Origin of the sequence: Bacillus sp. OV322, from assembly GCF_900112495.1 — a bacterium.
In the GTDB taxonomy this organism is placed as follows: Bacteria; Bacillota; Bacilli; order Bacillales; family DSM-1321; genus Peribacillus.
The window spans coordinates 749727-865069 of sequence record NZ_FOMA01000001.1; the positions used below are offsets into that span (position 1 = coordinate 749727).

Consider the following 115343-nt stretch of genomic DNA (forward strand, 5'->3'; position numbering starts at 1 on the left):
AATGACGTGCTGGATGTGCCGGTAAACAGCATAGAACCGCCGCCTGAAGTAGTAGGTGCAATTGAAGCTGAATATATTAGCGGAGTGGCAAAAATTGAAAAGAGGCTTCTGATTCTTTTAAATATGGAAAAGATCCTTAACCCTGAGGAACATGCAGATTTAGCAGGAAAAGAAGGATAAGTCATGTCATTTATTGAAAACATTACAGCTCTGCATCTTGATATTTTGAAAGAAATTGGAAATATTGGTGCAGGGAATGCGGCAACCTCCCTTTCTGCACTGCTGGATAAAAAGATAGAAATGAAGGTTCCTCAGGTAAGGATACTCTCGCTGGCTGAAACAATGGAATTATCAGGCGGAGCAGAGGCAGTTGTAGCCAGTGTCTTTCTCAGAATCGAGGGTGATGCACATGGAAGCATATTTTTTGTGCTTCCGCTTGGCCAGGCTGCATACTTTATCCGGCAAATGACCAAAGAACATGGAGACATTTGTTCTGAGCCATTTTCAGATCTGGGTCTGTCTGCTCTTCAAGAGGCTGGCAATATTCTGTCAGGCTCCTATCTGTCTGCCTTGTCAAATTTTACTGGATTGGATCTTTATCCTACAGTACCTGAGCTATGCATCGATATGGCTGGCGCCCAAATTGGATGCGGGATTTTGGAAATTTCCCAGTCAAGCGATTATGTCATTGCCATAGATACAGCTCTCCATGAAGCAGGAACTTCCAATGAATATGTTAATGGACATTTTTTGTTCCTTCCTGATTCAGATGCTTTTGAAATCATTTTTGCTTCATTGGGGGCTGGCCATCATGACTGATGCAGCAATGATAATTAAAGTTGGAATTGCAGACATGGGGATTGCAAGGACAGCGGAAGTAATCCGTACTTCCGGGCTTGGCTCATGTGTTGGAGTTGTCATTTATGACCCTTTAAAGGAGATTGCAGGTTTGGCTCATGTCATGCTGCCTCATTCTTCTTTGTCTAAGTCCGGTCAGATCAATGTTGCCAAATTTGCCGATACGGCTATTGTTGAGCTTGTACATAGACTTATTGAGGCAGGAGCAAGAGAGCCGTTTTTAAAAGCAAAAATGGCGGGAGGGGCACAAATGTTTCAATTCACATCAGGCAAAGATTTAATGCGCATCGGACCGAGAAACGTCGAAGCAGTAAGGCATGAGCTGCAGCAACTGGGCATCCAGCTGATTTCAGAAGATATCGGGGGAAGCTGCGGGCGGACCATTGAATTCAATCCAAAAACAAGCCTGCTGAACATACGCACGGTAAATAAAGCGGCGAAAAATATCTAGCAGCTGCTGCAAGGAAAAACTATGCTAATCCAAGCTGATGTAACTGATTCATTTTTCGTCCATGATAATGAGTTTAAACGCTCATACATAAGAAAATAAGAAATTCAGCAGAGTGCAGCTTTGCTGTTTTTTTTCTGGCTAATTATCAGCTTATTCAAAAAAGTCCAAAGTGAAGTTTTTTTGTTATTTTCGGAAGCATGAAGAGAGGTGCCGGCACTTTCGTCCTTTAATCGTTTCGGCGCTGATGGAAAAAAGAACGGGCCTGCAGTCCAAAATCAGGCGTGAATTGGAACTATGCATGCAGTTTTATTGCAAATATAGACCATTGGTAGGGTATACAGGTTATATGACTGATTCTCTGTTTTTGTTATAATAGTTATATTGAAACATTTTTGTTCGGACCTGGCATTTCGGCATCCCAGATAATGGAGAAGCAAAATATCAGTTCAAATCATTTTTTACCATTATGCATACAGCGTTAGGAGGAGTCCGATGTCTCAATTGTCAACCCTAGAAGAGCAAATACACTGGAAAAATTGGATCGAGAGCCATGACCCTGATGCTGGGGATCAGCTGGTGAAAAAATACCTGCCTTTGGTTTCATTTCACGTTCAGAGGATATCTGTCAGCTTGCCTAAAAGTGTCAGCCGTGATGACATTAGAAGTCTGGGGATGATGGGTCTTTTTGATGCATTGGAGCGTTTTGATCCAAACAGGGATCTCAAATTCGACACATATGCATCCTTTCGGATAAGAGGGGCCATTCTTGATGGTCTCCGCAAAGAGGATTGGCTGTCCAGAAGCGCCCGCGATAAAGCAAAAAAAATTGAAGCAGCCGCAGAAAAACTGGAACAAGAGCTAATGAGAAATGCATCCCCAAAAGAAATTGCCTGCAGTTTGAATATAACTGAAGATGAGGTTTATACAGCTTTAAACGAGAACTTTTTTGCTAATGTATTATCAATGGATGAAAATCCTCAAGAGCAGGAAGAAAAAGAAAGCCATTTTCATATTAAAGATGAAAAGGCGCTGCTGCCTGAGGAAAACCTGATGAAGCAGGAACTCTACAGTGAACTTGCCAAAGTCATTGAATCTCTTAATGAGAAAGAACAGCTGGTCCTTCAGCTCTTTTATAAAGAGGAACTGACACTGACAGAAATAGGACAAGTCATGAATTTATCAACATCAAGAATCTCTCAAATTCATTCAAGGGCTATTTATAAGCTGAGGGCCACAATGAAGGATATCAAATGATAGAATTAAGCTAATAGTTAGTGTCAATCAAACAGTAAGCCTGCCGGACAAAAGTGAGTAATTCCAGACTCTGAAGTTTCCGCGGACCCATGAGCAGGCAAGCTGCCGGAATGCAAAGGGAAGATGATGCGAAAAAGGCAAAAGGGAATCATGGCTTTGGCCTGAGAGAAAGACATCCCGCAAGCCGTCCCTTAAAGGGCTGTTCGTTCCACTCGCACATTCAAAGGAAAAAGTATAGATTACAGCGGATAAGAGGGATTATATGCTTGTGTTTTTTATTTTTCTGCTATTTTTAATGAACATCGTTACCATTTTCGCAGTCATTATTTTATTTTTAAGGCAAAACCGCCTCATGCATGCAGAAAAGGAACATGCAGATACGATGGAAGAAATGGAAAATCTATTATCCTCTTATTTAATGGAAGTGAAAGAAGAAAACGAGGCTTTTTTACATAGCTTTAATAAAAAAAGTCAAAGCGGGGAAATATCTGCCCACTCTGCTGAGGATAAAAAAGCCAAAGCCGATATAAAGGGAAAAACAGCACCAGGAGAGAGCCCACTCTTAGAACCGGATATGCCTTCAGCCTTAAAAATTAAAGGAGGCAATATTCATAAAAAGAAAGCTCTTAGAGCGTATAAAAATAATCCGCAGAAGGACATGATGGAAGATCAAGATGATGCCATCCCGCAAGCCGGCCCTGAAGATATATTAGAAATAGAAGGAATTGAAAATCCTGCAGTTTCAATGGAACGAGAAAATCCCCTGGATAGTACGCCTCCTGCTGTTTCTTCCGGGACAGCCAGCTTTAAAGATGAACTTCTCTCAAAGCTGGCTGGAAAGAATGAAGTACAGCCGTCATTGTCCGATGAAGTGTTTGCACTTTACACATCTGGAATGGGTACAGATGATATTGCTCAGAAACTGAAAAAAGGAAAAACTGAAATCGAACTTTTATTAAAATTTAGGACATAATGGACGAAATGGCTTGATTGTGTCATGAGGTTATGCTATATTATGTTTTGGTGTTAATACACACGTTTTCGTGATTCATGCAGATGGTGCTGTTTGACAGTTTCTGTATGAAAATGATCGGGACGGAGGAAAAACAAAACCATTTAGGAGGAACTATAATGTCAGTAATTTCTATGAAACAATTGCTTGAAGCTGGTGTGCATTTCGGACACCAAACACGTCGCTGGAACCCGAAAATGAAGAAATATATCTTCACTGAGCGTAACGGCATCTACATCATCGACCTTCAAAAAACAGTTAAAAAGGTTGAAGAAGCTTACAACTTCGTTAAAGAAGTAGCAGCTAATGGCGGAACAATCCTTTTCGTCGGAACTAAAAAGCAAGCTCAGGAATCAGTTAAGGAAGAAGCAATCCGTTCTGGCATGTACTATGTGAACCAGCGCTGGTTAGGCGGAACTTTAACAAACTTTGAAACAATCCAAAAGCGTATTGCCCGTCTTAAAGATATTGAAAAGATGGAAGAAAACGGAACGTTCGAAGTGCTTCCTAAAAAAGAAGTTATCCAACTTAAAAAAGAATTAGAACGCCTTGAAAAATTCTTAGGCGGAATTAAAGATATGAAGGGCATTCCTGATGCAATCTTCATCATTGACCCGCGCAAAGAGCGCATTGCGGTTGCTGAAGCACATAAATTGAACATTCCTCTTGTTGGAATTGTTGATACAAACTGTGATCCAGATGAAATCGATCATGTTATTCCTGCAAATGATGATGCAATCCGTGCTGTCAAATTGTTAACTGGCAAAATGGCTGATGCTATTTTGGAAGCTAAACAAGGCGAAGAAACAGCTACTGAAACAACAACTGCTTAATGCTCAGCGAAAAGGTGATAAGAGGATAATGCCTTTTATCACTTTTTTTTGAAATTTTCCAAGCGGGATACTGATAAATGCCATAGGCACTTCAGTATTCGCAGCGCTTGGGCATGTTTTTTGCCTGGCAGGCTTGGAAAAATAATCTTTTCCGGGCTCCAATTGGAAAAGACGGCAGTTTTCTGTCACAATGAAAACAGAATGCAAAAAACCAATACATACAATTATGAGGAGGATTTTATCAATGGCAATCACTGCACAGCAAGTTAAAGAATTGCGTGAAAAAACAGGCGCAGGCATGATGGACTGCAAAAAAGCTTTACAGGCAACAGAAGGAGACATGGAAAAAGCAATCGATTTCCTTCGTGAAAAAGGCATTGCTAAAGCTGCTAACAAATCTGACCGTATCGCTGCAGAAGGATCTGCTTACATCGTTACAGAAGGAAATGAAGCTGTTATCCTTGAAGTGAACTCAGAAACAGACTTCGTTGCAAAAAATGAAGGCTTCCAGGTTCTTGTTAAAGAACTTGCTCAGCATTTGCTTGCAAAGAAACCAGCCACTGTTGAAGAAGCTCTTGAGCAGACAATGGATAATGGCGCTACAGTTGCTGACCATATCAATGCTGCAGTTGCGAAAATTGGTGAAAGATTAAATCTTCGCCGTTTTGAAGTAGTGGCTAAGGGCGATAATGACGCTTTCGGCGCTTACTTGCATATGGGCGGAAGAATCGGAGTATTGACTGTTCTTGAAGGAACAACTGACTCTGATGCTGCTAAAGACGTTTCCATGCATATCGCTGCATTAAGACCTAAATATGTGTCCCGCGACCAAGTTGATTCTACTGAAATCGAACGCGAGCGCGAAGTTCTTACTCAGCAGGCATTAAATGAAGGAAAACCTGAAAAAATCGTTGCTAAAATGGTTGAAGGACGCATCGGTAAATTCTATGAAGAAATTTGTGTTGTGGATCAGTCATTCGTTAAAAACCCTGACCAAAAGGTTGGCGAATTTGTAAAATCAAAAGGCGCTGCTGTTAAGAGCTTTGTCCGCTACGAAGTTGGAGAAGGAATCGAAAAGCGTCAAGATAACTTTGCTGAAGAAGTAATGAGCCAAGTTAAAAAAGACTAATTTAAAAACATCTGAAATGATAAATAGGGAGCACAATTGTGTTCCCTATTTTTGAACCATTATGAATACCTGAGAGTTGAATTGGAAACAAGATGAATTCAAGATTACATAGTTGGAGGTTCTCATGAGCAGCGCGAAATATAAACGTGTCGTATTAAAACTAAGCGGTGAAGCATTAGCCGGTGAAGAAGGCTTTGGCATCAATCCTTCTATAATTAAATCTATAGCTGAACAAGTTAAAGAAGTTGCACTTTTGGATGTGGAAGTTGCTGTCGTAGTAGGGGGCGGAAACATCTGGCGCGGCAAAATTGGAAGCGAAATGGGCATGGACCGGGCCAATGCGGACTATATGGGAATGCTTGCAACCGTTATGAATTCCTTGGCCCTGCAGGATAGCCTTGAGCAGCTTGGTATTGAAACACGCGTTCAAACTTCAATAGAGATGAGACAAGTGGCAGAACCTTATATCAGACGCCGTGCAATCAGACATCTTGAGAAAAATCGGGTCGTTATTTTTGCGGCCGGTACAGGAAATCCTTACTTCTCTACAGACACTACCGCAGCTTTGCGTGCAGCTGAAATTGAAGCAGACGTAATTCTGATGGCTAAAAACAATGTCGACGGTGTTTATAATGCAGATCCGGTAAAAGATAAAGATGCTGTTAAGTATGACGAGCTTTCTTATTTGGATGTGCTTAAAGAAGGATTGGAAGTTATGGATTCTACTGCATCTTCATTATGCATGGATAACGATATTCCATTAATTGTATTTTCGCTTATGGAAAAGGGCAATATTAAAAAAGCAGTTTTAGGCGAAACGCTTGGAACTATAGTCAGGGGGAAATAAAATGCCAAAACAAATTCTGGAAAATTCAAAGTCGAGAATGGAAAAAGCAATCAGTTCATATTCAAGGGAATTGGCAAGTATCCGTGCTGGCAGGGCAAGTTCATCCCTGCTGGATAAAATATCTGTGGATTATTACGGTGCGCCTACACCAATCAATCAGGTTGCCGGAGTATCCGTTCCAGAAGCGCGACTTTTAGTCATTCAGCCTTATGATAAAACCATCCTTGGCGATATTGAAAAAGCGATTCTGAAATCAGACTTGGGTCTGAATCCATCAAATGACGGCTCTATCATTAGAATTGCAATTCCTGCTCTAACAGAAGAGCGCCGCAAGGAACTTGTAAAGGTTGTAAGGAAAGAATCGGAAGAAGCAAAAATTGCCATCAGGAACATTCGCCGCGATTCAAATGATGATTTGAAAAAGCTTGAGAAGAATGGCGAAATAACTGAAGATGATTTAAGAGGCTATTCAGATGATATCCAAAAGATGACAGACAGCCATATCAGCAAAATTGAGGATATTACAAAGGATAAAGAAAAAGAAATCCTGGAAGTATAAAGAATCTGTAATTCTTGTTAACAGTAAAAAGGGGCCGGCCATCAGTGGGTTTTGTGAAGTCTTAGCACTTATGCGTGAATAATTAATATCTGTTATTAGTTATTCAATCTGCCTGAGTTTTGACTTTTTTGCACAAATCTCTTTATGGCAGCCCCTTTTTTTACTGCAGACAGGCTTTTCGGCAGTATTTTTAACAGACAAAACCAGATTTCAGGGATATAATATTTTGCCCTTGTCTTTAAAACCGTCTATCTTACTCAATTTTTCATAATAATAATAGGAGAAGCGTCTGTTTTTTGTTATGATAGGATTGATTCTTTGCTATACATAGGAATTGAGGAGGCCTTGCATGATTTTCAGTCATACAGGCAAAAATTTTTAAAAATAAAAGATAGAGTACAACCTGATGGGGGACAAAAGTATGTATTCATTATGGAAGCGTTTGTTCAATAAAGATGCTTCTTCGGATCTGAATAAAAGGATTCAGGATATAAAAAAAAATGCGGTACCCTTCCATATTGCGATTATTATGGATGGGAATGGCCGCTGGGCAAAAAAACGCGCTCTTCCTAGAGTAGCGGGGCATCATGAAGGAATGAAAGTGGTAAGAAGAATTACGAGGCTTGCCAATAAGCTGGGTATTGGAACATTGACGGTTTATGCGTTTTCTACGGAAAACTGGAAACGTCCTAAAAGTGAAGTGGAGTTCCTGATGAAACTGCCGGAAGAATTTTTAGGATCATTTTTGCCTGAACTTGTATCCGAAAATGTTAAAGTGGAGATGATTGGCGATAAGTCGTACCTTCCTCCGCATACAATAAGAGCAGTTGAAACGGCAATGGAGAAAACAAAACATAATACCGGTCTGATTTTAAATTTCGCATTGAATTATGGAAGCCGTTCGGAAATCCTCGGGGCAGTAAAGAAAATCATTGATGACAAAAAAAGCGGATTATTAAAGGGCGATATTACGGAAGAGGATTTCTCCAGTTATTTAATGACAGGCAATTTGCAGGATCCGGACCTGCTGATACGTACAAGCGGTGAGATAAGGCTAAGTAACTTCATGTTATGGCAGCTTGCTTATTCTGAATTCTGGTTTACTGATGTATTATGGCCTGATTTTAAGGAAGAGGACCTGCTCGAAGCCGTTGAAGTCTACCAGAAACGGTCAAGAAGGTTTGGCGGTGTCTAATTTAGAAGGCGAGGAAAATTGAACTAATGAAACAACGTATTATTACGGCTGTTATTGCTGCAGCCATATTTATTCCCTTAGTTATATTGGGGAACCTGCCATTTTTACTGTTGATTTACCTGATGGCGACAATTGGCTTGTATGAATTGCAGAAAATGAAAAAGATGCCATTAAGTTCTTTTTCATCCCTGCTGTCGTTTATTTTATTATGGGCAGCGCTGGTGCCAGAACAGCATGGGGGAATGTTTGGTTATATTTATCAGCATAAGCTTCAGATTTTCCTTTTAGGTGTGCTGATTTACCTGATATATACTGTTGTGACGAAGAATTCATTTACTTTTGATGATGCTGGGTTTCTGTCCATTTCTGTCCTTTATGTAGGTATGGGCTTTTATTATATGTTTGAGACCCGGCAGGAGGGCACAAATGGACTGTATTACTTATTTTATGCCCTTTTTACCATCTGGGCGACTGATTCTGGTGCATACTTTTTTGGAAAGGCAATGGGCAAACGCAAGCTGTGGCCGGAAATCAGCCCCAATAAGACAATTGAGGGATTTATAGGCGGAATTATCTGCGCTCTGATTGTCTCCATTTTATTTTACTTCTTTTCTGATCTCGAACACTCGGCTGTTAAATTACTGCTGATTAGCATTCTTATATCAGTTTTTGGCCAAATGGGAGATCTTGTTCAATCAGCGTATAAGAGGCATTATGGCGTAAAAGATTCAGGAAGGCTGCTGCCGGGCCATGGCGGAATATTGGACAGACTTGACAGTTTAATTTTTATTTTGCCAATCCTCCAGATACTGAATCTATTTTAAAGACTTTTCAGGGACATTGCTGCCTTGTATTGGCCTTTAGACTGAATCTGTCCCTGGGGAATCTTAAACTAAGCAGAAACAGCAGGAGGCAAGCGTAACAGTAACATTTGAAAAAAACCTTGGAGTTTTATGGGTTAAAAGCTGCAAGCAAATTGGAGTTGAATACACATGAAATATATTAGTCTTTTAGGCGCAACAGGTTCGATTGGGAGGCAGACCGCGGATGTCGTGCGTTCACATCCCGAGGAGTTTCGGATAGTGTCGTTGTCGGCAGGCAGAAATATCAGCCTGACACGAAAATTCATCAATGAATTCAAGCCCGAATTGGTTTCTGTACAAACGAAAGAAGACTGTGAAACACTTAAAACGGAGTTTCCCTCAGGAGATATAAAGTTTGTTTATGGTGACACAGGACTAGAAGAAGCAGCTGTATACGAAAAAGCCACTGTGCTTGTGAATGCCGTGATAGGCAGTGTAGGCCTAGCTCCGACTCTTAAAGCAATTAAAGCAAAAAAAGACATCGCGATTGCCAATAAAGAAACACTTGTAACAGCTGGTCACCTGGTTATGGAGGAAGCCCGTAAGGCAGGAGTCAGCCTGCTTCCGGTCGACAGTGAGCACTCTGCCATTTTTCAGGCACTGCAGGGCGAAAAAGAAAAAAACATCGAACGTCTCATAATTACCGCTTCAGGCGGCAGTTTCCGTGACCGGACAAGGGAAGAGCTGAAAGATGTCAGTGTGGAGGATGCGCTGAATCACCCTAACTGGTCCATGGGCGCAAAGATCACAATTGATTCTGCAACAATGATGAATAAGGGGCTAGAAGTAATAGAAGCGCACTGGCTTTTTGGTCTGCCTTACGAAAAAATCGATGTGCTGCTGCATAAAGAAAGCATTATCCATTCAATGGTTGAATATCATGATTCAAGTGTGATTGCACAGCTTGGCACGCCAGATATGCGAGTGCCGATCCAATATGCTCTCACCTATCCGGACAGGCTGCCGCTTGCCTCGAAAAACAGGCTTGATCTTGCAAGCATCGGAAAGCTGCATTTTGAAGAGATGGATTTTGGGCGTTTTCCTTGTTTGCAATTTGCATATGAAGCAGGTAAAATGGGCGGAACGATGCCGACTGTTTTAAATGCAGCTAATGAAGAGGCAGTGGCGCGTTTTCTTAATGGAGATATTTCATTCCTTGAAATAGAGAAATTGATTGAAAAAGCGCTGAATAATCACCAGGCAATCGACAATCCGGAGTTATCCATTATCCAGGAAGTGGACCTGCATACACGGCAATATGTCAAAAAACTATTAATTTCGAGGTGATGTTCACGTGCAAACACTGCAAACCGTAATTGCCTTCATAATTATTTTTGGGGCGCTCGTCTTCTTTCATGAACTTGGCCACTTATACTTTGCAAAGCGGGCAGGAATCTTATGCCGGGAGTTCGCAATAGGGTTTGGTCCTAAGGTGTTAACTTTTAAGCGAAACGAGACGGTATATACCATTCGGCTGCTTCCGATTGGCGGATATGTGAGAATGGCCGGTGAAGATGCGGAAAATATAGAAATTAAACCGGGTTTCCGGGTGGGACTGATTTTTGATAAAGAAAATATTGTTTCGAAGATTGTTACAAACAATAAAGATAAATATTCGGATATTCATATCATAGAGGTAGAGGCGCTGGACCTTGACCATAAGCTGTTTATCAGCGGCTATGAGGAGAGCGAAGGAGAGCTGAAGACTTTTTCCGTGCATCCTGAAGCCGTGATTGTGGAAGATGGGGTTGAAAATCAAATTGCACCCTACAACAGGCAGTTTGCTTCTAAATCACTTGGAAACCGTGCCATTACCATATTTGCGGGACCAATGATGAACTTTATCCTGGCAATAGTTATTTTTATGATTATTGGTTTGTTTCAAGGCGTTGCTGTCGATAAGGCTAAGCTCGGGGAATTGACCAAGGATGGGACGGCCATTTCCTCAGGTCTAAAACAAGGCGATGAAGTGCAGTCTATTGACGGAAGTGAAGTTTCAAGCTGGAATGATGTTCAAAAAAGCATTCAGAAAAATCCGGGAAAAGAGATTGAATTCGTTGTTGAGCGGAATGGAAAGACATTGGAGGTTCCGGTCACCCCGAAAGAAGTTGAACGGGACGGGCTGAAAATGGGTGTGATCGGTGTATATCCGCCTATTGAAAAGTCTCCTCTCAAAGCGTTCAAACTCGGTTTTACGGAAACGTATGAATGGACTAAGCAAATTTTCTTTATGCTGGGCAAGCTTGTCAGCGGGCATTTTAAAATAGATATGCTTTCCGGCCCTGTCGGGATATACAAATCTACAGAAGAAGTGGCCAAATCAGGTGTTTTCAATCTGATGAAGTGGGGCGGGATTTTAAGCATCAATTTAGGGATCATGAACTTACTGCCGCTTCCGGCATTAGATGGCGGGCGTTTACTATTCTTCTTAGTTGAAGCATTAAGGGGAAAACCGATAGACCGCCAGAAAGAAGGGCTGGTGCATTTTATAGGCTTTGCACTGCTGATGCTTCTGATGATTGTGGTCACCTGGAATGATATCCAGAGATTTTTCCTTTAATATTACGTGCATGTGCGGGTAATTAGATAAATACTCTGCTAAATTGCTTGGTTTCTCTTTGCGGCGTCATGTATAATCTATATAAAGATATGCGGGCTATTAAGCGCTATTTTATAGCGCTTTTAGTCTTTTCAGATGATAAAGCTATATGGCTTGTTCACAAATATATTCACACTGGAAATAATGAAATAAATGGCTGTTTAATGAATCATAATTTTTCAATTGAGGAGTGCACGAAACATGAAACAAAGTAATACATTGATTCCGACAATGAGGGAAACTCCGTCGGATGCAGAAATAAAAAGCCATCAGCTGCTGCTTAGAGCGGGCTATATGAGACAAAATTCAAGCGGCGTCTACAGTTTTATGCCACTTGGAATAAAGGTCCTTCAAAAAATCGAATCGATCGTCAGAGAGGAAATGGAAGAGGCTGGTGCGGTTGAATTGCTTATGCCGGCGCTTCAGCAGGCTGAGTTTTGGCAGGAGTCGGGCAGGTGGTATACATACGGACCTGAATTAATGCGCTTAAGGGACCGGAATGACCGGGAATTTGCTTTGGGGGCTACACATGAAGAAGTCATCACAAGCCTGATCCGTGATGAAGTGAAGTCCTATAAGAGACTTCCGCTTACATTGTATCAGATCCAGACAAAATTCCGGGATGAAAAAAGACCTCGTTTTGGTTTGCTGCGCGGACGCGAGTTCATCATGAAAGATGCTTACTCTTTTCATTCAAACCAGGAAAGCCTCGATGAAGTATATAAAAAAATATTCAATGCATATTCTGCAATATTCCGCCGCTGCGGACTGGATTTCCGTGCAGTAATTGCTGATTCTGGGGCGATGGGCGGTAAAGATACTCACGAATTCATGGTTCTTTCAGATGTCGGGGAAGACACAATCGCTTATTCCGATAGCTCAGATTATGCAGCAAACATTGAAATGGCGCCTGTAACCGGCAGTTATAAACAAAGTGATGAAGCGCTGGCGGAGATGGAAAAGGTGCATACTCCCGGCCAGAAAACGATTGAAGAAGTTTCTGGGTTCCTTGGGCTTGATCAGAAAAAATGCATCAAATCCCTGCTCTTTAAAGTGGATGACAAATTTGTTCTCGTTTTAGTCAGAGGAGATCATGAAGTAAATGACATTAAATTGAAAAATTTATATTCTGCTTCGGTTGTTGAATTGGCTGATCCGGGATTGACAAAGGAACTGCTCGGGTCTTCTGCAGGTTCATTAGGTCCGGTTTCTGTTTCCAAAGACATTGAAATTATTGCAGATCAGGCAGTAATCAGCATGGCTAATGCTGTATGCGGTGCAAATGAAGAAGGTTACCATTTCACAAACGTGAACGCCGGCCGTGATTTTACTGTATCAAGATACGAAGATCTGCGCTTTATACAGGAAGGTGATGTATCACCGGATGGAAATGGAACCATTAAGTTCGCAAAAGGCATTGAAGTTGGACATGTCTTTAAACTTGGTACCCGGTACAGCGAAGCGATGGGAGCAGCCTTCCTTGATGAAAATGGCCGTTCACAGCCAATGATCATGGGCTGCTATGGAATTGGAGTTTCCCGTACTCTTGCAGCAGTGGCCGAGCAGTATAATGATGAAAATGGACTCGTCTGGCCAGCAGATTTAGCTCCTTATCAGGTTCATGTAATTCCGGTCAATATGAAGGACAGCACACAATCAGAATTAGCTGGAGACATTTATGCCAGCCTGAAAAAAGAGGGCTTTGATGTGTTAATGGATGACCGCAAGGAGCGGCCTGGAGTCAAGTTCGCCGATTCGGATCTGATTGGAGTTCCTGTCAGAATTACAGTCGGGAAAAAAGCCTCTGAAGGTATCATTGAAATGAAAATCCGAAAAACAGGCGAAGTCCTTGAGCTTAAGCTGGATGAAATCTCTGCGAAATTGCAGGAACTTATGGCGTGACAGGCTCCGTACAAAACTAAACTAAAAACTGCAAAAATACAAAGGCAGCATTCTTAAATGAGTGTGCCTTTTTCTTCTGCTTTTACCTGAAATAATCTGTCTGTAATATGTAGGATGGTATGATATAATAACCACTGTTGTGCAATGAAATTTGAGCGGCAGATATAGCGATTACACGCGAAAAATATAGCTGAAGCATAAAAAAGAAGCCTAATTCAGGCATTTAAAATATATATGATGGGGAGTGAGAAGATGGCTCAGGGCCCAAATAGCGGAAGAGAAAGATTCCAGCTTTTGCTCCAGCAAATGGGGCTTACAGAAGATGCTTTTGTTCAGCATTTTTATCAGGCGGAAATAGAGAAGCTGTCCATAGACAGAGTTTCTAAAACATGGCACTTTATCTTTCAGATGGAAAAGCTTATTCCATGCAGCATCCACACTCGTTTTTCTATACAGCTGAAAAGTACATTTGCACATATTGCAAATGTAACATATTCTTTCCATGTCCTGAATCCTCAACCCTCAGAGGAACTGATAAAGGAATACTGGAAAAATTGCCTGGAGGAGTTAGACGGCATTTCACCTGCATTATTGACCTTATTAAATGAGCAGGAACCCAAAGTGATAGGCAACAGGCTGATTGTCCGGGCCAGAAATGAAGCAGAAGCAGGCCAGCTTAAAAGGAAGTATTCTGGTATCATTTCAAATATTTATCAAACACTTGGTTTCCCTCCGCTTTCACTGGAAGCAGAGGTTACATCTGCCGCAGAAAATGAGGACTATCAGAAATTCCTTGCTGAAAAGCAAAAAGAGGATGAAGCCAAAGGGCTGGCTGCGTTAACGGAAATGCAAAAACAAAATAGTGAAAGAGGCAAAGATGACGCTGCTTACGAAGGACCGGTTAAAATCGGCTATACGATTAAGGAAGATGCAGATTTCAGAAGTATAGAGCAAATTATTGATGAAGAGCGCCGAATTGCAATAGAAGGCTTTGTATTCGATGCAGAAACAAGAGAGCTTAGAAGCGGACGGACTCTTCTGACTTTTAAAGTGACGGATTATACAAGTTCTATACTCGTAAAGATGTTTTCCAGAGATAAAGAAGATGCTGCCATTCTTGCCCGGGTCAAAAAAGGAATGTGGGTGCGTGCACAAGGCAGCATCCAGAATGATACATTTGTCCGGGACCTTGTTATGATTGCGAATGATATCAATGAAATATCACGTGCAGGACGCATTGATCAGGCTCCCGAAGGACAAAAGAGGGTCGAGCTCCATCTCCATGGCCCAATGAGCCAAATGGATGCAGTTACACCAGTTGCTGCCCTGGTTGCCCAGGCTAAAAAGTGGGGGCACAAGGCTATTGCTATTACCGACCATGCCGGTGCCCAAGCGTTCCCTGAAGCTTTTAGCGCAGGCAAAAAAAATGACATAAAAATCCTTTATGGAGTCGAGGCCAACCTTGTAGATGATGGTGTGCCTATTGCTTATAATAGTGCACATCGTGAACTGGCGGAGGATACGTATGTGGTTTTTGACTTTGAGACAACAGGCTTATCAGCTGTGTATGACACAGTCATTGAACTTGCTGCAGTTAAAATGAAAGACGGGGAAATCATTGACCGTTTTGAATCCTTTGCCAACCCCCATCATCCTCTGTCTAATACGACTATCGATTTGACGGGCATAACGGATGATCTTGTAGAAAACGCACCGGATCCGTCAGAAGTCCTGCAGAAATTCAGAGATTGGGCAGGAGATGCCATCCTGGTAGCCCATAATGCAAGTTTTGATATGGGATTTCTGAATGTAGGCTATAAAAAAATCGGGTATCCTAAAGCTGATAATCCAGTCATTGATACTCTTGAACTGGCTCGTTTTCTGTATCCGGAATTCAAGAATCATAGACTTAACACGTTAGCAAAAAAGTTTGATATAGAGCTGACTCAGCATCACAGGGCGATTTATGATGCAGAAGCTACCGGCTACCTCCTGCTGAAGATGCTTAAAGATGCACAGGAAAAAGGAATTGCCTTCCATGACCAGTTCAATGACAACATGGGACAGGGAAACGCTTATCAAAGGTCCCGCCCATATCACTGTACACTGCTGGCCCAAACTCAGGATGGTTTGAAAAATTTGTTTAAGCTTATTTCCATGGCTCATTTGAATTACTTTTACAGAGTCCCTCGAATTCCGCGCTCACAGCTCCAAAAATTGCGTGAAGGCATACTGGTAGGATCAGGATGCGATAAAGGTGAAGTTTTTGAGGGAATGATGCAAAAGGATTTTGAAGAAGTGGTGGATATTGCGGAGTTCTACGATTATATAGAAGTGATGCCCAAAGCAGTTTATCAGCATATGATCGAGCTGGAATATGTGCGTGATGAAAAATCTCTGGAAGGAATTATTTCTAATATCATCAAGCTTGGTGAACGGCTGGATAAGCCAGTCGTGGCAACAGGGAATGTACATTACCTGGAACCGAATGATAAAATTTACCGGAAAATCCTGGTCAATTCACAAGGGGGAGCAAATCCTCTGAACCGCCACAAACTGCCGGATGTGCATTTCAGGACAACCGATGAAATGCTTAGAGCGTTTCAGTTTTTAGGAGATGCTAAAGCGAAGGAAATAGTTGTCGAAAATACAAATAAGATTGCAGACATGATCGATGATATAAAACCGATAAAGGATGAACTGTATACCCCGAAAATAGAAGGCGCAGAAGATGAGATGAGGGAAATGAGCTATAGCATGGCCAAAAGCATATATGGCGACGAACTTCCTGAAATTGTGGAGGCAAGGCTTGAGAAAGAGCTTAAGAGCATAATAGGACATGGATTTGCTGTTATCTACCTTATTTCACATAAGCTCGTTAAAAAATCGCTGGATGATGGATACCTGGTTGGTTCCAGGGGATCCGTGGGATCTTCATTTGTGGCGACAATGACTGAGATAACGGAAGTCAACCCGCTTCCACCGCATTATGTATGCTCTAAGTGCAAAAAGTCGGAGTTCTTTGATGACGGCTCGGTGGGATCTGGATTCGACTTGCCTGATAAACTATGTCCTGACTGCGGCATTCCTTATAAAAAAGACGGACATGATATCCCTTTTGAAACGTTCCTAGGTTTTAAAGGAGATAAAGTACCTGATATTGACTTGAATTTCTCAGGGGAATATCAGCCCAAGGCGCATAACTATACCAAGGTGCTGTTCGGTGAGGATTATGTGTTCCGTGCAGGGACAATAGGAACGGTGGCAGAAAAAACAGCATATGGATATGTAAAAGGGTATGCAGGAGACAATAACCTTCACCTTAGGGGTGCAGAGGTGGACAGGCTTGTAGCGGGATGTACCGGTGTTAAGCGGACTACGGGCCAGCATCCAGGCGGTATTATCGTTGTGCCTGATTATATGGACATTTATGATTTTTCGCCTATTCAATTTCCGGCGGATGACAAAAATTCGGAATGGAGAACAACTCATTTTGATTTTCATTCCATACATGATAATGTCCTGAAGCTGGATATTCTCGGACACGATGATCCAACAGTAATCCGTATGCTCCAGGATTTAAGCGGCATTGATCCTAAGACAATACCGACAGATGATCCAGAGGTCATGAAGATTTTCAGCGGCACCGAGTCACTTGGAGTAACAGAGGATCAGATCATGTGTAAAACCGGAACGCTTGGAATACCGGAATTCGGTACACGTTTCGTCCGCCAGATGCTTGAAGATACAAAACCGACGACCTTTTCAGAACTAGTCCAGATATCAGGACTTTCACATGGCACGGACGTGTGGCTTGGAAATGCACAGGAATTGATTCACAATAAAATATGTAACTTGAGTGAAGTAATCGGCTGCCGTGATGATATTATGGTGTATTTAATTTATCAGGGACTAGATCCTTCGCTTGCTTTCAAAATCATGGAGTCAGTCCGTAAAGGAAAAGGGCTTAGCGAGGAATTCGAAGCAGAAATGCGTAAAAATGAAGTGCCGGAATGGTACATTGATTCCTGCAAAAAGATCAAATATATGTTCCCGAAGGCGCATGCTGCCGCATATGTATTAATGGCTGTAAGAATTGCATACTTCAAAGTGCATTTGCCTCTTTTATATTATGCAGCCTATTTTACAGTCCGTGCCGAAGACTTTGAAATTGAAGCCATGTCACGGGGATCACAATCGATCCGTACTAAAATAGAAGAGATCAATGCGAAAGGCCTTGAAGCTTCCACTAAAGAAAAAAATACCCTTACAGTGCTTGAGCTTGCACTCGAAATGTGTGAAAGGGGCTTTTCATTCACAAAGGTTGATTTATATAAATCGAGCGCAGATGAATTCATTATTGAAAACAATACGCTTATTCCTCCTTTTAATTCAATACCTGGATTGGGTACGAATGCGGCCATTAACATAGTAAAGGCACGGGGGGAAGGAGAATTTCTTTCTAAAGAAGACCTTCAGCAAAGAGGAAAGGTTTCCAAAACCATTCTGGAATTTCTTGATAACCAGGGCTGCCTGGAAGCTCTTCCGGAACAAAATCAGCTGTCCCTGTTTTAGAGGTACGGCAATCACATCACGAGACACAGTGTTTGCATAAAAAACTTGATTATGGTATATTTTTATTGGAAATACTACGAAGAACCAATGGCAAGAGTGGGGAAACCCACTCTTTCGTGTTGTAATTGACTAAAAATTTTTTCTAATCCATTACAAAGAACGCACTACGAACATGTATGGAGGAAACAAATGAGCAAAAAAGTAACGGAAATTGTAGAAGAACTGGTATTGCCTATTCTAGAAGAGCTGAATCTTGAACTTGTAGAAGTGGAATACGTAAAAGAAGGAAAAAGCTGGTTTTTGCGTGTGTACATCGATAAAGAAACCGGTGTGGATATTGAGGACTGCGGAAATGTCAGTGAAAAGCTTGGCGAAAAGCTGGATGAAACAGATCCGATTACACAAAATTATTTTCTTGAGGTTTCGTCTCCAGGGGCTGAACGTCCGCTGAAAAAAGAAAAGGATTTTGAAAAAGCAATTGGAAAGAATGTCTACATAAAAACATATGAGCCGATTTTAGATGAAAAAGAATTTGAAGGCATTCTTACCGGATTTGACGGAAAAGAAGTAACTGTAGAAATCAGAATCAAGACAAGAAAGAAAACCGTGGTCATTCCTTATGAAAAGGTAGCAAAAGCAAGGCTTGCGATTACTTTTTCATAATCAGCGCCTGCGGTGAGATGAATAATCGAAGGGGGATCTACCATGAGCAGTGAGTTGTTAGATGCTCTATATATCCTGGAAAAAGAAAAAGGCATTTCTAAGGATGTTTTAATTGAAGCAATAGAGGCTGCGCTCATTTCAGCGTACCGCCGTAATTTTAATCAGGCCCAAAATGTACGGATTGATTTAAACCTTGATAAAGGTACAATGAGAGTGTTTGCAAGGAAAGATGTAGTGGATCAGGTTTTTGATCCGCGTCTTGAGATTTCATTGGACGAAGCAAAAGGCATCAATCCAAGCTATCAGATAGAAGATGTTGTTGAGATGGAAGTAACGCCTAAGGACTTCGGCCGGATTGCTGCACAGACGGCAAAGCAGGTTGTCACTCAAAGAGTGAGGGAAGCTGAAAGAGGCATTATTTACTCTGAATTCATCGACCGGGAAGAAGATATCATGACAGGCATAGTGCAGCGCCAGGATTCCAGGTTTATTTATGTAAGCCTTGGAAAAATAGAAGCGCTTTTGCCTTTGAATGAGCAGATGCCCAATGAGCAATATAAACCGCATGACCGCATTAAGGTATTTATCACAAAAGTCGAGAAAACCTCAAAAGGGCCTCAGATCTTCGTCTCCAGAACACATCCTGGGTTATTGAAAAGGCTATTTGAAATTGAAGTTCCCGAGATTTTCGATGGAACGGTTGAAATCAAATCGGTTGCACGCGAGGCAGGAGACCGCTCGAAGATCTCCGTACACTCTGACAATGCCGAAGTGGATCCTGTAGGGTCTTGCGTTGGCCAAAAAGGGCAGCGGGTACAGGCAATTGTAAATGAATTAAAAGGCGAAAAAATTGATATTGTAAAATGGTCTGAAGATCCTGTAGTTTTCGTGGCTAATGCACTAAGCCCTTCAAAGGTTCTTGAAGTTCTTGTGAATGAAGAAGAAAAGGCAACTACTGTGATTGTACCGGATTACCAGCTTTCGCTTGCAATTGGAAAACGCGGCCAGAATGCAAGATTAGCAGCAAAGCTGACAGGCTGGAAAATTGATATCAAAAGTGAAACAGACGCCAGGGAAGCAGGGATTTATCCTGTTGAAGAGCAGGAGTTTCTTTTGAGCAGAGACAGCTACGAAGAAGACGACAGTGATGATAATTTAATCGGGGAGAACGATTAAGGCAGAGGTGATCGAGAATGGGCAGCCCTAAAAAAATCCCTATGCGCAAATGTGTCGCTTCCGGGGAAATGAAGCCGAAAAAAGAGCTGATTCGCATCGTAAGGTCAAAAGAAGGCGAAGTGAGCATTGACCCTACCGGCAAGAAATCAGGGAGGGGAGCTTATTTATCCCTTAACCGTGATATAATTAAGCTCGCTCAAAAGAAAAATGTGCTTGCAAATCATCTAAGTGCGGCAATCGATCCTTCCATTTATGAACAATTGATAGAACTAGCGGATAAGGAGAAACACTAACATCATGAAGCAACAACAGTGGATGTCGCTACTAGGTTTGGCAAATCGAGCGCGTAAACTAATCTCCGGAGAAGAGTTAGTTGTAAAAGAGATAAGGAGCGGAGGAGCTAAGTTAATTTTGTTAGCTGCAGACGCCTCTTTAAATACAGAAAAAAAAATATCTGATAAATGCATACATTATCAGGTTCCTTTAAAAAGAGTCGAAAATCGGTCTTTGCTGGGTCAGGCAATAGGCAAGGAAGCAAGAGTTGCCGTTGCGGTCCTGGATGAAGGTTTTGCAAGAAAACTTCAAACGTTGCTCGATTAAATTTTACGGGGGTGAACGTATGACCAAATTGCGTGTATATGAATATGCAAAACAAAAGAATGTTTCCAGCAAGGACGTAATAAATAAACTTAAAGAAATGAATATAGAGGTATCAAACCATATGACAGCATTAGACGATTCAACTGTAAATAAGCTCAATAATTCTTTAAAACCACAAACAGAAGAAAAAAAGCAGCAGTCCAATCCTGCGGCCAGCATTAAACCACAATCTTCTTCTACGCTTAAAAGCTATGAAGAAGAAGCAAATGACAATCAAAATAGTGTTGTCAACAAAGAAAAGCTTAAGAAAAAAGTCATTCCAAAGCCTGCAGCAGGCAAAAAAACAGCGCAGGAAAACCAGAAGAAAGAAACAAAGGTCTTTAATAAGGGAAGAAACAATAATAACAACAACCGCAACAGGAACAATAAGCATAAGCCTTCACATTCACCACAGGCTGCTCCTGTTCAAAAAAGGAAAGAAAAAGAACTGCCAAAGAAAATCACCTTTACTGAGTCTTTGACAGTTCAGGAGCTTGCTAAAAAGCTTCACCGTGAACCTTCTGAAATCATCAAGAAGCTATTTATGCTTGGTGTTATGGCTACAATCAATCAATCGCTTGAAAAAGATGCCATTGAAATGATTGCCGGCGAATATGGAGTGGAAGTGGAAGAAGAAGTGCTGGTCGATCTTACCGATCTTGAATCACTTGTGACCGAGGACTCCGCTGAAAACCTTGCTGAGCGTCCATCTGTTGTTACAATCATGGGCCACGTTGACCATGGTAAAACAACTTTACTGGATTCCATCCGCAACACAAAGGTTACTGAAGGCGAAGCAGGCGGCATCACTCAGCATATCGGTGCTTATCAAGTTGAAGTCCACGGCAAGAAAATCACATTCCTGGATACCCCGGGACATGCCGCTTTTACAACAATGCGTGCCCGCGGTGCACAAATAACTGATATAACTATACTAGTTGTAGCTGCTGACGATGGTGTGATGCCTCAAACAGTTGAAGCGATAAACCATGCTAAAGCCGCTGAGGTCCCGATTATCGTTGCAGTAAATAAAATGGATAAGCCCGGCGCTAATCCAGACCGTGTTATGCAAGAGCTGACAGAACATGCACTAGTTCCAGAAGCTTGGGGCGGAGATACTATTTTTGTTCCTATTTCAGCTAAACAAGGCGAAGGAATTGACAGTCTGCTTGAAATGATCCTGCTAGTAAGTGAAGTGGAAGAACATAAGGCCAATCCTAACAGAAAAGCGATTGGAACGGTTATTGAAGCACGTCTTGATAAAGGGCGCGGAACGGTTGCTACATTGCTTGTACAAAACGGAACACTAAAAATCGGAGATCCGATTGTAGTGGGGAACTCATTTGGACGTGTTCGTGCCATGGTCAATGACCTAGGACGCCGTGTTAAGGACGCTGGCCCTTCAACTCCTGTAGAAATTACTGGATTGAATGAAGTGCCGCAAGCAGGAGACCGCTTTATCGTGTTTGAAGATGAAAGAACAGCACGCCAGGTCGGCGAGACACGTGCTCAAAGACAGCTTGCTTCACAGCGGAATGAAAAATCCCGTGTTACTCTCGATAACTTGTTTGAACAAATGAAACAAGGGGAAATAAAAGAATTAAATATCATCATTAAAGCAGACGTTCAAGGATCTGCTGAAGCTGTAGCTGCATCTCTTCAAAAAATTGAAGTAGAAGGGGCAAAAGTTAAGATCATTCATGCTGGCGTTGGTGCCATCACTGAATCTGATATTATCCTTGCCACTGCTTCGAACGCAATCGTCATCGGCTTCAATGTCCGCCCGGATGTTAATGCGAAACGTGCTGCCGAGTCAGAAAACGTGGATGTAAGGCTTCATAGAATCATCTACAAAGCGATTGAAGAAATTGAATCGGCAATGAAGGGTATGCTTGACCCTGAATTCGAAGAAAAAATCATTGGCCAGGCAGAAGTCCGGACTACTTTCAAAGTATCAAAAGTCGGTACGATTGCAGGTTCATATGTGACCGACGGCAAAATCACAAGAGACAGCGGAATCCGCTTGATCCGTCAGGGTGTAGTCATTTTTGAAGGCGAACTTGATACACTGAAGCGCTTTAAAGATGATGTGAAAGAAGTAGCCCAAAACTATGAGTGCGGAATTACCATTAAGAATTTCAATGACATTAAAGAAGGCGACGTTATTGAAGCATACGTAATGGAAGAGATTAAACGCGCTTGATCATTGGATCGGCAGTTTGCGAATGTCTCATCTACAATGCACATTCATTGAAAGAAAAAAGGGCCGTGCTGCAGCGGGTGCTGACACGGCTCAAGCAAAAATACAATATCTCAGCGGCAGAGGTTGATCATCAGGATTTGTGGCAGCGTACAAGCATAGCCCTGGTTACAGTTACCTCATCCCGGAAGTCGACTGAGAGGGAATTGCAGAATGCCCTGCAATTTCTTGATTCATTTCCGGAATTAGAGCGAACAATAACAGATATAGAATGGCTTTAAGTTAGCGAGGTGATTTTTATGAGCCTTCGTTCAAACCGTGTAGGCGAACAAATGAAAAAAGAACTTAGTGAGATTATCGGCCGGAAAATTAAGGATCCGCGCGTCGGTTTCGTGACTGTAACGGATGTTTCTGTAACAGGTGACCTGCAGCAGGCAACTGTTTATATATCTGTTTTAGGAGATGCCGAGCAAAGAGAAAATACACTAAAAGGACTTGCAAAGGCTAAAGGGTTCATCCGTTCCGAAATTGGGCAGAGAATCCGCCTGCGCAAAACTCCTGAAATTTCTTTTGAGTTTGATGAATCGATTGATTATGGAAACAGAATTGAAACACTAATTCACCAGATCCATTCTGAAGATAAACCGGCACAAAAGGATGAAGAATAACTCTGTTTATCGGTTAGGAATGGGATTTCTCCCTTCCTGGCCGTATTTTTCATTCTAAGGGTACAAAAATTGCAGAATACTGGGGATAGACATGTTTTGTCTATCCTTTTTTTCTGCATGGAAACTGCAGATCAAGGAGAGTGAAGAACAATATGGAAGGCATATTGCCATTATTAAAGCCAAAAGGCATGACATCCCATGATTGTGTATTTAAATTGAGGAAGATCCTTAAAACAAAGAAAGTCGGGCATACAGGAACGTTAGACCCTGAAGTGACAGGTGTGCTGCCGATTTGCATTGGCAGGGCGACAAAGGTGGCTGAATACATAACTGATGCTGGAAAAGCATATGTGGGGGAAGTGACCCTGGGTTTTTCAACAACTACTGAAGATGCCAGCGGAGAAGTTGTCGAAGAAGTAAAGGTAGACAGGACCATTCAGCGGGGTGAAATATTGGATGTTCTTCAATCTCTTACAGGACTGATCGAACAGACTCCTCCAATGTATTCAGCTGTTAAGGTAAATGGCAAAAAACTATACGAATATGCGAGAGCTGGCATTACTATAGAACGGCCATCGCGAAATGTAATGATTCATAGCATTGAACTGCTTGATGACCGTGAATTTTTTACAGTCGATAATCCTTCTTTTAAATTCCGCGTCAGCTGCAGCAAAGGAACATATATAAGAACGCTCGCAGTTACCATCGGAGAGAAATTGGGATATCCTGCACATATGTCAGATCTCATAAGAATTGAATCAGCAGGTTTTACTCTGGATGATTGCCTCACATTCGATGATGTCGAACAGGCAGTGCAAAATGAAAATTATGCATTCCTGCAGCCGATGGAGCGGGGATTATTTCATTTGCCCAAATATCACATTAGTGATACAGTAGCAAAGAAAGTGATAAACGGTGCTGTTTTAGAGCAGCCTGATAATCTGCCTGCCGAAAAAGGAATGCCTTTCGTTATGGTTAACCAGGACCAAAAGGCATTGGCCATTTATGAAATCCATCCGCAAAAACAAGGTCTCATTAAGCCTGTTAAAGTACTGGCGCAAATATAAAAGAAAGTTTTGCCCGAAGAAAGAGGAGATTTTGACGTGAAAGTAATCGTAATAGAGCATCCTCATGAATTTACTCCCGATCAGTTTCCGCAGCTTGCCATTGCCCTCGGATTTTTTGACGGGATACATAAAGGACACCAAAAGGTAATTTCAGCAGTGAAGGATATTGCCCATCAATTGAATATGATGTCAGCTGTAATGACATTCGACCCGCATCCTTCTGCAGTACTTGGGAAAAAAGTTCAGCATATTCGATATATCACTCCCCTTCATGATAAAATTTCCATTATTGAAGAGATGGGTGTGGATTATCTTTTTATTGTTCATTTTACGGAGGAGTTTGCAGCACTGCTTCCACAGGAATTCGTTGACCAATATTTAATAAACATTAATGTCCGCCACGTGGTGGCAGGCTTTGATTATTCTTATGGAAAATACGGTGAAGGAACTATGGAAACTCTTCCTCTCCATTGCCGCGGCCGATTTACCCAGACAATCGTTGAAAAGCAAAAGCTTGAAGATGAAAAAGTAAGTTCTACCCGAATCCGCAAATGTTTGGCTGATGGGGACTTTTTAGAATACAGGCATCTTACCGGAAGATACTATATGACTCGCGGAATTGTCATTCATGGGGAAAAAAGGGGACGCCAGCTTGGCTTTCCCACTGCAAACATGGATTTAAAAGATGATTATATATTTCCTGCAACAGGGGTTTATGCCGTGCAGATGAAAGTCCGGGGAATTTGGCACAAAGGCATCTGCAATGTCGGATATAAACCCACTTTTCATAAAGAAAAACCGGATGTACCTTCAGTAGAAGTACATATACTCGATTATTCAGGAGAGATCTACGGAGAAACGGCAGAGATCCAATGGATTAAAAGGCTAAGGAGCGAAAAAAAGTTCTCCGGTCTTGAAGAGCTTGTCAAACAAATTGGCATAGATAAAATGCAGGCAGAGGAATACTTCAAAGAGATTGAATAATAAACTTGCAATAACAAATAAAAAGGTGTATTCTATTGATTGTATGAAAGCAACCATTGCTTGGCTAGTCGTGTCTCCGACGCTGGCTCGGTGATTGGGGATTCTACAGCAATTTTAGGAGGGAAAACAAAATGGCATTAACACAAGAACGCAAAAACGAAATTATCGCTGAGTACAGAACTCATGACACTGACACTGGTTCACCAGAAGTACAGATCGCAGTTCTTACTGAAGACATCAACAACTTGAACGAGCACTTGCGTGTTCATAAAAAAGACCACCATTCACGTCGCGGTCTTCTTAAAATGGTAGGTAAACGCCGTAACCTTCTTGCATACCTTCGAAACAAGGATGTAGCTCGTTACCGTGAGCTTATTACACGATTGGGCTTACGTCGATAATCACTCAAAAAAAAGCGGGAAACCTTCCCGCTTTTTTGATGTTATTAAAGCGATTTTTAAAGAATAATGTCGGGCGCATAAATGATACAGGCTTTTGCCATCGTCCTTAAGGACTCGGCTGAAGGCCGGGTTTTTTAATAACCATCCAAATGATGCCCTGCATCATCAATCATACATAATGAAAGCTATTTTAAGCTTGGGTAAGTGGACAGGATACAAATTGCAGAAAAATTGCAGATTTTTTCTTAATTAATCCATTTTGCTGTTAATGCTTGTTTTTTTCGTGCATAATAAGGATGAGTTTAGTTTACTTTAGTAATTCTACTTTGACATATAAATGATGTAATAATTAGGTTAGGTACTAATACCAAGCCTCTAAAGCGACGATTCAGAGAGGGGTTTTATTGAAAGATGGGACAGGAAAAACACACCTATTCATATGATTGGGCCGGGAGGAAACTAACGGTTGAGATCGGCCAATTAGCCAAGCAGGCAAATGGCGCAGTTCTCGTAAGATACGGGGAGACGGCTGTGCTAAGTACAGTGACTGCTTCTAAAGAACCGAAAAACGTAGACTTTTTTCCTTTGACAGTCAACTACGAGGAAAGGCTGTACGCTGTCGGAAAAATCCCTGGAGGCTTCATTAAAAGGGAAGGAAGGCCGAGCGAAAAAGCAATCCTTGCATCCCGTTTAATAGACAGGCCTATCCGCCCGCTATTTGCAGATGGATTCAGGAATGATGTCCAGATTATCAGCATGGTCATGAGCGTTGATCAGGATTGTTCGTCTGAAATGGCTGCAATGTTTGGTTCTTCTCTGGCTTTATGTGTTTCCGATATTCCATTTGAAGGCCCCATTGCCGGTGTAGTGGTAGGAAGAATCAATAATGAATTCATCATTAACCCAACAGTTGAAGAGCTGGAAAAAAGCGATATCAATCTGACAGTTGCCGGAACAAAAGATGCCATCAATATGGTTGAAGCGGGAGCTGATGAAGTTCCGGAAGAAACGATGCTTGAAGCAATTATGTATGGACATGATGCCATTATCAAGCTGATTGAATTCCAGGAAAAGATTGCAGCTGAAATTGGAAAAGAAAAAATTGAAGTTAAGCTGTATCAAGTAGATTCCATTTTGGAAAAAGAAATCAAAGACCTCTGCGGACAAGACCTTAATCAGGCAGTGCAGGTTCAGGAAAAGCATGCCAGAGAAGATGCAATTAAAGCAGTGAAAGACAGTGTTCTTGCAAAATATGAAGAACAAGAAACAGATGAAGAAAAAATGAAACAAATAAAAGAAATACTGAATAAACTGGTAAAAAGCGAAGTGCGGCGCTTAATTACAGAAGAAAAAGTTCGTCCGGATGGCCGAAACCCTGATGAAATCAGGCCTCTCTCTTCTGAAGTGGGCTTGCTTCCAAGGACTCATGGATCAGGTTTATTCACACGCGGGCAGACTCAGGCATTATCAATTTGTACGCTTGGGGCACTCGGTGATGTACAAATTCTTGATGGACTGGGAACTGAAGAATCCAAACGCTTTATGCATCATTATAATTTCCCTCACTTTAGTGTAGGCGAAACAGGTCCATTAAGAGGGCCGGGCCGCCGTGAGATTGGTCATGGGGCACTTGGCGAAAGAGCATTGGAGCCAGTCATTCCAAATGACAAAGACTTCCCATACACAGTCCGCCTTGTTTCAGAGGTTCTTGAATCCAATGGTTCCACTTCACAGGCCAGCATATGTGCAAGCACATTGGCAATGATGGATGCAGGAGTGCCGCTTAAGGCGCCTGTAGCAGGAATTGCAATGGGACTTGTTAAATCTGGTGAGCATTACACAATCTTGACAGATATCCAGGGAATGGAGGATCACCTTGGAGATATGGACTTTAAGGTGGCTGGAACTGCCAAAGGTGTAACAGCCCTGCAGATGGATATTAAAATTGAAGGACTTTCAAAGACTATCCTTGAAGAAGCTCTTCAGCAGGCTAAAAGGGGCCGCATGCATATCCTTGATTCCATGCTTGCCACACTTAACCAGCCTAGGGTAGAACTTTCTAAATATGCTCCAAAAATTCTTACTATGTCTATTAATCCAGATAAAATCAGGGATGTTATTGGGCCAAGCGGTAAACAAATCAATAAGATCATTGAAGAAACTGGCGTGAAAATCGATATAGAACAAGATGGAACTGTCTTTATATCTTCAATTAATGATGATATGAACCAAAAGGCTAAGAAAATAATTGAAGATATTGTCCGTGAAGTAGTTGTAGGAGAATTGTACCTTGGCAAAGTGAAAAGGATTGAAAAATTCGGCGCATTTGTTGAAATCTTTAATGGCAAAGACGGTCTAGTCCATATTTCTGAACTTGCAGAAGAAAGAGTCGGAAAAGTGGAAGACGTTGTAGCCATTGGGGACGAAATCCTTGTAAAAGTAACTGAAATCGATAAGCAAGGCAGAGTGAACCTGTCCCGTAAAGCTGTTTTGAAAGAACAGAAAGAAGCGGCAAACAATCCACAGGCTTAATAGGGATGATACATGAAAAGGCAGGCGGTTCCTTGTGAATTGGCCTGCCTTTTCGCTTTTTTCACCCGCCGCAAACGTTCTACCTTGTCCAATGCCTTCATACATTTTGTAAGAAGGAGGCATGAAAATGGGCAATAAGTGGAAGCATATAGTTGCGATAACTGCCATTGCAGGTATATCATGGTTATTAGTTCAAAATCCTTATACGAATGAGTATCTTTTTGAATTAAAAGGAGATTCAGCAACCGTCCTTAAACAAAAGGACAGTCTTCTTGAAGAAATAGAAAGCAAAGCAGCAGAATATGAGGCTCCTCCCCAGGATGCAAGAATCGATCCTGTATGGAAAAGTGTGCCTGGCTACAATGGTTTAAAAGTCAACATTACAGCTTCTTATCATGTGATGAAAAAAGATGGAGTGTTTGATGAAAAAAAGCTGATATATTCTCAAGTTGCACCAAAAAAGCATTTGCAGGATTTAAAAGCTGAGCCAATCTACCGGGCGCACCCGGATAAACCAGTTGTATCCTTTTTGATAAATGTGGCTTGGGGTAATGAGTATTTACAGGATATGCTTGCTGTATTGAAGAAAAATCAAGTAAAAGCCACTTTTTTCCTGGAAGGGAAATGGACTAAAAATAATCCGGAACTGGCAAAAATGATTCAAGAAGGCGGCCATGAAATTGGCAACCATTCATATTCCCATCCTAATATGAAAACTATTTCTTCGGCTGCATCCAAAGAAGAGATGCAAAAAACTAATGAAATCATTGAAGCTGTCACAAACAAAAAATGCAGGTGGTTTGCCCCTCCAAGCGGAAGTTTCCGTGATGAAACTGTCTCAATTGCCAGCTCTTTAAAAATGGGAACAATCATGTGGAGTGTAGATACAATAGACTGGCAAAAGCCCAGTCCGGAAATTCTTATACAGCGGGTCATGTCAAAAGTGCATCCAGGTGCTTTTATATTGATGCACCCGACAGAATCATCAGCACGGTCTCTAGATACATTAATTAAACAAATTAAAAAGAAGAACCTGCATCTTGTTACAGTCACAGAAGCACTAAGCGAAAAAAGAATGATGCATTGAAAAATGTTTCCATAAAATAAATGTTTCATTTATACAAGTTTTTGTATGAAAGTCTTTCTTCAGCGCCCAGCCCGCTGTGCAATAGAGGATTGCCCCTTGAAGGCAAAAAGCGCCTACATGGTTCAATCCCTATTTGCTTCTCGGTCTTGCAAGGCGCTTCAGCATTTCGGTTCACCACAGATTAGGGAGGAATGTTAGTTGATTAAGAAATATACTTGTCAAAACGGTGTAAGGGTTGTTCTAGAAAATATTCCGACTGTCCGTTCAGTTGCCATCGGGATTTGGATTAAAACGGGATCACGCAATGAAACACCAGAATTAAATGGAATTTCTCACTTTCTGGAGCATATGACGTTTAAAGGAACGACTAAGCGTACTGCCAGGGAAATAGCTGAATCTTTTGACAGTATTGGCGGCCAGGTAAATGCATTCACTTCCAAAGAATATACCTGCTATTACGCAAAGGTGCTTGATACACATGCAAGCTTTGCTCTGGAAATTCTGTCTGATATGTTCTTTAACTCAATATTTGATGAAGAAGAACTGAAGAAAGAAAAAAGCGTTGTCTATGAAGAAATTAAAATGTACGAAGATACACCAGATGATATCGTTCATGATCTGCTCAGCCAGGCTATCTATGAAAATCACCCTTTGGGTTACCCCATCTTAGGTACAGAAAGTACGTTGGAAACTTTTACAGCGGAAACATTGAATGCATATGTACATGATATGTATACCCCGGATAAAGTGGTTGTTTCGATTGCCGGAAATGTAAATGAAAGCCTTGTTAAAGAAGCGGAAGGCTACTTTGGTTCATATGAAGGCGGAAAAAGCCGTCCAGAGTTAGTTAAACCCAGCTTCCACCAAAATAAGCTAGTACGCAAAAAAGAAACAGAACAAGCTCACCTGTGCCTTGGCTTTGAAGGCTTAAAAATCGGGCACAGCGATACATACAGCCTTATTGTCTTAAATAATATCCTCGGCGGAAGCATGAGCAGCAGGCTATTCCAGGAAGTCAGGGAAATGAGGGGCCTTGCGTATTCAATCTACTCCTATCACTCCGGATACCAGGACAGCGGAATGGTTACCATCTACGGAGGAACAGGAGCTAATCAGCTTGATAACTTGTATGAAACCATCAAGGAAACATTAGAAACATTAAAAAGTGAGGGAATCACCCAAAAAGAGCTGAATAACAGCAAAGAACAACTTAAAGGAAGCTTAATGCTTAGCCTTGAAAGCACGAACAGCAGAATGAGCAGAAACGGAAAAAACGAGCTGCTTCTTGAAAGGCACCGTTCACTTGATGATATCATTGATATGATTGATGAAGTGACTGAAGACAGTGTAAACACACTTGGCAGAAAACTTTTCACCGATCATTATTCAATTTCCCTGGTAAGTCCGCTGGAAGACTGGACAGCCAGGTAAAAAAAAGACCTGTTTTGCGCGCTGCTCATGAATGGAGCGATGCCAAATGGGTCTTTTTTTTGATGCTAGCCAAGCCGCAGTATTTCCTTTTCATAAATTTTAAATAAGGCAAACGCTAATATTTACCCGTGGTACGGGAGTTATTAAATCCTTTAAATAAACGTTATACAAGGTTTTTTTTCAGTTCTGCTGCTTCTTTGCTTCTAAGCGGCCGGGCACCCCGATATAGTGTAATAAGGACGTATTAAGGAGGCGCGGCATGAGGCTAAGTGAATTAAGCGGTAAAGAAATTGTAGATATCAAGAGAGCGGAAAGATTGGGCGTGCTTGGCCAGACAGACTTAGAGATAGATGAGAAAGGGCAAATTACTGCTCTTATCATACCCTCAGTCAAGTGGTTCGGCCTCCGTAAAAACGGCAATGAAGTGAGAGTGCCATGGAGCCATATTAGGAAAATCGGCGCAGATATGATTATCATAGATATAGCTGAAAATGAAAGCTTTACTGAGTGAAAAACCGCAGGCGTAACATTTACTGAATCTGTGCAAAAAAAAGCTGCATCCCGCAGCTTTTTTATTTTGCTTTTAAAGGCAACTTTATGTATTTCTTCACCTATTGTTTAGAAAACACATAATATGTTGGGAATGAAGCAGTGATTGAAAATGAAGAGAGCAGTCTATAAAAGAAGGTGATGTTTGATGCTCACAGGTGTGCAGATTGCAGTGATAGGCGGAGATGCGAGGCAGCTGGAAGTCATCAGGAAGCTAACAGAGCTCGATGCAAAGCTTTGGCTGATTGGTTTTGAACAGCTTGATCATGCATTTACAGGGGCTGTTAAAGAAAAGTTGGAAGATGTTGATCTCTCTGAAATTGATTCTATAATACTTCCTATCCGCGGAACGAATGCAGATGGCAAGGTTGAAACCATCTTTTCAAGTGAAGATGTATTCTTAAATGAAGAAACGCTGATGAAAACACCTCCACATTGCACCATTTATTCAGGAATTAGCAATGATTATCTCAATTCTATTATAAAAAAGTCCAATCGTCGCCTTGTACAGCTTTTTGAAAGAGATGATGTAGCCATCTATAATTCCATTCCCACAGTAGAAGGAACAATCATGATGGCGATTCAACATACTGATTATACGATACATGGTTCAAATGTGGCTGTCCTGGGCCTTGGACGCGTCGGAATGAGTGTCGCCAGGTCATTTCAGTCACTTGGAGCCAAAGTGAAGGTGGGGGCGAGAAAAAGCGAAGATCTTGCAAGAATCACTGAGATGGCTGCATGGCCTTTTCACTTAAACGAGCTTCCAAAAGCAGTGACTGATGTTGATATATGTATCAATACCATTCCTTATCCTATCATAACAGCCTCTGTATTAGCCAATATGCCTGTTCACACGCTTATTATCGATTTGGCCTCAAAACCAGGGGGGACAGATTTCCGCTACGCTGAAAAACGGGGCATTAAAGCCCTGCTTGCTCCAAGTCTTCCGGGTATCGTTGCTCCTAAAACAGCCGGAAAGATACTCGCAAATGCTTTGTCACAGCTTATAAGAGACGATATTAAAAAAAGAAAGGGGAAAACGACATGAGCCTACAAGGTAAAAGAATAGGATTTGGATTGACAGGTTCTCACTGCACGTATGACATTGTTTTTCCGGAAATTGAGAAATTAGTAAATGAAGGTGCTGAAGTGGTGCCGGTTGTGACAAGTACCGTCCAGCATACAGAAACGCGATTTGGCAAGGGGGAGGATTGGATAGAGCGAATCGAAAAACTGACAGGCCATCATGTTGTGGATACAATAGTCAAAGCAGAGCCGCTTGGCCCCAAAATGCCTCTTGACTGCATGGTGATCGCTCCGCTTACAGGCAACTCAATGAGCAAAATGGCCAATGCACTTACCGATTCACCAGTACTTATGGCTGCAAAAGCTACAATAAGAAATCACCGTCCGGTTGTTGTCGGAATTTCTACAAATGATGCCCTCGGCCTTAACGGAGTGAATCTTATGAGACTTATGGCTGCAAAGGATATTTACTTTGTGCCTTACGGCCAGGATGACCCTCTGAAAAAACCAAATTCTATGGTTGCGAGAATGAGTATGATCAGAGATACAATTGTGGCAGCAATTAACGGAGAGCAGATCCAGCCTGTTATCGTTGAAAGATTTAAAGACGGTAATTAAAGCGCTATCTAATGCCGGTCACCTGATGCATAAGATAATTTAGCACAAAATCTGTTTATTTAGATTGTGAGTATGTTAAAATAAATGGTATTCCTAGAAAGAAAAATAAAATATACGAACCGATTAATACATGATATGTTCCATAGTAAAGCTGGGCGGTTTGCCGGCTGTGCTGTGCCATGAAGTAAAATTAAAGATTATCCATTTAACAGATGATGCTGCTTATTATTGAAAAGGGGTATGGACCAATGTTTGAAACAAAAGGATTGAATATCGCGGTTGTTGGAGCAACAGGGGCAGTCGGACAGCAAATGCTGAAAACTCTTGAAAACAGAAATCTGCCTATAAAAAACCTTACACTGCTTTCTTCAGCCCGTTCTGCCGGCACAAAGGTGCTTTTTAAGGGCATGGAGATAGAAGTTCAGGAAGCAAAGCCGGAAAGCTTTGAAGGCATCGACATTGCATTGTTCAGTGCAGGAGGAAACATCTCCAAATTGTTTGCCCCTGAAGCAGTTAAGCGCGGCGCCATCGTGATTGACAATACCAGTGCTTACAGGATGGACCAGAATGTGCCATTGGTTGTTCCTGAGGTTAATGAAGAAGATTTAAAGAACCATAATGGCATTATTGCCAATCCCAATTGTTCAACAATCCAAATGGTTGTTGCTCTTGAACCAATCAGAAAGCAGTTCGGGCTGAATAAAGTCATCGTGTCTACTTACCAGGCAGTTTCCGGTGCAGGGGCCGCAGCTATTTCTGAGCTGAAGGAGCAGTCACGGGCCATTCTTGAAGGAAAAGAGGCAAAACCTGCAATCCTTCCTGTAAAGGGAGATAAAAATCATTATCAGATTGCATTTAATGTAATACCTCAAATAGATAAGTTCCAGGAAAATGGCTATACATTTGAAGAGATGAAAATGATCAATGAAACAAAAAAAATCATGCATATGCCTGATCTTCCTGTTTCAGCTACTTGCGTACGCCTTCCAGTAGAAACTGGACATTCTGAATCTGTTTATATTGAAATTGGCCAATCTGGAGTTTCTGTGCCTGATATACAGGGTCTCTTAAAAGGAGCAGATGGCATCATACTTCAGGACGATCCGGCAAATCAGGTGTACCCGATGCCGCAAGCTGCAGTCGGGAAGAATGAAGTGTTTGTAGGAAGGGTCAGGAAAGATTTGGATGAGGAGAAAGGTTTCCATTTATGGGTTGTTTCAGATAACCTATTAAAAGGAGCTGCCTGGAATTCCGTTCAAATTGCAGAAAGCTTGCTAAAGCTTGGATTAGTGGATATAAAATAAATAATGATTAGGACTGCCGGCTTTCCTTTTAGGAGAGCTGGCTTACATTTGAGGTGTTAATATGAAAATCATCGTACAGAAATTCGGCGGGACATCTGTCCGCGACGAAGAAAGCAGACTTCATGCAAAGCGCCATATTGAAAAAGCTCTTGAAGAAGGGTATAAGGTCATTGTGGTTGTTTCTGCCATGGGCAGAAGCGGAGATCCTTATGCTACGGATACGCTTCTTTCTCTTGTAAAAGGCTCACATTCCCTGATTACTAAAAGAGAGCAAGATCTGCTGCTATCTGTTGGTGAAACGATTTCTTCGGTTGTATTTACTAATATGCTTCTCGAAAATGGAATAAAAGCTTCTTCTCTTACTGGCGGGCAGGCAGGTTTCAGGACAAATAATGATCATACCAATGCAAAAATCATGGAAATGAAATGCGATCATCTGCTGAAAGAGCTTGAAGATCATGATGCTGTTGTTGTAGCAGGATTTCAGGGTGCTGCAAAAAACGGCGACATAACCACCATTGGCCGCGGAGGAAGCGACACATCTGCAGCTGCAATCGGAGCGGCGGTGGGTGCAGAATGGGTTGATATTTTTACAGATGTAGAAGGGATAATGACGGCGGATCCAAGGATTGCTGAGCATGCACGCCCGCTTTCTGTAGTCACATATAATGAGGTATGCAACCTTGCGTACCAGGGTGCAAAGGTTATTCATCCCCGGGCAGTGGAAATTGCCATGGGAGCAAAGGTTCCGATAAGAATAAGGTCCACCTATACAGACGGAATAGGTACACTGGTGACCAGCATCAACAAGGACCGACGCGGAAGTGATATCCGTGAGAGGCTTGTAACGGGAATTGCACACGTTTCTAAAATTACACAAATAAAGGTATTGGCAAAAAAAAATCAATACAACTTACAGGCAGAAGTTTTCCAGGCTATGGCCAAAGCCTCTATTAGTGTGGATTTTATCAATATATCGCCTATGGGTGTAGTTTACACCGTTTCAGAGGACATGACCGGGCATGCCATTAAAATATTGGACGAAATGGGTCACGAGCCGATTGTGCAGGAAAATTGCGCAAAAGTATCTGTAGTCGGCGCTGGAATAAACGGTGTTCCGGGTGTTGCTTCCAAAATTGTAACGGCCTTGTCTGAAAAGGGAATCGGCATTTTGCAATCCGCAGATAGCCATACAACTATCTGGGTTTTGGTAAAGGAAAATGATTTAGTAGAAGCGGTGAATTCTCTGCATGATGCTTTCCAGCTTCATAAAGAGATTGCGGAATACAAAATTACAGATTAATTAGCGGAATTAAATATGGGGTGTATATTATGATAAATTTTGGAAGAGTGTCCACAGCAATGGTAACTCCATTTGATAAAAATGGGAACATTGATTTTAACAAGACAACAAAGCTGGTAAATTACCTGATTGAAAATGGTACAGATTCACTTGTTATTTGCGGAACAACCGGAGAATCTCCAACACTGTCATCAGAAGAAAAGATTGCACTGCTTCGCCATGTAGCAGAAATAGCAGATAAAAGAGTGCCTGTCATCATGGGAACAGGCAGCAATAATACCTATGCCTCAATTGAATTCACTAAAAAAGCTGAACAAAATGGCGCAGATGCTGTTATGCTTGTGGCCCCATATTATAACAGGACAAATCAGGAAGGCCTGTATCAGCACTTCAAGGCTATTGCAGACAGTACTTTGCTTCCTGTCATGATTTACAATATTCCGGGAAGGGCATCTGTGAATATTGCTCCTGAAACAGTAATCAGGCTTGCTGAAATCAATAATATTGTAGCTGTAAAAGAAGCTAGCGGGGATTTAAATGCCATGACAGAAATCATCGCCGGAACAAGTGATGACTTTTTGTTATACAGCGGGGATGACGGATTGACGATACCAGTTCTTTCTATTGGAGGAGCCGGCATAGTTTCTGTAGCCTCGCATATAATCGGGAATGAAATGCAGGAAATGATCGAAGCATACTTATCCGGTAACATAGGAGAGGCAACTGTAATGCATCAAAAATTACAGCCTGTTATGAAGGGCTTATTTGCAGCACCGAGCCCGGCACCTGTTAAGACTGCACTGCAGATCAAAGGCATGGATGTCGGCTCTGTCAGGCTTCCTATCCTGCCGCTAACTGAGCAGGAACGGGCAGCATTGAATGCTTTAATTAAATAATCAGCAAGAGAAAACAAGCCAGTCATCTTTGATTGGCTTGTTTTATCATGGCTATTTCTTAAAGATTATTGTTTTTTTTATGTGTTCCAATGTTAAGTCAGGTTGATTGGAGCGCAAGGTGCGGGACTCCTGCTTAGATTAGCGGAACAGGTTAAACCCCACAGGCGCAGCCGAGGAGGGCACGCCCTGAGGAAAGCGAGCATCCTGGAGCGGAAATCAACCACCTTGTTTCATAGTAGCAACGTTTACGAAAACAGCCTTTATAATAAATCTTTATTGCGGTTAAACCATAAGTGGAATTATAAAATAATTCTTTCAAATCATAAGTCTTTTCTTTATACTTTTACTATACATAGTTTTCGCATTCATCTGACGTAAAGGCTGTCATCGGATATATAGAGATTGGAATTATTATCCTTCTATGAAGAATATATTTAGTTGGCTGGGGATCCCGGCGGGAAGATGTGCAAGTAAGCGCTGCCAGGTTTAGAGGCATAAAAGTTAGGTTATAAAAATACCGACTAGTAAACCATATCTGGAATAAGTGAGGTTAAATACATTAATACATACATATAATGCATGAAAAAATGTGCCAGCGATTTAGAACATTTTTATCAATACTCCTTAAAAAGGTTAAGTATTGTATTGTTTTTTTTACATCATGTATAATAAATTCAATTGGATTTTGAACGGCCAGATTTTTAAGGAGGATATTAGATTGGTTAAAGAAAAAGATAACAGCGGCATAAAGGTAATTTCCCTTGGAGGACAGGGGGAGCTTGGAAAAAATATGTATATTGTTGAAGTTAATGAAGATTTATTTCTTTTAGATTCAGGCTTAATGATTCCTGAGGAGGAAATGCTTGGAATTGATGCTGTGATACCGGATATTTCCTACATTATGGAAAATAAAAGCAGGCTGAAAGGAATATTCATCAGTCATGGACATGAAGATCATATGGGTGCGCTCGCCTATATCCTGAAATATTTAAAGGCGCCGGTATTTGGCACGAAACTTACGATTGCCTTGGTTAAAGCGAAATTAAGAGAAGATGATTACAAAGGAAAAACAGAGTTTATTGAGGTGGATTCAGATACAGTACTGAATTTTCCAGAGGCTGATATTTCCTTTTTCAGAACGAATCACAGTATTCCTGACTCAGTGGGTATCGCCATTCATACCTCTGAAGGGGCAATAGTTTATACAGGTGATTTTAAATTTGACCAAGCTGCCTCGGAGCTTTACAAACCTGAGATTGGCAAAATGGCGGCACTTGGAGAAAAAGGGGTTCTCTGCCTTCTTTCTGATAGTACCGGAGCAGAAAAACCTGGATATACACCTTCTGAGGCGATTGTTGCAAAAGATATGGCAGATGCCTTTGAAAATGCCCGCGGCAGAATTATTGTTGCCTGCTTTGCATCGAATGTGAATCGTATTCAGCATGTTTTTAATGCTGCTGCAAAAAGCGGACGAAAAGTCGCAGTGGTCGGGAAGAGCCTTCATAGAGTGTATAATACAGCGCTTGATTTAGGATATTTAAAGGTAGCAGAAGATGCAATCATTCCTGTTTCAGAACTTTCTTCCTATGAATCTAACAAAGTAGTCATTCTATCCACGGGACATCAAGGGGAACCTATAGAAGCTCTGCAAAAAATGGCGAGGCAGTCACACAGGCAGGTGGCAATTTCTGAAGGAGACACCGTCTTAATTGCCGCTTCTCCACTAAAAGGAGGAGAAATCAATCTTGCCAAAACGATTGATCTTCTTTACAGGGTGGGTGCAAATGTTGTTTCAAGCCGATATAAGGTACATGTTACCGGCCATGGCAGCCAGGAAGAATTGAAAATGATGCTGAATTTAATGAAACCTAAATTCCTTATCCCTGTACATGGTGAATACCGCCACTTATATGCACACGAAAAGGTGGGCGTGGCAGCTGGCCTTGACAGGGAAAATATTATCATTGCCGATAAAGGGGATATCGTTGAAATTAATTCGGAACAAATCCGCCTTGCTGGCAAGGTTTCCGCCGGCAATATTTTAATAGATGGCAGCGGAGTCGGAGATGTAGGGAATATCGTCCTTCGGGACCGCAGATTGCTTTCACAGGATGGCACTCTGATAGTCGTCGTTACTCTCAATAAATCTGATAAGACAATTGCTGCAGGACCGGAAATTATTTCACGCGGATTTGTATATGTGAGGGAGTCTGAAAAACTGATGGATGAAGCTACTTCACTCGTCAATGAAATCGTGAAGAAAACCGGAACAAAACAGCCTTTTGACTGGTCCTCACTAAAACAGGAAATGAGGGACTCACTGAATTCCTTCCTATACGAAAAAACCAAAAGACGTCCAATGATCCTGCCGATCATCATGGAAATTTAATATCACTGTAAAGTTGGTCCTGGTTGTACTAGTGCAATCAGGGCTTTTTTTTCCCGGATTTACAAGTGGTTTTATTGTGCGATTTGTTGTCTTTTTGCAAAATAACATTCATTTTCCTTGGCCGGACTGCGAATGAACTCGCTATTTTGAGACAATAATATGGTTGTATACGCAGACGGAAGGAGTTTTGTAATGGAGAATGTACCGCAGCCAAATAAACCTGAAGAAGGCAAGAATTCTACATTAATTGAAAAAATCCAGCAGCTTGGACAGACGAACGTGCCCCATATGTCACAGGATTCAAGCATTCATTGTTTGACGATTGTCGGGCAAATCGAGGGACATATCCAGCTGCCTCCTCAAAATAAAACAACTAAATATGAACATGTTATTCCTCAAATCGTAGCGATAGAACAGAATCCAAAGATAGAAGGTCTCCTGGTTATATTGAATACGGTAGGAGGAGATGTGGAGGCAGGATTGGCTATATCTGAAATGCTTGCTTCATTATCAAAGCCCACTGTATCAATCGTATTAGGAGGCGGACATTCTATCGGAGTGCCGATAGCTGTTTCCTGCGATTATTCTTTTATTGCTGAAACAGCGACAATGACCATTCATCCAATCAGACTGACTGGAATGGTCATTGGTGTGCCTGCAACCTTCGAATACCTGGATAAGATGCAGGAGAGGGTCATCAGGTTTGTAACAAAGCATTCTCAAGTGAGTGAAGAACAATTTAAGGACCTTATGTTTGCAAAAGGCAATTTAACAAGAGATATCGGGACGAATGTCATCGGCCATGATGCAGTCGAATTTGGTTTGATGGATGATGTGGGCGGAATAGGCCAGGCCATGAAAAAGCTGAATGAGCTGATTGACGCTTCAAGGGCATCATCTGAAAATGGCGATGAAGGAATTCTGCAATGACCTTATATACCATTCTGCCGCCGGAACAGGTCTTTCCGCATGCCGCGGAGGCTTTCCACAATATCCACAACTATTCGTATGATGGCATTCCGATATTAATTGAACAGCAGAGTCCGACAAGCTTTCGTGTTCAGAGGATCATAAGCACTGATCCTGCGCATTATCTGGTTCATGCCATTCAGCCAGGGTCTTATTTGCCTGTTTTGCAAGGGTTTAATAATTAGAAAAAAGGTCCAAGCCATGCAAATTATGATATACTGAAGGAAATAATATTAAGCAGCCGGCAAGGCTGCTTTCTTCGTTATTTATAGAGAATGCTTACAGAAAATTGAACAAAGATGCCGGTATTCTTACAATGGATATTGAATACATATTGCATGAAAAGTCAGGTGGTAAAAATGGCGAAAAAGAAAAAAAGGAAAAAGAAAAAAAGTACAGAGACATTAAAAGGCACCTTAAAATATGAATTGTTAGGTCTGGCCATATTGGGTCTTACTGCAATCGCCATCGCAAAGCTCGGTGCCGTTGGAAAGAGCATTGTCTTTTTAGTAAGATTTTTTATGGGTGAGTGGTATATCCTGTTTTTGCTTGGGATGATTGCTGTCAGCCTTTATTTAATGATCAAAAGGTCAGCTCCGCTGTTTTTAAAAAGACAGCTTGTTGGAATTTACTTTATCGTCTGCAGTATTCTTCTGTTAAGCCATGTGCATCTCTTCAGATTGCTTGCTGAAGGGGGACCGTTTAAAAAGCCAAGCGTAATTGCTAATACATGGGAGCTTTTCTGGATGGAAGTTAACGGTCAAACAAGCACCCCGCCGGATCTTGGAGGAGGAATGATTGGAGCCATCTTGTTTGCATCTTCCTATTTCCTTTTTGACCAGGCAGGTTCTACAATAGTCGCTGTAATCTTCATTATAATTGGCGTGATCCTTCTCACTGGCAAATCTTTTGGAGAAACACTGGGGAAATTAATCCGGTATTGTGCTGTTTTTATTACTTCACAGTGGGGAGCCTTCAGGGAAGATATGAAGACTTGGAATCAGGAAAAAAAGGAAAATAAGAAGCAGGAACAGCAGGAAAAACAAACGAAGAAAGAAAAGAAATCAGCAAATAATCCTTTGCCGGAAGAAAATCTTCCAGAAGAAGAAGAGGAACTGCCTTCCCGAAGACTCATTTCTAACTTTGCAGAAAAAGCATACGGGGAAGGAACAGAGCCTGTTGAAAAGGACGCTGCTTCTTTAGCAGATACAGTAAATGAAGAAAATGCAGCTCCCGCAGGAAAAGACGGGAAATCTGAAAGTGATGATATCGTTCCAGCCATTAATTTTACGGAAGTTGAAAATAAAAAATATAATCTTCCAGCACTTTCACTTTTAAATCATCCGAAAAAAACGGATCAAAGCGGTGAATTTCAGTTAATTCATGATAATGCGGCCAAGCTTGAAAGCACCTTTAAAAGTTTCGGGGTTAAAGCGAAGGTGACACAGGTGCACTTAGGGCCGGCTGTTACCAAATATGAAGTGCATCCAGACGTCGGTGTCAAGGTAAGCAAAATCGTCAGCTTATCGGATGACCTTGCGCTTGCACTTGCTGCAAAGGATATACGTATTGAAGCACCGATTCCAGGCAAGTCTGCAATTGGCATTGAGGTGCCTAATTCTGAGATTGCTATGGTATCTTTAAGGGAAGTGCTTGAATCAAAAGAAAATAATAAACCTGATGCAAAGCTGCAGATAGGACTGGGCCGGAATATTTCTGGAGAAGCGGTCATGGCAGAGCTGAACAAGATGCCCCACTTGCTTGTTGCAGGTTCAACAGGAAGCGGTAAATCAGTCTGCATCAATGGAATTATAACGAGCATTTTAATGAGGGCTAAGCCTCATGAAGTGAAAATGATGATGATTGATCCAAAAATGGTAGAGCTTAATGTATATAATGGCATTCCGCATTTATTGGCTCCTGTTGTCACTGATCCTAAAAAAGCATCACAGGCTCTTAAAAAAGTCGTAAGTGAAATGGAACGCCGCTATGAACTGTTTTCACATACTGGGACACGTAATATTGAGGGTTATAATGAATATGTAGTCAGACAGAATAGCGAGGAAGATGCACAGCAGCCCCTTCTTCCGTATATCGTCGTGATTGTTGATGAACTTGCTGATTTAATGATGGTTGCATCTTCAGATGTGGAAGATGCTATTACACGACTGGCACAGATGGCGAGGGCAGCTGGGATCCATCTGATCATTGCTACCCAGCGCCCTTCAGTCGATGTTATCACAGGAATCATCAAAGCGAATATTCCTTCAAGAATTGCATTTAGTGTATCTTCAATGACAGATTCCAGGACAATTCTGGATATGGGAGGAGCTGAAAAGCTCCTTGGAAGAGGAGATATGCTGTTTTTGCCAGTCGGCCAGTCAAAGCCAGTTCGTGTTCAAGGTGCATTTTTATCGGATCACGAAGTTGAGGATGTAGTGAATTACGTCATCTCACAGCAAAAAGCACAATACAATGAAGAAATGATTCCTGACGATATTCCTGAAACAGCAACTGGCGAGGTGGAAGACGCACTTTACGATGAGGCAGTCAGCCTGATTGTAGAGATGCAGACAGCCTCTGTATCCATGCTGCAGCGGAGGTTCAGGATTGGCTATACCCGTGCTGCAAGACTGATTGATGAAATGGAATCCAGAGGGATTGTCGGGCCGTATGAAGGCTCAAAGCCCCGTACTGTATTGGCACCAAAAGAGACTGGAAATGAAGCTCATTTATCATAACAAAAAACCCTAAAAACAGCAGATCGTATATCTGCTGTTTTTAGGGTTTTTCCTGACCTGATCGCTAAGAACAGAAGTAGTTATGAGAGATGTTCTTTACAGAAGTTTTCTAGCAATTTCACTTCTTCCTCTTCTAAATCAAAGTCCAAAAGCTCTTCCGATTCCTTTTCATGAATATCATACTTCAGGATTCCTTCACGGGTTTCCTCGATGGTATATAATACCCTGATATATAAGCCCTTTTCGCTATAAAGCTCATCATCCTCAGGAACCTCAATATCAAGGAAAAACTCATAGCGCTGTCCTGTAAGGATACCAAAAGGATCAATCAGGGGCTCGGAAGTATAGGAAGTAATTGTCAGCATATAAACATCCTCTCAATTGTTTAAGTTGTAAGCATGGACCATAAGACCTGCTTTATTATAAAACAAACCCATGGATACGAAAAAAACACTTTATAAATAATAGCATACACAAGTACAAAACGAAAGCGTCATATCCAGCTGAAGTATAGATATGTCAAGGTTTTTAAAGGTGTTTTCAAATTATCGGCTCAACAATTAACTGATAATTTCGCCTATACTATTTTTTTTGATTAATTTCAAATCTCTATTTATTTATATTTGAAAAAATGTTATAGTAATTTTCGATTAGTAGGAATGATTGAACATCAGATGTCTGATGTCTTAAGAATTATAGTTGGAGGAACCTGCATGTCTATCAAGTCAGATAATCGGCATTTGTATTTGCAAGTCATTGACCGGCTTAAACAAGACATAGAAGAAGGGATTTATAAAGAAAAAGAAAAATTGCCTTCTGAATTTGATCTTGCCAAAGAGCTGGGAGTAAGCAGGGCTACTTTGCGTGAGGCGCTGCGCATTCTCGAAGAAGAGAATGTCATCATACGCCGCCACGGAGTTGGAACCTTTGTTAATGCACAGCCGATGTTTTCATCTGGCATAGAACAGCTTAACAGTGTAACAAACATGATTAAACAAGCAGGCATGAAGCCTGGGACTATTTTCTTAAGTTCTATCACACAAAGTCCGGCAGAAGAAGATTTACGGCGCTTTTCATGTTCACCTGAAGATTCAATCGTTTTAATAGAAAGGGTAAGGACTGCAAACGGCGAACCGGTTGTTTATTGCATTGATAAGATACCGGAAAGTATATTGCCGGAAGCTTTTTCACATCAGGACGAATCGCTCTTTGATATCCTGGAAAAGGAAGCAAGCCGGAAAATATCTCATGCAGTCGCAAAAATTGAGCCTATAGGCTATCACGAGAAGATTTCTCCAATTCTTGAATGCGACCCTGAAGCAGCATTGCTTGTATTAAAACAAATGCATTATGATGAAAATGAAGAGCCGATTCTTTATTCCGTAAACTACTTTAAGGCGGATATGTTCAGTTTTCATGTTCTCAGGAAAAGAATATAATTTTTTAAGAGACTTGAAAACGCCAACAGATTTTAAATTCAGAACATTTCTACTAAATCAACTATCATTCCGTAGGGGGTACAAACCTTGAAAAAGCGTAAAATGGGCTTAGCACTATCATTGGTACTGGCTGCTGGTACACTGTTAGGTGCATGCGGCAAAAGCGATGACAATTCAAGCAAAAACGGTGATTCCAAGAAAGACAACTTTACTGTGGCTATGGTAACGGATACCGGTGGCGTGGATGATAAGTCCTTTAACCAATCCGCTTGGGAAGGTCTTCAGGCATTCGGCAAAGACAACAACCTGCAAAAAGGTACAAGCGGTTTTGATTATGCGCAATCAAAATCAGATGCGGATTACACGACAAACCTGAATACTCTAGTCCGCAATAAGTTTGATTTGATTTTCGGAATTGGCTATAAGCTGGCTCCAGACGTAGAAAAGATTGCTGATCAGCGCAAGGATTCCAAATTTGCAATCGTTGACTCTGTTGTAAATAAACCAAATGTTGCGAGCATCACTTTTAAAGAGCAAGAAGGTTCATTCCTTGCGGGTGTAGTTGCAGCCAAATCGACTAAAACAAAGAAAATCGGTTTTATTGGCGGAGTAGACGGCGAACTAATCAACAAGTTTGAAGTTGGTTTTGTTGCCGGTGTTAAATCTGTTGACAAGAGCATTGATGTAAAAGTGCAATATGCAGGAGATTTCGCTAAGCCTGATGTGGGCAAAACAATTGCAACAAGCATGTACACTTCTGGAATAGATATCATTTATCATGCTGCTGGCGGAACTGGTACTGGAGTATTCACTGCTGCTAAAGAACTTAAGAAAAAAGATCCATCCAAAGATGTTTGGGTAATCGGTGTAGACCGTGACCAAACAGAAGAAGGCAAGCTTCAAGCTGGCGGCAAAGACTACAACGTTACATTAACTTCAATGGTTAAGCGTGTTGATATTGCTGTTCAAGATCTTGCCAAGAAATCTAAAGATGGCCAATTCCCTGGCGGAAAAGTCATCGAATATGGACTGAACGAAAATGCAATCAGTGTACCTGATTCCAACATCTCTCCTGAAGCTAAGACAGCTTTGGATGAGTGGACCAAGAAAGTTAAAGCAGGAAGTGTGAAGATTCCTGCAACACGCGCAGAATTAAAATCAATGAAGTTTTAATTTCCATCGAAGGAATAATAGGCTGCAAAGTCTTTTATTCCTTCTTCTTAACTGAAAAACCGGAAAATTCAAATGAAAGACTATAAAAGGTTATGGTTTTTCATTTGAACTTTCAAAAATTTCAGGCTTCACTGGCAATCTAATGAATGGCACTCATCTTTTTAGGAGCTGATTATAAGTGGAATATGTAATTGAGATGCTTAATATCCGAAAGGAATTTCCGGGAATCGTAGCCAACGACAATGTCACGCTGCAGGTAAAAAAGGGTGAAATCCATGCTCTCCTTGGGGAAAATGGAGCAGGTAAATCTACCCTCATGAACGTCCTTTTTGGGCTATATCAGCCTGAAAGGGGAGAAATAAAGGTTAAAGGAAAGCCAGTGAAAATCACAAACCCGAATATTGCGAATGAATTGGGAATTGGGATGGTGCATCAGCATTTTATGCTAGTTGATCCTTTTACAGTCACAGAAAATATCATTCTTGGAAAAGAGCCTTCTAAAGCAGGGAAGATTAATTTAAAGACTGCCAATAAAGAAGTGCACGGCTTATCTGAACGCTACGGCCTGAGTGTCAATCCGGAAGCTAAGATTTCCGATATATCTGTCGGCATGCAGCAGAGAGTGGAAATTCTGAAAACCCTTTACAGAGGGGCGGAGATTCTGATTTTCGATGAACCTACAGCGGTCCTGACTCCTCAGGAAATAAAAGAGTTAATGGCTATCATGAAAGCTCTTGTCAAAGAGGGGAAATCAATTATTCTTATTACCCATAAACTTAAAGAGATAATGGAAGTATGCGATCGGGTTACAGTCATCCGCAAAGGTCAGGGGATTGGCACGGTTAATGTTAGTGAAACAGATCCGGATGCACTGGCAAGTCTTATGGTTGGGCGGGATGTTGTATTCAAGACAGAAAAAAGTGAAGCAAATCCTGCAGGCCAGGTGCTGGAAATATCAAGCCTTAATGTGAAAGACTCGCGGGGAGTTTATGCAGTTAAAAATTTGAATCTTTCTGTGAGAGCCGGCGAAATTGTCGGTATCGCTGGTGTAGATGGCAACGGGCAGTCAGAACTTATCGAGGCGATTACTGGTCTTAAAAAATCCGAATCTGGAACGGTGCAAATAGGCGGCAAGGAAATCCAAAATCAGTCTCCAAGAAAAATAACACACTCGGGAGTAGGACATATTCCTCAGGATCGGCATAAACACGGGCTTGTATTGGATTATTCCATTGGAGAAAATATCGTATTGCAATCATACAAGGATCATCCTTTCTCAAAAGGAGGCATTCTGAAATACAACAAGATTTATGAAAAAGCCAGGGCATTGATCAGTGAGTATGATGTCAGAACTCCAAGTGAATATACACCGGCAAGAGCCCTTTCAGGAGGCAATCAGCAAAAAGCGATAATCGGCCGTGAAGTGGACCGGAATCCGGATCTTTTGATTGCAGCACAGCCGACAAGGGGTCTTGATGTCGGGGCCATAGAATTTATTCATAAACGTTTGATTGAGCAGCGGGACCAGGGCAAGGCTGTTTTGCTTATTTCCTTCGAGCTTGATGAAATCATGAATGTAAGTGATCGAATAGCAGTAATTTATGAAGGTGAAATAGTAGCTATCGTGAATCCTAAGGAAACAACAGAGCAGGAACTGGGATTATTGATGGCAGGAAGCAAGAGAATGGAAGCAGGTGGGGCGTCACATGTCTAAGAAACTATTAAACTTATCAATTCCGGTTATCTCTGTATTGCTTGGCCTTATTGCAGGTGCCATAATCATGCTTGTCAGCGGATATGACCCTATTGCGGGCTATTCAGCAATGCTACAGGGAATTTTCGGAGAAAGCTATTATGTCGGGGAATCCATCCGGCAGATTACTCCTTACATTTTGTCTGGCCTGGCTGTAGCTTTTGCTTTTAGAACCGGTCTATTCAATATCGGGGTTGAAGGGCAGCTGATTGTTGGATGGTTCGCTTCAGTATGGGTGGGACTTGCATTCGACCTGCCCAAAGTGATTCATTTGCCGCTTGCCCTGCTTGCAGGTGCGCTCGCAGGTGCTTTATGGGCATTCATTCCCGGACTATTAAAAGCAAGATTCAGGGTCCATGAGGTTATTGTAACCATCATGCTGAATTATACTGCCCTGCATCTGACAAATTACTTGATTGCCAATGTTCTGACAGATAAGAAAGACCAGACGGATCCTATTCATAACAGCGCATCCCTTAGTTCTGGCTTCCTTCAGGGACTAACCGATTTTTCAAGGCTGCACTGGGGTATTGTCATTGCGATTATATGCGCTATAGTGATGTGGTTTATTCTTGAGAAAACAACAACAGGATTTGAATTAAAAGCTGTAGGATTTAATCAGCATGCTTCTGAATACGCAGGAATGAGCGTAAACCGCAACATTATCATGTCCATGGTTATCTCTGGGGCGTTTGCAGGGCTTGCCGGCTCCATGGAGGGACTTGGAACGTTCGGATACGCTGCCATCAAAAACGGTTTTACAGGGGTAGGCTTTGACGGCATAGCCGTTGCACTTCTCGGCGGCAATACAGCCATTGGCGTGGTGCTCGCAGCTATGCTATTCGGAGGATTGAAGACCGGGGCGCTGAATATGCCGCTTGCAGCAAATGTTCCAAATGAAATAGTTGATATAGTAATAGCTTTAATTATATTTTTTGTTGCTTCAAGCTATTTCATTCGCTTGATAATAAATCGTTTTTCCAAGAAGGGGGTGAAATAAGTGGATTTCTATCAAATTCTGCAAATTATCGTACCAGCTATGATCGCTCTTGCAGCTCCACTTATCTTCACTGCGCTAGGCGGCGTTTTCTCAGAACGGACCGGTGTAGTCAACATCGGGCTGGAAGGATTAATGGTCATTGGCGCATTTGTCAGTATCGTATTTGATTTAACGTTCGCAGATCAGCTGGGGAGCTGGACACCGTGGATTTCAGTCATTGTTGCCATGGTTGCAGCCATGATTTTTTCCCTTCTGCACGCTGTGGCCACTATTACCTTTCGTGCCGATCAGACAGTCAGCGGTGTCGCCATCAATTTACTTGCCGTAGGGTTAACGCTTTTCCTGGTGAAGCTGATTTATGGAAAAGGCCAGACAGATGTTATTCAGGCTACTTTTAATAAAGTGGATATTCCTGTATTAAGTGATATACCGTTTATCGGAAAAATCTTTTTCTCAGACGGCTATTATGTGTCATATATAGCAATTTTGCTTGCTGTAGCTGTATGGTATATTATCTACAAAACTCCAGTGGGGCTTCGTATACGTGCAGTCGGTGAACACCCAATGGCAGCAGATACTATGGGAGTCAGCGTTTTTAAAATCAGATATTTAGGCGTTATGCTGTCTGGTGCTCTTGGCGGAGTCGGCGGTGCTGTTCACGCATTGACGGTAACAAATGACTTCAGTCACTCAACCATTAATGGACAGGGCTTTATGGCGCTGGCTGCCATGATATTCGGAAAGTGGCATCCGCTGGGCGCAATGGGTGCTGGACTATTCTTCGGATTAGCTCAAAGCTTGAGTGTTGTCGGAGCGAGTCTGCCATTTTTCAAGGATATTCCTCCGGTTTACCTGCTCATTGCTCCATATGTACTGACCATTATCGCACTAACAGGTTTCATCGGACGGGCAGATGCTCCAAAGGCATCCGGTCAGCCATATATTAAAGGAAAAAGATAATGTTCCCGAATTAAAGAACCAGGCAGATGCCGGGTTCTTTTTTTAATCTTTTCTTATATATAGCTGCTTTTTAATGTGTTCTGTGAGGCCATTCCACCATTAATTCAAGCTGAAGCAAGCATTTTGGAGCGAAAGTCAGCTGTCATGTTCCATAACAATAAAGTTTATGGAATCAGCTTTTCTCCGAAAGATAAATCATAATAATATTATGTCAACTAAAAGTGAATAAAGTTCTTCTAGCTTGCATGAATTTTCCTTTGCCATGTATATTTGAAGTAGATGTTTAAAAGCAGTGTAACTGCTAACACTAACACAAAATGGCTTTAATATAGAAAAGGAGGACGATTTGATGGCAATTGCTTCAGATCTTATCAGGAAAATACCTGGCTGCACACTTCACATCGTACCAACAGATAAATATAAAACAAATACCATTGTACTTAAAATGAAGGCCCCTCTTGAAGCAGAGACGGTTACAAAGCGGGCCTTGCTGCCTTATGTACTGCAGAACAGCTCTCATAAGTATCCGACAACTCCTTCTTTCAGGTCGTATCTGGATGAATTGTACGGAGCCAGTTTTTATGTGGATACTGCAAAAAAAGGGGAAAATCATATAATCAGTTTCACCATTGAAATCGCCAATGAAAAATTCCTCAGTGATTCTGAACCGCTGCTTGAGAAGGCGATTGCGCTTTTATCAGAAGTGATATTTCATCCGAAAAAAGATGGAGAGTCTTTCGCCTCTGAGGCTTTTACAAATGAAAAAAGATCGCTTAAACAGCGTATTTCTTCTGTTTACGATGATAAAATGCGCTATGCCGCTACAAGACTTGTTGAAGAAATGTGCAAGAATGAACCCTATGCCCTCGATGCTTCCGGAAAAATGGATGATCTTGAAAGCATAACCCCTGAATCTTTATACACATATTATGTTCAAGCGTTAAAAAATGATCAAATTGATATTTATGTAATAGGTGACATACAAGAAGAACGTACAGAGCAATTGATTAAAACCTATGTAAAGCTCGAAGAGAGGACTCCTGTTTCAAGCAAAAGCGTGCAGAAGAATCCTGGAAAAGCGAATGAAGTGATTGAAACACAAGATATTAAACAGGGAAAGCTGAATGTTGGCTACAGAACCAATGTTTTGTACGGAGACCCTGAATATTATGCACTTCAGCTTTTTAACGGCATTTTCGGCGGATTTTCACACTCCAAGCTATTTATCAATGTAAGGGAGAAAGCAAGCCTGGCCTATTATGCTTCTTCAAGGGTTGAAAGCCACAAAGGCCTGCTGATCGTGATGTCTGGAATTGAAAATGAAAATTATGATAAGGCGATGAGAATCATCCATGAACAAATGAAAGAAATGAAAGAAGGCAATTTCTCGGATGATGAGTTATCTCAGACAAAAGCTGTAGTGAAAAACCAGCTCCTTGAGACAATTGATGTTGCGAGAGGCCTTGTGGAAATACTCTACCATAATGTCGTGGCAGGAACGGATATTTCGCTTGACGAATGGCTGGAGAAAACAGAACGGACTACGAAGGAAGAAGTTCTTTCAATTGCCAAAAAGGTCGAGCTTGATACTGTATATTTCTTAACAGGAAAAGAGGTGGAGGCATGATGGAGAAGATTACATTTGAACAGCTTAGGGAAGAGCTGTTTCATGAAAAAATGGAAAATGGCCTCGAAGTGTACATATTGCCTAAAAAAGGTTTTAATAAGTCATATGCAACCTTTACCACTAAGTATGGATCTGTAGATAATCATTTCATGCCGCTTGGCAAAAGTGAATTCTTGAAGGTACCGGACGGAATTGCCCATTTCCTAGAGCATAAACTTTTTGAAAAAGAAGATGGAGATGTTTTTCAGCAGTTCAGCAAGCAGGGCGCTTCTGCAAATGCATTCACTTCATTCACAAGGACTGCTTATCTGTTTTCCAGTACATCAGAGTTTGAAAAGAATCTAAAAACACTGGTGGATTTTGTACAGGAACCTTATTTTTCGGATAAAACCGTCGAAAAAGAAAAAGGTATCATAGGGCAGGAAATTAATATGTATGACGATAATCCTGATTGGCGCCTATATTTCGGGTGCATTGAGAATATGTATAAGCACCATCCGGTTAAAATTGATATTGCAGGTACGGTTGCTTCTATCGCCGACATTACAAAAGAACTCCTATATGAATGCTATGGCACATTTTATCACCCAAGCAACATGCTGCTGTTTATAGTCGGACCGGTAGACGCAGGAAAGCTCATGGATGATATAAGAAATAACCAATTAAGCAAGGATTACAAAGATCAGCCTAATATTCAAAGGCGGTTTGAGGAAGAACCCCCTGAAGCTGCCAAAAAGAGCCAGACGATCAGAATGAACGTCCAGACCCCTAAGGTAATGATGGGTGTAAAAGCCGTAAATGTAAATCAGTCAGGAAAAGAAATGCTGAAAGCTGAATTAGCAGCCAATCTCCTTTTGGAAATGCTTTTCGGAAAAAGCTCTCCGCTGCATGAGGAGCTTTATAATGAAGGGCTGATTGATCAAAGCTTTTCTTATGATTATACCCAGGAGCAAGGTTTTGGCTTTGCATTGGTCGGCGGAGACACAGAACAGCCAGAGCAATTGACCGAAAAACTCAGGACTATTTTGTTAAGCGCTAAAACAGGGAAAGGCATCAGCGAGGAAAGCTTAAGCAGGACGATAAAAAAGAAAATAGGATCTTTTCTCCGTTCCTTGAATTCGCCTGAATATATAGCGAATCAATTTACACGTTATGCTTTTAATGATATGAACTTATTTGATGTCGTTCCTGCCCTTGAAGAAATATCTTTCAAAGATATTCAAAAAACTGCAGCTGAGTTAATTGATGAAGACAGAATTACCGTTTGTCAGATCCTTCCAAAGTAAAAATTGGATATTCTAAAAAGCCCTTTTAGTATCTAAAAGGGCTTAAGTCCATTCGTATTTTACTGGAGGGGTATAGTAAGGAGACTTTGAGGATTGCTGAATCAGGTGAAATACACTTGCCTCCCGGAGAGCAGCGATACAGGGGGAACCGCGGAGCCGCAGAGAGCGGATGGCAACAGATTTAATATATGATGACGGGGGAGAGGCAATGGAAAAACGATTTGTTCTCGTGACAGGAGCAAGCGGAGGAATTGGCAGGGCAATTTCAACAAAACTTGCACATGAAGGTTATTCTCTTTATTTACATTATAATAAAAATCGGCAGGGCGCAGAGCGGCTTGCTAAAGAACTTCAGCACCTCGATATAGAACTGATCCCTGTACAGGCCGACTTGGGGGAACCGAGTGGGTATAAAACACTGGCTCAAAATATTTTTAGTCTTCACTCTGTTGTATTAAACAGCGGAATGAGCCATTATGGCCTGATTTCAGAGGCTGACCACGAAACGGTCAGGCAAATGGTCCAGCTGAATCTTACGAGTCCCTATGAGCTCACAAGGGAACTGCTGCCAAAGCTGTTCAATCAGGAGTCTGCTTCCATTGTAGCGATAACCTCCATATGGGGACAAACCGGGGCTTCATGCGAGGCATTATACTCGATGGTTAAAGGAGGACAAAATGCTTTTGTGAAAGCCTTAAGCAAGGAAGTATCCTTAAATGGCATAAGGGTGAATGCAGTTGCACCTGGAGCAATTTCCACTTCTATGATGGAAACCTTTTCGCAGGATGAACTCGAATCAATAAAAGAAAGCGTTCCAATGGGAAGAATAGGCCTTCCTGATGAAGTGGCAGAGGCTGTTTCTTTTTTGCTTTCCCAAAAAGCCTCCTACATTACCGGACAAATACTTGGAGTGAATGGCGGCTGGTATACATAATTTTTTTTTTAGCAGGTGAATAATATATCACTTTCCTTCACACAATAACTCTGTACTACACGAAGGAAAGGATGATCACAAATGTCTGTACTGGAAAATTGGGATCAATGGAAAAACTTTTTAGGCGACAGATTAAATCAAGGACAAAAACAAGGTCTTGAACAAGAGTCAGTCAATCAATTGGCATTTGAAATCGGGGATTATCTTGCCAAGCAAGTAGACCCTAAAAACGAACAAGAGCGTGTTTTAGCAGATCTATGGTCTGTGGCAAACGAAGATGAAAAACATGCTATTGCTTCCATGATGGTCAGATTAGTTGAAAATAATGGAACTGGCGAGTAAGAAAAGTAAAATGAAAGAGCCGGGAGCAAGCGCTGCAAAAGCCTTGTTCCCGGCTCTTTTTTGTGCTGTGTTTTCCAATTCTTTAACTATGGCTCTTTTCTTAAAGATTGTTGTTTTTTAATATGTTCTGTAAAGTGATCCCGTTAAACCGGGTTGATTGGAGTGTAAGGTGCGAGACTCCTGTGGGATTAGCGGGAAGGTGAGACCCCGCAAGCGAAGCTGAGGAGGCTCACCGCCCGCCCCACGGAAAGCGAGCATCCTGGAGTGGAAATCAACCCCCTTGTTCAGGTAACAACAATGTTTACGAAAACAGCCTTACCATAAAACACCGTTTCATCAGAATTTAGAGCAAAGGATAAATTCATGCAAATCATTCATTTTATTTCCATGTAAACCTATATTATCCTTAATGAGCCGTGTTTTTTTTCTGCTTATTCTTGTTTATGTGAAAACCTGAAAATGAATTGCTTTTTAGAAAGGTTTTCCCTTTTAACTTGCTGTAAAATGCTATATTATAGAAGCTAGACTAGAATGATATACTTTTATAGGAACCCGTTTGGACTGCCCGAGCGCACCGGTTTACTATAAGAGGATTGATCCTGGCATTGGGAGTTGGTTTAATGGAAACTAAAGAGTGGTATTTTGAATACGAAATACAAGTGAACCGCCCTGGTTTATTAGGCGATATTTCCTCATTGCTGGGAATGCTGTCCATAAATATTGTAACGATTAACGGAGTGGATGAAGGCAGGCGCGGGATGCTCTTATACGCGAAAGATCAAAGGAATATCGAGAGGTTTGAGTCCATTCTTTTAACCATGGATACAATCAAGGTGATAAAGCTTAGAGAACCCAAACTGCGCGACAGGCTGGCAGTCAGGCATGGACGATACATCCAAAGGGATGCCGATGAAAAGAATACTTTCCGCTTTGTCAGGGATGAACTTGGTTTGCTTGTAGACTTTATGGCGGAGCTGTTTAAGCAAGAAGGCCATAAGCTAATAGGAATCAGAGGGATGCCGCGGGTCGGAAAGACAGAATCAATTGTAGCATCGAGTGTCTGTGCAAATAAAAGGTGGCTGTTTGTTTCTTCGACATTATTGAAACAGACCATTCGCAGCCAGCTGATTGAAGATGAATACAATAATGATAATTTATTTATCCTAGATGGCATCGTTTCTACAAGAAGAGCCAATGAAAGACACTGGCAGCTTGTGAGGGAAATCATGCGATTGAATGCTGTAAAGGTGATTGAACATCCTGATGTATTTGTACAGAATACCGAATATACACTGGATGATTTTGATTACATTATTGAACTTAGGAATAATCCTGAAGAGGAAATTACATATGAAGCAGTTGAACAAAATGGGCGATTTTCAGATTCTGATTTTGGTTCATTTGATTTTTAAAATGGTAGGTGTTTTATTTGACGGAACTAGGAAATAGGCTTAAAGAAGCAAGAGAAGCAAAAGGAATGAGTCTGGATGATTTGCAGGAAGCCACTAAAATCCAGAAAAGGTACCTGATAGGCATTGAAGAAGGAAACTATGAAATGATGCCTGGAAAGTTTTATGTCCGCGCATTTATTAAGCAGTATTGTGAAGCTGTCGGGCTGGATCCAGAAGGTATTTTCGAGGAATATAAGAATGATGTGCCTGCAGTCCATCATGATGAATTGCCGGAGCAGCTATCAAGAGTGCAATCGAGAAAAACCATTTCACCTGGAACATCAAAATTCATGGAGCTTTTTCCAAGGATTTTGGCAGCAGTTTTGGTTATTGGCGTATGTATCCTAATTTGGGTGTTAATATCTAAATATGTGAACAATTCCGACGAAAAGACCAAAAAAAACGAAAACAAGACAAGTCAATCAGTGGATTATAATGAAAACAAAAACTCTCCTCTGAAAAAAAATGATCAGAAAAAAGGTACTGGCGAAAAACAGCAAGATAAAAATACAAAAACAGAGAAGCCTGCTGCCGAAAAACCGGTTCAAGCATTAACGAAAACCAGCATAAGCGGCAAGAACACCACCTATACCCTCAAAAATGCCGAGAGCTTTAAGCTTAAGGTAGCATCTAAAGGGCAAACCTGGGTAGGAGTCAAAAATGGAACTGGAAAACTGTTTTTCCAGGGCATTCTGAAGAAAAATGAAAGCAAGGATATCGATTTTTCAAATGAAGCAGAAGCAGTTATTATAATTGGTAATGCTAGTGATACTGAGATATCTGTAAATGATGAAAAACTGGAATATGCGATTTCTCCTTCAAAAATGGTCACTCAAACTATCACAATCCAGTTTGATAAGTCGAAATAGTCATCTTTAAGGTGACTATTTTTCACTTCATTGTTTAATGGGGGCATGTAAGGTAAACTGCTGAAATTGGTTGATTGCCAATTTTTTGCTGTTTTTTTCTGTATTTCCTCATGAAATATTTATCAACAGTAAAACATACTAATTGTAAGCACATATTTGGAGGGTAAAACTGTGAATCTGCCTAATAAAATTACTATCTCAAGAATTTTTTTAATACCTGTATTTATGATTATCATGTTAGTTCCATTCTCTTGGGGCTCTGTTTCTCTTGGAGATTTTACGCTGCCGGTTACACACTTGATCGGGGCAATCATATTCATCATTGCATCGGCTACTGACTGGATAGATGGCTATTATGCACGAAAGCTGAATCTTGTTACTAACTTCGGGAAATTTCTGGATCCTCTTGCTGATAAGCTTTTGGTTTCTGCAGCACTGATTATTCTGGTGGACCTTAATCTGGCAGAACATTTATCATGGATTGTCATCATTATCATCAGCCGTGAATTTGCGGTTACAGGGCTGCGCCTGATACTTGCCGGAACCGGGGAAGTTGTGGCAGCCAATATGCTTGGCAAAGTAAAGACATGGACTCAGATCATTGCTATTGCGGCATTATTGCTGCACAATTTCCCTTTTGAATTCATTTCATTTCCTTTCGCTGAAATCATGCTCTGGATTGCCCTGATCTTCACTGTTTGGTCCGGTCTTGATTATTTTGTTAAAAATAAGGAAGTTTTCAAAAACTCCAAATAAGCTGCCTTAAACAAAAGCAGTATTTTAAGGGACCGAGAAACCAGGACTGCTCTGGCATTCTCGGTCCTTAGGCCGTTTTAAAGCCGTGGTGATAAACGGTAATTGTTTACCTCGCCATACTTAAGGTAAATATATGGTGTGAATGATTATAATCGGGAGGTCTTTTAATGGATGCAGAAATCATTGCAGTGGGATCTGAGCTGCTCTTAGGGCAAATCGCAAACACAAATGGGCAATTTCTTTCCAGGCAATTTGCAGAAATGGGAATTAACGTTTTTTACCATACTGTTGCAGGAGACAATGCCGGCCGGCTGAAATCGGCTATAGAAGCAGCAGAAAAAAGAGCAGACTTAATTGTTTTCACAGGAGGGCTCGGGCCGACAAAAGACGATTTGACAAAAGAAACAATATCAAAGCATTTAGGGAAAAAACTTGTTTATGATGAGGCGGCATTAGCCTCTATTAAGACCTACTTTCAAAAAACCGGGCGTGAAATGACCGAAAATAATAAAAAGCAAGCACTCATACTGGAAGGCTCGGAGGTCTTGCCCAATGATCACGGCATGGCGCCGGGAATGGTGCTGGATTCCGATGGAAAAACATATATGCTTCTTCCTGGACCCCCGAAAGAAATGAATCCAATGTTCATTTCATACGGCCATAAAATCTTGATGGGCAAACTTGATAAACATGAAATTATTGAATCGAAGGTTCTCCGCTTTTTCGGAATCGGTGAAGCTCTGCTTGAGACAAGAATTGCTGATTTGCTGGATGGACAAGGCAATCCGACAATTGCGCCTCTTGCCTCTGATGGAGAAGTTACATTAAGAATCACAGCTAAAAACGAATCCAGGGAAAAGTGCGCTGAGCTAATCCAGCAGGCTGAAAAGAGCATTATGGAACGGGTTGGCGAGTATTACTACGGCGAGGGAGAAACTTCGCTTATTAAAGAGCTGGTTAAGGAAATGACTGCAAGAGGACTTACAGTTGCAGCAGCTGAAAGCCTTACTGGAGGCATGTTTCAGGAACAGCTTACAACCATTCCGGGAGCAGGGAAAATTTTTAGGGGCGGTGTGGTTGCCTATTCAACAGAAGTGAAAGAGAAAGTATTGAAGATCACTCCAGAAACTATTTCTTCCCATGGAGTTGTCAGCATGGAATGCGCTAGGGAAATGGCCGTAAATATCAGGGAGATGATGGATGCTGACGCGGGCATCAGCTTTACTGGTGTGGCTGGGCCTGACGAACAAGAAGGAAAGCCTGTCGGCACTGTTTTTATAGGAATTTCAATTGGTGATAAAAAACCAATCATTGAACGGTTAAATCTTTCAGGCAGCCGGGCTCAGATCCGGATGAGAAGCGTGAAATATGGATGCCGCTTTCTGATTCACCGTTTAATAGATCTTATCTGAGCAATGTATTTGACAGTTATAGAGATTGGTCATAATTCCCTCAAGCTGGGAGCAACTTTGGTTTTAACCTGCTTTATCTGAAGGAAGGCTAAAAAAAATAGTATAGCTGATGGAGTATTCTTTATGGCGGTCCGCTCCTTTTGATCAGGTTTTATTTGGAATCTTTGATGGCAGAAGCAGGGGCAAATTGAATAAACAGATTTTGAGTAAAAAGGATATTTTTCTTTCATTTACAGTTTGGAAATCAAATGTTCACCAGGGAAAAACGTTATTTTGCTTTTCTTCTTTGAGATAAAAAAAACGAATGAATGTTCGTTTTTTTGCTTGGCAAATGAAAGAAAAAAGTATATAGTAGAGATAGGTTATGAGATGAGCTGCAATCGTCCAATTTCTTGTTTCTGATAGCAGCATCACTGATAACACTGCCCCGGAAACAAAAGAGGGTGCCTGATTAGCAGGCGGAAGAACAACAAATACATCAGGAAATGCTTACATTTAAATAGAATGAATTTTGGCTGGATATCCGGCTGATAGATTATAGAGGAGGAACTTTAGTGGGAGATCGTCAAGCGGCATTAGAAATGGCTTTAAAACAAATTGAAAAGCAATTCGGCAAGGGTTCAATCATGAAATTAGGAGAACAGTCAGACCGGAGAATATCCACTATATCCAGCGGCTCGCTTGCACTGGATGTTGCGCTCGGAGTTGGCGGGTATCCCCGCGGCCGTGTCATTGAAATTTATGGCCCGGAAAGTTCAGGTAAAACAACAGTTGCACTGCATGCTATTGCAGAAGTACAGGCAAATGGGGGACAGGCAGCGTTCATAGATGCTGAACATGCTTTAGACCCTGCCTATTCGCAAAAATTAGGCGTTAATATTGATGAGCTGCTGCTTTCCCAGCCGGATACCGGCGAGCAGGCATTGGAAATTGCAGAAGCACTAGTGCGAAGCGGCGCTGTGGATATCATTGTTATTGACTCTGTTGCAGCCCTAGTTCCTAAAGCAGAGATTGAAGGAGAAATGGGAGACTCCCATGTGGGCCTTCAGGCAAGATTGATGTCCCAGGGTCTAAGGAAGCTTTCTGGTGCAATAAACAAATCCAATACAATTGCTATTTTCATAAACCAGATCCGTGAAAAAATCGGTGTGATGTTCGGAAATCCCGAAACGACTCCTGGTGGACGTGCTCTAAAATTCTATTCAACTGTCCGGCTTGAAGTCAGACGTGCTGAACAGCTGAAACAGGGCAATGATGTAGTGGGAAATAAGACAAAAATAAAAGTTGTAAAGAACAAGGTTGCCCCGCCATTCCGCCAGGCAGAAGTTGATATTATGTATGGTGAAGGTATTTCCCGTGAAGGGGAAATCATTGATATGGGCTCTGATCTTGATATTGTACAAAAAAGCGGATCATGGTATTCATACAATGATGAGCGTCTTGGCCAAGGACGAGAGAATGCAAAATTGTTCTTGAAAGAAAACAAGTCCCTTCAGCAGGAAGTTGTAAAGAAAATCAGGGATCATTATAACCTAGATGGAGAACACTTTGCTGAAGCAGAAGAAGATGACCAAAACGGATTAGAATTGGAAGATTGAAAAAAGGGGGGCTAAGCATGATGCTTGGCCTCTTTTTTTATACTTTTAGATATATAGGTAAGAGGGTTAAAGCCTTGACCATAAGGAGGCTGCTAATTTAGGTTTTCTGGCATAACGGAGCCTTCGCCTGCTTTTTAAGTGATGCTTTGGCATTTGTAAATATACAGCATGGCTGCCTGTTTTGAAAGAGAGCATGCAGAGAAACTGTTTCATCCTTCTGAATATTCATAAACAGTAAGGTCAACCCCTTGACAATAAAATTTCTCAACTATACAATTAACATGTATATTTTACATTTTTTCAAACTGATACTTTAAAAAGCCAAGTGCTGTGTATTGAAGTTATGTACAATGTACTTGCTGACAGTTCAAATTAATGATGTAAAAAAAGTTCATAGCAAGGGAGGTGAAACGATGGAACCCATAACAATCATCTCCATTTTGCTTGGCCTATTCGTCGGTGCAGTTGTTGGCTATTTTGTGCATAAAACTAAGTCTGAAAACAAAATAGCAGGGGCTAGAGGCTCTGCAGAACAAATCCTTGAGGATGCTAAACGTGAAGCGGACGCCTTGAAAAAGGAAGCCTTATTGGAAGCAAAAGACGAAATTCACAAGCTTCGTTCTGATTCTGAACGTGAAGTTCGGGAACGAAGGACTGAATTGCAAAAACAGGAAAATCGATTATTGCAAAAAGAAGAGAACCTTGACCGTAAAGATGATACGTTAGATAAACGTGAAAACCTTTTGGAAAAGAAAGAAGATTCTCTGAACCAAAGACAACAGCATATTGAAGAGATGGAAAGCAAAGTGGACGAGATGGTTCGTAAGCAGCAAACAGAGCTGGAGCGTGTATCGAGCTTAACACGCGAAGAAGCGAAGTCGATTATTATTGATCGTACTGAGAATGAACTGGCCCATGATATTGCACTTATGATTAAAGAGAGTGAAAATCGCGCCAAAGAGGAATCCGATAAAAAAGCGAAAGAAGTTCTTTCTCTGGCTATTCAGCGTTGTGCAGCTGATCACGTAGCAGAAACCACCGTTTCTGTCGTGAATTTGCCAAATGATGAAATGAAGGGCCGTATTATCGGCCGCGAAGGGCGAAATATCCGTACGTTAGAGACACTGACAGGAATTGATTTAATTATTGATGATACTCCTGAAGCAGTTATTTTATCCGGATTCGACCCGATTAGGCGAGAAACTGCTCGATTGGCACTGGAAAAACTGGTGCAGGATGGACGTATTCACCCTGCCCGCATTGAAGAAATGGTGGACAAGTCCAGGCGTGAAGTGGATGAGCATATTCGTGAAATTGGTGAACAAACCACTTTTGAAGTTGGTGTTCACGGGCTCCATCCGGATCTCATTAAAATTCTAGGACGATTGAAATTCCGTACAAGCTATGGACAAAACGTTCTGAAGCATTCTATTGAGGTTGCCCAATTGTCAGGTTTATTAGCTGCCGAGCTGGGTGAAGATGAAACCCTTGCCCGCCGTGCAGGTTTGCTGCATGATATCGGAAAGGCAATTGACCATGAAGTGGAAGGAAGCCACGTCGAAATTGGCGTTGAACTTGCTACTAAGTATAAAGAACACCCAGTAGTGATTAACAGCATTGCTTCCCATCATGGCGATACTGAGCCAACCTCAGTTATAGCCGTTCTGGTAGCTGCCGCTGACGCTCTTTCTGCCGCAAGGCCAGGAGCTCGCAGTGAAACACTGGAAAATTACATCCGCAGACTTGAAAAGCTGGAGGAAATCTCCGAATCCTATGATGGAGTCGAGAAGTCATTCGCTATCCAAGCTGGCCGTGAGGTAAGGATTATGGTCAAGCCTGAACAAATCGATGATTTAGAAGCGCATCGTCTTGCGAGGGATATCCGGAAACGGATTGAAGAGGAATTGGATTATCCGGGACATATTAAAGTAACAGTCATCAGGGAAACCAGGGCTGTGGAATACGCAAAATAAACAAAGCGGAGATTCTCCGCTTTGTTTTTTTTTCTGCGGCATATATCAATTGCCGCGTTCCCTGAATGGCTGGAGGATAGTATGATACAATGAGAGAGATGTACAGCAAAAACTTACATGTAAAAGAGAAAGGGACTACTAAATATGAAATTGCTTTTTGTTGGTGATGTCGTGGGTTCTCCAGGCAGAGATATGCTTAAGGAGTACCTGCCGAAAATGAAGGAAAAATTCAAACCGCATATCACTATTGTGAATGGTGAAAATGCTGCTGGAGGACGCGGCATTACTGAAAAAATATATCGTGAATTCCTTGGATGGGGTGCACAGGCAGTGACATTAGGAAATCATGCATGGGATAACCGTGAAATATTTGAGTTTATTGATGATGCGAAATATCTTGTCAGGCCAGCAAATTTTCCTGAGGAAACGCCAGGTGAAGGATTAAAGTTTCTTAAACTTAATCAGTATGAAATTGCCATTATTAATCTGCAAGCCAGGACGTTTATGCCCGCATTGGATTGTCCGTTTCGTAAAGCGGAAGAACTTGTTGCTGAGGCGAGAAAAAGGACGCCTATCATTTTTGTAGACTTTCACGGAGAAGCTACAAGCGAAAAACAGGCAATGGGCTGGTTTTTAGATGGACAAGTTTCAGCTGTGATTGGAACTCATACGCATGTGCAGACAGCTGATCAGCGGATACTTCCAGGCGGAACAGCTTATTTATCAGATGCAGGAATGACCGGTCCATATGACGGTATTTTGGGAATGGAAAAAGAAGCTGTCATCCACAGGTTTTTGACAAGTCTTCCAGTCCGATTCGAAGTGCCAAAAACCGGGAGAACAGTGCTAAGTGCAGTTTTAATTGATATAGATGAAAAAACCGGTAAATCCCGAAAAATAGATACAATTTTAATTAATGAGGATCATCCATTCTATCATTAAGCTTCCGCCTTTGTACTGTCGTGCATAGGAGGCAATGCACTATTTTCGGTCTGGCCCGTTTGACGCTCCCTCTTTTCCAGGCTCTTTCCATGATAGTGTGACAAGTTATTTTCTGTGACATGTCATACTGTTTTTAAATGATGAATATAGTATCAATGAAAAGAGTTATACCTTTTAAACAAGCGTGAAAAAGGTGGGAAAACAAGGAGGACTAGGAATGGAAATATTAAAGGTTTCAGCAAAATCTAATCCTAATTCTGTAGCAGGCGCACTTGCTGGCGTTCTTAGAGAAAGAGGAGCGGCAGAAATCCAGGCCATAGGAGCCGGTGCGTTAAATCAAGCCGTTAAGGCAGTAGCGATCGCAAGAGGGTTTGTCGCACCTAGTGGAGTAGACTTGATTTGTATTCCTGCCTTTACAGATATTTTGATTGATGGAGAAGAACGGACGGCTATTAAATTGATTGTTGAACCGAGATAATATGTTTTTCTGATAAGCCTGTTTGCAGCCTGCGCAAGCAGGTTGTTTTTTATGATATCCTTATATATTATAGTAGCCAAAAGGGGTTTATTCGTGAATATATTTGATGCACATTGTGATGTGCTTATGAAGATGTTTAACAATCCTTCACTTTCTTTTGACAGCGAATTGCTTCAATTATCATATGGGGCATTACAAGCTGCAGGAAAAGTTCAATGCTTTGCTATTTATATACCAGAAAACGTCCACCCGGATATGAAATTTATGGCTGCTTTATCACAGGTTCAATTATTCCATGAACGTATTCTGTCAAAGAAAGATATCATTTTCGTACAATCCAAATATGATATTGATCTTTTAAGAGAAGGGCAAATAGGAGCAATTTTGACTCTGGAAGGCTGCGATTGTATCGGTAATGATGTATTGAAGCTTCAGACACTCCTGAGACTTGGTGTTTCATCAGTTGGATTGACATGGAACTTTTCAAATCTTCTTGCAGATGGAGCCATGGAAGAAAGAGGGGCAGGTTTATCAGGTTTTGGAAAGCAAGCAGTGCGCGTTTTGAATGAAAACTCGATAACCTGTGACGTTTCGCATTTATCTGAGCATGGATTTTGGGATGTAATTGATTTGGCAGATCACGTAATTGCTTCTCATTCCAATGTATATCGCCTATGCCCTCACCCGAGGAATTTAAGAGATGAGCAGATCAAAGCCATGATTAAAAGACACAGCATGATTGGAATTACTTTTGTTCCTCAGTTTTTGACGGCAGGTAAAGAAGCCGCTATAAAAGATATATTGAATCATATAGACTATATTTGCAGTCTTGGCGGGGAAAACAATATTGGCCTTGGCTCTGACTTTGATGGCATAGACTATACTGTCGCTTATTTGGCTTCTTATAGGGATTACAGCAGGCTGATTAATGAACTGGGAAAGTTTTACCCAGCTGCCCTTGCAGAAAAAATTATTTGGAGTAATTTTTCGGAAAATTTCTACAAATAATCTGGATATTCGATTCTTTTTTGAAAAATAATGCAGATATATGTAATATTCATTCATTTTCTATTCTATAATAGCTAATTTTTTCCATATATCCAAGTTGCATTTTTTAATGTTAAACGCTAGAATGGAAGCATTTAGTACACCTTTCTCTATAAAGAAAGAACGGTATTTTTATACATAATAATGCTGTTTTTAATGTGGGGTGCTAGTTGGGCAGATTACTATTCTAAGGGGTGTAGCGCATGATCAATCAGCTTTCCTGGAAAGTTGGAGGACAGCAAGGTGAAGGCATAGAAAGCACTGGAGAAATATTCTGTATTGCCTTGAATCGCTTGGGTTATTATTTGTATGGATACCGCCATTTTTCTTCACGGATAAAAGGGGGACATACAAACAATAAGATTCGTGTAAGCACTAAGCAAACTAGATCTGTTTCAGATGATTTAGATATTCTTGTAGCTTTTGACCAGGAAACGATTGATGTGAATTATAAAGAACTGCATAACGGCGGCATTATCATTGCTGATGCGAAATTTGCACCTGTTTGCCCTGAAAACGCAAGCGCAGCCCTTTATGCTGTGCCATTTACGGATATTGCCTCTGAGCTTGGGACTTCTCTAATGAAAAATATGGTGGCCATAGGTGCTACATGCGCTGTTTTGGAAATGGATACGATAGTTTTCAGGGAAGTGGTTCAGGAGATCTTCGGAAGAAAAGGCGAACAGATTGTCCAAAAAAATATGGAGGCCATTCAATCAGGCTATGAATCTATGAAGAGTTTGATTGCAGGGAAACCAGTATCCATGGTGCTTCAAAAAGCGGACGGGCAAAAACGCCTGTTCATGATTGGAAACGATGCCATTGCTCTTGGAGCACTTGCGGGCGGATGCCGGTTTATGGCTGCATATCCCATAACGCCAGCGTCGGAAATTATGGAATACTTAATTAAAAAACTTCCGGCATTTGGAGGGACTGTAATCCAGACTGAAGATGAAATTGCTGCTGCCACGATGGCAATTGGTGCTGGCTATGGAGGTGTCCGCTCAATTACGGCTTCAGCCGGTCCTGGACTTTCATTAAAAATGGAAGCCATTGGACTATCAGGCATGACGGAAACCCCGCTGGTTATAGTAGATACTCAAAGGGGGGGGCCATCGACAGGATTGCCGACAAAACAGGAACAATCTGACTTGATGGCAATGATATATGGCACACACGGGGAAATTCCGAAGATTGTTATTGCGCCAAGTACTGTAGAAGAAGCATTTTATGATACAGCAGAAGCAATGAACCTCGCGGAGGAATATCAATGCCCAGTCATAGTGCTTTCCGATTTGCAGCTTTCTCTCGGTAAACAAACTGTACAGCCCCTTGACAGCAGCAAGGTAGAAATCCGGAGGGGCAAGCTTTTGGAAGAAGATCTTCCTGACTTGGGGCCTAATGAATATTTTAAACGCTTTGAGCTGACGGCCGATGGCATTTCACCTCGTGTTCTTCCAGGGACAAAGAATGGAATTCACCATATAACAGGGGTAGAACATGATGAAACAGGAAAACCGTCTGAGTCGGCAGCCAATCGCAAGCTGCAAATGGAAAAAAGGATGAAGAAAATAAAAAACCTTTCCATTTCTGAGCCGGTAGTGAAAAATGCCAAGCATAAAAAGGCAGACATCCTTCTTGTAGGTTTCAATTCTACAAGAGGAGCCATAGAAGAGGCAATGGAAAGACTTGAAGCTGATGGCATTAAAGCAAATCATGCTCATATACGTTTAATACACCCGTTTCCTGCTGATGAGCTTTTGCCCCTTATGCAAGCCTCCGACAGGATTGCAGTGATTGAAAATAATGCTACAGGACAGCTCTCTAATTTAATAAAAATGAATGCAGGCCACATAGATAAAATCAGAAATATCCTGAAATATGACGGCAATCCATTCCTGCCGCATGAAATTCATTCACAATGCAAGGAGCTGTTATAATATGGCTACTTTTAAGGAGTTTCGCAATAATGTTAAACCTAACTGGTGCCCGGGATGCGGCGATTTTTCCGTCCAGGCAGCCATACAGCGGGCAGCAGCAAATGCGGGCCTGGAACCTGAGAATCTGGCAATTGTATCAGGAATCGGCTGCTCCGGACGCATATCCGGTTATATAAAATCTTATGGTTTTCATGGAATTCATGGGCGGTCACTTCCTATCGCGCAGGGAGTGAAAATGGCCAACAGGGATCTGACGGTCATCGCATCGGGAGGAGACGGTGATGGATTTGCAATAGGGATGGGCCACACCGTCCATGCCATCCGCCGGAATATAGACATCACGTATATTGTAATGGACAACCAAATATATGGATTAACCAAAGGACAAACATCTCCGCGGTCATCTGCCGGGTTTAAAACAAAATCAACTCCGCAGGGATCGATAGAGCAGGCTATTTCTCCTATGGAGCTTGCGCTTTCAGCAGGTGCAACTTTTGCAGCCCAAAGTTTTTCAACAGATTTAAAGGATCTGACAGCCCTGATTGAAGAAGGGATAAAGCACAAAGGCTTTTCTTTCATCAATGTCTTCAGCCCTTGTGTGACATATAATAAAATTAACACCTATGACTGGTTTAAAGAGAATATTACCAAACTTGGAACAATTGAAGGGTATGACCCATCGGACAGGGAAATGGCCATGAAAACAATTATGGAAAAGGACGGCCTGATTACCGGGCTTATTTACCAGAATAAAGAGCGCCCGTCTTATCAGGAAATGATACCGGGTTATGGAGAAAAGCCGCTTTCTGCATCCAGCCTAACAGTAAGCCAGGAAATTTTTGATAAACTTGCTTCTGAATTTATGTAAAGAAATTAAAGGGTTATTTTCACATTGTGAAAATAACCTTTTTTCCATAATTCCGCTATCCTGCAAACAGCTATCAGTGATGGCGGTGTTTATTATGATGGCATCGGCGGCACATCATTAAATTTGTCCAGAAGTCATCCCTGTTAGTTCTGGGGCTATCTGAGCTGTTGCTCACGCTATCATTATTGAAATGACAGCATCTGCCTTTGTTGCTTGTGTTGTTGTTGTTTGTATTTGCTGATCTTCCTGTCATGCTTGTCTCCTCCCCGTGAGAAATGTGTTCATGCTATCTTACGAAAAAAGAGGACAAGCGGTGCGGGAAACTGTCATCATTAGCTAAAAAACAGGCAGATGGAAGGATGATAACTTTGTTTTTTTAGGGCTGTCTCTCTCCAGGATGCTCGCTTTCATCGCGGGCTGAGCCTCTTCAGCTGCGCCTGCTGTCCCGCTGATCCTGCAGGAGCTTTGCAACTTACGCTCCTATCAACTGACTTAGAGATTGAGTCGCCTTACAGAACACATAAAAAAATAACAATCTTCTAAAAAAGAGCCTAAAAATGAACCACTTGAGATATTATTGCCATTTAAAATATCATCATAAATTTTAAATGGTGCCAATTATTAAAAAAATGTCCCTCTTATAGCCACATGTCCACTCAAGGAGGACAGCGGTATTTACAACTATTTTTCTTTAATGCTAAAATACTATTATACTTAGAAAATAACATGTGCTTTAAAGGGAGAGTGTACATATTGAACGGAAAAATGAAAGCGCTTGTAAAACATCACAGAGGATTTGGAGCAGAGCTCAGAAAAGTCGATATACCTTCCATAAATGAAACTGAAGTACTTATCAAGGTAAAAGCAACGTCCATTTGCGGCACAGACGTACATATCTATTCTTGGGATGCATGGTCACAGGGCAGGGTAAATCCTCCCTATGTTTTTGGCCATGAATTTTCTGGAGAAGTCGTGGAGATTGGAGACAAGGTAACAAGAGTGAAAATAGGGGATTATGTGTCAGCAGAAACACATATAGTCTGCGGGACATGTCCGCAATGTTTGACCGGCCAAGGGCATATCTGTAAAAATACCAAAATAATCGGTGTGGATACACAAGGGTGTTTTGCAGAGTATGTGGCTCTTCCTGCGGGTAACTTATGGAAAAACCCTGCGGATATGCCATTGGATGTTGCCTCTATTCAGGAGCCGATGGGAAATGCTGTACACACAGTCCTCGCTGGCGAAGTAACCGGCAAAGCTGTTGCAGTCATCGGGTGCGGACCTATAGGCATCATGGCTGCGGGTGTTGCAAAGGCATCGGGTGCGGCTAAGGTTATTGCTTTTGATTTAAACGATTACCGCCTTAAGCTTGCTAGAGAAATGGGTGCGGATTATACGGTTAACTCAGGTCAGGAAGACCCGCTTGAACAGGCATTTAATCTTACTGATGGTAATGGAGTGGATGTGGTTTGTGAGATGAGCGGACATCCTGCAGCCATCAATCAAGGCTTTAAGATGGCAACAAATGGCGGAAGGGTATCCATTTTGAGTCTGCCTGTCAAGCCAGTAGAAATTAACATAACAGATGACATAGTATTCAAGGGCCTTACTGTACAGGGAATTACCGGCAGGAAAATGTTCCAGACATGGCAGCAGGTTTCCGGCCTTCTTGCATCGGGCCAAGTAGATGTTACGCCAGTAATTACCCATCACCTTCCGCTGGAAGAGTTTGAAAAGGGCTTTGAATTAATGATGAAGGGCGAATGCGGGAAAGTTGTGCTGACACCATAAGCATATAAATTCATGCCTGCTGTAAAAAATGAAGATTTAAAAGGAGGATTATTATGAAAGGCTTTGAATACTTACAGAATGAACTGGATGCAATGAAAAAAGAGGGAACTTTCAGGAAGCTTGTTCCGCTTGAATCTGATCAGGGTTCAAAAGTTGTGGTCAATGGAAAAGAGGTTATCCAGTTGTCCTCAAACAACTATCTTGGCCTTACCAATCATCCCCGCCTAAAAAAGGCTGCCTTGAAAGCTGTCGAAGAGTTCGGGGCAGGTACAGGATCTGTCCGGACGATTGCAGGTACTTTCTCCATGCACGAGGAACTTGAAGAAAAATTAGCGAAATTCAAGCATACAGAGGCAAGCCTGGTTTTTCAATCAGGGTTCACCACGAATCAGGGCGTTCTCTCTGCGATATTAACGCCTGAAGATGTCGTGATATCAGATGAATTAAATCATGCATCCATCATTGATGGCATCCGCCTGACCAAATCAGGACGAAAAGTATATAAACATGTGGATATGGCATCCCTTGAATCAGCCCTCAGGGAATCAAAAGAGTACAGAAAAAGGCTGATCGTAACGGATGGTGTTTTTTCCATGGATGGAAACATAGCGCCACTTCCTGAAATCGTGGAATTAGCAGAAAAGTATGATGCACTTGTCATGGTTGATGATGCACATGCTTCTGGTGTGCTCGGCCAGAACGGCCGCGGAACGGTCAACCACTTTGGCCTTGACGGGAGGGTGCATATTCAGGTTGGCACACTAAGCAAGGCAATCGGTGTACTTGGAGGGTATGTTGCAAGCTCCAGAACTCTTATTGATTACCTGATTCACAAAGGCCGCCCTTTTTTATTCAGTACATCACATCCTCCTGCAGTCACAATGGCTTGCATAGAAGCCATTGACGTTCTTTTGGATGAACCTGTGCTGTTTGACCGGCTTTGGGAAAATACGAAGTTCTTTAAAGCCGGATTAAAGGGATTAGGATTCAATATTGGCGACAGCGAAACGCCAATCACTCCAGTCATAGTCGGTGATGAAGCATTGTCGCACCAATTTTCAGATCTGCTGCTTCAATACGGCGTTTTTGCCCAGGGAATCGCGTTTCCAACTGTAGCTAAAGGGCTGGCGCGTGTCCGGACGATTGTTACCGCCCAGCACTCTGAATCAGAGCTTAAACAGGCGCTTTCTGCATTTGAAACAGCAGGAAAAGAGCTTGGGATCATAAAGTAAATACCGCCAGCAATGTCCCTGTTTTTCTGATCATTCTAGGGAAACTGCTTAAAAATTCCAGCTGGGAGAGTTGTTCGAAAATGGATTCATCCCTCAGCAAACATTATAAATTATTGTTGTAAGAGATTATTTAGTTTAAAATGGTAAGTTGTAAGCGAAAAATTTATCTTATGCAATTTTTTATATAGTGAAAGAAGGGATACTCCATGAACGAAAAACAGCGTTTGGAAACACAGCAAGTAAAGGCGGACAATTCAGCGGACAAAAAATCCGTGAAGGATTACAGCCAATACTTTCAAGCGGTTTACGTTCCTCCTTCCTTAAAGGAAGCAAAGAAACGGGGAAAAGAAGAAGTAAAATATGATGCCTTTGCTATTCCTGAAGAGTTCAGGGCTATGGGCGAAGGAAGAAAGTTCTTTATACGTACATATGGCTGCCAGATGAATGAACATGACACCGAAGTTATGGCCGGCATCTTTATGGCCCTTGGATATGAAGCAACAGACACAGTGGAAGACGCAAATGTCATCTTGCTTAACACGTGTGCAATACGTGAAAATGCAGAAAATAAGGTTTTTGGCGAACTTGGCCACCTGAAATCGCTTAAAAGCGAAAAACCTGATTTGCTCTTGGGAGTATGCGGATGCATGTCACAGGAGGAATCGGTGGTAAATCGGATTCTATCAAAGCATGGGTTTGTTGATATGATATTTGGCACGCATAATATCCACAGATTGCCCAATATCCTCCATGATGCCTATATGTCTAAAGAAATGGTCATCGAAGTATGGTCGAAGGAGGGCGATGTTATTGAAAACCTTCCAAAGGTCCGCAAAGGAAAAACAAAAGCATGGGTCAACATCATGTATGGCTGCGATAAATTCTGCACGTATTGCATCGTTCCTTATACCCGCGGGAAGGAACGAAGCCGGCGGCCTGAAGAAATTATCGCTGAGGTCCGCCATCTTGCTGCACAGGGATACAAAGAAATCACCCTTCTCGGCCAAAATGTAAATGCATATGGCAAGGATCTTGAAGACATCAGATTCGGTCTTGGCGATTTAATGGATGAAATCCGAAAAATCGATATACCAAGGGTGCGTTTTACAACAAGCCATCCTAGGGACTTTGATGATCACCTGATTGAAGTTCTTGCAAAAGGCGGAAATCTTGTTGAACATATTCACCTCCCTGTTCAGTCAGGCAGCACGGAAATTCTAAAAATAATGGCCCGCAAGTATACCCGCGAGCAATACCTGGAGCTTGCTGCAAAAATTAAAGCATCCATTCCTAACGCTACCCTGACAACCGATATCATAGTTGGATATCCAAATGAAACGGATGAGCAATTTCAAGAAACACTTTCATTGTATAAAGAAGTAGGTTTTGATGCAGCATATACCTTTATTTATTCGCCGCGCGAAGGCACACCGGCTGCCAAGATGCAGGACAATGTACCGATGGAAGTGAAGAAAGAGCGTCTGCAGCTTTTAAATGCGCTTGTAAATGAAACCTCCGCCTTAAAAATGAAAGAGTATGAAGGCCAGGTAGTTGAAGTGCTCGTAGAGGGCGAAAGCAAAAATAACCCCGAAGTATTAGCGGGATATACAACAAAAAATAAGCTCGTTAACTTTATTGGACCTAAATCTGCGATTGGCCAAATTGTTAAAGTAAAAATCACGAAAGCCAAAACATGGTCATTGAACGGGGATATGGTTGAAGAAGCAGCGGCTGTAGAGGTGAAATAATGGCAAAGTTCTCAAAAGACGATATTCTTCAAAGAGCAGCAGACCTTGCACAAATGATTTCTGAAACGGAAGAAGTGGATTTTTTCAAACGTGCTGAAGCTCAAATTAATGAAAATCAAAAAGTCCGCGAAATGATTGCAAGCATTAAAAGCCTGCAAAAACAGGCAGTGAATTTCCAGCATTATGGGAAAGAACAAGCCTATAGGCAGGTGCAGGATAAAATCGATGCACTGGAAAAAGAACTTGATGAGCTGCCGATTGTACAGGAATTTAAGCAATCACAGGTTGATGTGAACGATTTACTGCAAATGGTGGCTTCACAAGTTTCAAATACGGTAACTGATTTGATCATTGAAAGTACTGATGGTGATAAATTGCGCGGTGAAACAGGATCACGCGCGAATGCAGGCGGAAGCAGCTGCATGTAATAAAACAAGAACCCCCCTTCATTGTGAAGAGGGGTTTTTTTGTTTGAAGACGCTTGACTCCTTGGGGATTAACGCTCAAGGCTAAACCCCGCGGAGGCTCGGTGTACGCTTCCGGAGATCTGTGGATTTTGTGCGGAAATCCGCAGGCTGATTGGAGTGTAAGGTGCGAAACTCCTGCTTAGATTAGCAGGGACAGGTGAGATCCCGCAGGCATTGCTATGGAGACTCACCTCCCGCCCCTCGGAAAGCAAGTATTCTGGAGCGGCAATCAGCCATCTTGGTCACATAGCAGCAAAGTTTACGAAAACAGCCAAGAAAAAAGAATCATTGCTTGCTTGTTGATTTTTTAAAAACTTTCTCAGGAAATCATTTAAACCTTTGCAGACCTTGCCTCAATCATGACACATAACCATATGGGCTGGCATAAAATGAGATAGATAAACAATATAAAACCACCAGTTTCTATTTAAAACTTATTCGCACATTAGACTTTTAACCTGCATAGGATGAATGGAAACTGAATGAGGAGGGTTCGCTAGCATGTCACATTACAGAGAGATAATTACAAAAGCGGTGGTGGCAAAGGGACGCAAATTCACTAAGTCCCAGCACATCATTTGCCCGGCTCATCATCCTTCTAGCATTCTCGGTTGTTGGATCATAAATCACAAGTATGAGGCACATAAAGTCGGCAAAAAAGTGGAAATAAGCGGCAGCTACGAAATAAATGTTTGGTATTCTTATAGTGATAATACAAAAACAGAAGTCGTAACTGAAAAGGTTCATTATAAAGATGTCATATCTTTGAAATACCGCGATCCTGATTGCAATGATGATCAAGATGTCATTGCCAAAGCCGTACAGCAGCCAAATTGTATAGAAGCCTGCATTTCGCCTTGTGGACAGAAAGTGATTGTACACGTCGAAAGGGAATTCTATGTTGAAGTCATCGGAGAAACAAAGGTTTGTGTCGCTGTTAATCCAGATGGCTGTGATGATGACTGGGGCTGTGATCTAGAAGATGATTTTGACGACTTAGATCCAAATTTCCTGGGTGATTTTGAGGATGAATAAATACTGAGATTTATCTTAGATTGCCGGATGATAACAATATCATCCGGTTTGTTTTTTTATGGAACATTTTATAACCTATTTCAAAATTAATCCCGGAAAAGGGGGATATGATATAATGGATGCGAGAAGAATCTTTAATTTTGGTTAGGAAGGTTTTGGCAATATGACAGGATACACTCCCATGATTCAGCAATATTTAAAAATCAAGGCAGATTATCAGGATGCCTTTTTATTTTTCCGTTTGGGTGATTTTTATGAGATGTTCTTTGAAGACGCCCTATCAGCATCGCAGGAACTTGAAATCACTTTAACCAGCCGTGAAGGAGGCACCGAGGATAGAATACCGATGTGCGGTATTCCTTACCATGCGGCTTCGGGCTATATAGATATTTTAATAGAAAAAGGCTACAAAGTTGCCATTTGCGAACAGGTAGAAGACCCGAAAAAAACTAAGGGCATGGTCAGGCGCGAAGTTGTTCAGCTTATTACTCCGGGAACAAAAATGGATGGAAAAGGCCTGGATGAGAAGGAAAATAATTATATTGCTGCGGTTTCTGACTTTGAAGACGGGACATTCGGTTTTGCTTATAACGATTTGTCCACAGGAGAAAGCAAGGCAACAATCATTAGCGGTACATTTGAAGATGTGTTTAATGAGCTTGCCATATTAGGCGCTAAAGAAGTGGTGGTGGCAAACGGCTTTAATCCTGACTGGCAAAAAAAGTGGCAGGAAAGAGGAATACCCGCTCTTTCGTTCGAGGATGAAACAGCAGAAAGCATGCAATTTCAGCATTTGATTGGAAGCCTCGAAAGCGCGAGACACCGCTTGGCGGTTTCCCGTCTGTTTCATTATCTGTTCCGCACGCAAAAACGCGCGCTGGATCATCTGCAGCCTGTAATAAGCTATGAAAGCAATCATTATATGAAAATTGATTATTATTCAAAACGGAACCTGGAGCTGACGGAAACAATCCGTTCAAAAGGGAAGAAAGGATCTTTATTGTGGCTGCTGGATGAAACGAAAACATCAATGGGAGGCAGGCTTCTTAAACAATGGATCGACAGGCCTCTTATTAATAAAAGTCAAATTGAGAAGCGGCAGTCACTTGTAGAAACTTTGAAAGATCACTATTTTGAACGCCAGGATATCCGCGAACGCCTTAAGGAAGTTTATGATTTGGAACGCCTTGCCGGAAGGGTTGCTTTTGGAAATGTTAATGCCAGGGACTTAATACAGCTGAAACGCTCTTTAATGCAGCTTCCTGCCTTGAAGGACATTCTATCTTCCCTGAAGAACGAGGATATGAAGCTTCTTTCTGAACAGCTTGATCCATGTGAAGATGTTACAAGTTTGCTTCAAAAGTCTCTTGCGGAAAACCCTCCTCTTTCCGTTAAAGAAGGAAACATTATACAAGACGGATATAACGGGGAGCTTGATGAATACCGGGATGCCAGCCGGAACGGAAAAACCTGGATTGCGAGCCTTGAACGGGAAGAGCGTGAAAGGACAGGAATCAGGTCTCTTAAAATTGGATATAACCGTGTTTTTGGCTATTATATAGAAGTGACAAGAGCTAATTTGCACCTGCTTGAAGAGGGAAGATATGAACGCAAGCAGACACTGACAAACGCAGAGCGTTTCATCACACCAGAGCTTAAAGAGAAGGAAGCGCTGATTCTGCAGGCGGAAGAAAAAAGTACAGGGCTTGAATATGACTTATTTCTTCAAATCAGGGAAGAAATCAAATCACACATTCCGCGCCTGCAGGCAATAGCTAAAAAGGTAAGTGAACTTGATGTTTTGCAATGCTTTGCAACCATTAGCGAAGAAAGGCACTACGTAAAGCCGGATTTTTCACAGGACAGGACCATCATGATCAAAGACGGCCGCCATCCGGTAGTAGAAAAAGTACTTAAATCCCAGGAGTACGTTCCGAATGATTGCCGCATGAATTCAGAAAGAGAATTATTGCTGATCACTGGCCCTAACATGTCAGGAAAGAGCACATACATGCGGCAAATTGCGTTAACATCCATATTGGCTCAGATTGGCTGCTTTGTTTCAGCGAGTGAAGCAACATTGCCTATATTTGATAAAGTCTTTACCCGGATTGGGGCAGCAGATGACTTAATTTCAGGACAAAGCACCTTTATGGTCGAAATGCTTGAAGCTAAAAACGCAATAAACAATGCAACAGAAAACAGTTTGATATTATTTGATGAAATAGGCCGGGGAACCTCTACCTATGACGGTATGGCTCTTGCACAGGCAATCATTGAACATATTCATGATAAAATTGGCGCAAAAACACTATTTTCAACTCATTACCATGAATTGACAGTACTTTCAGAAGAACTCGGCTGTCTTGAGAATATCCATGTCAGCGCAGTGGAGCAAAACGGACATGTAGTATTCCTTCATAAAATAAAAGAAGGGTCTGCAGATAAAAGCTACGGCATCCATGTGGCAAAGCTGGCAGAACTGCCCCATTCTCTTATCCAGCGGGCAAATGAAATTTTAGAGAAGCTCGAAAAAGAATCATTTATTGAAAAAAATAAGGATATTCCTGTGGCAGAAACGGTGCATGAATCAAACCCTGTAGAAAGTGATGCCCAGCTATCCTTTTTTACAGCTGAAACAGCAGCTGTTAAAAAGCCAGCTTCGCCTAAAGAGAAAAACGTCCTTGAAGAATTAAAAGGACTAAACCTTCTTGAAATGACGCCGCTTGAAGCTTTAAATGAGATGTACAGGCTCCAAAAGAAATTAAAATAACCGGAATATGAAAGCGAGGCGATGGTTATGGGCAAAATATTGCAGCTTGACGAAGCATTATCAAATAAAATAGCGGCTGGAGAAGTTGTAGAGCGTCCTGCATCTGTAGTAAAAGAGCTAGCAGAGAATGCAATTGATGCCAATAGCTCCATCGTGGAAATAGAATTAGAAGAGGCAGGACTGGCTAAAATCAGGATCATTGATAATGGTGACGGAATCCTGCCTGATGATGTAGAAAAGGCGTTCAGGCGCCATGCAACAAGCAAAATAAAGGATGAAAATGATTTATTCAGGATACGGACACTTGGATTCAGGGGAGAAGCACTGCCGAGCATTGCCTCTGTTTCTCATTTTGAATTGAAAAGCAGCACAGGAGAAGGTCCGGGAACACGAATTTTCCTAGAGGGCGGTTCTGTCAGGGAGCTAGAAGCTTCTTCAAGCAGAAAAGGAACAGATATCACTGTATCAAGCTTATTTTACAATACACCTGCACGCTTAAAATATATGAAGACCATTCATACTGAACTAGGCAATATTACCGATGTTGTGAACAGGCTGGCATTGTCCCACCCGGAGGTATCTTTCAAGCTGACACACAACGAAAAAAAACTCCTGCATACAACAGGTAATGGAGATGTCCGCCAGGTGCTCGCCAGTATCTACGGCATGAATATCGCAAAGAAAATGATACCTGTTGAAGGAAGCTCTCTGGATTTCAAAATTTCAGGCTATGTGGCCCTTCCGGAAATCACCAGGGCTTCAAGAAACTATATATCTACGATGATCAACGGCAGATTCATTAAAAACTATGCATTGGCCAAGTCCATATTGAATGGCTATCATACCCTTTTGCCAATAGGACGATTTCCCATTGTATTATTATCAATAGAAATGGACCCCATTCTTGTTGATGTGAATGTGCACCCCTCAAAAATGGAGGTGCGGCTGAGCAAGGAAGCTGAACTGGATCAGCTGGTTTCCGATATGATTAAGGGTGCATTTAAAAAGATATCTTTAATTCCAAGCGGCTTTGTTCCTCCTAAAAAGGAAAAACCAATTTCAGAACAAACTTCCCTGGATTTGGAGCATGCCGTCCAGCAGGGAAAACAAGTGCTCCAGGAGGCAAAAAAACAGTCTGAGCTTTTAAAGGAAACGCTTGTGAAAGAACAACCAAGCGAGCAGCCTTTTTCCGGCTTTACAGGCAATGAGGAAATAAATGAACAAATTCATCGCGGCGGAAATTCCAGCGGATTCGCCGGAGAATTGTCTTCCTTAGGCGAAAACCAAACCCGGGTTATTGAGGCTGAAAAACCGGATGAGCAGATTTTCCAAACAGCCGAGGCATTTATGACGACGGCCATGGAGCAGGAAGAATATGTATACAAAGAAACAGCAGAACGGGTGCCTCCTATGTATCCCATTGGCCAGATGCATGGCACATATATCTTTGCACAAAATGAAAAAGGCCTCTACATCATTGACCAGCATGCTGCCCAGGAGAGAATCAAATATGAATATTTCTCCGAAAAGGTGGGCACGGTTGAAAAAGAGCTGCAAGAGATGCTTATTCCAATTACTCTTGAATACTCAACAGATGAGTGCATCCGAATCAATGAGAATAAGGAAGAACTGGAAAAAGTAGGGGTCTTTTTGGAGGAGTTCGGCTACAACTCTTACATCGTCCGTGCACACCCTCAGTGGTTTCCAAAGGGAAATGAAAAAGGAATCATGGAGGAAATGATCGAACAGCTGCTTTCCATGAAGAAAGTGGATGTTAAAAAGCTAAGGGAAGCAGCAGCCATTCTTATGAGCTGCAAAGGCTCCATAAAAGCTAACCGCCATTTGCGCAATGATGAAATACAAGCCCTGCTTGATCAGCTGCGAAAGACGGCAGATCCTTTCACATGCCCGCATGGAAGGCCGATTATTATTCAATACTCGATTTATGATATGGAAAAAATGTTTAAAAGGGTTATGTGAAAAAAATCAGAAAAAAAACAAAGAAGGCAAGCCTGGCATAAACCAGGCTTGCCTTTATCTATAGGTGATGCTATAGGATTTGCTGGAAAGAGCAGCAGTTATCCGCGTCTTCCGCCTCGTCCGCCACGTTTTGTCTCAGTGTTGCGTTTGAGGGAGGATAGATTTTCTTCACTGGTTTTTAAAAAACGGGCCATTTTATCTTCGAAATTTTCTTTTGGCTTGAAATTTCCTTTTGAACGGCTATCAGGTCTTGCCTGGCGAGGCGGACGCTGTGAATAAGACGGTTTTTGCCCTTCAGGCCTGTCAATTGCCTTTTTGATGGATAGTGCAATTTTGCCTTCTTTTTCACTAATAACTTTTACTTCAATCAGGTCGCCCACTTTTAAGTGATCATTTACATCTTTAACATAGCTGTCTGCTACCTCGCTGATATGAACAAGACCGGTCGATCCTCCCGGAAGTTCAATAAATGCTCCAAAATTAGTGATTCCTGTAACTTTTCCTTGTACCTTGCTGCCTACTTCTACTGACATATAAATAATGTTCCCCCTCAATGATTTTAAAAACACTTAATTATAACAAACTATGTTAAAAAGAATCAACTATTGAAGGTTTTGTTCCATTTTTTCTAAGAAAAAAATCAAAATCCGCACTTAGTCTACTAATTAACAGCACTTAAACCAGTGATGCTGATTATTAAAGCAGCATTAGCTGTTTAGCACAAGTTACCAGCAGTTTTGAATTGCCGCTTAAGAAACCTGAAGCGGACATGCCAATGAGGTATAGTTTCATTATCATACTTTTCAAAAATGGAAATCTAAAGGAAAGCGGCCATGACAAAGTAGAAGAAGACGGTTCGACTATGCGATTCAGCATGGGAATCGAATTGATGGGTTATACCGAAAGAAGTCAATCATCTGGTATTAAAACGTTATAAACCAAAAGAGTGAGCAACGTTAATTCCATTTATTTTGATCTTGGAACTATTTCAAAAATAGTTCCTTTATTTAAATCAGTTACTTTCATAGATCCATAAACTCCTAAATATAATCTCGTTTGATCCAAGTTCGTTCCCAAACTAACATAATACGCTGATTGAGAACCAAAATCATAATCAATATCCATTACACTAAAATCATTTAATTTACAATCCGCCCTTACTCTGCTATAAGCTAAAACACCTCTCGCCGGGGCTTGAGTTACTTCATGCCTGGCAAGGTCGGTAAACACAATGCCTCCCGTTAAAGCGGGGATTTCATTCCCCATATAAGGCTGCACTCCTGTAAGTGCAGTGCCGCCAAACTTTTCGGGACGGGTATCTTGATGAAAATAACTAATTAATGGCTGAATACCCCTTACTGAAGTTTTTGCAGCTTCATCGAAATAAGCAATGGTTTTCTCATTCACACTGGGATTTGCAGGGCAGGGATTTATCACCGAAGTAGGAAAGGCGCCTTCCCATCCCCGCCAGCCAAAGTTAATTAATCCTTCTTTGTCAGGTAAAGATTTAGAAGCTTGAATAAGCTGAGTAACCGGCAGCTTTTTATAATCAACGAATGAAAAAATCGATTCTGCGGAGTCCTGGCCGACATTTCCTGCATATTTGATATACTGATTATAAAACCTTTGAAATGAAATGCCTGGTATATTTCGAACGCCTTTGGCGATTAAGGTGAGCGTTTCCAGTATAGCTGCCGGAAGTTCGGTAAAGCGCGTGACTGCTGGAGGGTTATTGATAAATATATTCTTAAATACATCAATTTCGATTATTTTACCGGCAATTTCATTATCATTCTGGCTTAAATTAAATGGATCAAAGCCTGATCCGCCATCTCCGGTTGTTAATACAAGTTGTCCGGTTTCAGGTGAAAAGTTTAAGCTATTGACACCATTATGATTTAAAAAGGGTCTTCTTAAGTTAAGTAATGTTCGCCGTTTCTGAGGGGAGCCGTTTGACGGCAGAATCCATTCTTCAACCGTATCGATATGATCATACCGGGTTTCTCTGTTTATCCACTCTAGGTTTAAAGTTCCGGAATCACACGGGTTAGGCTTAAAGCGTTCAGAAAGTGCTCCTGGACCCTGTGTTCCAGCAAGGGAATAATGCAGATAAAACAGACCGTTATAATAAAATTGGGGATGAAATGCGAGCCCGAGCAGCCCCCGCTCATCATATCCGCCAGACGCACCTAGTTTTATGATACGCGGACGAATATCTAAAAAATTCTTTACTGCACCGTTGGCTATGCAAAAAATCTCTCCTGCCTGAGTTGCAATAAATAATGTTTCAACTGAGTCACCTGGAAGTATAGTCGTTTTCAAAACAGTGGGTAAATTTATCTTACTTACAAGGGGCCGTAAACTAACCTTAGTTTTTTGCAACTAAATCTACACTCCTTTTTACTTAAAAGAATATGATTAGAACTATTTCATTCGGTACAAGATCTAGTGCGGGGAGAATGATACCCAAACAACGGACTTATAGAGATGAAGAGATTGTCTATCGGTGATTTTTTTTGAATAAATAGAGCAATACTTAAAAACATTGCACAAAAAAACGGAGGGCATGATCGGAGGCATGGTATCGGTTATGACAAGAATCATTTCCTACGTTTATTAGCCGGCAGGTATATCATCAATCGGTTTAGTATGAACAGGCCTAACTCTGCCCACACCCAGCAATATAAAAAACAAGAAACCAATATTACTAGGATTGCTTCGCAGTTGAGTATTGTAATAGCAGGACCAAGTACAGGGAACTTAAATAAGCAAATAAGAATCAATATACCGCATAGTAACGATACTGCAGAAAAAGACACTCTAAGAAATCTTTGTTTAAACACTTTGAATGTTAATCCAAGTGTAACTCCCAGCAGTCCAGTAGTGAAAGGAAAGACTAATAGTTTACCAGGCTGCATAAGCAGCAGTAACAATATAGCCAAAAAAATATGAGAGAAAACCATGTTTTATTGAAATTACAATTGAAATGAAAATGGGTAATGTAGCAAATGGACTTATGCCATAACCTATCCCCGGAAAAAAACCGCCAGCAGATTGAAATATTGCTGCAAAACAGCTGAAAACAGATGCGTTGATGAGTTTCCAGATGGGAGATGAATTATTTTGGACAAAAGAAAAGCCGTCCATATCCTGTTGCGCCCTGAACCAGTAACGTACAGTCCAAAACATTTCACTCACCTCTTCAACTTACTCTTTATCTATCCTTACTTATATACGCCATTGAATCCTTATTATGCAATAAAATGGCATAGCAGAACCACTCGATTGATTGCAGAATAGGACATCTGCAAATAGAAAACATGGCTGCCTATTTCCTAAATTGTATTTTTACGTAAATTATAATGAAAGAAAGGTGATTGTATGGGAGAAAAGAATGATGTTAATTTATATTCCTCAGATCCTTCACAGTGCTGCTTTGAACCCTTAATATGCCCTAGCCCCATTACTTCATTTAATCCTGTTCCGCAATATCCCAAATTGATAAAACAGCATTTATTAGCCAGTTTTCCAGTGTTATAGGAGGGGTTACTATTAAAAGTAATGTTTATGTAGCCCCGAATGTAAGTATACGCGCTGATGAGGGAACCCCATTTTATATAGGTTCAAATACCAATCTCCAGGATGGAGTAATTTTACATGGGTTATTGAATAAAAAGATTACGTCTGGAGGGAAAAAGTACTCTATATTTATTGGCAATGAGGTGTCCATAGCTCACCGTGCTCTTGTACATGGTCCTTGTTATATTGGCGACAAAGTATTTGTTGGGTTTAACTGCATCGTATATAATGCAATTGTGGAAAAGGGTTCATTTATTTCTTATAATGCAGTAGTAACAAACGGGGTCCGGATTCGGCCGAATCGATTCGTGCCTCCTGGGGCACACATCGACACTCAAGAAAAAGCGGATGCGCTGCCCAGGGTAACCAAAAGATAGCCGGGAACTTGCTATCGAGGTTCAACGGGTCAATCAGGAATTCCCCGCATCGTACCACCTGTTATTGGGTAATGATAGATGCTCCTGTGGAATAGGTTAGGACAAACATAATTAGGTGAAAATTGGACAAGTAATTTAGAAGTGTGAATGCATGTTATTTCTTTGAAGGATAAAAACAAAATTGCATCAGTTCAGAGAATAGTCCGGAATGTTTCCATGTGTTAAAATAAAAAGCAATAGAAAAGTGCCATGTGAAAGGCTCTTTTTTACTTTGAACATGATGAATAAGCATATAAACATCTCTAAGTCCCAGAAGGATATAGAAGCTGAATTTATTATTTACGAACAAAAAGCCCATGTCGGAGTGTGTTTTCCCTTTAAATGGATTCTCCTATCCATCCCTTTACAGTTTGTGATTACGAAATTCAGTTTCAGGATCAATACACATGAACTGGCAAATCTATAAAAATGAAACTCTGCACATTGTTGAATTTAAATATAGGGAGTATTCAGATGGAGTATTTTAAATATCAAGTCAAATCATTGAATATAGGAAAAGTCGAAACACTAACATATGGCGGCAGAACATTTGAATCAGCCATCAGAAAGAAATCTGTCCAAGAACCCATTTTCCTAAGTAAAACAGGATTAAGCAGTGATGAACAAGCCTATAAAGATCATGGCGGAGAGGATAAAGCTTTATGTTTATATCCTTATGATCACTATTCCTATTGGAGTGAGGTTTTACATTTTAGTGATACAGCCTTATTTGGCGAAAATTTAACTGTAGAGGGATTAAAAGAGGATAATGCTCACATAGGAGATATTTTTGCTTTTGGTGAGGCTGTTATTCAGGTTTCCGAACCAAGAAATCCCTGTTATAAACTCGCAGCAAAGTATCAGGTCCCGGATATGGTTATCCGAATGAGAAATACTGGCTATACTGGATTTCTTTTAAGAGTATTGAAAGAAGGGCAGGTCACGCCAAACGATGATTTGGTACTCCTTGAACCACATCCAGAACAAGTATCTGTTGCATCAGTGAATGATGTGAAATTTTTTGACAGATTAAATAAAGATAAACTGGAAAAAGTAGTATCGGTTGATGCCTTATCTGAAAGTCTTCGTGCATCATTATTAAAACAATTAAAATCAAAAGCTACTTGATTATAGTGCAGACTGAGATTGGCTGAATGAATTCCCAGAAAAGATATAAGGAAAAGAAGCGGTACTGCGATAAGTAAACTCCCTTATCTGTAAATGCCTAAAAATTCTTAGGGCACGATTATTAAAATAGTCAGCGGATGTTATCTCTACGTAATTGGAGTAAACCCCCAGCAAGCACCAGTATTAATGCAGAATACTCTTTCTTTGGATATCCATTATGAACTTTCTTTTGAAAAATTTTTAAAGAAGCATAAAAAGAATTGAGAAAGCTGTTCACATTTAGTGGACAGCTTTTTTACCTGTGTCTAAAGTAAAACATGGTATTAAGACGAGACAGGTTCCCCTGCAATTAAAATTAACTGTTTGATTTTACACCAGGGATCATTCTAGTAAGATCGGTTTTCTGTATTGAGTCAAACAAGGTCTGTATCAGGAGGATTGTAACCTAAATGACGAGCCATCGATACTATTTGCCCCTTATGATGAAACTCATGCGTTTCGGTATGAGTTAGAAGCCAAAGAGGAGTGGTACTCCATGGTTCTTTCTGCCACTTTACCTGGTTAGCTATTTTATCGAAATAGCGGGAATTAAATTCCTCTAAAAACTTTTGTACTATTTCATCAACTAAATCAAATCTCTCTCTAACTTTCTTTACATTAGAATGTTCGATTTCAAATTCGGCAGCGAACTTAAAATCCGGCTGTTTAAGAGCAAATCTCCCAAGCCAGCTTAAATAGCAGTCGGAAACGTGAATATGGGTTCTGATAATAGACGAGTGCCCGAAGCCAGATACTGTTTCATGCAGCTTTTCCAACGGAATATCTTCTAAAAACATAAACAATACTTGTCTTGTAGAACTAATAAAAGCGTATTGTTCCTTTAAAACATTTAACATTCAGATCCATCCTCTCTGTAACTTTGAAACTAATTACTGTATTACCTTTCTTTATAGATATATAAGATACCTTTTTCTTAATTAACAAATTATCTCTTAAGCTTTATAGCTGACGATTGTATATATTTTACAAAGTAGATAGAATTAGCTTGTTGATAACTGCTTTAATGTAAAGAGAAATTTTCGACTACTGTAATATCAAACCTGCCATCATGTTTGATACCCTTAATTTCAACTAAAATGGTACCGCGAAAATCCTTAGTGAAATTCTCGAATATATATTGTCTCTCCATTATTTTCAACTTTTTATTTTCGTGCATTAAGTAAAGTGGTGTTATGCCCGTAACATTCATGTTAAATAGACTAATTAGTTTCCTTGCTCCAGGTTTCAATATCTTAATGGAAGGAATTTTTCCCTTGTCTCTATCAAAGGTAACTGAAATGTTCTCCAAGATATGACTAGTATTATTGTCTATATAAATTAAAGGAAGAGTTTGCATACCGATAAACATATTTTCACCCGCTTGTAATTTTTATAAAAAATATCCAGACTATCATAAACTCAGTATCTACTTATGGGGGTCAGGAACTGCTCTTTATCTGTGGTATGACTGTGCGGATTTTGTTTAATCATAATGCAATGTTAATGCAATTGCTGAAAACAAATAAAAAAAGTAATTTATGATGAAATATATGTGTAAGGAGTAGAGTTAATTTTGGAAGATTTAATCAAGCAGCTTAAAAATGAAAATAATAAAGACAAGTTATCTAACATTTTGGAAGTTATTGAAAGAAAAGGATTAGAAGACTGTGCACCTATTTTACCTTTTCTATCTGATAGACGATATCAAGTTAGACACAGTGCAATTAAAGCTTTAAGAAAGTGCAATGGTATAAAAATAGAAGAGGCGCTTATTCAAGTTCTGCTTCATCCAATAGATATGGATGATTTAATATATGCTAATGGAGTCCTTTCTGAAATTGGTACAGCTAATGCGATACCTTTTTTAATAAATTTATTGGATCATCATAAAGATGATGTAAAAGGCTCTGCATTATATGCCCTTAGTGAGATTGGAGGTAATGAATTGCTGCCCGTTTTTATAAAGGCACTTACAGAAGGTACTTTCGGCCTGAAATCATGTGCAACATCAGCAATTCATCGTCATGGTGATGAAACAGCTGTCAATGCGGTAATAGCCAGAGTGAAAACCATTTTAAAAAGAAAAAGAAAACGTGGATCAGATGAATTAATTCTGGCAATAGATTTTTTAAATAAATTTAGAGAGAACAATCCACAAATAAAAGAGTTATTTAATTGGATAAAAGTTAAAAGAAGAGATTACTTATTTAGAGAAGAAGAATTTTGGATGGAAGTAAATATCGATATATAAGTTTATGAATTTTCTCGGCTAATGTATTTTAGGCAGGGGGCCTCTGACTTAGCTGGAATATCTTTGAAAGTCATATCTACTTCACACCTAATCTATTACGTTAAAGATTCGTAAGAAAAATAACTGATTATTTCTATTATATGGTAAAATATATTGTATTATCCAGTGTTTAGAAGGAAAGAAGGGTTCTATTTGTCACTTTCGCTAATTTTTTTACTTGGGCTGTTAATGATTTTCCTGATTACAGCCTTTAAAAATAATCCGCTACTGGAAACTACTTGACCAAAAATGCCATTCGCCTTTTGTACAAGAAAGCATGGTTTCAAGGATATTGGCGGAGCGGATTATTTTTATTTGCCGTAAATGCACTTCTTTTCAGTACCACGGTTCTTCTGCTTTATATTCTTATCTTCATCCAAATTCCTTATCTCCACATTGCTGTGATGGGGTTTGCCGTTTATGCGAGCATATTAGCCTGGTTTTCTATAGGTAAGTCATGGGATGGGACAAGGAGAAATCGATTAAAAATGGGGCTAATAGGCAGCAGCTTTTATGTCCTTGTTTCTGCACTGATTATTTATAAAGAGTGTCATTTAAAACCAGCATACCCAGGCGATGATACATTCATGGCAGCCATAGGTTTACTGGCTGCTCTGATTGTATCATCTGTCGCTTTTATCGTTTGCTTAGTTTTTACGGCATTTTCGGGAAGAAAAGGGAATGTCTGATTTTATACCCGCAGAGGTTAGGTTTTTGTAATAATATGAAGCTGATACTGTCTGAAGAATAGCGATAGAAAGCCTGGGATATACTAAGGGAAAAAAAAGGTTGTAGAAAATGACTCATATCAATCAGTATTTAAGTTCATTGGCGCATAATTATTTCCTCATTTCCATTGCCGCTGTTTTATTTTTTACAATTAAGGCAATAGCGGCTTATTTATCGTATCAGCACTATAATAAAAAGCTGAAGTACATTCAGGACACACTGGAAGAATTAAACAAAAAAATAACAGAAAAAGATTAGGCAAAATGAGAAAATGTTGAAATTTATAAAGAGCTGTTTAAACACTTTTAAGAGGGATGTTTCCTGGCCGTCCCGAAAACAGCCTGACTGCTATAACTCACTTCTGTGATAAATGAATGAAGCACTTTCTGCATGTAACATTCATTAGTTGTGTTCATTCTGCCAGTGCGCGAACCCGATAGAGTACTTGATAAACCAAGCTACTCTTTTCCTCCATAATCTCACCTATGTCTTAAACATCCAGATTGGACAGCGATCTTAATTAATTAGACTTCACGGCTATAAACCAATTATAGTTCCAGATTATTGTTTAAAACCTTACAGTTTCATTTTATTTTGTGGGAATACACCTTTAAAACCTTAATAACCTGTTTATACTTTTTTGGTACTGCTTTTCTGAATGTATACAATTCAGCATGAATATGCCTGGGCAGCGCCCTGCTGAAGAGTTATCTACCTCCCGCCGGGGAAAGTGTAGAGTACCGTTATTCAATTTATTACTATCATTTAACATAATGTTATGTCTTAGGTGATTTGCCGGATAAGTGGTATACGAAAAAGAACAATAAATTTAAATTTTTTTTCAGGAATAATTCTTAAATTGATCATCCAAAATGGTTAGAAGTTTAACTGATGCGAAAATTATGGTAAGATAGGGAAAAATAAAATAAGGCAGTGACAATGTTGGTACATGAAAAATCAAAGCTTATAGTGATCATTGGGCCGACGGCGGTAGGTAAAACAAAATTAAGCATAGAACTTGCCCGCCGCTTTAATGGGGAAATAATCAGCGGTGACTCCATGCAGATTTATAAGGGTATGGACATTGGTACCGCCAAAATTACAGAGGATGAAAAAGAGGGTATCCCGCACCATCTCCTCGATATCAAAGAACCTGAAGAATCTTTTAGTGCAGCAGATTTTCAAGAAATAGCTTCTGAGTTAATTCACGATATCCATAAAAGGGGAAAAATACCAATTATTGCAGGGGGAACTGGTTTATATATCCAGTCAGTTCTGTATGACTACCATTTTTCTGAGGCGCCGCAAAATCCTGCTTACCGAAAAGAGCTTGAAGATGCAGCTGCCGAAAAAGGAAATGATTTTGTTTATGACAAGCTAAGGGCAATAGATCCTGAAAGTGCCGAAAAAATACATCCTAACAATATACGCAGAGTAATTCGGGCTTTAGAAATTCATCAATGCACCGGTCAAACAATGAGTGACCAGTTAAAGAAACAGGAATTTGAACTGAAATATGATACAGCAATAATCGGTTTAATTATGGACCGTGAAAAGCTGTACAGCCGGATTAATGATAGAGTGGAATTAATGCTGGAGAATGGGCTTGAGGAAGAAGCTAGACGTTTTTTCGATGCAGGTTTGAAAAACTGTCAATCCACTCAGGCAATCGGATATAAAGAATTGTTTGGCTATTTTGAAGGAACATGCACGCTTGATGAAGCTGTAGTTGCATTAAAGCAAAATTCCAGGCGCTATGCGAAACGCCAGCTTACTTGGTTCAGAAATAAGATGGATGTTGATTGGTTTGATATGACAGATCAGGTAAATCTGTTGAAAAAAATAGAAGAAATAACAGCTTTTGTTGCAGGAAAGCTTTCAATAAAAGCGAATTAATAAAAGATAGAGAGAAAAGAGGAGGATTTAACATGAAACAATCCGTAAATATTCAGGATCAATTTTTAAACTCATTAAGAAAAGACGGTATCTTTGTTACCGTGTTTTTATTAAACGGATTCCAAATTAGAGGCCAAATAAAGGGATTTGATAACTTTACGGTACTATTCGAATCAGAAGGAAAGCAGCAATTAGTGTTTAAGCACGCAATTTCCACATTTGCGCCACAGCGTAACGTTCAGATTGACTTTGAAGCTAAAGAATAACGTCAGATATAAAAAAGACAGGTTTTCATACCTGTCTTTTTTTTATGCGTATAGATAATAATTGGCTGATTAAATAATGTGATTTCCACTGAAACATTGTATGACTCCTTAAAAACCAATTGTTTTTTAAACAAAATATACTGTTATCAATCCCTAAAGAATATATATGAATGAAGAAAATATTTCTTGGGAAAGCGCAGGAAATGACATTCTCCTTAAAAAACAGGGTGAATCAGTACAAATTATGTCGGAAATGCATTCATGTACATAAACAAAGAGAGAAATTTGTCCGCTTTTGTCTTGAAAACGTGAAATGCTACTATGATTTCTCTATAACCTGAGCGAAGAGGGCATTGGAAATATGGCGGCAGATGAAGAAAACGGTTTATAAAGAGGTGAAAGATTTGGATCAGCCTATCCGGATGAAAAATAACGGGCAAATAAATATTGTTTTGAGCGGTGAAAAGAGAAGAACTCAAATAAAAGAGCCGCCGGTCAGGGAAATACAGGAAAAGGATTTTCCTATTCAGCATATTGCTTTAAAAGAGATTGAAGAAGAGATGGGCGCTCTTGTCGGCATGGAAGAAATGAAGCGGATGATTAAGGAAGTATACGCCTGGATTTATGTGAACAAAAAGAGAGAAGAGCGCGGGCTGAAGGCTGGGCGGCAGGCACTGCATATGATGTTTAAGGGAAACCCCGGCACAGGAAAAACCACTGTGGCAAGGTTAATAGGGAAGCTTTTTCAAAAAATGGATGTGCTGAGCAAAGGGCATTTAATCGAAGCAGAGCGGGCAGATCTTGTTGGGGAATATATCGGGCATACTGCACAAAAAACCCGGGATTTAATTAAAAAGGCGCTGGGAGGGATTTTATTTATTGATGAAGCATATTCACTGGGGCGGGGCGGAGAAAAGGATTTTGGAAAAGAGGCAATTGATACTCTCGTAAAGCATATGGAGGACCGGCAGCATGAATTTATTTTAATTTTAGCAGGGTACTCAAGGGAAATGGATTACTTTCTAACCTTAAATCCCGGACTTCATTCACGTTTTCCGCTAGTGGTGGATTTTCCTGATTACTCTGTGGATCAGCTGCTTGAAATATCCAGGCTTATGCTCAGTGAAAGGGAATATATAATGAACGGTGATGCAGAACGAAAATTAAGGGAGCACCTCTATTTGATAAAATCGTACCGCAGCCTGACATCTTTTTCAAATGGAAGGTATATCCGCAATGTCCTGGAAAAATCAATTCGTGTCCAATCTATGAGACTTCTCATGGAAGACTCATATGAGCGCAATGATTTGCTCACATTGAGAAGCCAGGATTTAGTCTTTCCGGAGGATGAAGAATAAGGTAGGCCTTTGAAAAATGATTCTTCAAGTGATGATGTATTGCCTTTTGTTGTTTATTGCATTTTAATCACCATAATGAATAAGGTGCTTTCACTGTTGGATGATTCAGCCGAAAGCACCATGCTCTGTGTGCGCCTCAAGAGATACCTTATTTGCTTTGAATGGAGAGCAGGGCGCAAATTACTTGGCAAGAGACTTCAGTTGTTTATTCGGCAGTTTCCATTTGTATATATACGAAAATACTCTTAACAGGGTAACTAATATGAAAAGGGTATATAGCTGCCATGCGCTTTGGGCAAATCCCATTCCGATAACTGCGCCGATCAAAATGGCCCATACTGCATAGATCTCTTCCTTGAATACAAGCGGTTTTCTCCCGGCGAGCAAGTCTCGTACAATTCCGCCCCCGCTGCCTGTAAGTACAGCAGCAACAATAACTGCGCTGATTGGGTGATTCATCCGGACAGCGAACAGTGCTCCCTGGATTGCAAATGCGGATAATCCGATTGCATCCGTTAAATTCCCCCATCTGTTCCAATGTTTAAGCAGATTTGCGGGAAACAGAAAAACGGCCGTTATTGTTAAAAAAGCGATGGTGAAATACATGCTTTGATTCCACAGGGCAGAAACAGGAACACCGATCAATAAGTTGCGGATCGCACCGCCTCCAAAAGCGGTCACTATTCCAAGGGTATAGACCCCCAAGATATCATATTCTTCTTCCATGGCAATTACAGCCCCGCTGATTGCAAAAGCTATCGTGCCAATTATACTTAAAACTTCCCAAGTCATAGTACTACCTCGATGTAATCTTCATAATTTTTTAGCCAAATAAGATTTTAGCATGTTCAGAAAGATTTACAATGCTTTTGGTAAATTTTTTTGTTCACAAATGCACATTAAAATAGGACAAAACTTACCAAGTTGTTTTTTAAGCAGTATGCTGGAATTTTGTGATGATGTATTTTTTTGGTATGATGAAGAAAAGCAAAAGAAAGAGGTGCCTAGCTTGGAACAAAGAGAATATGAAAAGGTAATTCTGATAGGGTGCCAAACAAATGAGGATGATGACCGATATCAATATTCACTGGAGGAGCTATCTTCATTAACAAAGACTGCAAATGGTGAAGTGCTGGCAATAGTCACTCAAAAAAGAGACCGCATTCATCCATCTACATATATAGGTAAGGGCAAAGTTGAAGAATTAGCACATCTGGAAGAAGAAATGGAGCCCGATCTTTTTATTTTCAATGATGAATTATCTCCGAGCCAAATCCGGAATTTATCCAAAGAACTTCAAGCAAGAATTATAGACCGTACCCAGCTGATCCTGGATATCTTTGCACAAAGAGCACGCTCTAAAGAAGGAAAGCTTCAGGTGGAGCTTGCACAGCTGCAATATCTGCTGCCGAGGCTTGCTGGCCAGGGTGTATCTTTGTCAAGGCTCGGAGGGGGAATTGGGACAAGAGGGCCCGGGGAAACCAAACTTGAGAGCGATAGAAGACATATCAGAGGGAAAATTGATGATATCAAAAATCAGCTCAGTACAGTTGTGAAGCACAGGGAAAGATACCGTGAAAGAAGAAAGCGCAATAAGGCTTTTCAGGCAGCAATTGTGGGCTACACCAATGCAGGAAAGTCCACCTTGTTCAACCGCCTGACAGAAGCAGGATCTTTTGAAGAGAATTTATTATTTGCCACACTGGATCCTATGACAAGAAAGGCAGTCCTCCCAAGCGGGTTCAACATACTGATGACGGATACAGTCGGTTTTATCCAGGACCTGCCAACATCATTAATCGCCGCTTTCCGTTCCACACTTGAGGAAGTGAAAGAAGCGGATGTCCTGCTGCATGTAGTGGATTCATCTAGTCCGGACTATTTTAATCATGAAAAAACAGTAAATAATCTTCTTGCTGATTTAGAGGTTCATAATATCCCGCAGATAACCATTTATAACAAACTTGATCAGCAGCATCCTGATTTCTTGCCGCTTTCTAAAGAAACATCATTGGTGATTAGCGCATTTGATCAAAATGATTTAAAATCAGTACTGTCATCCATTGAAGAAACCGTGATCGGCCAGATGGAATTTTATCACGTTTACCTGCCATCCAGCGAAGGAAGACTTTTATCACAGCTGGAGAATGAAAGCATCCTGCGCTCTCTTTTGTTTCATGAAGAAGACGAACAATATGAATGCAAAGGCTATAGCCTAAAGGACCATCCATTGACGGGCCAGCTAGAGAAATATGCAAAATAAAGGAGTAACATCATGTATCAACATCTGAAAAACGGAAGCATCCTGCAAAAACTTGCTGATGAAATGGAAGGAAAGATAGCCCCATTGAAGCAGGAAGCAGCCAAAAGAGCTGAATCCAATCAGTTTCGGGTGCTGCAGAGCTTTCAAAAGCACAAAGTAAGTGATTCTCATTTTATCCCTTCAACAGGATATGGATATGATGATGCGGGCAGAGACACGCTTGAAGAAATCTATGGAGAAGTATTCGGAGGAGAAGCAGGGCTTGTAAGGCCGCAGATCATCTCTGGAACACATGCTATCTCCATTTGTCTTTTCGGTGTTCTCAGGCCGGGAGACGAGCTTCTATATATTACCGGTAAACCTTATGATACTTTAGAGGAAATTGTGGGTATAAGAGGTAATGGAACTGGATCGCTGAAGGAATTTCATATCGATTATAATACTGTTCTTTTAAATGACGAAGGTAAAGTGGATTATGAAGAAGTCAGGAAAGCAATAACTCCAAAAACTAAAATGATTGGAATTCAAAGGTCGAAGGGATATGCTACAAGGCCGTCTTTCACTATCAGCGAAATCAAAGAAATGATTGATTATGTTAAAGGCATTAATCCGGATCTTGTGGTATTCGTAGATAATTGTTACGGGGAGTTTGTGGAAGACATTGAGCCCTGCCATGTTGGAGCAGATCTGATGGCTGGTTCTCTTATCAAAAATCCCGGAGGAGGCCTTGCCAAAACTGGAGGGTATATTGTCGGGAAAAAGAAATGGGTGGAAGCCTGTTCCTACCGTCTTACCTCCCCTGGAATAGGTGCGGAAGCCGGAGCGTCCTTATATAGCCTTCAGGAAATGTATCAAGGCTTCTTTCTTGCTCCCCATGTGGTTGAACAGGCCTTGACAGGAGCAATGTTTACCTCAGCGCTTCTTGAAAAATTAGGGATGAATACATATCCAAAATGGGATGCCAAAAGGACAGACCTGATTCAGTCTGTGCAATTTGATGATAAAGACAAAATGGTAGCCTTCTGCCAGGCCGTACAATTTGCTTCGCCTGTTAATTCCCATGTTACACCGTACCCGAGCTATATGCCAGGCTATGAAAATGACGTTATTATGGCCGCTGGCACCTTCATTCAGGGTGCAAGCATAGAACTATCTGCAGATGGTCCAATAAGGCCTCCGTATGTGGCTTATGTTCAGGGAGGACTAACATACTCACATGTAAAAATTGCTGTGCTCACAGCAGCAGATTTCTTAATCGAGAAAAATCTGCTGAATATCGGAAATAAATGAAGAAACATAATCCGGAAAAAACAAAACATCGGCCCTGTGCCGGTGTTTAACTTTTTAAGGAAAGTGTTCGAAAAAAATTTCATGTTAGGAAACTTAACATTCCTTTGACATTTTTTCTTACGTATAATATGATATCTATATGAAGAATATCAAGGAGGATCCGAAATATGAGCGGCAACAGCATTCGGCGTTCAATGCCTCTATTTTCAATCGGAGTTGTCATGCAGCTGACGGAGTTGTCTGCGCGCCAAATTCGGTATTATGAAGAGCACCACTTAATCACTCCTGACAGAACAGAAGGAAACCGCCGTCTTTTTTCGCTAAATGATATCGACAGGCTTCTGGAAATTAAGGAACTATTAGAGCAAGGCGTCAATCTTGCAGGAATAAAAAAAATATTCGCTGTTAAAGAAGAAGCCCAGTTTCAAAAAGAAATGATCAATCAAGATGAAAAACCAAAGCGCGATTTAAGTGATGAAGAATTAAGGAAACTCCTTAGAGCTGAACTGACTCACGGCGGCAAATACCGCACAAGCCTCAGGCAAGGCGATATGTCCCGTTTTTTTCATTAATTTAAATAAATCTTACTTTATATGACTTGGGGAGGAATTTGACAATGGCAAAGTTTACACGTGAAGACATTAGCCGCTTGGCAAAAGAGGAAAATGTAAAATATATCCGTCTGCAATTTACGGATATATTGGGAACGATTAAAAATGTTGAAATTCCTGTCAGCCAATTAGAAAAAGCTCTGGACAATAAAATGATGTTTGATGGATCTTCTATCGAAGGATTTGTCCGTATTGAGGAATCTGACATGTACTTATATCCTGATTTGGATACATGGGTAATCTTCCCTTGGACATCTGAAAAAGGTAAAGTGGCACGCTTGATCTGTGATATTTATAATACAGATGGCACACCTTTTGAGGGTGATCCCCGTGCAAATCTAAAAAGAATTCTTGCTGAAGCAAGAGATTTAGGATTTACAAGCTTCAATCTTGGACCAGAACCGGAATTCTTCTTATTCAAACTGGATGCATCCGGCGAACCTACTCTGGAACTGAATGATAAAGGCGGATACTTTGATTTAGCGCCTACAGATCTTGGTGAAAATTGCCGTCGTGATATCGTGCTTGAGCTTGAAGAAATGGGCTTTGAAATTGAAGCATCACACCATGAAGTGGCACCTGGACAGCATGAAATTGACTTCAAATATGCGGATGCCATTACTGCTTGCGACAACATCCAAACGTTCAAGCTTGTAGTAAAAACTATTGCACGCAAACATGGATTGCATGCAACCTTCATGCCTAAGCCATTATTTGGTGTAAATGGATCTGGTATGCACTGCAACGTTTCTTTATTCAAAGAGAAAGAAAATGCTTTTTATGATAAAAGCGGAAAACTGGAATTGAGTGAAACTGCAGAGCAATTCATTGCAGGAATCATAAAGCATGCTCCAAACTTTACTGCGGTAACCAACCCTACAGTAAATTCATTCAAGCGGCTTGTTCCTGGATATGAAGCACCATGTTATGTAGCATGGTCAGCTAAAAACCGCAGTCCGCTAATCCGTATTCCAGCTTCCCGCGGAATCAGCACACGTGTTGAAGTAAGAAGTGTCGATCCGGCTGCAAACCCATACCTAGCACTGGCTGTACTTCTTAAAGCAGGCCTGGACGGTATTAAAAACCAATTAACACCGCCAGCCCCAGTAGACCGCAATATCTATGTAATGACAAAAGAAGAGCGTGAAGAAGTAGGGATCATCGACCTTCCAGCTACTCTTTATGCAGCACTTGAAAAGCTGAAAGAAGATGAAGTGATTTGTTCCGCTCTTGGTGAACACTTGCTTGAACATTTCATCGAAGCAAAAGAAATCGAATGGGATATGTTCCGCACACAAGTTCATCCTTGGGAACGCGAACAGTATATGTCAATGTACTAAGAAACTCAACCCCTTGAGCCATATGGCTTCGAGGGGTTTTCTTTGATGGGCAAATGAGGGGGATTAGCTGTTTATTTAAGGCTTGCCCATCATTTGCCCATCTTTTTTTCACGAGTGTTTTTGACCCAAAATGTCCTAAGTATATTCTTCAAATCTGTCCATTTGCTGTTCTTCTAATTTTTTCGAGTCTGTCAGCAATAAACGGCCATTTTACGGTGGAGAGTGGTAATGACGCCTCTCCCTTCAACATAGGGAAGCCCAAAAAAGTCTTTACCTGCAGCTAAGCGACTCTCTACTCATGATAAGACTCCATTACGATCTGCTGCATTTCTTCTAGCGTCCGCTCATCCAAATGAAGAGGAGGGGAGCTTCTTTTTCTTTTTAGTTCAGCATACTTCTCTGTTTGTTCAGTTAGTATCAACCCACGTAATTTCAGCACATTCCGATCCGGTATAATTTCTCCGCCCGCCTCACTCTTTTATAGGAATGTTTGTTTGTGTAAGTGTTCTTCTTAAGTATAAAGAGTTCAACTTTATTAGGAAACAGTAAAAAGAAAACTTTTAAGTTAATGTCGATATTTGTCGTGGAAATAAAAGTGAAAAGTGGGAAAACTATCGTATAATAGTCTTGTTAATTTGTGTTTTAATAGGAAAAATATATGTGAGTTAATATTCGAATAAAAAATATCTAAATCTATTTTAACCCCTTACTATTACAATAATCAGATTGAAGGTCACGATATGGATTATATACAGACAGTAGAGGAATTCCCGATATATTTCCCTGTATTTGAAGCAACAATGCGTATTACCTCAGAAAGGTTAATTGATTTTGATCCTTTTACAAAGTTCGTTTTTCAAATGCTTGGGAGTGGAAAAACAATTGCTGCGGTAGAAGAAGTAACAGAGTTGAGATCATATATTATCTTGGAAGAGGTATATCGCTTGCAGGGATGGGGGTTCTTTGAAGAAGATGATGGTAATTATAATTTAACAAAGATAGGACAACGTTATCTAAAACTTATGAGTCTTGTAGATGACCTAAATGAAGAATCACGGAAAGTGCTTGTTAACGCTTTTAATGGAAAAGTGATTGGGGGAGGTGCCCGATTGTTTAAAGCAGATGAATGCATGCCGAGGTTAAAAGTAAAAGTTGTTAAAGAGCTCCTCCAAAACAAAAATTTCAGTAATAGCCATGCATTTTTTGTGGAGCATGTCTGCTTCACCCATCCAAATAGTTATGATTTATCAAAAGAAGAGCTTGAAAGCATACAAGTTTGGATTGATTGTGATCCGCGTACACAATACTATGGTGCATCTATTAAAGAAGTACCGGTTCAAACGCTTGAGAAGGAATTCTTGGAATCATTCGATATGGCGATTCAAACAGGGATTATCCCCATTACAATTAAACTACATCACCCTTTGTTGGAAGAATACCGCCACGTTTGGCCGACATTGAAGCAATTAAAGCAATTTGATTCATCGCTTCTTTCAGAAAAAGCAGAAGAAATACTCGAATTACAAGAAATTCTAGTTGCAACTGAGGCTGTACTGCCAACATTTTATTATGAGCAACTGACAGGAAATATCGTATCGTCTTACGACGATTATAGTATTTCCAATCAAGTGTATAAATTGAAATGGGAACAGACCAATGTGCCTGATCAATTGAATATTGAACAGCTTCCTGAGGATATTGATATTCCGCCTGGCTTTGAAATTGAATTTAAGCAAGGGGATATAATGATGCGGACAACTCCATTATCTTCATGGTTTCTTGCATAAGGAGGAGTAAAATGAGTAACGTAGCATTTAGGTTTTTAGGCCATATGGCAAACCGGGGGAGCGGTATAATACGAGCAGCAGGACAGCAAAATATCCCTCAACTTGCTTTAGAAACAGGATTAAATGTTATGGAGCTTGTTGGCAACATAGTTTCTTACAATGAAGCTAAAAAACAAACTGATTATCTACACGAGCAAGTAGAAAATGCCAGAGCACATAATGACCGTATAGTTGAAATACAACAACAAAATTACGAAGAAAAGCTTTTATTACTTCAACAACGAATAGAAGAGGAATTGCGGACTGAACAAAAACAGTTAAAGTTTGAACTGCAAGCATATGCACAAAAGCTTGAAACACAGTATTCAGAGGATGCATCCATATATGAACAAAATAAAAAGCTGATAGAAGTCGTAAATGACACCCTGCATAACCTTCTGGGGATTTTAGATAAAGCAGGTCAATATTTAGATACGCTGACAGAAGAAGATAAGGTGAGGAAACAAGAATTATTTGAGGAATATCGTAAAATCCAAAAGCAAGTAAACCAGCTTGTGAAAACACTATATTAAGGAGAAAAATAATGGGCTTAAATATTGAAAACATAAAAAAAGTTGCTGAAAAAGTGTCAAAGGCAGAAAAGGAAACAAAAAAAGAAAGCAACAAAAAAACGCATGGCGAGAAAATGGATTACTTACAAAAAGGTATTGACGTCATTGAAAGTACGTCGAGTTTAATTGAAACGATTATTACGGCAAGAAAAGAAACGCACTTAGCTAAAATCAATTTAGATAGTAAGCAAATTGAACTCGAAAGAGACTTAGGGAAATACCAAACCACGCTCCAAAAAGAGATTAAAGAAATGGAAAAGGAAGTAGAAAAATATAGAATTGATTCAGAGATAAAGTTAAAGGAACTTGATGTAAGCATCCATGAACTAAAAGAATCAGAGGAAACGAAGCGCTTGCAAATCCAGAAAGATCACGAAACAAAAATGCGTATGTTAGATATGCAACAATCTATTCTTGAAACAGTAATGGAAATGTATAAACAGTATTATGCTGCAATGTTTGCAGGCGTTGTATTACCTGTTACACCTGCAAATATGACAAATGATATGCAAAATTGTATTCAATCATTGAATACATCAATTCAATATTTAAACCAGCCTCAATCACAGATCACGATGAATAAGCAACTAGATTATTAATGGGGTGAAAATATGATACCACTTGTTCCCATTGTAATAGGCGCGCTTGCTACAATTGGTATTGGTTCGGCTGTTGCTTCATTCATCTATGGTGAATTAACTGCTGAACAAAAAATACTTCAAAAAGAAATGCAGGATGACTTAGCGAGTCTTGAGCGTGACCGACAAAATAGATTACAAAAAATTCTGGAGCAATTCGAAATTGATGAATCGACATTCTTGGAATCTCGTGACGAACGCATTGTGTCAGCGCGTAAACAGTACTTTGCTGATCGTCAAGCTCAATCCGAAAGGCATATCGAACGATATATTACGTTAGCTCATGAACAAATAAAAATAACAGAAGGCATTCGTAAAGAAATTGAAGAGGGGCTTAATCGATTACGTACATTAAGAAGAACTCAAAAAACTATCTTACGCCAAGAAGCGATGGAACATTTAGAACGCGAATTGAACGAAGCGAAAAATAAAGCGTACGGATATGTACAATATTTAAAGCAATATGAAAAACAGCTGAGATATCGACGTAGTCAAGTCGAAGAAGAAGATTTATTATTTTCTTTAAAACTGCCAGAAGACTACCCTTATATCGGAAAACTATTATTTTTTAAGAAAAACCTATTAGAAGAATCACTCCTTCAGCACCACTCAAGGCATTTCATTTCTATAAAGTACGATGCAACGGACAAAGAACTTTTACAGCCCCTTGATGACGAGGCAGTAGTGCCAGTCATCGTTACTGAATTTAATAGAACGACTTATTCATATGACCTAAGCATTGGTAAGGGATCTTTAAAACATATTGCAATCAACCAGTCAAAAATTGGTGTTGAAGCAATGGTTAAAGAGCATACTGAGAAAAAGCTTATCCTACTTGATTATAAGGGTGTAACTCTGAAACTGCATCGTAAAAACTTGGAGAATCCACGCAAGGTACCTCCGATTGGGGCAAAATTACGTGTTTATCCTACCAATTGGGATTTCGCTTTGTATCATCCGGTCTTTGTAACTGAGAATTATCAAGACAGCTTAAAGTCATTTCAGTTCGATACCCTACCCATCGTTTTCTCCGCGCAAGGAACCGAGGAATTTATCACGTTTCTTGAAGAAAACGGATTTTCAAATGAAGCGGATGAATGGAAAATCGGCCCGATCGATGAAACATCATCACTCATTAAATTGCAGCTGGGGGACAAGCTCATATTTGCAGTGCGTTTTATTGAAGGGGCAAGAAGTTATTTTTACTTCGAGGGTATGTTGCCTTTAGAAGATAGCTTTAAGCCTGAAGATGTTTTTGTTGTCATGGATGCAGAATTTGAAATGGTGGAAGAACAAGACATTGAGCTTTTGTCAGAAAGTGCTTATGAGCACATGCTTGACTTAAGTATCATGCTGTTTAAAGAGTTTAAAATTCAGCAGCAGCTGAATGCAAGCATGGAAGGTCTTAGTTTTTTTACAAAATGGACGGAAGTAACAGAAAAGCTAGTTCAGTACTTATCTAAGGGGAAAGAAGTAATTTGTGATTTAAGTGAAACGGCACATAGTTATAGGTTGCCTAATGCACCCCTATTTGCACATGAGTACGAATTATTAAATGCAGAAGAAGTACGCCAGAGGTTAACTGATCTGGAGTTAACAGGCATGGTTGAATTTATTGTAGAAGTTAATAAGAACCAATACATGTCGGTTGAATTTGATGAAACAGTACAAAATCTCCGTATTTACACTGAAGCATCATCTCTCGTAATACCAACATCCCAACTAAAAGTGTACGTGAAAAACTTTTGCTATCCAGAGATACAGCAACTGAATGCTTTGAACACATTTCGCAGTGGGCAGCTTGTCAATGGACAGCTTCAATCATATACTTTAAACAGCAAAAATATTGAGTCTCAAAAAGCCATAGTAGAAGAAATAAATTTCAAGAATGAACGACTCACTGAAAATCTAGCTCAAAAAGAAGCAGTTGAGCAAGCATTACAGGAAGAAAATATTTACTTAGTACAGGGACCGCCAGGCACAGGCAAAACGACAGTCATTCGTGAGTTGATGGCACAATATTTAGAGAGATACCCATCTGCTCGCATTTTAATTGTATCTCAGGCAAATGTAGCGATTGATAATGTTTTAAAAGGCTTCGGTAAACAATATGAGGATCAAATGATCCGTTGCGGCAATGTAGATAAAATCGATTCTCAACTTACATTTATCAGCTTTGACACAAAATACAACGCTTATGTAGAAAAAATTGCCCAAAAAGAAGAAATAGGTCCTCAAGCTGAGTTTTTAACGAAATGGAAATCTCTAATTGGCTGTGGGCAAGACCGTGCAAATCCAATTATGGGAGAATTGCTGGTAAAAAATCATCAGATTGTCGGTGCAACTTGCTTAGGATTAATGCAGAGAAAGATAGGGCTTGATCGTGTTGAATTTGATTTAGTTATCATTGACGAGGCAGGAAAAGCATTACCTGCTGAGCTGCTTATTCCGTTAAACAAAGCAAAAAAGGTAGTATTGATTGGTGACCACAAGCAACTTCCGCCAGTTGTACATCCAGCTCTTTATGATACAGAAAAAATTGAACTTGAAAACCGATCTTACTGTGTAGATGATTTATTTGCTACAAGCCTATTTAAGCGTTTGTATGAAAACTGTCCAGATACCAATAAGCAGATGCTGAATACACAATATCGCATGCCAGCAGTTATCGGTTCAATGATTAGTAAATTCTTTTATGAAGGACAGCTCTTAAACGGACAAGGAACAGAAGAGCGTCCTACAAAATATTTTAACCGGCATTTAAACATTTTAGATTTGTCAGATGAAATGAAATACCGCGAAAGCACTAAGGATTCGGCAGTAACAAATGTGTATGAAGCCCAACTTGTAGCAAAGCTTGTAAAACAAGTTCGAGCCAAACTTCCAATGCAAGAGAAAATTGCAGTTATTTGTCCATACCGTGGCCAAATGCGCTGTATTCGTGAAGCTTTGCGTAAAGAAGGTGTCGATTGGACGCAAGGAAATATTGCGGTAAATACGATTGATGCTTATCAAGGCGATGAGGCAGAACTGGTAATCTTCTGTATGACGAGGTCGTTGCGTAAAACCCCTTATTTCTCGGATGAAGCACGACTAAATGTCGCTTTGTCCCGCGTAAAAAATGATTTGCTTATCATTGGGTCGCTGCGTTATTTACAGTCATATGGGGAATCGCATATTTTGCACAAAATCGCTCAATATATCACTGATCACGGGGCGATCCTAAAAGAAGAAGACGTGCTTGAAGGTGAGTTAGCCTTAATAGAGGAAGCCTAAAAAAGGAGCTAGCTATCATATCACTTTGTTCATCAGATAATTGTTTAATTACCATATAATTTTTACAATAAATGCGTGGTAAAGCTAACGCGGACTTACCATTCAATACTAAGGTTTTGCCCATATAGTTGCCCGCCACTTGCCCATCAAGAGGTTTTATTTAATTATTATTTATTCTAGGTATTTGTTTAGAAATCGCAGTATATCAAGGTTTTAATGAGTTGTATTTTCTTTGTTAGCTGTAAAAGATCTGTTCCGCACACAAGTTCATCCTTGGGAACGCGAACAGTATATGAGCATGTATTAATACCTAAACCCCTTGACACCATTTATGTTAAGGGGTTTTTGTTTGTTGTTTTGGAGGTCAGTTTTATTAATCTAAATGCTAACTGACCACATTTTGACCACTAATATTTAATGATTTTAATTTATTTAACAAGCCAAACATAATTTACTTTAGTAATGCTAACAGGTGTGTTAAGAGAATATGTCATGCAAGAGAGCAAATTTTTTGGTCTCTTATTCTATTGGAGCCTGAATGGTAGATTAATGCATCATCTCTCTTTTCCAGTATAAAACTGGGCGCCTCGTAATCAGAAGAGGATTAAAGGTCCTTATGTACCGTAGCTGCAAATCGCAATGGGCAATGGATACAGCTGAGGAGGATAGAACTTCATTAAAAGGCTCATTAATATAGTTCGAGTAAAGCCGTGCCGTATCAAAGCTTAGTCAGTCTTTTGGAGATTTCTGTGCTTGGATCCTTTTTCCTGATTCAATTTGGGAGTAATAGCTCCTGTCGATAAAAGCAGCGGATGCGACTTCTCCCGGAAACATGTTTTTTTCTATCGTAATTGTAATAACCATTTTCTCATTGTAACCACCTGAAACTTTTCATCTCTTTTTTCTATGATTATAAACATGGATGAAATCAAAATAATACTAATAATGTGATTTAGTCAAAAAATGAAAAATTCACTTTATCTTTATGTACCAGGTGATAAAGCGGTTTTTCAGGTTGAATTTACTCGCCTTATAAAAATTTGTTCTTTGTAAGAAATATTTTTAGCATACTTAATCATATGTTTGGAACAATACAAAATGTATTTAGGATAAAAAAGGAGGGGAATCAAAATGAATCAACAACATTTGGCTGCCCATGAGTCATTGGATTTGCATGAGGCCATTAACTTTAAAACGCTTTGTATCGCTAAGTCTAAATTAATGCAAGGACTTGCCTTTGATGATGATCTTAGGAACTTAATGAAAAAAGATGTTACACAATCGATACAAGATCTGACTGAATTGCAGTCGCTCTATGAAAGAGCACCTTTTCAAGCTCCTGTTCCTCAAAATCGCCCAACCCCCATTATTAATGGAAAGGAAGGAACCATACAGTGAATAATGATTATTTGGACCCGATAAATTCGCTGCATATGCCTGAACTAGCAGACACCACTTTTGCGATGGACTTTCTTCTTCGTGCCAAGGAAGGCGTTCGCAACATAGCTGTGGCATTAACCGAATCTGCATCACCTGATGTTCGAGCTACATTAAAAAAACAATTGATGCAGGGCATTGCAATGCATCAGGAAATATCTGATTTAATGATCGAGAAAAAATGGTTCCATCCTTACGAACTAACAGAACAGTATCAATTGGATCAGCTTTCGGCCAACAATACGATTAAGATTGGCAAAATGAACCTGTTTCCTGTTGAAACCAATCGAAAGGGCATGTTCGATCGGACACCTGATGAACATTAACACTGGAGGTTATATAGTATGAAGGCAGTAACGTATCAAGGGATAAAAAATGTTGTTGTAAAAGAAGTGCCAGCCCCTAAGATTGAAAAACCAGATGACATGATTATCAAAGTAACCAGTACAGCGATATGTGGGTCTGATTTGCATTTAATTCATGGTATGATCCCTAACCTGCAAGAGAACTATATCATTGGACATGAACCGATGGGAATCGTTGAAGAGGTTGGTCCTGAAGTGACTAAAGTTAAAAAGGGAGACCGTGTAATCATTCCATTTAACATCGCGTGCGGTGAATGCCGTTTCTGTAAAGACAATTTGGAAAGTCAATGCGACAATTCAAATGATAATGGAGATATGGGAGCCTATTTCGGATATTCCGGAACAACTGGCGGTTACCCAGGCGGGCAAGCGGAATATTTGAGAGTTCCTTTTGCCAACTTTACTCATTTTAAAATCCCGGAGACCTGCGAGGAACCTGATGAAAAGTTAGCGGTTATTGCGGATGCGATGACCACTGGTTTTTGGAGTGTTGATAATGCGGGCGTAAAGGGCGGGGATACCGTTATCGTTTTGGGATGCGGTCCCGTGGGACTTTTTGCACAAAAGTTTTGCTGGCTAAAAGGAGCAAAGCGGGTGATTGCAGTCGATTATGTGAATTACCGCCTGCAACATGCAAAACGGACAAACAAAGTTGAAATTGTGAACTTTGAAGATCATAAAAATTGTGGAGAATACTTGAAGGAAATCACCAAGGGCGGTGCGGATGTAGTCATTGATGCTGTTGGTATGGACGGAAAAATGACCGATATGGAGTTTCTTGCCAGCGGATTAAAACTTCACAGTGGTGCATTGGGTGCATTTATCATGGCGACCCAGTGCGTCCGAAAAGGCGGCAATATCCAGGTAACCGGCGTTTATGCTGGGAAATATAACGGATTTCCATTTGGAGATGTTATGAACCGCAATGTAAATATTCGCTCAGGACAAGCACCTGTTATTCACTATATGCCTTATATGTTTGAACTGGTTTCTACAGGAAAGATTGATCCGGGAGATGTGGTCAGCCATGTCCTGCCGCTCAGTGAAGCAAAGCGCGGCTATGAGATTTTTGACACCAAAACAGATGATTGTATAAAAGTCGTCTTGAAACCTTAAGGAAGGAGGATTGAAAAATGAACTATGCCCTACATGAAGTTCTTGAGGTTCAGGAAATGGCTGCTTTTAAAACAAATTGTTTAACCAAATCTAAAACAATGAAAGCGCTGGTTGGTGACTCAAGGCTAAAGGAAATTATGCAGCAAGACATTGATCTTTCCACCAGACAGTTAGAAGAATATACCTCTGTTTTATCTAATGCAAAGCAATCATTAGGAGCTGAATACAATTGAATTCATTCATTGAAAACTTAACAGGAATGGATGCACTTTCCGACCAGATTGTTGCGATGGATTTATTGATTGCAGCAAAAAGCGGAGTTAGAAATTACGCCATGGCTGTTACGGAAGCAGGAACACCTGAAGTCAAAGAAATGTTAACTCGGCATCTGGAAGAAGCTATTGAGATGCATGAACAAGTTTCCGGTTATATAGTGGAAAAAGGATGGTATCACGCTTGGGATACGAACGAGCAAATCCAATTAAACTTGACAAATATGCAGACCGCTTTGAATTTGCCAACACTATAGAACATGTAAGAGGCTGGGACAAAACCCAGTAAATAAGAGAGGCCGTCGCAGGTAAGTATGCGACGGCCCTCTTTTTATTTTTAATTTGATATGAAAACCTTCAAGGAATGTAACAGTTATCCGAACGGATCCTGATACGGCGTTTTGCAAATGAATAATGATTACATGAAAAATGGACAACTTAAGGCCGGTTATAATCTTCAGATTGCAACACAAGGTCAGTTTACGTTCGCTTACGGTTTATTTCAATGCCACCCACGTATATTGAGTCCATTTTTGAATTACATTCAAAAGAACTACTTTGAAACTCCCAAAGTATATTGTCGCGGATGCGGGGTATGGAAGCGAAGAAAACTACGCGGATGTCTTGGAGAATCGGAAACGGACACCTCATTACCTATAATACCTATCGTAAAGAGAACTAAAAGAGTTTCAAGAAGAACGGGTACCCGGAGCCATTTTGGAGAACAAGGAAGATGATGACTCCACAAGCCCAAAAGCGAAAGATGGGAAGAACCGTAAAATCTATTATAACGAGAAGAGGGAACAACAAAAGAATAAGGTTAAGCAGCAGTTTTTGGAAGAAAAAATAGGCTCGATCTACGCTCAAAGAAAAACGGACGTGGAACCAGCTTTTGCAAATCAAAAGGCTAAATTTCGTTTCAGCCGAATAACCGTGAGGGGGAAAGATAAGGATGAAAACGAATTAGAATTCGCCTTCATGGCGAGGAACTTGATAAACTACACCGCCATGAACACCAAAAAGTCCATAGAAGTGTGGACTTTAGCGCATAAAGGGTTCCAACCAGAAAAACATCTGATTGGAACCGTTTTGTCCCCGCCCTTTATTAAATTGTCAGTATGCAGGAGCAGGCAATTCATCTATGTTTATACGAAGCAAACTATACGGCTTTTCTCTCAGGTCCCTTCCATAATGAAAGCGGGCCTGCCGGTGTAATTGGTTCACAATGAAATATAAGTATTTATCCGGACCAATCGAAAACGTATCCGGCCATAAAATCCGCGGGTCATGTGCAATGGTTTCCATGTTTCCGTTCGGCATGATCTTTCGTATGCTGTTGTTTTCATAATCCCCTGCATAGACGTTTCCTTTTGCTCCCGTGATCATTCCGTCAGATGCACCTTTTTCTCCCCTATACTCCACTCGGGAAAGTAAGTCCTTCTCCGGTATTGTTCTGTCTCTCAGGGCTTCTGTTGAAATGGAGAACAGATAACGGCTAGTTAATGGACAAAAAAATAATGTCCTACCATCTGCAGATATCGCGATACCATCAGACGCCAGTCGGAAGGGAGATATGGAGCCGTCTTTATTTCTATTCATCAGTATGTTGCCTTCTACTTTTGGCATAAGATAGGAATCGGGAGATGTAGGTGGAGTTCCGCTTAACCGTCTGAATGCTTTTCCAGTTGCTAAATCCACAACAATGATCCCTCCTGGGCCTTTGGAGGATGAATCAGTAATATAGGCATAACCGGCTTTTCCTACGCGAAAATCAAAGCGAACATCATTCAAATATGTGGTTGGCAGGATTACTTCTTCTGTAAAGGTGTACACATTTCTGATTGTATTTGTTTTTAAATTAACGGCGACCAGTTTTGCCCCCCCTTTAATTGGTTCAGAAAAATTGGGCGCTGCTGTATCCAATACCCAAAGTGTTCCCCTTCCATCAGCCACTACACTTTGGACACTAATAAATGACATAGCAACGTTTGCCGGGTTAGCCAAATTTGTTTCTAAATTTGGATAGGGCTGCAATTGTTCCCCTGCAATTTCCGCCACCGTAAATTTTACGTCATCTCCCCATTTCGGGAAGCACACGAAAATACGCCCGGTTTCTGACACGGTAACGCCTGTAGGCATAGCCCCATAAAATGAATGAACAAGTTCAAACTTACCGAAATATTTTTCCATTGGCAGCATAAAATTCATTCCCCTCATCCGATTTGAATGCAGTTTTTCTTGTGCTAGGCAAAAAACATTGACGGAGCACTTGCTTTTTCTTTGGTTAAAATCAATTCCTCTGAACATAATAAAGGCAGAAACTATTATTAAGGTATTCGGTCAGGTGGTATGTATTGATGTTCAGTAAAAAGAAAAGTGCAGCAGCCAATCAAAAAAAAAATGAAGAGAAGAACTGGAATACTCAAGATGTGACACTTGAATTACTGAAAAATGTAATAGCGAAAATGGATGATGCCAAAATCGTACAGAGGAAAACAAACAACGGTGCTTCTTTTTCGCTTGTTTACATACAAACGTTAATTGACAAGGAGAGACTCAACGAGGCGGTTATTCAGCCACTTCTCCTGACCCGGGATCAGCCGTTTATTCAGGGTATATCCACCTGTAGCGTTTTAAGATTCTATTCAATAGAAGAAGCCAAAGAACAAATGATGTTTGGTGCTGTTCTCATCCATGATCAAGAAAATAATGAATGGTGGGCGGTGAAACTGGAGAATTCGCTCAGCCGAGCAATCGAAAATTCAGAAGTTGAGACAATAATGTACGGGCCAAAAGACAGCTTTACGGAAAGGATTGAGCAGAATATATTCATGATCCGTCGGCGTCTGCCTGTTACTGAGCTGAAAGCAGAAAAATTCCAGGCGGGTTCGAATACCAAAACCCAGGTTCAGATGCTTTATATTGAAGGAATTGCCAATCCAGATATCGTCGAAATTGCACGGAAAAGTATTTCTAAAGTTAACTTTGACTTGATTTTGGAGGCATCCAATCTTTCCGCTTTTATGGATGATCATACGCACAGTTTGTTTCCGCAGTTTATGCAGACGGATCGGCCGGACTCATGCGCCTATTCACTGGGGCTTGGAAAGATCATTATTTTGATAAATGATACACCTTTTGCACTCATCGCCCCCATTACCTTTTTTCATCTGTTTCAATCTCCTGAAGATTATGTTCATCGCTGGGTGATTGCGAGTTTTTTACGAATCCTTCGTTATTTTAGTTTTTTTATAGCCATCACTTTGATTCCTCTTTATGTCGCATTAACTAGTCATCATTATCAGATGATTCCGCTCCAGATTCTGTATGTACTCACGGAATCACGGACCAAACTGCCATTCACCCCATTTTGGGAATCAGTAATCATGTTGGTTATCATTGAAATTATTAAAGAAGCGAGTTTACGGATGCCGACAAAAACGAGTCAAACTATTGGAGTGATTGGTGGTATTGTTATCGGACAAGCTGCTGTCGAAGCGGGATTTGCCAGCAAAGTGTTGATTGTTCTCGTGGGAATCTCGGCGATTGCATCATTTTTAGTGCCGAATTATTTAGTCACAAAAGCAACTACCGTTCTTCAATTTTTGATTCTTATTCTTGCATCAATTCTGGGGATCTTGGGGATTGCCTTTGGATTGATTCTTCTGCTCGCTCATCTGAATGGTCTTTCTTCCTTAAAACAGCCATTTTTTGCACCGGTTGCTCCGCTTTACTGGAGAGATTGGAAAGATCTTTTTGTTCGCGCACCATTGCCATGGGCAAAGCTGCGGCCGGAATATTTGAAGACGGTAAAAAAATGGCGGGTTTCTAAAGGGGAGGGGAGCGAATGAGCAGCAGATTCCGCTTGTTTGATAGAACTGCTGTTATGGGGAGCGGTTATATCTTTGCCATGGTGAACCGGATGCAAATGCTGTACTATGTATTAATTTTGCCCAAACATTTGGTCCATCCTTATATGATGGCAGGGATCCTTGGAGTGGGTATTCTTTCACAGATCAATCTTTTGATTTTGTCCAAATATTTAACATCAAATTATTTTGTTCTAGGTTATCGCGGCTTTGTCCAACTATTTGGCGAAAAGCTTATCCGATTCTTTGCACTTCTTGGGTTTTTTTTCATTTTAATTAAAGTGATTGTGACCACATTGGGGTATGTCGAAATTGTCCACCAATTTATGTTTCCCTCGATGAAGACGAGCTGGCTTATTTTCTTCTTGATGGCGTCCGGGTTTTATATCGCTTGTCAAGGGATGGAGAAAACGATTCGCTTGTCCATCATCTGTTTTTTTGCCACGATATGGGTGGTTCTTGTCTATATTCCATATTTTTTGCCGCCGATTGCCGAAACTCATCATTTGTATCCGTTGGTGCCTGCGGCGGGTTCACTTCCTTCATGGTATGGACTGTTGATGATTTGGTCTGCCCTATCTGGACCTGAGTATTTAGTTTGCCTCGGCCCCTGGATCGGCCCTAAGGAAAAGATTTTAAGGGGAATGAGTATAGGCAATGCACTGTCAGTCTTTGAATATCTTGTTCTGTTTGTGGCTTGTCTTCTATATTATGGTTCAACATACTTGGAGAAGATTAGTTTTCCGGTTGTGAACATGATCCGCTATCTTCAGTCACCCATTTTTGAAAGGGTGGATCTTATATTAATTTCTCTAAACATGATTTATTTTCTCTATATTATTGCCCTTTTTCTATTATGTTTGTATGGAGCATTAAGAATCGTTTCAGGAAGAATAAATATCGATACGAATCGCAAGGGCTTTTTAGGCAGTATTATTGCCGTTTTTATTTGTATGATAGTCATTAATGGTTGGTTCTGGAGGGAAGGACAGGAATTAAATGTATGGGTAACACTTCAGCTATGGCTGGGTGCAATTACCTACCTTTTGGTTCCTTCAGTACTTGCCATTGCAATAAAAAGGAAAAGGGGGCAGCCTTAGATGAAGATTCTTTTATCCATCCTTTGTATCCTCCTCCTCGTTTTTTCAGGCGGCTGTTCATCACCTTTTGTTGAAGACAATACTGTTGAGGAGATTGCTCCTGTCACGTTTTGGTCCCTGAATAAAGGTGAAGGAGGCAAAATGAAAATAACGACCCTCGTCCCTCCGGTTACTAATGAGAAAAAAAAGCTGTTTACACTGAATGTGGATTTATTAAAGCAGGGGAAAAAAGAATTTAACCTGAAGTTTTATCGGGAATTGAAGAATGGCCAACTCCGCATGCTGATCATTAATGAAAAACTGGCAAAAAAAGAAATCATCTCGATAATTGATACGATCCTTACCGATCCTGATGTATCTCCGCGTCTTTTTCTTGTACTGGTCAAAGGAAGCTTTGAAGATTTTTTAGAAAGCGAAAGCAAAGTGGAGAAGAATCTGGATTACAACCTTTACCGGATGTTCCGGCATTATGAAAGAAGAAATCAAGGGGAAATGAGCATCGTCAATTTGCATGAATTTATGGAAAAGGTCTACTCTCCTTATTCGGATCCAGTGCTTCCGTTATTTAAGGCAGACAAAGATAATTTTACGTATGAAGGAACTGCTTTATTTAAAGAAAATAAGTATGTGGGTTCCTTTAATAAAAGGGAAGACCAAATGTTTCAGCTCATTGCCAATGACCACTATTTAAAGAATCTTCCCATCCCGCATCTCAATGTGTCCTTGGGTCAGGTACGCTCAAAGGTTCTTATGCAGGCCGATGATCAATTCAAAACGTTAACCATTCATGTTAAGCTAAAGGGAAGAATTGATGAATACCGAGGACACCGAAACATACTCAGCCGAACTGAAATGAATAGGATGATCCACGATATCGAGTCTTATTTTCAACGAGAAACCGAGACGCTTGTAAAGGAAACACAAAGGTTAAAGATAGAACCGCTGGAAGTAGGGGCCCATACGCTCTCTCCTTTGGTTCATCCAATGACACGAAGTGTATGGCTGGAAAAATATGGAAAAATGAAGGTTCATGTGAAATACTCGGTGAAAATAGAACCGCTAAGTTTGTAATTTTAATAAGCTTTACACTTAAGGAGCCAGCTTTTTTATTTGGAGCAAAAGAGAGATTAAACAATAATAGAAAAAACGAGTACCACACCGAATTGATCTCGACTACCAAATTTCATGTGCCTTTTTTGATATGCCTATTTTTCATATGTTGGCTTAGAAATGACCATGTGAAATCTTTGGCATGATATGCCTTGGAAGAACCAGAGAAGTGATTTAATAATAGAAAAAGAAAAAGTATACAGAAGAACAATTCTTAAAAACAAGCAAGAGGGAGGTATATGTATGGCAGAGCAGGTATAAGAAAGTATACATTGATACATCCTTGAGCGGGCACAACTTAAAGGCACATAAACAGTATTCAATGATTCATGTTTGGCTGCTGCTGGTTTTTTTTACAGCGCTGATCGGTATTAAATACTCATGCAGTATCAAAAACATGATATATTTAAGAAGCTGATTTTACAAACTTTAAAATCACCAGTCCTGCCTATGTAGAAAAACTGATTATGGCTGATTGGATGCAACTGTTATTCAGTGGGTATACATTGACAGTAACTATTAAATATAGTAAGCTTAAAATAATTAAATGAATCGTTCTCCTGAAGGGGAGTAGCTTTTACAGTAAAGTCGTCATTACGGAATTCTTTCCCGGCTTTGCTGGCAGCTTGATGCTGTTAGCGAGACCTTTGCCAATTTGGTAAAGGTCTTTATTTATGAGAAAAAGCCTTTACCATTATAATGGTAAAGGCTTTTTCTGTTGTTAATAAGTAAAACAGAATAAATCCTAAGGGTGACATTCAAAGAAAAAAAAGGGGTGTCCAAATGAAAAAAAGGAAACTTTCCATGAGGGAATTAGTGGAAAAAAATAAAAGGGAACTGATGAAAGATAAAGTGATGAATGAAAAAATAGAAAAAAGATTAGAGGATAAATATTTAAAAATGAAATATTAATAAGGCGACAAAAGACTTGTTAAAAAAACAAACAAAGGAATGGATGTTCATGATCTTAAGAAAATATATGTCTATGTTAGGTATTGGTGCAGCAAATATTGATCTAGTATTAGAAAAAAACACATATAAGATGGAAGAGCTGGTATATGGAGAATTTGTAATCAAAGGAGGCACGATAGAGCAGCAGCTCAAGCGAATTGAATGCAGCTTTAACCAGGTTAATAAGAATGAAAAAAAACAGAAAATCATTGATTCTTCGACTATTTTAACTTCACGAATAATAGAACCAGGAAGTATACATAATCTTCCATTTGTGTTTAGGCTTCCGTTCTCTATAGACCCATCGGATCAAACTACATCTCACTTTTTCAGGACGAGGCTGATTTTTGATGAAGGAATAGAAAGCAAAGATCAAGACGGGATCAAGATAATCGGATAACAATTAAATAGTTTAATAGATTATTGCCACTTGAAGCCATTTTAACAGTACAGTGCAGGCACCACACGTCTCTTAAAGGCTGTGGTGTTTTTTTGCTAATATAAAAGCCGGGTCAATAACCTGAACCATCCAAAAAGCATATGGAACGGGGGAGGAAGTAATGTTTTTTATAAAAAGGAAATTCTATCTATGAATATATCAGCATATATTAAAAAAAAAGCGCAATAGCATGCGCTCTTAATGGATATTTCTATAAAGGCCAATGACTTTCCCTAATATAGCTACATTTCTCAAAATGATAGGGTCCATCGAAGAGTTTTCAGGCTGAAGACGTACAAAATCCTTTTCCTTAAAAAATCGTTTAACAGTAGCCTCGTTTTCTTCAGTCATAGCAACAACGATATCTCCGTTGTTTGCAGTGCTCTGCTGTTTTACGATAACGTAGTCTCCATCTAGTATTCCTGCTTCGATCATGCTTTCACCCATAATTTCAAGCATAAATACCTGTTCATCATGTGAGGCCATGCTTTCAGGAAGCGGAAAATATTCTTCAATATTTTCAACAGCCGTAATCGGCAATCCTGCTGTTACCTTTCCCAAGAGAGGAACGTTCACAACCTTGCTGCTTGGAATGCTGCTGCTTTCTTCCATTTCCAATATTTCAATAGCCCTTGGCTTAGTCGGGTCTCTGCGGATTAATCCTTTGCTTTCCAGGCGTGATAAGTGCCCGTGGACAGTCGAACTGGATGCCAAACCGACTGCTTCGCCAATTTCCCGTACGGAAGGCGGATATCCTTTTTTGCGGACCTCATCTTTAATGAATTCTAAAATATCCTGCTGTCGTTTAGAAAGTTTTGTCATATGCACACCTCTTCTCAAAATCCTTTGTCTCATTATAACATGCTGTTTTAAGGGATACAAACATAAGTTCGAATTTTTGTTGACTAAAAACACATGTTCGTATTATACTATTGGTATAACAAGCGAACAAATATTCGATTTGAAGGGAAGATTGTTATGAGAAGCCTAGTCAAAAAGCATTCTTATACTTTATTATTAGCAGGTTTAGTTTTTGTTCTTTCTTTAATTTATTCTATGAATCTTAATAATGATGGCAAACAATCCTATCAATCAGTAACTGTGCAATCGGGTGACACGCTATGGAAGATAGCTGATCAATATAAAACAGAAGATTTGACAAAAGTTGAATTCATTGATTGGATAGAAAAACATAATGATATATACTCCAGCACCCTTAAACCGGGGGACAATCTCATTATTCCAGTAACTAAAGGAGAACTTGTCAGTAACCTGGCAAGTGAACAATAAAAAAGGTTGGGAAAAAATGAATGCAATGATATACTGCCGAGTCAGCACTGAAAAATCCTCACAGGAAACATCTCTTGCCAGGCAGGAAGAAGAATTATTAAAGCTTGCCGAAAAATTAAATTTCGAAGTTTGTGCCACTATCAAAGAACAAGCGAGCGGATATGAGCTCAATAGAGACGGAATATTTGAAATTCTTGATTTAATTAAAGATAAGAAAGCGAATGCCTTACTGATACAGGATGAAACAAGGCTTGGCCGGGGAAATGCAAAGATAGCTCTTTTTCATGTGCTTATCAAAGAGGGGATTACTATTTACACGCTTTCACATGAAGGAGAAATTGAATTATCGGATTCTGATGCCATGTTAATAGAAATTGTCGGCATTGTTGAAGAGTATCAAAGAAAACTTCATAATCTAAAAATCAAAAGAGGCATGCTCCGGGCAGTCGAACAAGGATTCCGGCCAGAAAAAAACCTGAAAAACCATGGTAATCCTGCCGGCAGAGAGAAAAAGGAAGTTCCGGTTGAAGAGATTGTTCGCTTAAGGATGAATGGGCTGACCTTTGAAGAGATTTCAGCAACTTTAAGAGGATTTGGCTATAAGGTTTCTAAAGCAACGGTCCACCGCCGTTATCTTGAGCATCAAAAAGGGGTAGAAAGTCAGTCATAGAACTTGTTTTTTTCGATGATTTTATATAACATGACAGTATCAGAAAAAGAAAAAAGAAGGAGCGAGACGATGCTGTCGAAAGAAAAAATCGCCCGTATTAATGAATTGTCAAAGAAGTCAAAAGCAGAAGGCTTAACAAATGAGGAAGCGAAAGAGCAATCTAAGCTTCGAAGTGAATACCTTCAGACTTTTAGAAAATCAATGTCCGATACCCTTGAAAACGTGACAGTGATAGATCCAGAGGGCAATGATGTCACGCCCGATAAAATTAAAGAAATTAAAAGCATGAAAAAAAATCTGCATTAAACATTGCTGCTTGAAAAAAGAGAATGCATAAAATATGTATTCTCTTTTTTAAATTTTTGGAATTTCGAGTGAGTTACCTTTAAGAAGCCCCAAGATAAGTCTGTTTCCAATTTATTAGTGTTAAGTAATTGATAAAAAACCTCTCAATAGTGAATGAATTATGTTTTCGACAAAATCATTTAATTTTTTTACCATATAACAACATTTCTTTCCGATAATAGCAGATATAATAAGAAAAAGGCTGTTGGGAGGCGTTGTATTGAGAAATTATCGGATATATCTTATAGAAGATGAATTTGCCTATCATTTTTATGGCAGAGAGAAGATGTTTTTCAATTTGTTTTTGGAGTATACTAATGCCTCTGGTGAGAAGAAGAGTATTTTGCAAAAGCAAATCGAATATGTAACAAAAACGATACCAGAAAAACAGCTGCAGTCAGAAATAAAGAATAAAACTACAAAAAAAAATAATATAACGAGTCAGAATGGTGTTTATCTCTTAGATAATACAAGAGGATTCAGTAAAGCAGCTCTAATCATCCATGTCGATTATTTGGCTTTAAAAGCAGACGGCAATTTTGAAGCTGAAACTGCATTTTTTGAATGCATTAGAAAATGTGATTCCAATTTTCTTGCGCTTGATTTCGATAACAATCGATATGGCTGGCTAAAACCGATAAAAGAGAGAAAATTTGTCTAAATAGAGGACTTTCTACTTCGGAGTATTGTATAATATTCCTTGGTCTAGTACACTGTATGATAGACAACATGAAGGAGGAAATAGTATGTGGGTATACATTCTAGTTGGTGTTCTGGCATTAATCGTCGGAATAGCATTAGGATTTTTCATAGCTCGGAAATACATGATGGACTACTTAAAGAAAAATCCGCCAATCAATGAACAAATGTTAAAAATGATGATGATGCAAATGGGTATGAAACCTTCCCAGAAAAAAATCAATCAAATGATGAGTGCTATGAACAAGCAGCAAACAAAATAAATCCTGATATATCAAGGGTTTATCACTTGATTGAAGGCAATTATAGGTCAAGCTTTTCTAAGAATACGATGTAGAGTGAATTTTTCATCGGAACTTTCAACTATAATTGCTTTATCTTTCATCAAACTAATCCGAAACCACTTTTTCTATTGGAAACTAAACCAATGAAGGGTGGTTTTTTTGTGTTATTTGAGGATGTTTTAGAAGAGTATATGTATCACTGCCAAGCTAAAGGATACACAGAAAAGACGATGAAAAATAAACGCCAAGAGTATAAGCAGTTGAAGATTTATTTGAAGG

At 40.5% G+C, this 115343-nt stretch carries 110 protein-coding genes (2 of these 110 cut by a window edge); 99 read left to right on the plus strand and 11 right to left on the minus strand.

What is annotated here, in order from left to right; genetic code table 11:
• The 38 genes from BM126_RS03740 to BM126_RS03930 form a co-directional block, all read left to right on the plus strand.
• Positions 1-180, plus strand: the end of a protein-coding gene (locus BM126_RS03740) for a chemotaxis protein CheW (protein ID WP_071349524.1). It extends 297 nt beyond the left edge of the window; only the last 180 of its 477 coding nucleotides appear in the window; the start codon falls outside the window, past its left edge; it ends in the stop codon at positions 178-180.
• Positions 181-183: 3 nt separating this feature from the next.
• Complete coding sequence (locus BM126_RS03745) at positions 184-819, plus strand: chemotaxis protein CheC (protein WP_090988193.1); 636 nt, start codon at positions 184-186, stop codon at positions 817-819.
• Positions 812-1309: a chemotaxis protein CheD gene (locus tag BM126_RS03750; protein WP_090988194.1), complete on the plus strand. Its 498-nt coding sequence runs from the start codon at positions 812-814 to the stop codon at positions 1307-1309. Before BM126_RS03745 ends, BM126_RS03750 begins: the two co-directional genes overlap by 8 nt.
• 492 nt (positions 1310-1801) lie before the next feature.
• A complete protein-coding gene (locus BM126_RS03755) occupies positions 1802-2563 on the plus strand; it encodes a FliA/WhiG family RNA polymerase sigma factor (RefSeq protein ID WP_090988195.1) in 762 nt (253 codons plus the stop codon).
• 262 nt (positions 2564-2825) lie between these two features.
• The gene (locus tag BM126_RS03760) at positions 2826-3536 is read left to right on the plus strand and encodes a hypothetical protein (RefSeq protein WP_090988196.1); all 711 of its coding nucleotides are present in this window, start codon (positions 2826-2828) and stop codon (positions 3534-3536) included.
• 158 nt (positions 3537-3694) lie between these two features.
• Positions 3695-4408, plus strand: coding sequence for a 30S ribosomal protein S2 (rpsB, locus tag BM126_RS03765; protein WP_071349529.1), 714 nt, complete (start codon positions 3695-3697; stop codon positions 4406-4408).
• Between the two features lie 244 nt (positions 4409-4652).
• Entirely contained in the window at positions 4653-5537 is an 885-nt protein-coding gene (gene tsf, locus BM126_RS03775) for a translation elongation factor Ts (RefSeq protein ID WP_090988198.1), read from the plus strand.
• Between the two features lie 124 nt (positions 5538-5661).
• The gene (gene pyrH / locus BM126_RS03780; RefSeq protein WP_071349531.1) at positions 5662-6384 is read left to right on the plus strand and encodes a UMP kinase; all 723 of its coding nucleotides are present in this window, start codon (positions 5662-5664) and stop codon (positions 6382-6384) included.
• Between the two features lies 1 nt (position 6385).
• Complete coding sequence (frr, locus tag BM126_RS03785; RefSeq protein WP_090988199.1) at positions 6386-6943, plus strand: ribosome recycling factor; 558 nt, start codon at positions 6386-6388, stop codon at positions 6941-6943.
• Positions 6944-7364: 421 nt separating this feature from the next.
• Positions 7365-8138 carry an isoprenyl transferase gene (locus tag BM126_RS03790; RefSeq protein ID WP_090988200.1) on the plus strand — a complete coding sequence of 258 codons (774 nt, stop codon included), beginning with the start codon at positions 7365-7367 and terminating at the stop codon, positions 8136-8138.
• 26 nt (positions 8139-8164) lie between these two features.
• Positions 8165-8962, plus strand: a complete 798-nt coding sequence (locus BM126_RS03795) for a phosphatidate cytidylyltransferase (RefSeq protein ID WP_090988201.1) — start codon at positions 8165-8167, stop codon at positions 8960-8962.
• A gap of 168 nt (positions 8963-9130) precedes the next feature.
• On the plus strand, positions 9131-10288 hold the full coding sequence (locus tag BM126_RS03800; RefSeq protein ID WP_090988202.1) for a 1-deoxy-D-xylulose-5-phosphate reductoisomerase: 1158 nt from the start codon (positions 9131-9133) through the stop codon (positions 10286-10288).
• A gap of 16 nt (positions 10289-10304) precedes the next feature.
• Positions 10305-11561: an RIP metalloprotease RseP gene (gene rseP / locus BM126_RS03805; protein WP_090988410.1), complete on the plus strand. Its 1257-nt coding sequence runs from the start codon at positions 10305-10307 to the stop codon at positions 11559-11561.
• Between the two features lie 240 nt (positions 11562-11801).
• Entirely contained in the window at positions 11802-13502 is a 1701-nt protein-coding gene (locus BM126_RS03810) for a proline--tRNA ligase (protein WP_090988203.1), read from the plus strand.
• Positions 13503-13754: 252 nt separating this feature from the next.
• Complete coding sequence (locus BM126_RS03815; protein WP_090988204.1) at positions 13755-18077, plus strand: PolC-type DNA polymerase III; 4323 nt, start codon at positions 13755-13757, stop codon at positions 18075-18077.
• A 189-nt stretch (positions 18078-18266) separates the two neighbouring features.
• Positions 18267-18740: a ribosome maturation factor RimP gene (gene rimP, locus BM126_RS03820; RefSeq protein WP_071349538.1), complete on the plus strand. Its 474-nt coding sequence runs from the start codon at positions 18267-18269 to the stop codon at positions 18738-18740.
• Between the two features lie 42 nt (positions 18741-18782).
• Positions 18783-19916 (plus strand): transcription termination factor NusA, encoded by a 1134-nt coding sequence (gene nusA / locus BM126_RS03825; RefSeq protein WP_090988205.1) that lies wholly within the window; start codon positions 18783-18785, stop codon positions 19914-19916.
• 17 nt (positions 19917-19933) lie between these two features.
• A complete protein-coding gene (gene rnpM / locus BM126_RS03830; protein WP_090988206.1) occupies positions 19934-20209 on the plus strand; it encodes an RNase P modulator RnpM in 276 nt (91 codons plus the stop codon).
• Between the two features lie 4 nt (positions 20210-20213).
• Positions 20214-20516, plus strand: coding sequence for a YlxQ family RNA-binding protein (locus tag BM126_RS03835; protein ID WP_071349541.1), 303 nt, complete (start codon positions 20214-20216; stop codon positions 20514-20516).
• A gap of 19 nt (positions 20517-20535) precedes the next feature.
• Positions 20536-22758: a translation initiation factor IF-2 gene (gene infB, locus BM126_RS03840; RefSeq protein ID WP_090988207.1), complete on the plus strand. Its 2223-nt coding sequence runs from the start codon at positions 20536-20538 to the stop codon at positions 22756-22758.
• Entirely contained in the window at positions 22758-23036 is a 279-nt protein-coding gene (locus tag BM126_RS03845; protein WP_071349568.1) for a DUF503 domain-containing protein, read from the plus strand. Before infB ends, BM126_RS03845 begins: the two co-directional genes overlap by 1 nt.
• Positions 23037-23054: 18 nt before the next feature.
• The gene (gene rbfA / locus BM126_RS03850; RefSeq protein ID WP_071349543.1) at positions 23055-23423 is read left to right on the plus strand and encodes a 30S ribosome-binding factor RbfA; all 369 of its coding nucleotides are present in this window, start codon (positions 23055-23057) and stop codon (positions 23421-23423) included.
• 152 nt (positions 23424-23575) lie between these two features.
• Positions 23576-24490 (plus strand): tRNA pseudouridine(55) synthase TruB, encoded by a 915-nt coding sequence (gene truB / locus BM126_RS03855; protein ID WP_090988208.1) that lies wholly within the window; start codon positions 23576-23578, stop codon positions 24488-24490.
• A 36-nt stretch (positions 24491-24526) separates the two neighbouring features.
• Complete coding sequence (gene ribF, locus BM126_RS03860; protein ID WP_090988209.1) at positions 24527-25474, plus strand: bifunctional riboflavin kinase/FAD synthetase; 948 nt, start codon at positions 24527-24529, stop codon at positions 25472-25474.
• A 131-nt stretch (positions 25475-25605) separates the two neighbouring features.
• The gene (rpsO, locus tag BM126_RS03865) at positions 25606-25875 is read left to right on the plus strand and encodes a 30S ribosomal protein S15 (RefSeq protein WP_071349546.1); all 270 of its coding nucleotides are present in this window, start codon (positions 25606-25608) and stop codon (positions 25873-25875) included.
• Positions 25876-26286: 411 nt separating this feature from the next.
• Entirely contained in the window at positions 26287-28407 is a 2121-nt protein-coding gene (gene pnp, locus BM126_RS03870) for a polyribonucleotide nucleotidyltransferase (RefSeq protein ID WP_090988210.1), read from the plus strand.
• 127 nt (positions 28408-28534) lie between these two features.
• A complete protein-coding gene (locus BM126_RS03875) occupies positions 28535-29494 on the plus strand; it encodes a polysaccharide deacetylase family protein (protein WP_090988211.1) in 960 nt (319 codons plus the stop codon).
• 198 nt (positions 29495-29692) lie between these two features.
• The gene (locus BM126_RS03880) at positions 29693-30925 is read left to right on the plus strand and encodes a M16 family metallopeptidase (protein WP_090988213.1); all 1233 of its coding nucleotides are present in this window, start codon (positions 29693-29695) and stop codon (positions 30923-30925) included.
• 259 nt (positions 30926-31184) lie between these two features.
• Positions 31185-31436 (plus strand): YlmC/YmxH family sporulation protein, encoded by a 252-nt coding sequence (locus BM126_RS03885; protein WP_090988214.1) that lies wholly within the window; start codon positions 31185-31187, stop codon positions 31434-31436.
• Between the two features lie 186 nt (positions 31437-31622).
• Positions 31623-32525: a dipicolinic acid synthetase subunit A gene (dpaA, locus tag BM126_RS03890; RefSeq protein WP_090988215.1), complete on the plus strand. Its 903-nt coding sequence runs from the start codon at positions 31623-31625 to the stop codon at positions 32523-32525.
• Positions 32522-33121 (plus strand): dipicolinate synthase subunit B, encoded by a 600-nt coding sequence (locus tag BM126_RS03895; RefSeq protein WP_090988216.1) that lies wholly within the window; start codon positions 32522-32524, stop codon positions 33119-33121. Before dpaA ends, BM126_RS03895 begins: the two co-directional genes overlap by 4 nt.
• A 248-nt stretch (positions 33122-33369) precedes the next feature.
• Positions 33370-34425, plus strand: coding sequence for an aspartate-semialdehyde dehydrogenase (asd, locus tag BM126_RS03900; RefSeq protein ID WP_090988217.1), 1056 nt, complete (start codon positions 33370-33372; stop codon positions 34423-34425).
• A 61-nt stretch (positions 34426-34486) separates the two neighbouring features.
• Positions 34487-35728, plus strand: coding sequence for an aspartate kinase (gene dapG, locus BM126_RS03905; protein WP_090988219.1), 1242 nt, complete (start codon positions 34487-34489; stop codon positions 35726-35728).
• 29 nt (positions 35729-35757) lie between these two features.
• Positions 35758-36624: a 4-hydroxy-tetrahydrodipicolinate synthase gene (gene dapA, locus BM126_RS03910; protein ID WP_090988220.1), complete on the plus strand. Its 867-nt coding sequence runs from the start codon at positions 35758-35760 to the stop codon at positions 36622-36624.
• Between the two features lie 661 nt (positions 36625-37285).
• Complete coding sequence (locus BM126_RS03915; RefSeq protein ID WP_090988411.1) at positions 37286-39013, plus strand: ribonuclease J; 1728 nt, start codon at positions 37286-37288, stop codon at positions 39011-39013.
• Between the two features lie 192 nt (positions 39014-39205).
• Positions 39206-39943: a ClpP family protease gene (locus tag BM126_RS03920; RefSeq protein ID WP_071349557.1), complete on the plus strand. Its 738-nt coding sequence runs from the start codon at positions 39206-39208 to the stop codon at positions 39941-39943.
• Positions 39940-40167 carry a YlzJ-like family protein gene (locus BM126_RS03925; RefSeq protein WP_090988221.1) on the plus strand — a complete coding sequence of 76 codons (228 nt, stop codon included), beginning with the start codon at positions 39940-39942 and terminating at the stop codon, positions 40165-40167. The genes BM126_RS03920 and BM126_RS03925 overlap by 4 nt, the downstream gene beginning before the upstream one ends.
• Before the next feature lie 174 nt (positions 40168-40341).
• Positions 40342-42723: an FtsK/SpoIIIE family DNA translocase gene (locus BM126_RS03930; RefSeq protein WP_090988222.1), complete on the plus strand. Its 2382-nt coding sequence runs from the start codon at positions 40342-40344 to the stop codon at positions 42721-42723.
• An 80-nt stretch (positions 42724-42803) separates the two neighbouring features.
• Here BM126_RS03930 and BM126_RS03935 read toward each other — a convergent pair whose 3' ends face one another.
• Positions 42804-43088, minus strand: coding sequence for a DUF6509 family protein (locus BM126_RS03935; protein WP_090988223.1), 285 nt, complete (start codon positions 43086-43088; stop codon positions 42804-42806).
• Positions 43089-43436: 348 nt separating this feature from the next.
• Between BM126_RS03935 and BM126_RS03940 the strand changes: the two genes are divergently transcribed.
• The 27 genes from BM126_RS03940 (at position 43437) to mutL (ending at position 77600) form a co-directional block, all read left to right on the plus strand.
• Positions 43437-44162 (plus strand): GntR family transcriptional regulator, encoded by a 726-nt coding sequence (locus BM126_RS03940; RefSeq protein WP_071350705.1) that lies wholly within the window; start codon positions 43437-43439, stop codon positions 44160-44162.
• 87 nt (positions 44163-44249) lie between these two features.
• Positions 44250-45335 (plus strand): BMP family lipoprotein, encoded by a 1086-nt coding sequence (locus BM126_RS03945; RefSeq protein WP_090988224.1) that lies wholly within the window; start codon positions 44250-44252, stop codon positions 45333-45335.
• 178 nt (positions 45336-45513) lie between these two features.
• Positions 45514-47049, plus strand: coding sequence for an ABC transporter ATP-binding protein (locus BM126_RS03950; protein ID WP_090988225.1), 1536 nt, complete (start codon positions 45514-45516; stop codon positions 47047-47049).
• On the plus strand, positions 47042-48088 hold the full coding sequence (locus tag BM126_RS03955) for an ABC transporter permease (RefSeq protein WP_090988226.1): 1047 nt from the start codon (positions 47042-47044) through the stop codon (positions 48086-48088). Before BM126_RS03950 ends, BM126_RS03955 begins: the two co-directional genes overlap by 8 nt.
• A gap of 39 nt (positions 48089-48127) precedes the next feature.
• Positions 48128-49048, plus strand: coding sequence for an ABC transporter permease (locus tag BM126_RS03960; protein ID WP_371261406.1), 921 nt, complete (start codon positions 48128-48130; stop codon positions 49046-49048).
• A gap of 349 nt (positions 49049-49397) precedes the next feature.
• The gene (yfmF, locus tag BM126_RS03965; RefSeq protein ID WP_090988228.1) at positions 49398-50675 is read left to right on the plus strand and encodes an EF-P 5-aminopentanol modification-associated protein YfmF; all 1278 of its coding nucleotides are present in this window, start codon (positions 49398-49400) and stop codon (positions 50673-50675) included.
• Positions 50675-51961 (plus strand): EF-P 5-aminopentanol modification-associated protein YfmH, encoded by a 1287-nt coding sequence (gene yfmH / locus BM126_RS03970; RefSeq protein WP_090988412.1) that lies wholly within the window; start codon positions 50675-50677, stop codon positions 51959-51961. Before yfmF ends, yfmH begins: the two co-directional genes overlap by 1 nt.
• A gap of 169 nt (positions 51962-52130) precedes the next feature.
• Positions 52131-52895 carry an elongation factor P 5-aminopentanone reductase gene (gene ymfI / locus BM126_RS03975; protein ID WP_256212963.1) on the plus strand — a complete coding sequence of 255 codons (765 nt, stop codon included), beginning with the start codon at positions 52131-52133 and terminating at the stop codon, positions 52893-52895.
• Positions 52896-52976: 81 nt separating this feature from the next.
• The gene (locus BM126_RS03980; RefSeq protein ID WP_071350700.1) at positions 52977-53237 is read left to right on the plus strand and encodes a DUF3243 domain-containing protein; all 261 of its coding nucleotides are present in this window, start codon (positions 52977-52979) and stop codon (positions 53235-53237) included.
• A gap of 620 nt (positions 53238-53857) precedes the next feature.
• Complete coding sequence (locus BM126_RS03985; protein WP_090988229.1) at positions 53858-54649, plus strand: DUF3388 domain-containing protein; 792 nt, start codon at positions 53858-53860, stop codon at positions 54647-54649.
• Between the two features lie 8 nt (positions 54650-54657).
• A complete protein-coding gene (locus BM126_RS03990) occupies positions 54658-55557 on the plus strand; it encodes a helix-turn-helix domain-containing protein (protein ID WP_371261394.1) in 900 nt (299 codons plus the stop codon).
• A gap of 171 nt (positions 55558-55728) precedes the next feature.
• Entirely contained in the window at positions 55729-56313 is a 585-nt protein-coding gene (gene pgsA, locus BM126_RS03995; protein ID WP_090988231.1) for a CDP-diacylglycerol--glycerol-3-phosphate 3-phosphatidyltransferase, read from the plus strand.
• A 167-nt stretch (positions 56314-56480) separates the two neighbouring features.
• A complete protein-coding gene (locus tag BM126_RS04000) occupies positions 56481-57725 on the plus strand; it encodes a competence/damage-inducible protein A (RefSeq protein ID WP_090988232.1) in 1245 nt (414 codons plus the stop codon).
• Positions 57726-58279: 554 nt separating this feature from the next.
• Complete coding sequence (gene recA, locus BM126_RS04010; protein ID WP_090988234.1) at positions 58280-59323, plus strand: recombinase RecA; 1044 nt, start codon at positions 58280-58282, stop codon at positions 59321-59323.
• A gap of 413 nt (positions 59324-59736) precedes the next feature.
• Positions 59737-61296 carry a ribonuclease Y gene (gene rny, locus BM126_RS04015; RefSeq protein ID WP_071350694.1) on the plus strand — a complete coding sequence of 520 codons (1560 nt, stop codon included), beginning with the start codon at positions 59737-59739 and terminating at the stop codon, positions 61294-61296.
• A gap of 144 nt (positions 61297-61440) precedes the next feature.
• Entirely contained in the window at positions 61441-62238 is a 798-nt protein-coding gene (locus BM126_RS04020) for a TIGR00282 family metallophosphoesterase (RefSeq protein ID WP_071350693.1), read from the plus strand.
• 217 nt (positions 62239-62455) lie between these two features.
• Positions 62456-62716 (plus strand): stage V sporulation protein SpoVS, encoded by a 261-nt coding sequence (gene spoVS / locus BM126_RS04025; protein ID WP_003211281.1) that lies wholly within the window; start codon positions 62456-62458, stop codon positions 62714-62716.
• Positions 62717-62767: 51 nt separating this feature from the next.
• Entirely contained in the window at positions 62768-63724 is a 957-nt protein-coding gene (locus BM126_RS04030; protein ID WP_090988235.1) for a dipeptidase, read from the plus strand.
• 242 nt (positions 63725-63966) lie between these two features.
• Positions 63967-65703, plus strand: coding sequence for a 2-oxoacid:acceptor oxidoreductase subunit alpha (locus tag BM126_RS04035; RefSeq protein WP_090988236.1), 1737 nt, complete (start codon positions 63967-63969; stop codon positions 65701-65703).
• 1 nt (position 65704) lies between these two features.
• Positions 65705-66571: a 2-oxoacid:ferredoxin oxidoreductase subunit beta gene (locus BM126_RS04040; protein ID WP_090988237.1), complete on the plus strand. Its 867-nt coding sequence runs from the start codon at positions 65705-65707 to the stop codon at positions 66569-66571.
• A 753-nt stretch (positions 66572-67324) separates the two neighbouring features.
• Positions 67325-68365 (plus strand): L-threonine 3-dehydrogenase, encoded by a 1041-nt coding sequence (gene tdh, locus BM126_RS04045; RefSeq protein WP_177201293.1) that lies wholly within the window; start codon positions 67325-67327, stop codon positions 68363-68365.
• A 53-nt stretch (positions 68366-68418) separates the two neighbouring features.
• Positions 68419-69597, plus strand: coding sequence for a glycine C-acetyltransferase (locus BM126_RS04050; RefSeq protein WP_090988238.1), 1179 nt, complete (start codon positions 68419-68421; stop codon positions 69595-69597).
• 206 nt (positions 69598-69803) lie between these two features.
• Positions 69804-71345, plus strand: a complete 1542-nt coding sequence (miaB, locus tag BM126_RS04055) for a tRNA (N6-isopentenyl adenosine(37)-C2)-methylthiotransferase MiaB (RefSeq protein ID WP_090988239.1) — start codon at positions 69804-69806, stop codon at positions 71343-71345.
• The gene (locus BM126_RS04060) at positions 71345-71773 is read left to right on the plus strand and encodes a YlbF/YmcA family competence regulator (protein ID WP_090988240.1); all 429 of its coding nucleotides are present in this window, start codon (positions 71345-71347) and stop codon (positions 71771-71773) included. The genes miaB and BM126_RS04060 overlap by 1 nt, the downstream gene beginning before the upstream one ends.
• A 540-nt stretch (positions 71774-72313) precedes the next feature.
• Positions 72314-72847, plus strand: coding sequence for an outer spore coat protein CotE (locus BM126_RS04065; RefSeq protein ID WP_090988241.1), 534 nt, complete (start codon positions 72314-72316; stop codon positions 72845-72847).
• 163 nt (positions 72848-73010) lie between these two features.
• Entirely contained in the window at positions 73011-75620 is a 2610-nt protein-coding gene (gene mutS / locus BM126_RS04070) for a DNA mismatch repair protein MutS (protein WP_090988242.1), read from the plus strand.
• A gap of 27 nt (positions 75621-75647) precedes the next feature.
• Positions 75648-77600: a DNA mismatch repair endonuclease MutL gene (gene mutL / locus BM126_RS04075; RefSeq protein ID WP_090988243.1), complete on the plus strand. Its 1953-nt coding sequence runs from the start codon at positions 75648-75650 to the stop codon at positions 77598-77600.
• A 98-nt stretch (positions 77601-77698) separates the two neighbouring features.
• Here the strand turns inward: mutL and BM126_RS04080 are convergent, their stop codons facing one another.
• Complete coding sequence (locus tag BM126_RS04080; protein WP_071350681.1) at positions 77699-78133, minus strand: S1 domain-containing RNA-binding protein; 435 nt, start codon at positions 78131-78133, stop codon at positions 77699-77701.
• Between the two features lie 209 nt (positions 78134-78342).
• Between BM126_RS04080 and BM126_RS04085 the strand changes: the two genes are divergently transcribed.
• The gene (locus BM126_RS04085; protein ID WP_090988244.1) at positions 78343-78537 is read left to right on the plus strand and encodes a hypothetical protein; all 195 of its coding nucleotides are present in this window, start codon (positions 78343-78345) and stop codon (positions 78535-78537) included.
• Positions 78538-78566: 29 nt separating this feature from the next.
• On the opposite strand, the gene BM126_RS04090 is transcribed toward BM126_RS04085, so the two are convergent.
• The gene (locus BM126_RS04090) at positions 78567-79982 is read right to left on the minus strand and encodes a PQQ-dependent sugar dehydrogenase (protein ID WP_090988245.1); all 1416 of its coding nucleotides are present in this window, start codon (positions 79980-79982) and stop codon (positions 78567-78569) included.
• Between the two features lie 522 nt (positions 79983-80504).
• Entirely contained in the window at positions 80505-80798 is a 294-nt protein-coding gene (locus BM126_RS04095) for a hypothetical protein (protein WP_177201294.1), read from the minus strand.
• A gap of 467 nt (positions 80799-81265) precedes the next feature.
• Here BM126_RS04095 and BM126_RS23220 point away from each other — a divergent pair, with 467 nt between their 5' ends.
• Together BM126_RS23220 and BM126_RS04110 are read left to right on the plus strand one after the other, a co-directional pair.
• Positions 81266-81556: an LbetaH domain-containing protein gene (locus BM126_RS23220; protein ID WP_371261395.1), complete on the plus strand. Its 291-nt coding sequence runs from the start codon at positions 81266-81268 to the stop codon at positions 81554-81556.
• Between the two features lie 513 nt (positions 81557-82069).
• A complete protein-coding gene (locus tag BM126_RS04110) occupies positions 82070-82723 on the plus strand; it encodes an MOSC domain-containing protein (RefSeq protein ID WP_090988247.1) in 654 nt (217 codons plus the stop codon).
• Positions 82724-83136: 413 nt separating this feature from the next.
• Here BM126_RS04110 and BM126_RS04115 read toward each other — a convergent pair whose 3' ends face one another.
• Positions 83137-83619 carry a DinB family protein gene (locus BM126_RS04115; RefSeq protein WP_090988248.1) on the minus strand — a complete coding sequence of 161 codons (483 nt, stop codon included), beginning with the start codon at positions 83617-83619 and terminating at the stop codon, positions 83137-83139.
• A gap of 164 nt (positions 83620-83783) precedes the next feature.
• A complete protein-coding gene (locus BM126_RS04120) occupies positions 83784-84131 on the minus strand; it encodes a hypothetical protein (RefSeq protein ID WP_090988249.1) in 348 nt (115 codons plus the stop codon).
• A 204-nt stretch (positions 84132-84335) separates the two neighbouring features.
• Between BM126_RS04120 and BM126_RS04125 the strand changes: the two genes are divergently transcribed.
• From BM126_RS04125 to spoVK, 6 genes are all read left to right on the plus strand, one after another.
• Positions 84336-85013, plus strand: a complete 678-nt coding sequence (locus BM126_RS04125) for a HEAT repeat domain-containing protein (RefSeq protein WP_090988250.1) — start codon at positions 84336-84338, stop codon at positions 85011-85013.
• 302 nt (positions 85014-85315) lie between these two features.
• A complete protein-coding gene (locus tag BM126_RS04130; protein ID WP_256212964.1) occupies positions 85316-85741 on the plus strand; it encodes a hypothetical protein in 426 nt (141 codons plus the stop codon).
• Positions 85742-85850: 109 nt separating this feature from the next.
• Positions 85851-86039, plus strand: a complete 189-nt coding sequence (locus tag BM126_RS04135; RefSeq protein WP_090988251.1) for an ERF4 family protein — start codon at positions 85851-85853, stop codon at positions 86037-86039.
• 684 nt (positions 86040-86723) lie between these two features.
• Positions 86724-87677 (plus strand): tRNA (adenosine(37)-N6)-dimethylallyltransferase MiaA, encoded by a 954-nt coding sequence (miaA, locus tag BM126_RS04140; RefSeq protein WP_371261396.1) that lies wholly within the window; start codon positions 86724-86726, stop codon positions 87675-87677.
• A 32-nt stretch (positions 87678-87709) separates the two neighbouring features.
• Positions 87710-87943 (plus strand): RNA chaperone Hfq, encoded by a 234-nt coding sequence (gene hfq, locus BM126_RS04145; protein ID WP_071350667.1) that lies wholly within the window; start codon positions 87710-87712, stop codon positions 87941-87943.
• Positions 87944-88347: 404 nt separating this feature from the next.
• Positions 88348-89301 (plus strand): stage V sporulation protein K, encoded by a 954-nt coding sequence (gene spoVK / locus BM126_RS04150; protein WP_090988415.1) that lies wholly within the window; start codon positions 88348-88350, stop codon positions 89299-89301.
• 180 nt (positions 89302-89481) lie between these two features.
• Here spoVK and BM126_RS04155 read toward each other — a convergent pair whose 3' ends face one another.
• Entirely contained in the window at positions 89482-90093 is a 612-nt protein-coding gene (locus BM126_RS04155) for a trimeric intracellular cation channel family protein (protein WP_071350665.1), read from the minus strand.
• A gap of 217 nt (positions 90094-90310) precedes the next feature.
• Here BM126_RS04155 and hflX point away from each other — a divergent pair, with 217 nt between their 5' ends.
• The 4 genes from hflX to glnA all read left to right on the plus strand — a co-directional run bounded on the left by hflX (position 90311) and on the right by glnA (position 94805).
• Positions 90311-91564: a GTPase HflX gene (gene hflX / locus BM126_RS04160; RefSeq protein WP_090988416.1), complete on the plus strand. Its 1254-nt coding sequence runs from the start codon at positions 90311-90313 to the stop codon at positions 91562-91564.
• 12 nt (positions 91565-91576) lie between these two features.
• Entirely contained in the window at positions 91577-92854 is a 1278-nt protein-coding gene (locus BM126_RS04165) for a methionine gamma-lyase family protein (RefSeq protein WP_090988253.1), read from the plus strand.
• Between the two features lie 167 nt (positions 92855-93021).
• Positions 93022-93426: a MerR family transcriptional regulator gene (locus tag BM126_RS04170; RefSeq protein ID WP_090988254.1), complete on the plus strand. Its 405-nt coding sequence runs from the start codon at positions 93022-93024 to the stop codon at positions 93424-93426.
• 44 nt (positions 93427-93470) lie between these two features.
• Positions 93471-94805 carry a type I glutamate--ammonia ligase gene (gene glnA, locus BM126_RS04175; RefSeq protein ID WP_090988255.1) on the plus strand — a complete coding sequence of 445 codons (1335 nt, stop codon included), beginning with the start codon at positions 93471-93473 and terminating at the stop codon, positions 94803-94805.
• 292 nt (positions 94806-95097) lie between these two features.
• Here glnA and BM126_RS22165 read toward each other — a convergent pair whose 3' ends face one another.
• Positions 95098-95244 carry a hypothetical protein gene (locus BM126_RS22165; protein WP_177201296.1) on the minus strand — a complete coding sequence of 49 codons (147 nt, stop codon included), beginning with the start codon at positions 95242-95244 and terminating at the stop codon, positions 95098-95100.
• Positions 95245-95545: 301 nt separating this feature from the next.
• Between BM126_RS22165 and BM126_RS04180 the strand changes: the two genes are divergently transcribed.
• From BM126_RS04180 to BM126_RS04195, 4 genes are read left to right on the plus strand one after another with little or no spacing between them, the layout of a single operon-like run.
• Positions 95546-96592 carry a hypothetical protein gene (locus BM126_RS04180; protein ID WP_090988256.1) on the plus strand — a complete coding sequence of 349 codons (1047 nt, stop codon included), beginning with the start codon at positions 95546-95548 and terminating at the stop codon, positions 96590-96592.
• Positions 96593-96603: 11 nt separating this feature from the next.
• Entirely contained in the window at positions 96604-97164 is a 561-nt protein-coding gene (locus BM126_RS04185; RefSeq protein WP_090988257.1) for a hypothetical protein, read from the plus strand.
• Positions 97165-97175: 11 nt separating this feature from the next.
• Entirely contained in the window at positions 97176-97802 is a 627-nt protein-coding gene (locus BM126_RS04190) for a hypothetical protein (protein ID WP_090988258.1), read from the plus strand.
• Between the two features lie 12 nt (positions 97803-97814).
• Positions 97815-101117, plus strand: coding sequence for a DEAD/DEAH box helicase (locus tag BM126_RS04195; RefSeq protein WP_090988259.1), 3303 nt, complete (start codon positions 97815-97817; stop codon positions 101115-101117).
• 729 nt (positions 101118-101846) lie between these two features.
• Here BM126_RS04195 and BM126_RS21850 read toward each other — a convergent pair.
• The gene (locus BM126_RS21850; RefSeq protein WP_141770024.1) at positions 101847-101981 is read right to left on the minus strand and encodes a helix-turn-helix domain-containing protein; all 135 of its coding nucleotides are present in this window, start codon (positions 101979-101981) and stop codon (positions 101847-101849) included.
• A 267-nt stretch (positions 101982-102248) separates the two neighbouring features.
• Between BM126_RS21850 and BM126_RS04200 the strand changes: the two genes are divergently transcribed.
• The 6 genes from BM126_RS04200 (at position 102249) to BM126_RS23225 (ending at position 105522) form a co-directional block, all read left to right on the plus strand.
• Positions 102249-102515 carry a spore gernimation protein GerQ gene (locus tag BM126_RS04200; RefSeq protein WP_090988261.1) on the plus strand — a complete coding sequence of 89 codons (267 nt, stop codon included), beginning with the start codon at positions 102249-102251 and terminating at the stop codon, positions 102513-102515.
• Positions 102512-102880, plus strand: coding sequence for a spore coat protein (locus BM126_RS04205; protein WP_090988263.1), 369 nt, complete (start codon positions 102512-102514; stop codon positions 102878-102880). The genes BM126_RS04200 and BM126_RS04205 overlap by 4 nt, the downstream gene beginning before the upstream one ends.
• 18 nt (positions 102881-102898) lie before the next feature.
• Positions 102899-104035 carry a zinc-dependent alcohol dehydrogenase gene (locus tag BM126_RS04210; protein ID WP_071350658.1) on the plus strand — a complete coding sequence of 379 codons (1137 nt, stop codon included), beginning with the start codon at positions 102899-102901 and terminating at the stop codon, positions 104033-104035.
• Between the two features lie 17 nt (positions 104036-104052).
• Positions 104053-104268 (plus strand): hypothetical protein, encoded by a 216-nt coding sequence (locus tag BM126_RS04215; RefSeq protein WP_090988265.1) that lies wholly within the window; start codon positions 104053-104055, stop codon positions 104266-104268.
• Positions 104265-104564, plus strand: coding sequence for a spore coat protein (locus tag BM126_RS04220; protein ID WP_090988267.1), 300 nt, complete (start codon positions 104265-104267; stop codon positions 104562-104564). Before BM126_RS04215 ends, BM126_RS04220 begins: the two co-directional genes overlap by 4 nt.
• A gap of 460 nt (positions 104565-105024) precedes the next feature.
• Complete coding sequence (locus BM126_RS23225) at positions 105025-105522, plus strand: transposase (RefSeq protein WP_177201297.1); 498 nt, start codon at positions 105025-105027, stop codon at positions 105520-105522.
• Here BM126_RS23225 and BM126_RS04230 read toward each other — a convergent pair.
• A complete protein-coding gene (locus tag BM126_RS04230) occupies positions 105421-106515 on the minus strand; it encodes an L-dopachrome tautomerase-related protein (RefSeq protein WP_090988270.1) in 1095 nt (364 codons plus the stop codon). The genes BM126_RS23225 and BM126_RS04230 overlap by 102 nt on opposite strands.
• Before the next feature lie 149 nt (positions 106516-106664).
• Between BM126_RS04230 and BM126_RS04235 the strand changes: the two genes are divergently transcribed.
• From BM126_RS04235 to BM126_RS04255, 5 genes are all read left to right on the plus strand, one after another.
• Complete coding sequence (locus BM126_RS04235) at positions 106665-108158, plus strand: spore germination protein (protein WP_090988272.1); 1494 nt, start codon at positions 106665-106667, stop codon at positions 108156-108158.
• Complete coding sequence (locus BM126_RS04240; RefSeq protein ID WP_177201298.1) at positions 108155-109276, plus strand: GerAB/ArcD/ProY family transporter; 1122 nt, start codon at positions 108155-108157, stop codon at positions 109274-109276. Before BM126_RS04235 ends, BM126_RS04240 begins: the two co-directional genes overlap by 4 nt.
• On the plus strand, positions 109277-110347 hold the full coding sequence (locus BM126_RS04245) for a Ger(x)C family spore germination protein (protein ID WP_090988273.1): 1071 nt from the start codon (positions 109277-109279) through the stop codon (positions 110345-110347).
• A gap of 822 nt (positions 110348-111169) precedes the next feature.
• Positions 111170-111298, plus strand: coding sequence for an FbpB family small basic protein (locus BM126_RS04250; protein ID WP_090988275.1), 129 nt, complete (start codon positions 111170-111172; stop codon positions 111296-111298).
• 16 nt (positions 111299-111314) lie between these two features.
• The gene (locus BM126_RS04255) at positions 111315-111737 is read left to right on the plus strand and encodes a sporulation protein (RefSeq protein WP_256212965.1); all 423 of its coding nucleotides are present in this window, start codon (positions 111315-111317) and stop codon (positions 111735-111737) included.
• 237 nt (positions 111738-111974) lie between these two features.
• On the opposite strand, the gene lexA is transcribed toward BM126_RS04255, so the two are convergent.
• Positions 111975-112598 (minus strand): transcriptional repressor LexA, encoded by a 624-nt coding sequence (gene lexA / locus BM126_RS04260; RefSeq protein WP_071350650.1) that lies wholly within the window; start codon positions 112596-112598, stop codon positions 111975-111977.
• 234 nt (positions 112599-112832) lie between these two features.
• Here lexA and BM126_RS22170 point away from each other — a divergent pair, with 234 nt between their 5' ends.
• The 6 genes from BM126_RS22170 to BM126_RS04290 all read left to right on the plus strand — a co-directional run.
• On the plus strand, positions 112833-113066 hold the full coding sequence (locus BM126_RS22170; protein WP_177201299.1) for a cell division suppressor protein YneA: 234 nt from the start codon (positions 112833-112835) through the stop codon (positions 113064-113066).
• Positions 113067-113082: 16 nt separating this feature from the next.
• A complete protein-coding gene (locus BM126_RS04270; RefSeq protein ID WP_090988419.1) occupies positions 113083-113736 on the plus strand; it encodes a YneB family resolvase-like protein in 654 nt (217 codons plus the stop codon).
• A 69-nt stretch (positions 113737-113805) separates the two neighbouring features.
• Positions 113806-114042 carry a DUF896 domain-containing protein gene (locus BM126_RS04275; protein ID WP_071350648.1) on the plus strand — a complete coding sequence of 79 codons (237 nt, stop codon included), beginning with the start codon at positions 113806-113808 and terminating at the stop codon, positions 114040-114042.
• 259 nt (positions 114043-114301) lie between these two features.
• Positions 114302-114742, plus strand: coding sequence for a sporulation inhibitor of replication protein SirA (sirA, locus tag BM126_RS04280; protein ID WP_090988279.1), 441 nt, complete (start codon positions 114302-114304; stop codon positions 114740-114742).
• Positions 114743-114827: 85 nt separating this feature from the next.
• On the plus strand, positions 114828-115043 hold the full coding sequence (locus BM126_RS04285; RefSeq protein ID WP_090988281.1) for a YneF family protein: 216 nt from the start codon (positions 114828-114830) through the stop codon (positions 115041-115043).
• Between the two features lie 182 nt (positions 115044-115225).
• Positions 115226-115343 carry the 5' end (the start) of a site-specific integrase gene (locus BM126_RS04290; RefSeq protein ID WP_090988283.1) on the plus strand. 140 nt of this gene lie beyond the right edge of the window, so only the first 118 of its 258 coding nucleotides appear in the window; its start codon is at positions 115226-115228; its stop codon lies beyond the right edge, outside the window.

What these genes read in the sequence shown, in the direction of transcription:
- BM126_RS03745 (WP_090988193.1), top strand. Translation starts at nt 184, where the DNA reads ATGTCATTTATTGAAAACATTACAGCTCTGCATCTTGATATTTTGAAA.
- BM126_RS03750 (WP_090988194.1), top strand. Translation starts at nt 812, where the DNA reads ATGACTGATGCAGCAATGATAATTAAAGTTGGAATTGCAGACATGGGG.
- BM126_RS03755 (WP_090988195.1), top strand. Translation starts at nt 1,802, where the DNA reads ATGTCTCAATTGTCAACCCTAGAAGAGCAAATACACTGGAAAAATTGG.
- BM126_RS03760 (WP_090988196.1), top strand. Translation starts at nt 2,826, where the DNA reads ATGCTTGTGTTTTTTATTTTTCTGCTATTTTTAATGAACATCGTTACC.
- rpsB (WP_071349529.1), top strand. Translation starts at nt 3,695, where the DNA reads ATGTCAGTAATTTCTATGAAACAATTGCTTGAAGCTGGTGTGCATTTC.
- tsf (WP_090988198.1), top strand. Translation starts at nt 4,653, where the DNA reads ATGGCAATCACTGCACAGCAAGTTAAAGAATTGCGTGAAAAAACAGGC.
- pyrH (WP_071349531.1), top strand. Translation starts at nt 5,662, where the DNA reads ATGAGCAGCGCGAAATATAAACGTGTCGTATTAAAACTAAGCGGTGAA.
- frr (WP_090988199.1), top strand. Translation starts at nt 6,386, where the DNA reads ATGCCAAAACAAATTCTGGAAAATTCAAAGTCGAGAATGGAAAAAGCA.
- BM126_RS03790 (WP_090988200.1), top strand. Translation starts at nt 7,365, where the DNA reads ATGTATTCATTATGGAAGCGTTTGTTCAATAAAGATGCTTCTTCGGAT.
- BM126_RS03795 (WP_090988201.1), top strand. Translation starts at nt 8,165, where the DNA reads ATGAAACAACGTATTATTACGGCTGTTATTGCTGCAGCCATATTTATT.
- BM126_RS03800 (WP_090988202.1), top strand. Translation starts at nt 9,131, where the DNA reads ATGAAATATATTAGTCTTTTAGGCGCAACAGGTTCGATTGGGAGGCAG.
- BM126_RS03810 (WP_090988203.1), top strand. Translation starts at nt 11,802, where the DNA reads ATGAAACAAAGTAATACATTGATTCCGACAATGAGGGAAACTCCGTCG.
- BM126_RS03815 (WP_090988204.1), top strand. Translation starts at nt 13,755, where the DNA reads ATGGCTCAGGGCCCAAATAGCGGAAGAGAAAGATTCCAGCTTTTGCTC.
- rimP (WP_071349538.1), top strand. Translation starts at nt 18,267, where the DNA reads ATGAGCAAAAAAGTAACGGAAATTGTAGAAGAACTGGTATTGCCTATT.
- nusA (WP_090988205.1), top strand. Translation starts at nt 18,783, where the DNA reads ATGAGCAGTGAGTTGTTAGATGCTCTATATATCCTGGAAAAAGAAAAA.
- rnpM (WP_090988206.1), top strand. Translation starts at nt 19,934, where the DNA reads ATGGGCAGCCCTAAAAAAATCCCTATGCGCAAATGTGTCGCTTCCGGG.
- BM126_RS03835 (WP_071349541.1), top strand. Translation starts at nt 20,214, where the DNA reads ATGAAGCAACAACAGTGGATGTCGCTACTAGGTTTGGCAAATCGAGCG.
- infB (WP_090988207.1), top strand. Translation starts at nt 20,536, where the DNA reads ATGACCAAATTGCGTGTATATGAATATGCAAAACAAAAGAATGTTTCC.
- rbfA (WP_071349543.1), top strand. Translation starts at nt 23,055, where the DNA reads ATGAGCCTTCGTTCAAACCGTGTAGGCGAACAAATGAAAAAAGAACTT.
- truB (WP_090988208.1), top strand. Translation starts at nt 23,576, where the DNA reads ATGGAAGGCATATTGCCATTATTAAAGCCAAAAGGCATGACATCCCAT.
- rpsO (WP_071349546.1), top strand. Translation starts at nt 25,606, where the DNA reads ATGGCATTAACACAAGAACGCAAAAACGAAATTATCGCTGAGTACAGA.
- pnp (WP_090988210.1), top strand. Translation starts at nt 26,287, where the DNA reads ATGGGACAGGAAAAACACACCTATTCATATGATTGGGCCGGGAGGAAA.
- BM126_RS03875 (WP_090988211.1), top strand. Translation starts at nt 28,535, where the DNA reads ATGGGCAATAAGTGGAAGCATATAGTTGCGATAACTGCCATTGCAGGT.
- BM126_RS03885 (WP_090988214.1), top strand. Translation starts at nt 31,185, where the DNA reads ATGAGGCTAAGTGAATTAAGCGGTAAAGAAATTGTAGATATCAAGAGA.
- dpaA (WP_090988215.1), top strand. Translation starts at nt 31,623, where the DNA reads ATGCTCACAGGTGTGCAGATTGCAGTGATAGGCGGAGATGCGAGGCAG.
- BM126_RS03895 (WP_090988216.1), top strand. Translation starts at nt 32,522, where the DNA reads ATGAGCCTACAAGGTAAAAGAATAGGATTTGGATTGACAGGTTCTCAC.
- asd (WP_090988217.1), top strand. Translation starts at nt 33,370, where the DNA reads ATGTTTGAAACAAAAGGATTGAATATCGCGGTTGTTGGAGCAACAGGG.
- dapG (WP_090988219.1), top strand. Translation starts at nt 34,487, where the DNA reads ATGAAAATCATCGTACAGAAATTCGGCGGGACATCTGTCCGCGACGAA.
- dapA (WP_090988220.1), top strand. Translation starts at nt 35,758, where the DNA reads ATGATAAATTTTGGAAGAGTGTCCACAGCAATGGTAACTCCATTTGAT.
- BM126_RS03915 (WP_090988411.1), top strand. Translation starts at nt 37,286, where the DNA reads ATGTATAATAAATTCAATTGGATTTTGAACGGCCAGATTTTTAAGGAG.
- BM126_RS03920 (WP_071349557.1), top strand. Translation starts at nt 39,206, where the DNA reads ATGGAGAATGTACCGCAGCCAAATAAACCTGAAGAAGGCAAGAATTCT.
- BM126_RS03925 (WP_090988221.1), top strand. Translation starts at nt 39,940, where the DNA reads ATGACCTTATATACCATTCTGCCGCCGGAACAGGTCTTTCCGCATGCC.
- BM126_RS03930 (WP_090988222.1), top strand. Translation starts at nt 40,342, where the DNA reads ATGGCGAAAAAGAAAAAAAGGAAAAAGAAAAAAAGTACAGAGACATTA.
- BM126_RS03935 (WP_090988223.1), bottom strand. Translation starts at nt 43,088, where the DNA reads ATGCTGACAATTACTTCCTATACTTCCGAGCCCCTGATTGATCCTTTT.
- BM126_RS03940 (WP_071350705.1), top strand. Translation starts at nt 43,437, where the DNA reads ATGTCTATCAAGTCAGATAATCGGCATTTGTATTTGCAAGTCATTGAC.
- BM126_RS03955 (WP_090988226.1), top strand. Translation starts at nt 47,042, where the DNA reads ATGTCTAAGAAACTATTAAACTTATCAATTCCGGTTATCTCTGTATTG.
- BM126_RS03960 (WP_371261406.1), top strand. Translation starts at nt 48,128, where the DNA reads ATGATCGCTCTTGCAGCTCCACTTATCTTCACTGCGCTAGGCGGCGTT.
- yfmF (WP_090988228.1), top strand. Translation starts at nt 49,398, where the DNA reads ATGGCAATTGCTTCAGATCTTATCAGGAAAATACCTGGCTGCACACTT.
- yfmH (WP_090988412.1), top strand. Translation starts at nt 50,675, where the DNA reads ATGGAGAAGATTACATTTGAACAGCTTAGGGAAGAGCTGTTTCATGAA.
- ymfI (WP_256212963.1), top strand. Translation starts at nt 52,131, where the DNA reads ATGGCAACAGATTTAATATATGATGACGGGGGAGAGGCAATGGAAAAA.
- BM126_RS03980 (WP_071350700.1), top strand. Translation starts at nt 52,977, where the DNA reads ATGTCTGTACTGGAAAATTGGGATCAATGGAAAAACTTTTTAGGCGAC.
- BM126_RS03985 (WP_090988229.1), top strand. Translation starts at nt 53,858, where the DNA reads ATGGAAACTAAAGAGTGGTATTTTGAATACGAAATACAAGTGAACCGC.
- BM126_RS04000 (WP_090988232.1), top strand. Translation starts at nt 56,481, where the DNA reads ATGGATGCAGAAATCATTGCAGTGGGATCTGAGCTGCTCTTAGGGCAA.
- rny (WP_071350694.1), top strand. Translation starts at nt 59,737, where the DNA reads ATGGAACCCATAACAATCATCTCCATTTTGCTTGGCCTATTCGTCGGT.
- BM126_RS04020 (WP_071350693.1), top strand. Translation starts at nt 61,441, where the DNA reads ATGAAATTGCTTTTTGTTGGTGATGTCGTGGGTTCTCCAGGCAGAGAT.
- spoVS (WP_003211281.1), top strand. Translation starts at nt 62,456, where the DNA reads ATGGAAATATTAAAGGTTTCAGCAAAATCTAATCCTAATTCTGTAGCA.
- BM126_RS04030 (WP_090988235.1), top strand. Translation starts at nt 62,768, where the DNA reads ATGATATCCTTATATATTATAGTAGCCAAAAGGGGTTTATTCGTGAAT.
- BM126_RS04035 (WP_090988236.1), top strand. Translation starts at nt 63,967, where the DNA reads ATGATCAATCAGCTTTCCTGGAAAGTTGGAGGACAGCAAGGTGAAGGC.
- BM126_RS04040 (WP_090988237.1), top strand. Translation starts at nt 65,705, where the DNA reads ATGGCTACTTTTAAGGAGTTTCGCAATAATGTTAAACCTAACTGGTGC.
- BM126_RS04050 (WP_090988238.1), top strand. Translation starts at nt 68,419, where the DNA reads ATGAAAGGCTTTGAATACTTACAGAATGAACTGGATGCAATGAAAAAA.
- miaB (WP_090988239.1), top strand. Translation starts at nt 69,804, where the DNA reads ATGAACGAAAAACAGCGTTTGGAAACACAGCAAGTAAAGGCGGACAAT.
- BM126_RS04060 (WP_090988240.1), top strand. Translation starts at nt 71,345, where the DNA reads ATGGCAAAGTTCTCAAAAGACGATATTCTTCAAAGAGCAGCAGACCTT.
- BM126_RS04065 (WP_090988241.1), top strand. Translation starts at nt 72,314, where the DNA reads ATGTCACATTACAGAGAGATAATTACAAAAGCGGTGGTGGCAAAGGGA.
- mutS (WP_090988242.1), top strand. Translation starts at nt 73,011, where the DNA reads ATGACAGGATACACTCCCATGATTCAGCAATATTTAAAAATCAAGGCA.
- mutL (WP_090988243.1), top strand. Translation starts at nt 75,648, where the DNA reads ATGGGCAAAATATTGCAGCTTGACGAAGCATTATCAAATAAAATAGCG.
- BM126_RS04080 (WP_071350681.1), bottom strand. Translation starts at nt 78,133, where the DNA reads ATGTCAGTAGAAGTAGGCAGCAAGGTACAAGGAAAAGTTACAGGAATC.
- BM126_RS04110 (WP_090988247.1), top strand. Translation starts at nt 82,070, where the DNA reads ATGGAGTATTTTAAATATCAAGTCAAATCATTGAATATAGGAAAAGTC.
- BM126_RS04115 (WP_090988248.1), bottom strand. Translation starts at nt 83,619, where the DNA reads ATGTTAAATGTTTTAAAGGAACAATACGCTTTTATTAGTTCTACAAGA.
- BM126_RS04120 (WP_090988249.1), bottom strand. Translation starts at nt 84,131, where the DNA reads ATGTTTATCGGTATGCAAACTCTTCCTTTAATTTATATAGACAATAAT.
- BM126_RS04135 (WP_090988251.1), top strand. Translation starts at nt 85,851, where the DNA reads ATGACTCATATCAATCAGTATTTAAGTTCATTGGCGCATAATTATTTC.
- hfq (WP_071350667.1), top strand. Translation starts at nt 87,710, where the DNA reads ATGAAACAATCCGTAAATATTCAGGATCAATTTTTAAACTCATTAAGA.
- BM126_RS04155 (WP_071350665.1), bottom strand. Translation starts at nt 90,093, where the DNA reads ATGACTTGGGAAGTTTTAAGTATAATTGGCACGATAGCTTTTGCAATC.
- BM126_RS04165 (WP_090988253.1), top strand. Translation starts at nt 91,577, where the DNA reads ATGTATCAACATCTGAAAAACGGAAGCATCCTGCAAAAACTTGCTGAT.
- BM126_RS04170 (WP_090988254.1), top strand. Translation starts at nt 93,022, where the DNA reads ATGAGCGGCAACAGCATTCGGCGTTCAATGCCTCTATTTTCAATCGGA.
- glnA (WP_090988255.1), top strand. Translation starts at nt 93,471, where the DNA reads ATGGCAAAGTTTACACGTGAAGACATTAGCCGCTTGGCAAAAGAGGAA.
- BM126_RS04180 (WP_090988256.1), top strand. Translation starts at nt 95,546, where the DNA reads ATGGATTATATACAGACAGTAGAGGAATTCCCGATATATTTCCCTGTA.
- BM126_RS04185 (WP_090988257.1), top strand. Translation starts at nt 96,604, where the DNA reads ATGAGTAACGTAGCATTTAGGTTTTTAGGCCATATGGCAAACCGGGGG.
- BM126_RS04190 (WP_090988258.1), top strand. Translation starts at nt 97,176, where the DNA reads ATGGGCTTAAATATTGAAAACATAAAAAAAGTTGCTGAAAAAGTGTCA.
- BM126_RS04195 (WP_090988259.1), top strand. Translation starts at nt 97,815, where the DNA reads ATGATACCACTTGTTCCCATTGTAATAGGCGCGCTTGCTACAATTGGT.
- BM126_RS21850 (WP_141770024.1), bottom strand. Translation starts at nt 101,981, where the DNA reads ATGGTTATTACAATTACGATAGAAAAAAACATGTTTCCGGGAGAAGTC.
- BM126_RS04200 (WP_090988261.1), top strand. Translation starts at nt 102,249, where the DNA reads ATGAATCAACAACATTTGGCTGCCCATGAGTCATTGGATTTGCATGAG.
- BM126_RS04210 (WP_071350658.1), top strand. Translation starts at nt 102,899, where the DNA reads ATGAAGGCAGTAACGTATCAAGGGATAAAAAATGTTGTTGTAAAAGAA.
- BM126_RS04215 (WP_090988265.1), top strand. Translation starts at nt 104,053, where the DNA reads ATGAACTATGCCCTACATGAAGTTCTTGAGGTTCAGGAAATGGCTGCT.
- BM126_RS04230 (WP_090988270.1), bottom strand. Translation starts at nt 106,515, where the DNA reads ATGAATTTTATGCTGCCAATGGAAAAATATTTCGGTAAGTTTGAACTT.
- BM126_RS04235 (WP_090988272.1), top strand. Translation starts at nt 106,665, where the DNA reads ATGTTCAGTAAAAAGAAAAGTGCAGCAGCCAATCAAAAAAAAAATGAA.
- BM126_RS04240 (WP_177201298.1), top strand. Translation starts at nt 108,155, where the DNA reads ATGAGCAGCAGATTCCGCTTGTTTGATAGAACTGCTGTTATGGGGAGC.
- BM126_RS04245 (WP_090988273.1), top strand. Translation starts at nt 109,277, where the DNA reads ATGAAGATTCTTTTATCCATCCTTTGTATCCTCCTCCTCGTTTTTTCA.
- BM126_RS04250 (WP_090988275.1), top strand. Translation starts at nt 111,170, where the DNA reads ATGAAAAAAAGGAAACTTTCCATGAGGGAATTAGTGGAAAAAAATAAA.
- lexA (WP_071350650.1), bottom strand. Translation starts at nt 112,598, where the DNA reads ATGACAAAACTTTCTAAACGACAGCAGGATATTTTAGAATTCATTAAA.
- BM126_RS22170 (WP_177201299.1), top strand. Translation starts at nt 112,833, where the DNA reads ATGAATCTTAATAATGATGGCAAACAATCCTATCAATCAGTAACTGTG.
- BM126_RS04270 (WP_090988419.1), top strand. Translation starts at nt 113,083, where the DNA reads ATGAATGCAATGATATACTGCCGAGTCAGCACTGAAAAATCCTCACAG.
- BM126_RS04275 (WP_071350648.1), top strand. Translation starts at nt 113,806, where the DNA reads ATGCTGTCGAAAGAAAAAATCGCCCGTATTAATGAATTGTCAAAGAAG.
- BM126_RS04285 (WP_090988281.1), top strand. Translation starts at nt 114,828, where the DNA reads ATGTGGGTATACATTCTAGTTGGTGTTCTGGCATTAATCGTCGGAATA.